Origin of the sequence: Actinomadura roseirufa, assembly GCF_900659635.1 — a bacterium.
Lineage (GTDB): Bacteria > Actinomycetota > Actinomycetes > Streptosporangiales > Streptosporangiaceae > Spirillospora > Spirillospora roseirufa.
Genome location: NZ_CAACVB010000009.1, coordinates 1 through 81,409, shown reverse-complemented (window position 1 = coordinate 81,409; position 81,409 = coordinate 1). Strand labels below are relative to the sequence as shown.

Here is an 81,409-nt window from a genome sequence, read left to right as displayed (position 1 = left end):
GGTCCGGGTGTACGTGGCGCAGAAGCGCAAGATCACCGATGGGGACAAGCTCGCGGGCCGGCACGGCAACAAGGGCGTCATCTCCAAGGTGCTGCCGGTGGAGGACATGCCGTTCCTGGAGGACGGCACGCCGGTCGACATCGTGCTGAACCCGCTGGGCGTTCCGGGCCGCATGAACGTCGGCCAGGTCCTGGAAACCCACCTCGGATGGATCGCGGCCCAGGGCTGGGACATCACCGGTGTGCAGGAGGAATGGGCCGAGCGGCTGCGCCAGAAGGGCCTCGACCGCGTCGAGCCGCGTACCAACGTCGCCACGCCGGTCTTCGACGGCGCCGGCGAACAGGAGATCATCGGCCTTCTGGGCAGCACGCTCGTCAACCGTGACGGCGACCGGATGGTGAAGCGGGGCGGCAAGGCCCGGATGTTCGACGGCCGGTCCGGGGAGCCCTTCCCCTATCCGATCTCGGTCGGCTACATCTACATCCTCAAGCTGCTCCACCTGGTCGACGACAAGATCCACGCCCGCTCGACCGGCCCCTACTCCATGATCACCCAGCAGCCGCTCGGCGGAAAGGCCCAGTTCGGCGGCCAGCGCTTCGGTGAGATGGAGGTCTGGGCCCTGGAGGCGTACGGCGCCGCCTACGCCCTGCAGGAACTGCTGACCATCAAGTCCGACGACGTCCTCGGCCGCGTCAAGGTCTACGAGGCCATCGTCAAGGGCGAGAACATCCCCGAGCCCGGCATTCCCGAGTCCTTCAAGGTGCTCATCAAGGAAATGCAGTCGCTGTGCCTCAACGTCGAGGTCCTGTCCAGCGACGGCATGTCCATCGAGATGCGCGACACCGACGAGGACGTCTTCCGCGCCGCGGAGGAGCTCGGCATCGACCTGTCCCGGCGTGAGCCGAGCAGTGTCGAAGAGATCTGAGGGGACGCGGCCGGCCCGGGTGGTCCGCACGGCGGGCGCTCGGACCGGCCGCCGTCTCGGGGGCCTGGGGAGCCCGCTCCCCCGGCCCGGCCGTGGCCGGGTTGCGCGGGCGGGCCGTCAGGCGGCGTGCGGGAGACCTTCCCGGCGGCCGAAGGTGCCGGGTCCCGTGTGGAAGAGGCCGATGAGCACGGTCAGATCTCCGGGACCGGCTGGGGCGGCGGCGCGCCCACATAACGGGCGGACGGACGGATGATCTTGCTGTCGGCGGCCTGCTCGAGGATGTTGGCCGACCAGCCGACGACCCGCGCCGCGGCGAACGTGGGCGTGAACATGTCCCTGGGCAGCCCGGCCAGCTCCATCACCACGCCCGCGTAGTACTCCACGTTCGTGTGCAGCTGCCGTCCCGGCTTCAGCTCCTCCAGGATGTCGATGATCCGCCGCTCGACCACGACGGCGAGCTCGACGAGGGGGCCGCCGAAGCCCTCCGCGATCGTGCGGAGCATGCGGGACCGCGGGTCCTCGGTCCGGTAGACGGGGTGACCGAAGCCCATGATCCGCTCGCCGGCGAGCACGCGCTCGCGGATCCACGGGTCGGCCCTGTCCGGCGAGCCGATCGCGTCGAGCGTGTCGAGGGCCCGGCTGGGCGCGCCGCCGTGCAGGGGACCGGACAGGGCGCCGAGCGCGCCGACGACCGCCGACGCGAGGTCCGCACCGGTCGAGGCGATCACCCGGGCGGTGAAGGTGGAGGCGTTGAACCCGTGGTCGACGGTCGAGATGAGGTACTGCTCGACGGCCCTCGCGCGGGCCGGGTCGGGCTCGGCGCCGTTCAGCATGTAGAGGTAGTTCGCCGCGTAGGGCAGGTCGTCCCGCGGCTCGACGGGGGTGAGCCCCCTCCGGAGCCGGTGGAGGGCGGCCAGCACGGTGGGGACGGCGGCACTGACCGTGATCGCGTCCTCGATCCGCCGGTCCGGCGCGGTGTCGTAGAGGGGCCGGAAGCCGCCGGACGCGCCGATCAGCGGCAGCACGACGCGCAGCCCGTCGAACACGCTCCCCTCCGCGGTCGCCTTGGCGATGGCGGGTAGCAGGGCCGCCACCTCCGCCGGGAGACGGCGCCGCGGTGCCGTCCTCGCGGCGAAGGCGGCGCGCTGGGCCGCGTCGGGCAGCGCGCCTTCGAGCATCAGGTGCCAGACGTCCTCGAACGTGCGCTTCTCGGCGAGCTCGACCGCCGAGTACTGGCGGTAGTGGTAGAAGCCCTCCCGTCCCCGGACGTCCCCGAGCCGGGTGTCCGTGACGACGACCCCGGCGAGCCCCCGGGGCACCTCGATCGTCCTGAGCTCCCGGGTGGCCTTGCCGGCTGTCCGCCCCGCGGTGTCCATGTGTTCCCTCCTCGTCGTCACTACGACTCTGTGTTGACTGAATCAATGTTGTCAACGTTGATCGTAACGATGTGAGACAATCCATAGAGCATCCGGGTACGAGAGGTGGGGGTGAGTCACGGGTGGACGGCGAGGCGGAGAGCGACGCCGAGCGGCTGACCACGCAGGAGGTCGCGGACCGCCTGGGCGTGAAGGTCGAGACGGTGTACGCCTACGCCAGCCGGGGCCTGCTGCGCAGCATGCGCACGCCGGGGTCGCGGCACAGCACCTTCGACGCCGGGGAGGTGGAGCGCCTGGCCGAGCGGGGCCAGCGCTCACGGCCGGCGCACGCCGGGTTCGCCGAGGCGTTCCCCGAGATCCTCACCTCGATCACCCGGATCCGCGGCGGCCGCCTGTACTTCCGGGGGCACGACGCCGTCGACCTCGCGGCCCGCGAGGGGTTCGAGACCGCGGCGGAGTGGGTGTGGACGGGACGCGCGGGGTCACCCGAGAAGTTCGAGGCGCTGCCCGGCCAGCTCGCTGCGGTGAGCGCGCTCGTCGCCGCCCTCCCGGAGGGGACGGCGTCGGCCGACCGGTTGCGGCTCGCGGTCGCCGGCGCGGGCGCGGCGGATCCGCTGCGCTTCGACCTCCGCCCGGAGATCGTCCTGGCCGCCGGGCGCGCCATCGTCTCCGTGCTCGTCCACGCCCTCGGCGACGCGGGCCGGCGCGCGGGCGACGAGCAGGACGGCGGCGTCGCGATGCGCCTGTGGAACGCCCTGGCGAGCCCGGACGCGGACCTGGCGCTGGTACGCGCGCTGGAGACGGCGCTCGTCCTGCTCCTCGATCACGACCTGGCGGTGTCCACGCTGGCCGCGCGCGTGACGGCGTCCGCGAGGGCCAACCCGTACGCGGTGGTCTCGGCGGGTTTGGGCGCCCTGGACGGCCCGCTGCACGGCGCCGCGGGCGGCAACGCCCACCAGATGCTCGCCACGGCGCTCGACCAGGGGAACGCCGTCGCGGTCATCTCCGACCACCTGCGGACGGGACGGCCCGTGCCCGGGCTGGGGCATCCGCTCTACCCGCAGGGCGACCCACGGGCGCGCGCCCTGTTCGACGTCCTCGGCACCGTTCCGTCCGCCGCGCCCTACCTAGAGGTGGTGGAGCAGATCAGTGACGCCGTGGCGCACCACGCGCACCGCCGTCCCAATGTCGACCTCGCCTTGGCCGCCCTCTGCTTGGCGGCGGGCATGCGAAGGGACGCCCCCGAGGCCATCTTCGGTGTGGCACGGGCGGTGGGCTGGGTCGCCCACGCGCAGGAGGAGTACCAAGAGTCCGCGCTGCGGTTCCGCGTCCGCAGCCAGTACTCCGAGCACCGGCCAGGGGACGGTGAACAGCTCGGCTAACCCTGTGGCCGAGAGTCCGGCACGGGCTTTGCGCTGAGCTGCTTCAGGGCCTCGGCGGTGGCGGATCCGGGTTCGGGGTTGTAGACGCACAACGTCTGGTCGGGATCCCCGGAAGGCTTGAAGGACTCGTAGGCGAAGCGGAGATCCCCGACCACGGGATGGCGGTAGTGCTTGGTGCCGTAGGTCCGGCGCATGACACGGTGGTCGTTCCACCAGGTGGTGAACTCGGGTGACCGTAAGGTGAGCTCACCCACGAGATCCCCGAGGCGGCGGTCGTGCGGGTGACGGCCTGCCTCCAGGCGGAGCATGGCGACGGTCTCGGCGGCGATCTGCGCCCAGTTCCCGACGCGCTCACGGGCGTCCGGGTTCAGGAGGTAGTACCGGGCGAGGTTGCGCTGCGGGACGGGGAGGGCGTCGAAATCGGTCACGACCGCGCGCGCCAGGCGGTTGGCGGCCAGCACGTCGGTGCGCCGGCCGATGATGAACGCGGGCACGTGGTCCAGGGTCTGGAGCATGAGGTGCAGCCCGGCGCGGACGCGCTGCGGGCCGGCGGCGGCGCGGGGCGCGGACGCCGGGCGTGACAGCAGGTCGGCGAGGTGCTCGTGCTCCGCGGGGTCGAGCCGCAGCGCACGCGCGAGGGCGGCGACGACCTCCGGGGAGGGGTTCCCGGCGCGGCCCTGTTCGAGCCGGGTGTAGTACTCGGTGCTCACCCCGGCGAGCCGGGCGACCTCCTCGCGGCGCAGCCCGGGAACCCGCCGGGCACGCCCGTCCTGCCCCAGCCCTGCCCGCTCGGGGGTGATCCGGGCACGGCGGGAGCGCAGGAAGCCGGCGATCTCGCTACTGCGGTCCATGTACCCAGTGTGAGCCAGCCGGGAGGGCCGGGCGAATCGGTGGGTGGCCCTGGCGGTACCTGCCTTCCCGGTACCGGTTCGCGAAGGGCCTGCTCGGGCCCGTCGGCGGCGGCTCCCGGGTGGTGTGCTGAATGTACGGCCGATGGCCACCCGCCCCGGTCTCCCTCATCCCTTTCCCCGGAAGGCGTTCACGTCCATGAACACCCTTGCCAACACTCTTGCCAAGCCCCTGACCGGCCGCGTGGCGGTCGTGACCGGCGCTTCCAGCGGCATCGGCGAGTCCTCGGCCGAGCACCTGGCCGAGCTCGGCGCCCGTGTCGCCGTCCTGGCCCGGCGGGGCGACCGGCTCGACGCGCTGGTCTCCCGGATTGAGAAGAACGGCGGCACCGCCCTGGCGGTCGCCGTCGACGTCACCGACGCCGCGGCCGTGCGGTCGGCCGCCGACCGGGTGGCGGAGCGCCTGGGCACGACCGGCCTGCTGCTCAACAACGCGGGCGTCATGTTCCCCGCCCCCATTGAGGAACTGGCCGTCGACCAGTGGCAGCGGCAGATCGACATCAATGTCAGCGGGCTGATGAACGTCATCGGCGCCTTCGTCCCGCAACTGATCGCGGCCGCCGCCGAGCAGGGCGTGGCGGACCTGGTCAACACGTCCTCGATCGGCGCGCAGAACATCTACCCGACCTTCGCCGTCTACACCGCCACCAAGGCGTACGTCACCCACCTCTCGCGCCACCTGCGCGTCGAACTCGGCGCCAAGAACGTGCGGGTGTCGGCCCTGGAGCCGGGCATCGTCGAGACCGAGCTGGCCGGTCATGTGACCGACCAGGACGCGCTTCAATGGCTGGAGGACTCCAGGGAGACGGTGGAGTTCCTCACCGCGCGGGACGTCGCGGAGACCGTCGGCTTCCTCGCCGCGCTGCCGCCGCGCGCGAACCTCCAGCAGGTCACGATCATGCCCACCCGCCAGCCCCACTGACCGTCCCGCGACGAGACCGGGCCCGCCCCCCGCACGGGCGGGCCCGGCTCCGCGGGCTCAGTGCTCCCGGTAGTACTCGGCGAGAACGCCGAAGGCGGCCTTGGGCTCCCACGGCATGCCGGGATAGGCGGAGCCCTCCCGATCCTCGTAGACCTTGACGATGCCGTAGCTGGCCAGGTCCAGGTCGTCACGGGGATCGCCGTCGGGCCGGTGCACGTGGTCGTAGAGCGCGAAGGTGAACACGAACGCGCCGTCGACCCCGGCGGCCTCGAACGTCTCCAGCAGCTCGCGCACGTACGCGGCCTGCCCGTGCTCGTCGCGGGCGTACTCCCCCGTCAGCCGGACGGGACCGTCGTCGTCGTACTCGACGATCTCCAGGCCGAGGGCGCCCCGCTCCCCCGCGCCCTGGTAGCCGGCCGCCCCGAACTCGGTGATCACGACCGGCCTGCCCTGGGCGACCAGGCCGCGGACGCCGTCGTCGAACCGGTCGGCGATCTCGGCCGAGCGGTAGAGGTCCACGGACATGATGTCGAACGGCTCCCAGTCGACGCGCTCGAGCGGCACGGAGGCGTAGGTCAGCCTGCCGCCGAAGTGCTCGCGGACGCGGGCCACGGCCTTGCCGAGGAAGTCGTTCACCCGCGCGCCCACCTCGCCGATCCGCTCCCGCACCAGATCCGGCCGGCTCAGCAGCGCGACCCGCTCGTCGATGTCGCCGCCGGGCAGGAACCCGGGGTTCATCAGGCTCAGCTCGGCCCCGGTGACGAACACCACCTCGGCTCCCCGCCGCCGCAGCCTCTCCGCGCGCTCCGCGCAGTCGGCGAACAGCGACAGCATCTCCTCGGTCCCCAGCTCCAGCGGGTAGGGCGAGAACCAGACCTCCAGCCCGAGGTCGGCGGCGTACCCCGCGGCCAGCTCGATCCGTTCCGGGTCACCGCCCATGACGCGGACGGCGGTGCAGTGCAGGTCGTCGCGGATGATCTCCAGCTCGCGCCGTACCGACTCCGGGTCGAAGTGCTTGCGGGAGTTCGTCCCCTTCTTGATGAAGCCGGTGTCGTAGCTGATGCCCTTGGCACGCACGTGCTCTGCCTTCCCCTAGCCGAAACTTACGGTACGCAACGTACCTTAGAGACCTTCCAGTCATGATGACAACTGCGTCGGGGAGAGTACGGCTGGTACCGGTGATAGAAAGGTGCCCATGACAGCGGATCCGACGGAGCGGCCTCGGGCCGGGCATACTCGGCGGCGCGGAGCCGCGCTGGAAGAGGCGATCCTGCAAGCCGCGGCGGACGAGCTCACCGAGTCCGGATACGCCGGACTGACCATGGACAAGGTCGCCGCCCGCGCGGGCACCAACAAGAACGCCCTCTACCGGCGCTGGCCGAACCGCCTCGCGCTCGGAATCGCCGCGTACCGGCGGCTCACGACGACGGCCCCGCTGCCCGACACCGGCGACCTGCGCGGTGACGTCCTGGAACAGCTGCGCCGGGCGAACCGGTACTGGAGCTCCCCCCTCGGCGCCGTCCTGCGCGACCTGCTGGCAGCCGCCGGTGGCGCGGCGGAGCTTCTGGCGCAGCTCCAGGACCAGTCCGGCGACGCCGCCGCCGCGCCCTGGCTGACCCTCCTGGGACGGGCGGTCGCGCGGGGCGAGGCGGCGCCCGAGGCGCTCCACCCGCGGGTCGCCACCGTGGCCATCGTCCTGCTGCGCAACGAGTTCGTCGTCCGCGGCGTCCCGACCGCGCCCGACGACGTCCTCATCGAGATCGTCGACGAGGTGTACCTGCCCCTGGTGCGCCGGCGCGCCCCGGCACCGGGCTGACGCTTCGGCCGCCGGGACCGGTCACCCGACCCAGGAGGGGACGATCTGGTCCAACCGCGCAGGGGAGGTCAGCCCGCGGATCGCGGTGACGGCACCGTCCTCGACCGTGAAGGCCAGGACCGTGACCGGCCGTCCGCCGACGGTGACGAGAACACCGGGGACACCGTTCACGAGCGCCGGATGCGCGAGGGCGTCCGGGCGCGCGAACGTCGTCGCCTGTGCCGCGACCTCGCTCGCGCCGCGAACGACGACGGTCCCGCCGGGGCCCTGGGCGCGCAGCTCGACGCCGGGGGCCAGCAGGGTCAGCAGACCAGTGACGTCGCCCCGCCCGGCCGCGGCCAGGAACGCGTCGACGACGGCGCGGTCCGCGGCGCCGGTCTCGGCGGCGGGCGCTCCCAGGCGCAGGCGCCCCCGGGCCCGGCTGGCGAGCATCTTCGCCGCCGCGGTGCTCCGGCCGAGGACGGCCGCGATCGCCTCGAACGGGACCTCGAAGACGTCGTGGAGCACGAACGACACCCGTTCCGCCGGCGTGAGGGCGTCCATCACGACGTAGAGCGCGAGCCCGATGGACTCGGCGAGCAGGGCCTCCTCCTCGGGATCGGCCGGGGCACCCCCGGCGGCCTCCGGCCGGAGCGGACCGAGGTCGAGTTCGAGCGGCCGCTCGCCCCGCACTCCGCGCCTGCGAAGCGCGTCCAGGCAGATCCGGCCGGTCACCGTGGTCAGCCAGCCGCGCAGATCCTCGATGCCGTCGCCGCCCGTCCGCGCGAGCCGCAGCCATGCCTCCTGGACGGCGTCGTCCGCGTCGGCGTGAGAGCCCAGCACGCGGAAGGCGATCGCGTGGAGGTACGGGCGCTGGGTCTCGAAGTCAACGGCGAGTTCGTCCAGTTCGGTCATGGTTCTCCCCGGCATACGGCGGCGTCACCATCAGGACGCATCGCGCGCGGATTAGGTAACGCCCGGCGTGGCCGTTACTTCTCGTCCGAGCCGTACGTCGTAGTGCCGTCGACCGAACCGACGACAAGGCATGGAGGAACGATGACAGCACGTATCCACGACACGGCGGTCCAACCCGACATCACGGCGGGCGTCCAGCACATCTTCAAGGAGGTATACGCCGGGGGCGTACCGCGTCGCACACTTGAGCTGATGCATCTGCGCGCGAGCCAGATCAACGGCTGCAGCGCGTGCGTCGACGCCGGCACCACGAGCGCGACCAAGGCGGGCGTCGGCGCCGAGAAGCTCCTCGCCCTCGCCGCCTGGTACGAGAACCCGCTCTTCGACGACGCGGAACGGGCCGCGCTCGCGCTCACCGAGGCCGCGACCCGCCTCTCCGACCGGCCCGGCGCTGTCACCGACGAGATCTGGGCCGAGGCGTCGAAGCACTATGACGAGCGGCAACTCGGGGCCCTGGTGCTGATGGTGGCCATCACCAACTTCTTCAACCGCATCAACACCACTCTCCGGGTGCCCGCCGGGACGAAGTGGGACTGACCGGCCGACCCAGGCGGAAGCACGTGTTCGTCGGCGATTCAGGGTGTGGGGCTAGCCCCACCCTGGACGGGGTCTAGCGGGATATCTGGCGGCGGCCGGTCATCCGTACCTTCTCCATGTCGGCCGGGCGGTACGGACATCGCCCGGGGATCGGAGAGAACAGATGTTGATTCTCGTGGTGCTTCGCCGCCTCGGCCTCCGCACGCGGATGATCGTCGGGGTCGTCTCGGTGGCGGCCGGGCTGGGGCTGGTCGCCGTGCCGGGGATGCTCGTCCACGGACTGGCTCTGCTGGCGACCGGAGTGATCTTCTGTGCCAGTGCCGCCTCCGGAGGCCGCCGGGCCCGTTCGCGGGCGGACGGCGAGCGGGTCCCGGCGGGCGTCCACCATGACCACTGAGTCACTGATGGACGCCCAGGCAGGAGGGGGACGACCCGGCTGGCACACTGGCCGTCGTGGAGAAAGGAGCGCGCGGATGAGACGGCCTGCGGGGCGCGGCCCCCTACGCTGGTGCGGGGAGATCGTGCGGGGAATGTACCGGTCGGCGCTGCTGGCCGGGCTCACCGCCGTGATCCCGGCCGTCGCCGTGGCCACTGGCATCGGCGGCTCGAAGCTGGCGTTCTCCTGGTCGGCGGGCCGGCACGCGCCCTGGATCGCCCGAGCGCTGGCGGCCTCCGGTGACACCCTCGTGGTGGTGTTGTGGATCGCCGTGGCCGTCTACGTGGTGTTCATGCTGGCGGGACGGCCCCTCACCCAGGCCGCGCGGGCCCTGGCCCGCCGCTGGCTGGCACTGCCTCTCCGGGTGTCCTACCGGCCGGTTCCGCCGGTCACCCAGATGGCCACCGGCTTCTGGTGGAACGGCTCGGAATACCACGAGTCCGAGCGGGAGGCGCGCCGTCGGGCCACGATGATCGCCCGTTTCCATGATCCGCAGTTGCTGCGGGACGCGCTGTGGATCGTGGTGAGCGCGGTGACCGTCCTGCCGGTCACCGCCCTGCCGGTGCTCGTGTCGGCCGGAGGCGCGTACCTGATCACGAGGCCGGGATCGACGGCGGAGGGCATCGCGATGATCGCCGGGGCGCTGCTCACGGCCCCGTTCGCCTGGCGGATCGTCGAGCCGCTGGCCCCCCGGCTGCTCGGGTCGGCCCCGCGCTCCCGGCTCGGCCGCCGGCTCGACGAGGTGGAGACCAGCCGGGCCAACCTGACCCAGGCGCAGGCCGCCGAACTGGAGCGGATCGAGCGGGGACTGCACGACGGGCCGCAGGCCCGGCTGGTCGCCCTGGGAATGTCGATGATCGCCGCTGAACGGTTCGTCGACACCGACCCCGCCGCCGCCAAGACGCTCCTGGCCGAGGCCCGCGTCGCGTCGGCCGCCGCGCTGGCGGAACTGCGATCGCTCGTCCGCGGCATCAACCCGCCGGTGCTCACCGAGCGCGGCCTGGTCGACGCCGTGCGGCTGCTGGCGCTGGACGCCCCGGTGGAGGTCACCGTCGTCAGCGCCGTCCCCGCCCGGCCCGAACGACCCGTCGAGGCGGCGGTCTACTTCGCCGTCGCGGAACTGCTGGCGAACGTGGCCAAGCATGCTCAGGCGAATCATGTAAAGGTCGAACTTTCGTACGCGTCCGAAACGCTCACCGCGAGTGTGACCGATGACGGGGTCGGCGGGGCGGTGAAGTCATCCGGCTCGGGGCTGAGCGGCATCGAGCGCCGGATGGCCGCCTTCAGCGGCCGCGTCGAGATCGACAGTCCGGCCGGCGGCCCCACCCGCGTCACCGTGGCGGTACCGTGCGCGTTGTCGTAGCCGAGGACCTCTTCCTGCTGCGCGACGGCCTCGTCCGCCTCCTTCAGGCTTATGGGCACGAGGTCGTCGCGGCGGTCGACACCGGCCCGGCCGCCTTGGAGGCGCTGCTCACCCTGCGTCCGGACGTGGCGATCGTGGACGTGCGCCTGCCGCCGACCCTCTCCGACGAGGGGTTGCAGGCCGCCCTCACCGCCCGCCGGAAGGTACCAGGGCTGCCCGTGCTCATCCTTTCCCAGCACGTGCAACAGCTCTACGCGCGCGAACTGCTCGCCGACGGACGGGGCGGCATCGGTTACCAGCTCAAAGACCGCGTCCTGGACGCCGACCAGTTCATCGACGCACTCGACCGCGTCGCCGGAGGCGGCACGGCACTCGACCCCGCGGTCGTGGCGAAGCTCCTGGGCAGGCCCACGCGGGCCGACCCGCTCGGTGTGCTCACCGAACGCGAGAGGTCGGTGCTCACGCTGATGGCCGAGGGCCTGTCCAATGCCGCCATCGCCGCCCGGCTGTTCCTGAGCGAGGGCGCCATCAGCAAGTACACCACCACGATCTTCGCCAAGCTCGGCCTCGCCCACGACGACAACACCAACCGCCGGGTCCGCGCCGTGCTGACCTACCTCGGCGCCGATTCCCAGGAAGACCAGTGACAGGACCGGCGGCGACGCACCGGAACAGGCCACAGCGACATTCGCCTGGCTGCTCGTTGTCTCCGGGTGAGTGACGAGGCCAGCCTGACCCGTGGCCGGTCTCCTATGCCATCACCAAAGGCGGCCTCGGAGAACAAACGTCGGTTGGCATGCGAAGGTGCCGGCCTGGCAGGCTGGGCACCGTGGACCGTAAAACCGACGACGTGCTCGACGCGGTGGGACCGCGGCTTCGCGCGCTGCGCCGCGACCGCGGCATCACCCTCGCCGACCTCGCGGCGACGACCGGAGTGTCGGAGAGCACGCTGTCCCGGCTGGAGAGCGGACAGCGCCGCGCGACCCTGGAGCTGCTGCTGCCCCTGGCCCGCACGTACGACGTCCCGTTGGACGACCTCGTCGGCGCCCCGCGCACCGGCGACCCGCGGATCCACTTGAAGCCCGTCCAGCGGTTCGGGATGACCTTCGTGCCCCTGTCCCGGCGGCCAGGCGGCGTCCACGCCTTCAAGATGATCATCCCGGCCGCCCCCGAACCCCTCCAGCCCGCGCCGCAGGCTCACGAGGGCTTCGAATGGCTGTACGTCCTCAGCGGCCGGCTGCGGCTCGTCCTCGGCGACCACGACCTGACGCTGCCGCCCGGCGAGGCCGCCGAGTTCGACACGTCCCTGCCCCACTGGCTCGGCAGCGCCGACGGCGGGCCGGTCGAACTCCTCATCCTGTTCAGCCGGCAGGGGGTGCACATGCACGTCCGCGCCCGCCCACGTCGATCGTCCGGCGAGAGCCGGCAGTGAGGATGGCGTCACCGGTCGAGGGGGTCGCGATCCCGGGCCGGATAAGGATTGGCTCGTGCGGGCGCCGCCCCGTATGGTGCCGATCATGGCGTGCCGCATTTCCGAGCTGGTGATCGACTGCCGGGATCCGCAACGGCTGGCGGAGTTCTGGTGCGAGGTTCTGGGCTTCACAGTGCTCGACACCGAGGACGACGGCTCGGTGGAGATCGGCCCACGGGAAGGGTTCGGCGGATTGCAGCCGACTCTGATCTTCAGTCCCACCGCCGAGCCCAAGGCGGGCAAGCTGCGGTTGCACATCGACGTCAATGCCACCGACCGTGATCAGGACGCAGAACTCGAACGCCTCCTGAATCTCGGGGCGCGCCCGGCCAACGTCGGCCAGACCGGCGAAGAACCCTGGCATTGCCTAGCAGATCCTGAAGGCAACGAATTCTGCCTCTTGCAAACCCGCCTGAGCTGAGCGGCGGCAAACGCCGTCCCCCCAGAGGAACGGTGGCCGCCAAGACGGCCATGCTCCTCACACGGCTCGGCCAGCCGCCACCGCGATGGCCCGAGTATCAGGTCTGCGTCAGCGTGATGTGAGCTCCCTATCAGGGACCTGCGTCAGGCTCTGCGTGTGTCAGCGAGCGCTCGGACGAGCAGACCATATGCCGGAATGTCCCCCGGCCGGAGGGAACCTGTCCAGCCGGCCTCCACCCCGATCGTCCCAGGGCGAGAATGGAGCCATAGATGAAGGCGGCTGAGTTCAGCCGGTTCGGGGGCCCGGAGGTCCTTGAGATCGTGGACCTGCCGGATCCGCACCCCGGTGCCGGTGAGGTCCGGATCGCTGTGCGGGCCGCGGGGGTCAACGCGAGCGACTGGAAGAAGCGCCAAGGGCAGCTCGACCAAGAGCTTCCGCAGACCCTTGGGTACGAAGCGGCGGGCATCGTCGACGAGCTCGGTGAGGGTGTCACGGGTGTCGCCGTCGGCGACCGGGTGTTCGGATTCTCCGCCGTCAGCGGCGTTCAGGCGGAGCTGGCGGTGCTGTCCTGCTACGCGCCCATCCCGCCGTCTCTCGGTTTCGCCGAGGCCGCCGCGCTGCCGGCCGCGATCGAGACCGCGGCGCGTGCGCTCGACCAGCTGGGTGTCATGAGCGGTCGCACGCTGCTCATCAACGGCGCCTCCGGAAGCGTCGGCGGTGCCGCCGTCCAGCTCGCCGTGGCCCGGGGCGCGCGCGTGATCGGTACCGGCAGCCCGGCCGCCCACGACCTCCTGCGCTCGCTCGGCGCCGAACCCGTCGCCTATGGCCTCGGCATGGCCGAGCGGATCCGTGCGCTCGCACCCGAGGGGGCCGACCTCGCGCTGGACGTGGCCGGGAGCGGTGTCCTGCCGGAGCTCATCTCGCTCGTCGGTGGTCCTGAGCATGTGATCACCATCGCGGACTTCGCCGGTGCCCAACGGCACGGTGTGCGCTTCAGCAGGGGTGACGCGGGCCGTGCGCTGTACGTGATCGCCCAGATCGGCGAGTTGATCGAGTCGGGCCGGTTCTCGCTCCCCGTCGGCCGGACGCTCCCCCTGGCCGACGTGGCGGAGGCGCATCGCCTCGGCGAGGCCGGTAGCGTGCGCGGAAAGCTCGTCCTCTTGGTCGACTGACCCACACCACAGTCAGCGAGGGGCACCACGCCATAGAATTCAGAAATGCCAGGGGAACAAGCATGACGATTACCCTCCGCCCGGGAAGCACGGTGATGTTCACCGGCGATTCGATCACCGAACTCCGGCGACCGGCCGACGAGGATCCCTTCGGATGCGGCTACCCGCTGCGAGTCGCGGGCGAGTGGTGCTTCCGGCACCCTGACCGTCCCATGACCTGGCTGAACAGCGGGCTATGACCGTCTGCTGGCAGCACTCGCCGAGTCGGGCACGCAACTGATTCTGATCGAGCCGTTCCTCCTGCCGATTCATAGCGTCATCGAAGCCGGTGCCGCACTCATCGGCGAAGAAGAACGAAAGAACTGGCGCGCCGACCTGAACCCGAAAATTCAGGCCGTGCGGGAACTCACCGCCAAATACGGCGCCCAACTGCTTGCCGCCGACGGCATGTTCACCGAACTCGCCGAGACGACCGGGCCGGAGTACCGCTCCGAGGACGGCGTGCACCCGACATCGGCCGGCCACGACGCACTCGCGGAAGCCAGGCTGCGCCTGGTCGCGTGATCACAGATCCTGCGGCGTAACCGCCGGACAACGCGGAGCCGGCCGGCTCCAGACCGGCTTCCAGCCGGCCCGCGCCCCGCAGTATCACCCCGTACAGCAGATGCGCTTCCGTCCCCGGCCGGCCCCGACGCCCACGCCTCGCGATGACCGGCCGGCCCGCGACACGCCTTCATCAGCCGAAGACAACGTACGATCCATCCCTGATGACCCGCCTCCGTCACAGAGCGCCGCCTTCACCGAACCCGACGTAACTGGTCGGCGCCGCAGATCAGCGGACCGTCGGCGATGCCGTCACCGCCCCGTGCTCCCCCGCGTGCGGCGTGTGGTGCTCTGACGCCGGGCTGCCCGGCGGACTGGTCGTCCTGGCATGACCCACGGCGAGTGCTCCCCGACGTGAGATGTGCTCCCCTACGCCAGTGGGCCCGTGTCGTCGAGGCGAGCCGTCGATCACCGCCTGCCCTTGCTCGCGACCCCCCGCCCGGGCAGGCCGAGGTGGAACGTGGGGACGAGGCGACGCCCCCGGATCGGTGGACCCCGGCCGCTCGGCGGGATTCGCGATGACGGTGTGCCCTCGGCCCGGCAGGGACGGCGGTACGGCCCTGGATCGCGCCGCCGTGGGGGCGAGCAGAGGCCCGAGGGCGCAGGCGTTGGCGGAGGCGCCCCAGGTCAGGGGCCCCTGGCGGGCGATCTTTCACGTTGCAGAGTTGAGATATCTGAGCCTAGACATTGAGATTTCAGTGCTTTAAATTTGCGATGACAAGCTGGCCATCGAGATCAAGGGATTAGCGAGATGCGCCGAACTGTCCTTCACCTGACCGCAGGGATCCTCGGGCTGAGCGTGGCCGCCGCCGGCTGCGGCGGCGGCGCCGATGACTCGGGTACGTCGTCCGCGAAGGCGAAGCTGCCGGACGGGGCGATCGTCATCGGGATGGCGGTCGCGCGCTCCGGGTTCGCCGCGGCCTACGACCTCGGACCGGCCCGCGGCGCCGAGCTCGCCGTGGCGGACATCAACGCCCGCGGCGGCGTCAAGGGTCATCGCCTCGAACTCAAGTACGGCGACACGAAGTCCGACCGGGCGCTCGGCACCACCGTGGGCCTCGACCTGCTCTCGCAGGGGGCGAAGGTCATGTTCGTGACCTGCGACTTCGACCTCGGAAGCCCCGCGACCATCGCGGCGACCAGCAAGAAGGTCGTGGCGGTGTCCCCCTGTGCGGGCTCCTCGCAGTTCGACGTCCCCACGCTCGGACCGCTCGCCTACTCCATGGGCACCAAGAGCGCGGCCGGGGCGACGAACATGGCCCAGTTCGCCTACGACAAGGGCTACAAGAAGGCGTATCTCTGGCGCGATCCGAGCATCACGCACACGAAGGAGACCTGCGCCGCGTTCGAGTCGACGTTCGGCGCCCAGCCGCAGGCCAAGGTGGTCGGGAGCGACACGATCCAGCAGAAGGACACCTCGTTCGCCGGTCAGATCGCGCGGCTGCGCGCGTCCGGCGCCGACGTGCTCGAACTGTGCAGCTACAACCCGGGAGCGGGCACGGCCCTGCGTCAGCTCCGGGCGGCGGGCGTCGACATCCCGGTCATGTCGAACATCGCCATGGACGGCAACTACTGGCTGAAGGGCGTCCCGAACCTGAAGAACTTCTACTACGACGCCTTCGGGTCGCTGTACGGCGATGACCCGCGCAAGGACGTGAACGACTTCTTCGCTCGCTACAAGGCGAAGTTCGGCGAGCCCTCCGTCACGTCCTACTCGCTCACCGGCTACGCGACGATCCAGATGCTCGCCAAGGCGATCGAGACGGCGGACACCACCAGCGGCCCCGCGCTGGCGAAGGCGATCGACACCCTGGGGACGTACGAGACGATCGCCGGCCCCACGGGGTACAAGACGATGCAGCACATCGTGACCGAGCGCCCCTCGGTGATCATGAGCGTCGAGGGAGGCCGGATCAGCCCGGCCGCCACGTACGCCGGCGGACGCAAGACCAAGGAAGGCTGAGCCGGATGCGTCAGCTGCTCCGCACGAGCCACGTCACGGTGCGCTTCGCGGGACTGTGCGCACTGGACGACGTCGAGCTCGAGCTGGACGAGGGTGAGATCCTCGGGCTGATCGGGCCGAACGGGGCCGGGAAGACGACGCTGCTCAACGTGCTGTCGGGCTTCCAGCGTCCCACGACGGGCGAGGTCGAGTTCGACGGCCGCCGGATCACCGGCTGGGATGCTCCCCGCCGGGCGAGGGCGGGGATCAGTCGAACCTTCCAGGACGTCCGGCTGTTCCCGCACATGACCGTGCTCGAGAACTGCGAGGCGGCGGTGGTCGGCGGCGGCGGAAAGTGGGAGACCGCGCGGGCTCGCGCGAGTCAGGCACTGGACTGGTTCGACCTGAACCAGAGCGCCGACGTCCTCGCCCGCGACCTGCCGTACGGAGTGGAGAGGCGGGTCGGCATGGCCCGGGCCCTCTGCGCGCGGCCGCGCGTGCTCCTGCTCGACGAGCCGGCGGCGGGCCTCAACGACGACGAGAGCGCCGCGATGGCGCGGACCGTGCGGCAGATTCATGAGGAGATCGGCTGCGCGATCATCGTGATCGAGCACGATCTGCGCGTGATCCTCAGCCTGTGCGACCGCGTGCACGTCCTCGACCATGGCGTCACGCTCCGGGTCGGTAGTCCGGACGAGATCCGGACCGATCCCGAGGTCGTGTCCGCGTATCTGGGGGCGGAGGCGATGGAATGACGTTGCTCGAGGTCTCCGACCTGCACGTCTCGTACGGGCCGATCGACGCCGTGAAGGGCGTTTCGCTCAGCGTCGAGCGAGGCGACGTGGTGGCGATCGTCGGTCCGAACGGAGCCGGCAAGTCCAGCACCATGCAGGCGATCCAAGGTCTGGTGCGAACGCGGAGCGGATCGGTCCGCTGGCGCGGCACGGACATCACGGGCTGGACGCCCGAGCGCAGGGCGCGGGCGGGCATCTCGTTCGTCCCGGAGTCGCGCGGCGTGTTCCGCACGCTGTCGATCGGCGAGAACCTGCGTCTCGCCGGCTGCGCGCTGGCCAAGGACGCCGACGTCTCCGAACGGGTGGGACTGGCGCTGCGGCACTTTCCCGTACTGGCGGATCGCCTCTCCGAGCGGGCCGCGGTGCTGTCGGGCGGCGAGTGCCAGCAGCTCGCGATCGGCCGGGCGCTGGTGGCCGCGCCGGAGTTGCTGGTCCTGGACGAGCCCTCGCTCGGGCTCGCCCCGGTGGTGCTCGACGAGCTGTTCGCCGCCCTCGCCGCGCTCCGCGACGAGGGGCTGACGATCCTGCTCGTCGAGCAGAACGTCGCGCGCGCGGTGAAGCTCGCCGACCATCTGTTCTCGTTGCGAGGAGGCGTGATCGAGCGCGTGGACGAGCCGGACGAGCTGCTGCGGAACCCTTCGTTCCGCGCCAAGCACCTGGGAATGGGGTGAGCGCGATGGCTCAGAACCTCGTCAACGCGCTCAGCCTGGGCAGCCTCTACGCCTTGATCGCCCTCGGCGTCGCCCTGCTGTTCAGCATCATGGGGCTGATCAACTTCGCGCACGGCGAACTGATCATGATCGGCGGGTACGCGCTGCTGTGGTTCTCCTCGCTGCCGTTCGCCGTGACGGCGGTGCTCGTGGTGGCCGTCGTCATCGGGTTCGGGCTGGCGATGGAACGGCTCGCCTTCCGCTCCGTGCGGGGGGCGAGCGGGGAGACGCTGCTGATGACCTCCTTCGCCCTCAGCCTGTTCATCCAGGGCGGCGTGCTGCTGTTCGAAGGCGCCGACCCGAAGAGCACCGACGTGCTCGGGAACCTCGGCGCGAGCGTGAAGGTGGCCGGATTGTCGGTCGGCAAGCTCGACTTCGCGATCATCGGTGTCACCGCGGTGCTGCTGGCGGGGCTCGCGTGGTTCCTGCGCGCGACGTCGCTCGGCGTCCAGATGCGCGCCGCCGCCGAGGACTTCACGATGGCCCGCGCCCTCGGGGTGCGCGCCAACCTCGTCGTCGCCAGCGCGTTCGGGGTGAGCGGCGCGTTCGCCGGGATCGCCGCGATCTTCCTGGTGGCGAGCACGGGCTCGCTGACGCCGAGCATGGGCCTGCGACCGGTGCTCGTCGGCTTCGTCGCGATCGTGCTCGGCGGGCTCGGCCGGCTGTGGGCGGCGGCGCTCGGCGCGTACGTCCTCGCCCTGCTCACCGTCATGCTTCAGGCGTATCTGCCCGGTGGGGTGGCCCCCTACCAGGACGCTCTGGTCTACCTCGGAATCGTCGTGATCCTCATGTTCCGTCCGCACGGCATCGCGGGCCGCCCCGGGGCGGTGCGCGTATGACGAACACGCGTTTTCCCCTGCTTTCGCGCGGCGCACCCGCCGTCACGTGCACGCTGCTGGTGCTCGTCGTCAGCGGCCTGGCCCTCCTCGGTTCGGAGACGACCCAGCGGACGGCCACGCAGATGCTCGTCATGGGCGTCATCACCGTCGGGACGTACATCTTCGTCGGCAACTCGGGCGTTCTGTCCTTCGGTCACGTCGTGTTCGTCGCCGTGGGGGCGTATGCCACGGCGCTGACGACCATGCCCCACGCCCTGAAGCAGGCGCTGCTGCCCGCGCTTCCGGGTTGGCTCGCGGACCTGGAGCTGGCCCTACCCGTGGCGCTGCTCTTCTCCGGCCTGCTCTCCGTCCTGGTCGCGGCCGTCTTCGCGCTGTTGACCCTGCGCCTGGACGGGATGGCGGCCGGCATCGCGAGCCTGGCGCTGCTCATCAGCGTCAACGTCGTGATCAGCAACTGGGACGCGGTCACGCGCGGCTCGCAGGGGATCGTGGGGATCCCGGCCGACCTCACCATAGGCGCCACGGTCCCCTGGCTCATCGGCGCGATCGCCATCGCCATGGCCTACCAGCTGAGCCGGCCCGGCTTCCGGCTGCGCGCCTCCCGCGAGGATCCCGTCGCCGCCGCAGCGCTGGGCGTCCGCATCCGCCGCGACCGCTCGATCGCGCTCGTCATCAGCGCGTTCGTGTGCGGCGTCGGCGGTGGGCTGTACGTCCGCTTCCTCGGGGCGCTGACCCCGGGCGACGTCTATCTTCAGCTCACGCTGCTCACGCTGCTGATGCTGATCGTCGGCGGAATACGAAGCCTGAGCGGGGCCGTCATCGGGACCGTCTTCATCTCCGTGCTGGCCGAACTGCTGCGCAGGATCGAGGCGGGAGGCGGGGTGGGCCCGATCGAGCTCCACCCGCACCCTGGCATCCAGCAGCTGATCCTCGCCCTGACGCTGCTGCTGACCTTGCTCCTGCGTCCCGGCGGGATCACCTCCGGTCGCGAGCTCGGCTTCTCGCTGCCCGCCCGGATCGGCGCCCGCCGAAAGGGGCCGCCGCCTGCACCGGCGGCGGACGAACCGGCGGAGTCCCCCTCGGGTGTGCGCTCGTAGTTTCGTGGCGGTATCCGCCCGAGAAAACCTCCAGCAGTCGCGTTGGCCGGCTGCTGGAGGTTTCCTTTTCCCTTGGAACTGCCCGACGAGGGGCCGGCTCGGGTCCGAACCGCGCCACCCCTGCGTCAATGGGGAGCGGAGAGCTTGTTAGAGCGAACGAAGGAAGCGGATCAGTGACTCATTGACCTTGTCCGGCTCCTCCTGCTGGATCCAGTGCCCCCGGCCGGGCAGGACGACCGCCTGTTTCAGATTGGGCACGGATGGTGACCGTCCAGTGATCAACTCCTTGGCCTGCGGCGACTCAGAGATCTTGTCCCGGTCGCCGACGATGTAGAGCGCGGGCGCCTGGATCGGGGTCCGCCGCCAGCGCGCGGTCTGCGTCCAGTTGGTGTCGAAGTTCCGATACCAATTGAGCCCACCGGTGAATCCGGTTTTCGTGAACTGCGCCGCGTAGGTGTCCACGTCCCGCTCGCTCAGCCACGCGGGCAGAGCGCGGGGCTCGGTCAAAGAGTCCAGGATCCTCCCGCTCTTGGGAATGGTCGCGCTCCATCCCGGCCCGTCACCTGATCCGCTATAGAGGATCCCGCGGAAGAAGGCACGGGGGTCGCGCGCCATATCGGCGTCGGCCACACCGGGCTGCTGGAAATGGACGATGTAGAAGTGATCCCCGTACGCCGAGCGAAGGGAGGCGACCGGGGTCGACTCCCCCTGCGGCTCGGCCCACCGGTGCGGGACGCTCAGCGCCGACACCGCCCTGACGCGATCGGGCCGCATCAACGCGGTGTTCCAGGCGACGATCGCTCCCCAGTCGTGGCCGACCACGACCGCGCGCCGCTCCCCCAGGGCGTCGATGAGCCCCGTGACATCGTCCACGAGCCGGGTGATCGCGTAGTCCCCGACCCTGGCCGGGCGATCGGTCTGGCCGTATCCCCGCTGGTCGGGGGCGACGACGTGGTACCCGGCGGCCGCCAGTGCCGGGATCTGGTGGCGCCAGGAGTACCAGAACTCCGGCCAGCCGTGGAGCAGGAGGACCAGCGGCCCGGTGCCCGCCTCGGCGATGTGCATCCGGATGCCGTTGACGTTCACGAAACGATGCTTGATCGTCGGTGTTCGCGTCGGCGACGTGACCGGACGGGAGTGCGCCGGTCCGCCGCAGGCGGAGAGGATCGCGGCCAGGCCGAAGCCCTCCAGCCCGCGGAGGAATCCGCGGCGGGAGACGCCGGGGCGGTCGCCGTGCGACGCCGGACGGTCCGCGGCGTCCCGGCCCACGCTCGTTACTCGGTTCATCACGCGGGTTCAGAGAGTCTTGATGGCGCCGGCGTCGATCAGCTGGTCCGCGCCGACGATGCTGCGGGCATGGTCGGAGGCCAGGAACGCGATCAGGGTCGCGACCTCCTCGGGTTCGATGACCTTTCCGGTGAGCATTCCGGCCATCGCCGGGAGCTGGGACAGCAACTCGGCGGGATCGGAACCGTAGGCGCCGGCCATCACGTCCCAGAAGGCGGTGCGCACCGGACCGGGCGAGATCGTGTTGACCCGCACTCCCTGGGGACCGAACTCCTCGGCGAGCGCCTTGCTCCAGGCGGTCAGCGCCGCCTTCGGCACCGCGTAGTCCATCGTCCCGGCGCTGGGCGCGTGGGCGACGACCGAGGAGACGTTGATGATCGCGCCCTTGCGCTCGACGAGACTCGGCAGCGCGGCCTTGGACGCCCAGACGGCGCTGTAGAAGTTGACGTCGAAGGCCCGCTTCCAGGTCGCGTCGTCAACGCTGAGGAACCCGCCGGCCGCGTAGGAGTCCCCGCCGCCGACGTTGTTGACGAGCAGGTCGATCCCTTCGAGTTCGGAAAGTGCCCGCTCGATGAACCGCTGCGCGCCGTCGGGGGTACTGAGGTCGGCGGACACCGCGATGGCGCCGCTGTCCTTCAGTTCGGCGGTGACCGTGCGGGCGGCGCCCACCACGCGGACGCCCTCCTCGATCAGCGTCCGGGTGGTGGCGAGGCCGATTCCCCGGCTGGCACCGGTGACGACGGCCGTCCTGCCGGAAAGTCGCAGTTCCATTTGAATCTCCAGTTCTCGGTGTGAGGTGTGACAGATCAGGCGGGAACGTCGAGGGTGTCGGTGGCCGCCGCGGGAACGCCGGCCACCGGCCGGCCCTTGATGGTCAGGGCGACGAGCGCGCCGACGAGCTGGGCCGCCGCGGCGACCCAGAGCGCGGTGTGCAGTCCGGCGACCACCTGCGTCGCGGTCGGTCCGGGCGTGCCCGCGTGGTGGTTCAGCCCCGCGTTGGCGATGGCGAGGAGGATGGCGAGCCCGACCGCGCCACCGATCTGCTGAGAGGTGGTCGCCAGCCCGGACGCGACGCCCTGCTCGTCCGGAGCCACGCCCGAGCCCGCGGCGACGAACATCGCGGGGAAGGTCGTGCCACCGCCGATGCCCCAGATGACGATGCCGGGGACGAGCGCCCAGAACGATCCGTCCGCGGACATGCCCAGGAGGAGTACGGCGGAGCCGACCGCGTTCACTCCCATCCCGGCGAAGAGCGCCACGCGAACGCCCCATCGGCTGATCGCCAGGCCGGTCAGCCGCAGGGAGGCGAACATCGACACCAGCGTCAGAGGCAGGAACGCCAGGCCGGCTTCGAGCGCGCTGTACCCGAGCACGCCCTGGAGATAGGTCGTCAGCACGTAGTAGGTCCCCAGGAGCGCGCTCTGGAAGATGAGGATCACCAGGACGGCCGTCGCCAGACTGCGGTTGCGGACCATGCGCGGCGGGACGAGCGGGTCGCGGGTCCGCGACTGGATGAGGACGAAGACGCCGAGCAGCGCGGCGCCGGCCACCAGGGCGCCGGCGCTCCTGGCCGAACCCCATCCGGCGTCGGGGCCGTTGGCCAGGCCGAAGACCACCAGTGAGGAACCGGCGGTGGCGGTCACCGCGCCCGGCAGGTCGAACGAGGACCCGCCGTCGGCGCGCCGCGGATCGGCGGGCAGGACGCGCGGGGCGAGCGCCGCCGCGCCGAGCGCCAGGGGCGTCAGCACGAAGAACACCCATTCCCAGCCGAGGTAGTTGGTCAGGACACCGCCCAGCAGCGAACCGGCGGCCAGCCCGCCGCTTCCCGCGGCGCCCCAGACCCCCATCGCGCGGGTGCGTTCGGGGCCCTCGGCGAAGTTCGCGTAGACCAGCGCCAGCATCGCCGGGGTCAGCAGCGCGGCCCCGAGTCCCTGGACCGCGCGGGCGGCCATGAGCATCGCGGGCGTGACCGCGAGCCCGCCCGCCAGGCAGGCGAGGCCGAAGAGCAGCAGCCCGAAGACGAACAGGCGGCGTGCCCCGAACCGGTCCGCGGCCCGGCCGCCGAGGAGCAGGAAGCCGCCGAAGCCGACGGCGTAGGCGCTGACCACCCACTGCAGTGACTGCGTGGAGAAGCCGAGTTCACGGCCGATGTCGGGCAGGGCGACGTAGACGATGTTGAAGTCGATGGCGATGATCAGCTGGGCGAACGCCAGCAACGCCAATCGTGATCGGGCGGAGGACTCGTTCATGTCGGGGCCACTCTCTATGCGGCGCACGGAAACAATACGCCGTGAAGTTTCGATGCGCCGCATAGTATGAGCCACGTTGTAGAGTGTCAACGTGACCGACCAGCCCCTGACCCGGCGGGAGCGCCTGCGGGCCGAGACCTCCCAAGAGATCAAGACCGTCGCCCTCACGCTCATGGCCACGGGCGGCCCCGGCGCGATCTCCCTGCGCGCGATCGCGCGCGAGATGGGGATGACCGCCAACGCCATCTACGGCTACTTCGCCACCCGCGACGAGCTGGTCACCACGCTGATCAACGACGTGCACACCTCGCTCCTCGTGGCGTTGGAGGCCGCACGCGACGCTCGTCCGGCCGACGACGCGGCGGGCCGGATCCACGCCTGGGCCCTGGCGTACCGGGAGTGGGCGGTCGCCAACCCGGAGGGCTTCCGGCTCATCTACGGCGACCCGGTGCCCGGGTACCAGGTCCCGGAGGGCGGCGCGGCGCCGGAGGCCGAGCACCGCACCTGCGCCGGGCTCACCGGCCTCATCGCCCTCGCCTGGCCGCGGGCCGGACGGCACCAGCCCGACGGCTACCAGTGGTCGGACTTCGACGACGAGCTCGTCTCCACGGTCCGCGAGGAGTTCCCCGGCCTGCCGCCCGCGGGCGTGGCGCTCGCCGTGCGCCTATGGGGCCGCATGCACGGCCTCGTCACCCTGGAGGTCTACGGGCACCTTCGAGGGCAGACCCATGACCCCGCCAGGATCTACCACGACGAGACGTTCGACCTGATCAAAGGCTTGGGCCTGAGCGACGTTTCAGTGCCGCGCACGAAGAACGGCGCGCGGGACGGCGAAGGCAGCCCTCTGCTCGGGTCGGTGTCGCCCGCCGCACCATAGCCGCGGGTGACGGTGGTGGTCAGGGCGAGCGCCGGGGCGCCTTGGCGGCTCCCCCGGCGCTCGGCCCACCGACCTCACCGTCCCTTACCTGCCGCCGGCCCAGGCGCGCCGGGCGACGGGCGGGAGGACCCGCCCGAAGACGTGCCCGGTGAAGTGGCCCGCGGCCAGGATGGTCTCACCGCTCTCCAACTCGCGCAGCAGCCGTTCGCGCGTCTCACCGGCCTGCTCGGCGTCGACGTCGAACACGAAGCCCCATTCGCTCTCGGCCACCTGGACCTGGCAGTGCATCACGTCGCCCAGGATGATCAGGCGGCGGCCGTCCCGGCGGTCGGTGATGACGAGGCTCTGGTGCCCGGGGGTATGTCCGGGGGTCGCCATGATCTTGACCCCGGCCGCCACCTCCTGGCCGTCCGACACCAGCTCCAGGCGGCCCTCGAGCGGTCCCTGCACCGCCAGCGGGTCCGGCCCGATGGGCGACGACGTGCCCGACCAGTGCTTCCATTCGGCCTCGGACACCAGGTGCCGCGCACTGGCGAAGGTGAGCCCTTGAGCGGGACGCCGCCCGAGGGTCTCCGGGGTGGGCGCGACCTCGCTGGTCCAGCCGACGTGGTCATGGTGCAGGTGGGTGAACACGACCGTGTCGATGTCCGCGGGCCGCAGCCCTTCGGCCGCGAGGCTGTCGAGCAGGGCCCCGGCCTTGAAGGACGCCATCCCCGGCACCTCGAAATCCACCACGCCCAGTCCGAGGTCGACCAGGACGGCCTGGTCCGGCGTACGGACCAGGAACGAGCCGACGCTGACCGGGAGCCACCCGTCGGCGTCGAGGAACTCGCCGTGTGTCGCCCATCCGCCGTTCGCGCTCAGCGGGAAGGCCGCCTCCGGGTCGACCCGGCCGTAGCCGTCCGGCAGGAACGTCACCGTCGTGTCACCGAGCTCGACCTGGGCTCGGGTCGCGGGCTGCGTCATCATCGTCTCCCAACAGCAGGTGTTGATCGCTTCCACACCCACTATTGGCGAGTCACTAACTATTGGGAAGTACGCACTTGCAAGTGCGTGTCCCCGTCGTACTCCAGACGTGCGCGCTCGACCGCGTTGATGTTGCGCTCGGCCCAGTCGCGCACCGCCGCCAGCGGTTCCTCCAGCGTCCGCCCCAGCTCGGTCAGCCTGTACTCCACTCGGGGCGGCACCGTGGGATACACCGTCCGCGCGACCAGCCCGTCCCGCTCCAGGCTGCGCAGCGTCTGCGTCAGCATCTTGTCGCTGACCCCGTCGATCTGCGCCCTCAGCTCCGAGAAGCGCAGGCCGTCCTCGTCCGCCAGCGCCCCGACGATCAGCGCGGTCCACTTGTCGGCGATCCGGTCCAGCGCCGCCCTCGAGGGGCACGGCGCACTGTAGACATCGGCGGGCTTGCCGTCCGGCAGCCAGGCCAGCGCGGCCCGTCCCGGCGACCCGGGCCTGGGCCGCCGCACGGGTGGAGTTCTCACCATCCCACCACACTAACCATCAGAGAGCACCAAGAGGAGTGACGCCCGCCGGTGACGACCGCCCCTTTCCGAGATGTGCGCCGCGTCCACGCGACGCCGAAGACGTCCGGGAGCAGGATGCCGTGGAGGACGTCCGGCCGGAGAACAGCCGAGCGACCTCGATGGCGGTCGGCGGGATTGGACAAATCCGACAGTCGCCACCCGAACCGGACTCAAAAGCGAGGACGGCGACGACGAGACCGGTCATGCAGAACAAGTGGACGGCCCCCGACTACGATGGCGCGGAGGACTTCGAAGCCACCCGCAAGGCTCTCGGCGAGCCCGAACGCCTACGGGCGGCCCTGGGCCTGTACCGGCAGAACTTCGGTGCCAAGATCATGGGAACCCCGGAGTGGCAGGCGGAGCAGGGCGCACTGTGGGGACCGCTCCCCCAGCAGCGGACGCTCTACCTGCACGGCACCAAGGACAACAGCGTCGTCCTGGACCAGGCCGTCTCGAGGCAAATTCGCTGCCGGCACCCCTGGTCGTAACAGCCGTTCGTAGCTGATCAGAGACCCCGGCCAGCACGAGCTCGCCCCCTCGATCAAAGATGCTCGAGGGGGCGAGCCAGGTCAGGCCACAAGGCCGAGATCGAGCCGGTGCCCCATGCCGGACTCACGGGTTCCCACACGCGACTTGTCGTCGGTCGCGGCGGGCAGGGCCCCGTCGGCACGCGGAGCCTGCGGGTCTGGGCCCTAGCCTGCGAGCACGCCCACCTCACCTGGGCGCGGAGCGAGGAGATCGCCGCCGAGACCCGCCGCATAGGGGGTAGGCCGCGCCGCCCCTCCACGCATTCGTTTCTGCGTCAAGACCTTCGACCAACATCGCCGGGGCGGCCCAGAATTCCCCGGACCGCCCATGTTGTGGTCAGGATGCCTTGATCGCGAGCGACCGGATTCTGTCGTTCATGTCACCCAGGTATGCGCGGTTGCCGACGTACCAGGCGCTCTCACCTTGGAAATCTTCCTCCGAGAAGGTGTTGACGATGTCACACCCGTTCCAGACTTTGAACGAAGAGATGATGTTGCGCCACTTCGGATCCCAACCCCCGCCCCCGGTGTCGACAATTCTGTATCCCTCGCTGTCGCACGGGCCCCACTCCCTCCATGAAGGTGGAGACGGGTCATTGGAGCACTTGCGGAAGCGCATTCGCGAAGACCTTTCGCCCGGCTTCACCTTCTCGATCACCACGCGACAGTGCTTTTGAGCCTGAACAGCGGGTGCTCCGGGAGGCGAGGCCGCCACATCGGCACTCGCGGGTCCCATGAACGTCGCCGACAGTGTCACCGTCCCGAGCATCATCCCGAGAGAATTGCGTAAGGCTTGCCTCATGGAAACTCCTGTCATTGTGGACGGCACGTGAGGTGGACCGGTACGCCCGCCCCCAAGCCAGCCAACGCTGCCGCGTCTCGGCCTTCATGCCACAAGCAGACAACCGCCGGGGAACCGAATCCGCCATCCTCGCCCAGGTGCATCGCCCCACCCGCCAAAGATCACCAACCGTAGACCGGACACCGGGAACAGACGTATACAGCCGTAGCGAGACGGGCCCCAGTTCCAGCTCCGGTGATCACACGTGTCACTCCAGGGGAGCAAGGCACTTGCGTGGCTGCCCGACCTGGTACTCGTCCCGGGCTTGGTGTGTTGTGATACTCGGCATGGATGGTGAGGGCACGGGTCTTGGCCGCCCCCGATTCAGCTTCAGTGAACCAGCTACCACGCCCGGGACCGGCCAGGAAACCGATTTTTCAATCTTTGTGCGGTCTTCGGCGATATGGATGGTGCAGACTGCGGCGATGGCGGTTTCGGCGTGGGCTTCGGTCACGCGGACGGCGCCATGGGACTCGCGTTGGATGATGGTGCCCCTGCTCGGAGGAGCGGCCTACCCGCTGGCAGTACTGGCGTTCTTCATGGGCACCTGGTCGAACCGTCTGGTGTCCGGACTGACGGCCAGCGGGCAGACGATGGCATATTCCGCCTTGATCACGTACTTCAATCCTGAAAGTGCGGGATGGGCTGTGACGGAGGTCGGCGTGCTTTCGGTCGCTATCGTGGTCGGAATGTGGCGCGCCAGGCGGTCTCTAGACGATCCCCACAACGACGAGCCCTGAGAATCGTCTCCGACCGCCAACAGTTGGGCGGCCGTCGCAGTCGTCCGGGCTAGGTAAGCAACCCCAGACCCCCCTACCCGGCCGGGTGTTGAGCGAAAGGGCTACTCAGCGCGGCGGGTCCGCGACCACCTGCGCCGCCGCGTCCTCGGCTGCGCGAACCCCGAGCGTCGCGACCAGACCGCCAATCGCCTGCGCGGGGCCGCCGCCCTGGAGGTCGCTGTCGGTCGATGGGCCGTGGTGATCTGACCGATGTCGACTGGGAGCGGCTGGCGCCGTCCCCGCCGCTGGGGGCCAGTGGGTCGATTACCAGCGCCGATCAATGGGATCTGCGGGTGATGGCCGGGTAGGTGATCACCGCTGTTCCGATGACCAGCAGGCCGAGGCCGGCGGGGAGGAGGAATCCGAAGCGCAGGCCGATGGAGGCGTGGACGTCCAGTCCCGGCCGGCCGTCTTGGCGCAGTACGACGGCCGACCATGCGCCGTGGGTTTTGTTCCAGTTCAGGGTCCGGGTGCCCTTGCCCTCCGACGTGGCGACCCAGAAAGGTTGGGCGGCGGGGGCGGTGGCGGCGCCCGGAGTGCGGCGGAAGCTGGCCGTGAACGGGTGCAGGCGTGCGGAGGTGAACTGGTCATGGGCCACGTTCCGCAGATACTGCTCGACCCGGGACTTGGGGCCGATGCCCACGAACAGGGGGACGGCTGTGTCCGTCGGCCTTCAAGGCGGTGGTGGCACTGGTGAGCCGGTACCGGGGCGTGCCGAAGTCGCCGCCAGAGCCGGCCTGAAGCCCCGCGGCGCCCGCGAGGCGGAACTCTCGATGGGCTCGCTGCGGCACTACTTCGCCACCCAGTCCGACCTGCTCGTCTTCACCGCCAGAGCACTGGTGGATCCCCAACTCCGCGCGATCCGCGACGAGGCCCACGACAGGCTGCGCGACGGCTGCCGCGACCTCGTACGCAGGCTGCTGCCCGGCCACACCGACCACGACATCCAGCGCGAGACCGACCGGCTGCACGCCCTGGTCGACGGGCTGGCCGTCCACGCCGCGACACGCCCCGACCACGGCACCCCGCACCGCATGCGCACGGTCATCACTCTGCACCTGGATGAACTCCAGCACGCGACACGAAGCTAAAGCCAGAAACGCCGGCTGAACTGGGGCGACATGAACGGCGCCGCTCGCCTGCTCCCCGTCGGAAACGGCGCGGGCCCACGTGTCGCCCGGGCGTCGCCCATGCCGAGAGCGACTTCCCACGGCCGATTGCCGAGCGGCGATGCCGGGCCATCGCCGCCTCGGCCGCGCGCGCCGAAGCAGCCGCCGACCATACCCAAGCCGCCGCAGACCGCACCGAGGCTCGCGTCGCCGAGCCGACCGCCGAACTTGAACGGCTGCGATAGCGAACGCGGCTTCTGAGACACCGAGACCTGCACGAACACCCGCCAGGCGGACGATCTGGCGGCAGCCTCAGATCCGATCGATCTACGACAGGTGATCGGCTACACCACCCGGCAACCCCGCCGGCCGCCGGCCGACCGCCCACTTGAAGTCGACCGTGTCGTCCCGGAACCGGGCTCTCACGAAGTCGACCGCACCGCCCTCGAACCGCGCGTCCCCGAAGTCGACCTTCCCGCCCTCGAACCGCGCATCCCTGAAGCCGAACGTGCCGCTCACGAACTCGGCGCCCCTGAAGCTGACCGTGTCGTCCTCGAACTCGGCGTACTCGAAGCTGACCGTGCCGCCCTCGAACCGCGCGTGCCCGAAGCTGACCGTGCTGCCCTCGAACTGGGCGTGCCCGAAGCTGACCGTGCCGCTCCCGAACTGGGCCCTCTCGAAGTCGACCGTGCCGCTCCCGAACTGGGCGCTCCGGAAGTCGACCGTACCGCTCCTGAATCGTGCGCTCCCAAAGTCGACCGTACCGCCCACGAACCGGGCGCTCCCGAAGTCGACAGCGCCCTCGAACCAGGCGTTCACGAAGTCGACCTTCCCGCCCTCGAACCGGGCGTACCTGAGGTCGACCTTCCTGCCCACGAACCGGGCGCCACGGAGGTCCACCTTGCCGCCCACGAACCGGGCGCCGCGGAAGGACACGGTGGCACCGGTGAAGACGGTGTAGGAGAGGTCGCCGCCGTCAAAGACGGCGTCGGTGAAGTCCAGGTCGTGGCCCTGCCAGGACACCGGCGCACCGTCGCGCAGGTGGTGGCCGATGATGCGGATGACGGTGTGGCGGACTTCGCGGACCGCCCGGTAGCTCTTGCGGGCCGCGGTGTGCTCGGCCGGGTCCTGGCCCTCGGCGGGTTCGTCGCCGGGGTCGGGGTCGTAGGGCAGGCGCAGGAACGCGCACAGCACGTCGATGCAGGTCTGGCGGAACTCGCGGGTGGGGGCGTCGTCGGCCAGGCCGGCCAGGGCGTGGACGCCGCCGAGCTGGATCGCGGGTGAGAGGTCGCCGAGCTGGGCGACGGCGGCGGTGAACCGGTCGGTGCGCTGCCCCTGCTCGGTCAGCTCATGCGAACGCCGCTGCCCCTGCTCGGTCAGCTCGAACGTGCGGCGCTGGCTCGTCTCGGTGGCCTCGGCGCTGCGCCGCGCCGCCTCCACACCCTCGATCGCGGCCTGTGCCGAGCGGCGGGCCGAGGCGGCGTTGGAGGCGGTGTAGTAGATCGCCGCCCCGGCCAGCAGCCCGGTTCCCAGGGCCATCGCCCGGCCCCGCACCGTGTCCAGCGCCTCCGCCAGGTCCTTACCGGTCAGGCCGTCCTTGCCTCCGATCTTCACCCCATCGACGTGCACCAGCCACCACCGGGCACCCGGCCCTAACACCCACACCACCACCGCCACCACGGCGATGCCGCCGGCCACCAACCCAACCCGCGTCACGCGCCCGGCAGGTCTGCCCGGGCCCTCACCCGCGCCGCTCGGCGCCACCTCACCCACGCCGCTCAGACGCCCAGCCCCCACCGGCCGGTTCACCCGACCGCACGCCCGGACCTGGCCGCGACGATCGTTTCCGGAAGTCGCCTACTGTTCGGCTTGGCCGGGGCGGCGGCCCCCGATCGAGGCAGCGGCCCACCGAGAGTGGTGGCCGGGGTCGGCCGCTCGGGCTCCTTGGGGCTGGGTCCGGTGCCGCGGGATTCTCTTCTCGGTGACCAAAAGTGCACAAATGATCTCACCAGGTGATCGTGCCAGGTGGGGTCGGTGCCTTCGAAGCACCGTCGGCCAGGGGGTGTGCCGAACGGGGCTCGTCCGGTCCCGTCTCCCGCGGCCCGGTGTCGTGGGGACGGTCGGCGGGCCTTCGGCGCGCTGCGATGTCGGGCCGGCCCATCCGGGGCCGCCGGGCGGCGCACCGATCGGAAATGGGAGACGACCCCCATGTCACCGACTCCTCAAGTTCCGGCCCCGCGCGCAAGGCGCGGCAGGCCGGGCAGGCGGCTGGCGGCCATGGCCGCGAGCGTGATGCTCGGCGCCGCCGGACTGGCCGCCGTGGCGACGCCGGCCCTGGCCGACACCGCGACCTTCTCCTACACCGGAGCGGCGCAGACCTTCACCGTCCCGGCCGGGGTCACCTCGATCACCGTGGACGCCTCCGGCGCCCAGGGCTCGGCGGGAGAAGAGGGCGGCGGCGCGGGCGGCCTGGGCGGGCAGGCCCAGGCCACCCTGACCGTCACCCCCGGACAGGTCCTCCAGGTCAACGTCGGCGGGTCCGGCGGCTTCGGGGGCGGCGGCGCGGGCGGCCCTGCCGCCCCCGGCGCCGGTGGCGGCAGCGGCGGCGGCGCCACCGACATCCGCACCGGCTCCTTCGGCCTGGCCGACCGGATCCTGGTCGCGGGCGGCGGAGGCGGCGGCGGGAACTGCTTCTGCAACGTTCCTCAGCCCGGCATCGGCGGCGCGGGCGGGGGCGCCTCGGGCGCCGACGGCACCGCAGGCGTCCCCCAGGGCGGTAGCCCGGGCGGCGGCGGCACCGCCACCACCGGCGGCGCCGGCGGCACCGGAAGCGCCGGCGGCGGCAGCGGAACCGCCGGGGCCTCCGGCACCGGGGGCGCGGGCGGTTCCACGCCCAACATCATCCCCGGCACCGGCGGCGGAGGCGGTGGAGGCGGCTGGTTCGGCGGAGGCGGAGGCGGAGGCCAGGGCGCCGGCGGTCCCGGTATCTCCAACTCGGCCGGTGGCAGCGGCCACGGCCCGGCCGGAACCACCCTGACCGCCGGTGTCCGCTCCGGCGACGGCGCGGTGACCATCACCTACACCTCCGGCCCCTCCTACACCTTCACCGGGTTCTTCGCCCCCGTCGACAACCCGCCCGTGATCAACACCGTCAACGCCGGACGCAGCATCCCGATCAAGTTCTCCCTCGGCGGCGACCAGGGCCTGAACATCCTGGCCGATGGCTCGCCCTACTCCCAGGCCACCACCTGCGGCACCGGCACCCAAGACCCCATCGAGACCACCACCGACTCCAACTCCGGACTCACCTACAACCCCAGCACCGGCCAATACACCTACGTGTGGAAGACCGACAAGGACTGGGCCGGCACCTGCCGCACCCTCCACCTCAAACTGACCGACGGCACCGACCACACCGCCAACTTCCAATTCAACTGACCACCACTGCGTGACGGCCCCGGGCGGCGCGCCTGGGGCCGTCACCACCACCTCCACGCGGAACGCCCACGCCGAGGCAGCCCAACGCCGAACCGGTGACCGCACCCAGGGCCGCCTCGCCGAGCTCGAACGGCTGCGTTAGCACTGTTCACCTCTCCCCAGCCCAGCCCCGTATGGCGGTCTTCTGCCCCGCGCGCCCGCGCGCAGTTCCAGAAAGAAGAACCCGCGGCCGGAGACATCGCACACGGCGCGCGAGGAAGCCCCCGTCGCGGCAAGACACGTTCGGCGAGGGAAGGCGGCTCGGGCGATGAGGGCCGGGCCGCAAGCGGTCAGGGCGTCGGCGGGGTCTTCAGGCCGTGGCGGCCGCCCCGCCCGGCGGCTCCGGGATCGGATGCAGCCCCTGGTGGGGGCGTTGCTGAGTGCAGAGCGGTGTGGGGCATCGCCCGCACGGCCGGGACAGGTGTCCCGATCCGATGAGGACAGCGATCCCCTGGTGTTCATGCGGGACGGCAAAGAATCTGGCCATATCACTCAAGGTAGGCAGATGATCTGTTTCGGTAATGGACGGTGGGTTGGAGTCCTTGACCGGCCCCCGCACGCTGACGGACCGGAGGCCGCGCACGCCCCGGAGCGTCAAGTCACCGCCGTTCCGTCGCAGACCCCGACCCTGCCAACGACAGCGGCACCTGCCCCTGACCTTCACCGCCGGGTCAGGGCACCCCTGGCCTGGGCGCCCACACGCGAAAGGGACACACCGATGACCACCAGCCGTACCACCGCCCCGCAACCCTCGCAGGCGCGTCGAGGCCGGCGAGCCCGCCGGGCCGCCGCCCCGGCCGCCCTGCTCCTGACGGCCGCGCTCACCACCCTGCTCCCCGCCCAGGCCGCCGACGCCGCCCTCGGCTCCGTCACCTGCACCGGCACCAGCCACCTGGCCTACAGCCCCGGCCTGACCTTCACCCCCCAGAGCGTCACCATCACCGAGACCGACACCTACACCTCCTGCGCCTCCAGCGACCCCACCCTGACCAGCGGGCACATCTCCGGTTCCTTCACCGTCGCCGGACTGTCCTGCGCCAACGTCACCGCCGGGCCCGACCGCTACCCCGTCATCTGGAACAACGGCCAGACCTCCATCATCGCCTTCACCCAAACCGAGGCCACCGTCGTCGCCGGGGTCCAGCAGTACGTCGGCACCGGCACCGTCACCTCCGGTGAATTCAACGGCGACACCGCCGTCTTCACCTGGGCCTACCTGCCACCCAGCCCCCTCAACTGCCTCGCCCCCGGCGGCCTCACCAGCCAAGACGGCACCGTCACCGCCGTCATCGCCGGCCTGTAAACCAACCCACCGCCCTCACCGGCCTCGTCGGCACCCTCACCAGGTTTCTCGACTTCTTCGACACCTCATGCGCACACACGCGTAGGCGCGTCGCGAAAATCGCGGAGGCCCCTCGCACGCGCGCTGGGTATGTCCCGAAACCCCTGCCGCAGGCCCGTCCGCCGGACGGGCGTCGGCTCCCGGCGTTGCCGTGTGGGTACGGCAGGTTGTGCACGCCCCCCGCCGCTTCCGGGTCGCCCACGCCGCCCGGTGGCAGTGGCCAAGGTCTCCCGGGGCCCACGTTCCTTTCCGTCCCGTCCGGCGTCACTCCGGGCGGGACGCGGCTCTCGCCGTAGAAGACCGAGATGCCTCGACGTCAGTCGACAGCCGCCGAGGCCGCGCGCCAGGCCGCCAAGTACACGGAGGCGCTACGCGACACCGCCCAGGACCAAGACCGCCGCGAGCGTACCGCCGCCCATGAGGCGCGGCTGGCCGATGTCGCTTACGAGCTGGGCCGGGCCGCCGCCCCGCGCGGCCGCGGCCGGTACCTGCTCAACTGCTTGCGGAGCCCTTTCTATCTGTCGGGGAATCGCCGAATTCCGTCACCCAAGCGAAGCCTCCTTCGCACGTTCAAATGTTGAGCGTCAGTATTGGCGGGGTCACGGTTTGTGGGTTACCCAGAGCATTTCTGCTGGCCAGCGGTAGGCCCAGTCGGGCGGGTCGGTTTCGTTGTAGCCGTTGGGTGTTCCGGGCTCGGGTCGCGGCTCGATGAGGTCGTCGATGATGAGGCCCGCGCCGCGCAGAGTCTTGATCCAGTCGCCGTAGGTGAGCTGATAGCTGGCCGCGCCGTGCTCTTCCACGATGGTGTTCAGCCCGAAGTAGTCGCGGTGCAGCGTGGTGGTGACGCGGCGGGATTCGTTGTCGTAGCAGGCTTCGAACCATGGGCTGGCGACGTTGAACACCAGGCGCCCGCCGCTGCGCAGGACGCGTGCGGCCTGCGGGACGGCCAGGTGCGGGGGCGCCCAGCTCAGCCCGCCGTGGTCGCAGAACACCAGGTCGAAGCTGCCGGAGGCGAACGGGAGCTGTTCGGCGGCGCCTTGCACCAGCGGGTAGCGCGCCGCTCCCATTTCGCGGGCTGCTGCGGTGAGCTGGGCTTCGGACAGGTCGAGCCCGACCACGATGGCGCCCTCGGCGGCGAGTGACCTGGACCATTGGCCGGCGCCGCAGCCGAGTTCGAGGACGCGCTTGCCGGAAACGTCGCCCAGGGCCTGCAGGTGCGCGTCGGGGACGGAGGACATGCCCCACAGCCGAGGCGCGGCGCCGATTTGCGGGTCGTGCTCGTGTTGGTAGGCGCTACTGATCTGGTTCCAGTACCGCCGGTTGGCGGGAATGCTGTCCACCTGCCGACTCCAGCACTGCCTGCCAGGGACGGTCAACACGATTTAGGCACGAGCCGGGATCATTGCAGTCGTGGTGGGGCTGGTCACCCATGAACACCTCGACGTGAGTGACATCCCGTCCAAGGCAGCGTCCACGGTGGCAGAAAACGACTTGGCGCGGCGTGGCAGACAACCTGGCATCGCTCGGACATCCACCCGTCGCTCAACATCAAGACCCACCTGACGGCCGGAGTCAGCTTCGGGAATGGGATGCCGACACGGTCGGCACTGCGGACGATCTGAGCCCCGGCAGCCCGATCAAGGGCAAGCTGGGGCTCGCTGCCGGATCACTGTGGCCGACCCTTCACCGACCCGCTGACCCATCTAGGTGCCGCACGCACGGTGGCTGAGGACGTCGAGGCGGATGACGCGTTTGCCGCGCGCCAGGTCGAGGTCGGCCACCAGCAGTTCGGTGGTCTCGCGTTTTGCCCAGGCCGTGGATGGCGATGAGGGCGACGACGACCTTGGCAAGAGGGCCGCCGACGCGGTCGATCAGCCCACTTTTAGGCGGTCTCGATGCGTTCGATTCTCGTCGAAAATGCGGATGACGTCCGCCCCACTCCTGGCCGATCATGCGTGCCATGAGTTCCGAGTGGATCAGACCCATGACACCGGACGACCTGCCCGCCGCCCAGCGCGCCTGCGACGCCGCCTTCCTGGAGGCCGAGCGGAGGGACCGCCGCTGGAACGATCCGGAGCCCGAACCGTCGGACGAGCCCGCCGCCCGCGCCTGGATCGAGGGAATCGGCCACCACATCGCGACCGACCCCGGCGGCTGCTGGGTCGCGGAGACCGACGGCGGCGAGATCGCCGGCCTCGCGGTCGCGCAGAACCGGGGCACCGTCTGGTACCTGGCCGTCTTCGGCGTCCTGCCGGGCTTCCAGGGCAAGGGCGTCGGCCGCATGCTCATCGACGCGGCCCTGGCCCACGCGGGCGATCGCGTCTGCCTGATCTCCTCAAGCCCGCATCCGGGCGCGACCCGTCGCTACCGCCTCGCGGGCTTCACCCTGCACCCGCTGATGCGCATGTCCGGACGCCTCGACCGCAGCGTCCTCCCCAAGACCGAGGGGCTGCGCGAGGGACGCCCCGACGACTTCGAATGGATGGACGCGCTCGATGTGACCCTGCGCGGCGGCCCCCACGGCGCCGACCATCCGCACATGCTGGAGCGCATGCCGCTGATCGTCTCGTCCTCGCCCGGCGAGCGTCCCGGCTACGTCTACCTCGACGCGAACCGGGGCGGTCCCATCCTGCTGGCCGCCGCGCAGGCCGAGACCGCCGAGAATCTCCTCTGGGAGGCCCTCGCACACACGGGCGAGACGGCCGCCGTCGGCCACATCACGACCGCGAACCACTGGGCCATCGACGTCGGCCTGGCGGCGCGGCTCGACCTCGGCCGGGACGGCTACCTCGCCGTGCGCGGCGTCCCCGAGCCGGCGCCGTACCTCGCGAGCAGACACCATCTCTAAAAGACCGGATCACCCGCCCGCCCAATCACGCGCCCAACGCGTCTCGGGCATCACCGGAACACCTTCGATGACGACACGGGGCATGGACGGCTTCCTGTTGGCGCAGGGAGCCGTCGCCGGTACCCGGGCAGGTCGAGGGTCATCTTGTCGGTCGAGTGCAAGAGCGTCCGACCGGATCTACCTCCGGCACTCCACGACAAGCAGGCCGATACCCGCCAGCGGGGCGCTCTGGCCGCGCCGATCGCCTCCGGCGCCCCCGTCTACGAGGACCCGGCGACCTCCAGCGCCGGATCTCCCTGGACCGGGCGGGACTCACCCGCCTGCTGCACGAGCCCGCCGTCGGAGTCCGCGAGGGCCGTGGTCTAGCTCACCTTGTGCGGGTCGATCCCCTTGACCAACGGGGTGAGATGCCCGCACCTTTCTCATCCATCCCGGGACGATCAATGCCTCAGATAGCTGAGCCCTATGGCACCCCTCGCGGTCCTGGACGCACACGGTCACCGTAAGGAGCAGACCGAGGGTGTCGGTGACGATGAAGCGCTTGCGTCCCGCCACCTTCTTGCCCGCGTCATACCCGCGGCCGGCGGTGTCGGCGGCCTTGACGCTCTGGGAGTCGATGATGCCCACGCTGGGGTCGGCATCGCGGCCCTCAGCCCGGCTGCCGCCACGGGCAGCCGATGCGCACCACCTACAGCACCGCGTCCACAATCTCGCTCCGCGAGCGCTTCTCGGGGCGGCCACCGCCGTCGGGCGGCTTCACCAGCGCCCACTCCTCATCGGTCAGGTCCGAGGGGTAAGACGACGTCCGAGCCACCACGCCACCCTGAACGAACCAGCACACGACATCACACAGCCACCCCGACCTAGATCAACTTGCCACGGGGCGCTTCGAACGTCTGAGCGTGACGACTACCGAACCAAGAAGCCCTGTCATCAAGAAATCCAAGTCACAGGCAAGCCCGCCTGGCCGTGGCTGGCCGCGATCGAGGACGACTACTCCCACGCTGCCGCCGGGTATGCCGTCATCCTCGACGTCCCTCAGCGCTCACCGTCGCGCTAGCGTTCCGCCACGCGATCTGGTGCAAGACCGAACCCTGCTGGCGCGTGCGCGGCATCCCGGCCGCGTTTCATCTCGACCACGGCGCCGACTTCGCCTCCGACCACCTCACTCAGGTCATGACCGACCTGCACATACGGCCGATCTACGCCACGCTTGGGCACCTGCCACGCCTCTGCTAAACGCCCACTTGAGGTTTCCGTCGGGGTTGCGGCCAGATCTGTAGCAGGCAGACGGGTTCACCGGCGTGGAAGCGCAGCCGGTAGTCGCCGTGTCCCGCGGCCAGCGGCGGCAGCTCGATCTCGCGGCCCGCGATCTCCCGCAGCGAGATATAGCCCGTGTGGAAGCGGCAGCTCACCTCCGCGACGGAGGCGTATGACCGGTCGGGTCCCGGATCGTGCGGGGAGATCACCACGGTCAATGAGAGTTCCCCGTCCTCGACCGGAGGCCAGAACAGAGCCGCCCCGGAGACGGCGTCGATCAGGCCGGCGGATTCGGCGTAGCCGGGCACCGGCAGGATCTCGCCCAGCGACCGGCCGCGGTCGGTCAGGCCGAACTGGCCCGCTCGGATCTGCAGCGCGAGGTTGAGCCTCTCGAGTTCGGCCACCGTACGCCGGTCGGGCGCGAAGTGCGAAGGGATGCCGCCCGGAAAGCCTCGTTGGGCGATGAACTCGGCGTATTCCGCGTCGGTGACGAGCAAGGCGCGCTCGGCCAGGCCCGGCACGTCTCCCGGCTCCGGTGCTTCATACGTCCCCATGGCGGTAATGAGCTGGGCCTGCGCCGACGGATCCGGGGGCCGCCACCGGGTCACCCTCACCGTCCCGCACTTCCGGCAGGCGACCCGGTTGACGTTGACGGTCTCGCCGTCCGGACCGGTTTCGGTCCCGGTGACCTCCAGTCGCGTGTCGGGGAGGTCGTGGCCGTCGCGGCAATCACGCAGGATCTGCGCCATCGCCACGTCGTCGCGGCTCGGGAAGGGCATCATCACCGGTTACCTCGCGGTTGGGAAAGGAGTTCGCGCCCGCGCTCAGGAGTGATCGCGGCGGCCAGGATGGGGTCGGCCAGCAGCACGATCGGGGCGATGTGGTCGGCGGTTCTGGGCCGCCATTGCGGCAGGGCGGCCTTCAGCCTGTCCCACAGCGCATCAGGGTCGTGCCGATGCGCCGCCAGGGCAGCTCTCACCAGGGAGTCGAACTCGGGGTTGCCGTAGCTCAGCGGTTGACCCGACCGCCGTAGCCGGGCCTGGTAATCGGCGATGACCAGGTGGATCTCGGGCCGTTCGCCGAGCATCGCCGACTGCAGGATCGAGTTGTGGCCCCTCGAGGCGTTCTGGGCGTGCTCCACGAACAGCAGGGGCAGGAACTCCTCGGCGAACAGCGGATCGGCAAGAAAACCCTCGGGCATGAAGGAGGGGTGCAGCAACTGTCCCAGCAGTTGCAGGGCCTCGTATTCGTGCGTCAGGAAGACGAGCAGTTGAGCTCGCAGGACCGCGGCGCGGCTCCTGCCGAATTCCCCGGCCTGTTCCAGGACCGAGTTCGGGGCGTCGACGTCCCCGGCGAAGGTGTCGAGCCGAGCCTGCTCGACCTTGGCGTCCCACGAGTCGCGGGTCTCGCCCTCCGGCTGGCGCATCTGGTGGAACTGGGCGTAGAGATCCTCCATCAGCGCTGTGAACGACGGAAGCCGAGTGGGCGGCTCGGCCCGCCACGAGAAGTGGCTGTAGGCGGCCCACTCCCCGTTCTCGTCCACGTCGGTGGGATCGAGGAAGAGAATGCCCGCATCCGCCTCCTGCGAGATCATCAGCGCCTGGTCAAACGGATTGCTCGCCTCCTCACCTTCGACACCCTCGTCGTAGAACTCCTCCCATCCCTCGCCCCAGAACGGCTCGATGTCGCGGAGCCAGCCGAGGGTGGAGGTGTCGCGCATCCGCCACACGAACATCCCAGCGTTCCGCCACCCATCCGTCGTCAACAGGAAGTCCCGGTACGACGGCGGTAACCGAACGCCGATCCTGGCCTCGACGGCAGCGACGTCCTCAGGGGAGGCGGCCGCGAATCCGAGCCAACTGGCGCGGGCCACCTCCGAGTCCAGCTCGGCGGGATCGGCGCTGGAGACCCATTCCTGGCTCCAGCGGGTCAGCCACGGTTTCCACTCCATGGCTCGGCACTATGCCCGAGCCGTACGACATTTGTGATCATCAACGAGATCTCGCAATGGGCTCCCTAGAAGCCTCATTCCTCATCATCGGGCGCGTCGGGTTCGCGGATGGCGCCGGAGGCCAGATCCGGCAGGAGGAAGTTGTAGACGCCGTGCACGCCGAGGTGCTTGCGCGCGACCGGGCCGAGTCGGGCCATGTCCTCATCTCGGGTCGGGTATCCCTGGGCCTTGAGTTGGCGGACGGCGGCACCTATTTCTGGCATTCCACCGACAAACAGACCGACGCACGTCAACGCCACGCCCTGGCCGACCTGCTGACCACCGCCGCTCCCGCCTATGAGGCGCCTGCGACCCCCAGCCGTCAGCTCTCTTTGGACCGCGCCGGATTCACCACGCTCCTGCACGAGGCCGCCGTCGGCGACACCATCCGCATCGCGACGCCGCCCCCTGTTCCGCTCCGTCGCCGCCGTAGCGGGCGTGGAACTCGGTCATCAGGTTGGCCTCCCGGGAGCCGAACCGCTTGGAGTCCGAGGCGGTGGAGGTCGCTTTGCCTCACCAGTATTCCTCGCGGGCCTCCAGGGTGGCGTTGACCACCGCCACGATCGCCACACGCAGGTTCTCGCGGGTGATATAGGTGGCGCGCACATGCCACAGCGCTAACGGCGATAGCGAGCCGGTTCGATTGATTATGGCTCTACGGGCCTGGTGGCCGGTCGTCTAGGGTGAGGTGCATGACACGTGGGTTCGAGGTGGTGTGTGAGATCGAGCCGCCGACCCGACCGGATCTTCGGCGGGTACGACACCAGATCGGGATACTGGACGCCGTCGCGGACGCGTTTCTGATCCCCGACAACCACATCGGGCGGGCGACGGTGTCGAGCGTCGCGGTCGCCCACGAGGTGCAGGCGATGGGAGCGACCGGGATCGCCTGCCTGAACGCCCGCGACCGCAACCTGCTCGGCTTTCAACGGGACCTGCTGACCGCCGCCGCTTACGGTGTCCAGCGGTTCCTGTTCGTCTACGGCGACAAGCCCGCCTCCGGCAACCGCACCGGCGAACTCAACGTGCGGTCCATGCTCGACCAAGCCCGCGCCGCGACCTCCGACCCCGTCTTCACCGGGCATCCGGAGTTCCAGATCGGCGTCGCCTCCGGCCTGCGGCCGCTGCCCGCCTGGAAGCAGCAGGCCGACTTCGTGTTCGCCCAGGTCAGCTACAGCCTCGACGACCTGCTGCGCTGGCGCGAGACCATCACCGTCAACGCACCCGTCTACGCCGGAGTGATGGTCCTGGCCAGCGCGACCATGGCCCGCAACCTCGCCGCCACCATCCCCGACATCACCATCCCCGACGCACTCGTCCAAGCCGTGGAAGCCGACCCCGACGCGGGCATCGCCGCCGCCTGCGACCACGTCCTGGCCATCCGCGACAGCGGCGCCTTCGACGGCGTCCACCTCGTACCCGTCAGTCGATACCGGCAGACCGCCGCCCGCCTCGAACCCCTCCTCCACGAGCCTCCCAGGAATCCCCGATGACCTTCGAGGCCCGGACGGGCTTCATGCCGGGGTGCCGGGATTAGAAGGCTTGACGACACCCACGCGAAGCACGCCAAGACGGCCAGACTCGGCCGGGGGGCTGTTCGAGGACCTGGCGACCACCTCCAAGATCCCCGCACTGAAACGGCCCGCGTTCGCCAAGCTCGCCTCCGCCGCGCACCCCGGCGACACCCTCACCATGTCAGAGCTGTTTCGCCTCTGCCGCGACCTGCAAAGCGAACTGACCGCCGAAGGGACCGCCGCGGCCGAAGTCGGCGGCCCTCGATCTCGTAGAACTTCAGCAGCACGGCGAACCCGAGCCTGCCCGTCCTCCGCTTGTCGCCGACCAGCTCCCGGTCCCGACCCACCAGCGTCCACGCGCTGATCAGATCCTCCCGGCTCCCACTGCGCACGCATCCCGGCACCTCGCCGTGCTCACCAAACCCTCACCAACGGACAGGAACACGATCACAAGACAATCCACGGCGACTCACCCCATGCGCGCCGAATGGCGGCTCGCTGTAGCTATAGGGGTTCGGGGCCAGGACGCTGCGCATCACGCGGTGCGGCGCGGTGAGTTCCGCGGCGGGCACGACCAGCCACGGTTCGGACTGAGGTCGTGCCCGAGGGGAGAGTGCGGTGCGGCTTGGGTGGAGGCCTTCGGCGCGATCGAGTCCGCCGTCGGTCAGTCGGCGGCCCACATGGCGTGGTACTGCCGGGGGTCTGGCGGGGCGCCCGGGAGAGAACCGGCGTTGTGGGTTCTGAGGCCGTCCAGGACGATCGCCAGCAGGCGGGACCTGGTCTCTTCCTCGGCGTGCCGGGACGGTGCGGGACCTGGCCGGCTGAACCGCCCGATGAGCAGGTGGATGTCCATGGCGGTCACGTCAGCGCGAAGGGCTCCCGCGTCCTGGGCTCGGGTGATCAGTTCATCGGTGAACTGCTGGGCTTGTTCGGCGGCTTGCCGTATCTGTGGTGTGACATCGATGGTCCCCGCCAGGGGGGCCAGCGCACCGAAGCCGAATCGGGCGCACTCGACGACGTAGTGGGCGAAACCCTGCCACGGGTCGTTGATCGCCAGGCCGGCGCGGGCCGTCTCGGCGAGGCGCTGCATGGAGTCGGCGCACAGCCGCTGGAGCAGTTCCTCCTTGGTGCGGTATCGGCGGTACAGGCTGCCCATCCCCACCCCGGCCCGCTCGGCGACGGCCGACACCGGCGCGTCGAACCCCTGGGTGATGAAGACCTCGCGGGCCGCCTCGATCAGCGCCTGGTCGTTGCGTGCGGCACGGGCCTGAGGCCCCCGCTTGCGCGGCGTCGGGGCGTCGTCCATGGACTGAGGATACCAATTGCGGAGTGAACCGCTCCGAGTTAAATTACTCGGAGCGGGTCACTCCGAGTTTTGGGAGGGGTGGGACAGCCATGTCCGTTCCCACGCCATCCCAGTCACCGGCGCGACCGACCTTCGAGCAGCCTCTTCAACAGGCGACTCGCCCGACCCGAGCCCACGCACAGCAGGGAGCCCACGGATGAACGAACAGGCCGGCATAGAGCGGCTCGCCGCCATCAAGCAGGTGATAGCCGAGGCCGAGAAGCATCAGAACGACCTCGAACCGTTCCTCGCCTTGCACACGCCCGGAACGATCATCGTCAACATCGCCGGACGGCGAGTTCTGGGCAGGGACGCGCTGCGGCAGGCCATGGAGGCGGCCCTGGCGGGCCCATTGGCGCAGGTGCGCAACAGGCAGGAGATCGTGGACGTGCGCTTCGCCGGCTCCGGGGTCGCGATCGTGAGCTGTCTCAAGCACATATCCGACGAACGGGATCCAGCCTCGAAGAACCCCGGCGGCGCGAGCCTGCCGCCGTCGGGCAGCCTCACCTACATCCTGGTCGAGGAGCAGGACGGCTGGCGCATCGCTCTTGCGCAGACAACACCGATCGCAAGTGCCTGACCCGGCCGCCCAAAAAGGGCCGCAGCTTTCGGCAACATGACCGAGGATCCAGCAACCCGCTCTAACCCTCTCAGCACCAACGAACGGATCGACTCTGACTGCGCTGGCGGGGCGCGGTAAACCGCGCCCCGCCTCTGTTGGCGGGTGTTCCGTTAGGGGATCCCCCACCGGAAAACCCGCCAGCCGGGAACGCCGCCAGGTCAAGGTGTTCCGTAAGAGTGTTCCGCGAACTGTCCCGGTGACGGGGCCGTATCCGAAACCTGGACGGCGTGAACGCCGCCAACGCCCCCGCTTCTGGCACGACCCCCGGCACCGTCCAGGTCGGCTACGCCCGCTGCTCCACCGACGAGCAGGACGTCGTCGTCCAGACCGAGCAGTTCCTCGCGCTCGGCGTCCCGGCCGATCGGATCTACATCGACCGGGGCTTCTCCGGGACCACCCGCCGCAACCGCGGCGGCCTGGACCAGGCCCTGACCGCGGTGTGGCCGCCCAGCGTGTTCACCGTGACCAAGTTCGACCGGTTCGCCCGCAACATGGCCGAGGCCAACCAGATCCTCACCGACCTGTCCGACCGAGGCGTGCCGTTCGGGCCGGGTGCCTCGGTCTACGACTGGAACGACCCCTTCGGCCGGCTGTTCCTACAGACCCTGGCGACGGTCGCCGAGTTCGAGGCCAACCTGGGCCACCTGCGCACCCGCGAGGGCATGGCTCTGGCCAAGAAGAACAGCAAGCTCAAAGGCAAGCAGCCCAAACTGCCCGAGCCCGCGCGGCAATCCATCCGCCGCCGCTACGCCGAGGGCGAGGCGTCCCTCGCCGACCTTGCCACCGAGTACAGCGTCGGCCGCTCCACCATCCACCGCATCATCCACGGCCCGCCCACCGAGCCGCACTGACGATCAATCAGCTACAACGCCCGTCCGTGATCCCTTTCCGGCGTATCCCGGCCGTGCCCCCTGATCGGTCAGATGCTGCCGCGGATGGACTTCCCCGAGCTGCTGCTGGAGGTGTTCGACCGGACCGGGCTGGCCGCCGACTTCACCCACATCTCCGGCGCCGACCCCGCGTTGGAGGACTTCGCGGTCAGTCTGTGTGGGGTGCTGGTGGCCGAGGCGTACAACGTCGGCCTGGTGCCGATCGAGAAGCCGAACGTGCCCGCCCTCACCCGTGCCCGCCTCCAGCAGGTCGACCAGGGATACCTGCGCGCCGAGACGATCTCGGCGGCCAACGCTCGCCTGATCACCGCCCAGGCCGGGGTCGACATCGTGCGCCCCTGGGGCGGCGGGCAGATCGCCTCGGCCGATGGGCTGCGGTTCGTGGTCCCGGGCGCCAACCTGCACTCCGGCCACAACCCGATCTACTTCGGCCGCCAGCGCGGCGCGACCTGGCTGAACGTGGTCAACGACCAGGTGATGGGCATCGGCGGCCTGGTCGTGCCCGGCACGCTGCGCGACTCGCTGTTCATCCTGGACGCCATCCACACCATCGACGGCGGATCCCGCCCCGAGACCGTGGTGACCGACACCGCCTCCTACTCCGACATCGTGTTCGGCCCCGGAGTCCTAGCTCAGACACCAGCCGCAAGGTAGCGGTCAGGGCTTTGTGACCGCGGTCTTCTTGGCCTGGCGGGGGACGGTCTTGGTCTTGTCGAGGTGCCCGTACACCGTTGACCGGGACACGCCGAACAGGTCGGCGATCTGCTGGACGGTCTTCTCGCGCGCGTCGTACAGCTCCTGGGCGAGTCCGGCCTGGTCGGGGGTGAGCTTGGGCCGGCGTCCGCCGACCCGGCCGCGGGCTCGAGCGGAGGCGAGTCCGTCGTTGGTGTTCGCCACGATCAGCTCGCGCTGGAGCTCGGCGAGCACCGACAGCATGCCGAACATGGCGCGGCCCTCCATGGTGGCGGTGTCGATGCCCTGCTCGATGACGTGCAGCCCGATCCCGCGCTCGCGCAGCTCGGCGCCGAGGGTCACCAGGTGCAGCACGGAGCGAGAAAGCCGGTCGAGCCGGGTGACCTTCAGCGTGTCGCCCTCGCGCAGCAGCTTTATGACGAGGTCGAGCTTCGGACGGGACGCCTTCGCGCCGCTGGCCTTGTCGACGTGGATGTTGTCGCGGTCGACGCCAACCCGCAACAGGGCGTCGATCTGATGAGCGGGGTTCTGGTCGGCGGTCGAGACCCGCGCATAGCCGATGAGCATGTGTCGGAATCTATCGGCCGGACCGTTCACCGACGTTGATTCCCGACGCAAGTTGCCGACACTGCCCACCTGCGGGTTCACGATCACGGACGCGAGTGTCGGCAAACGGTCGTTTGCCGACACTCGCGGAGCACGGAAACGCTTCCCCACCCATGCATCCTCTCAGTGAGGGCGGACAGGCACTGCGGGGCGGCCGCGTGTTCAGCGGTTAACCGGCTGGTTGGCAAGGGCTTCGGCGACGGTGAGGCTGTCTTCATAGACGGCGTAGCGGGTGATCAGCCCGTCCTCGACGGTGAGGTGAAGCGCACACAGGGCCGTGTATTGCCTTCCGGTGGCCTTCACCGTCTGCTGGATGTCGCCGAGCACCACCGCCTCCGTTTCGTCGATGAGGACGCGGGACACTCCTCCGGCCGACTTTTCGGGGACATGGAAAGCGGTTATTTCCCGGAAGTGGTCGGCGACGTCGGCGCGGGTGGAGCGAGGGCGGATCCACGGCACCGCTGGATGACCGTCCTCCGGCCAGTCCAACTGCCAGTCGACGCGCTCGGCGAACAGCTCGGCGATCCGGTCGGGCTCGCCCTCGCCCAGTCGGCGAAGGAACTCCTCTGTCGTGGCACGAGTGCTCGACTTCGTCTCGTTCGGCGTATTCATGGCGAACTGGTACTCGTGCCGGATGAGCCTGTTCTCACCGAGGGTGAGAAAGATGCGGCCGGTCCAGGCGATGTTCCCTCCGGCTGCGGGGATCATGTGGGTGGTGAAGGTGACCGTGTCATGGTGACCGGTCGCGTCGCCCGCGGACCGGAAGACGAATCCTGCGTCCCGCACCAAATTGTTATGAGCTTCGGCGATCCGGGCCTCAAGGGCGTCATGACCGTGGTATCGCGTGGATTCGATGACCTGTATGCCGTCCGCGTCCCACAGTCCGGCGATGGCACGTCGGCGCGCAACCGGGTCAGACTCGTTCCATACCGCGACGTATCGGTTGACGAACTGGTCGATATCAATGTCGATGTCCATGGGCGGGACGCTATTCCGACTCCACTGACATCTCATGTCAGTAGACTGGGATAGAATTGACCGCATGCGTGCGAGCCGGCTGGTGTCCATCCTGTTGCTCCTGCAGACCCGGGAACGGATGACGGCACAAGAACTGGCCGACGCGCTGGAGGTGTCTGCTCGCACCGTCTACCGCGACATGGAGTCCCTCAGCGCGGCGGGTGTACCGCTGTATGGCGAACCCGGCCACGACGGCGGGTACCGACTGCTCGGCGGTTTCCGCACCCGGCTGACGGGGCTGACCGCCGATGAGGCCGACTCGCTGTTCCTGACGGGGCTGCCCACAGCTGCCGCCGACCTTGGCATGGGTGCCCTCGTGACCGCTGTGCAGCTCAAACTCATGGCCTCCCTGCCCGCCGAACTGCGCGACCGCGCCAGCCGCATCGCTGAGCGGTTCCACCTCGACGCCCCGGCGTGGTACCGCGATGGCGACCGCACTCCCCACCTGGGCGTGGTCGCGGACGCGGTGTGGAATGACCGCGCCGTGCGGATGCGCTACCTGCGCTGGGCCGAACCTCACGAGATCACCCGGACCGTGAAACCGTACGGGCTGGTGCTCAAGGCCGGGCACTGGTACCTCGTGGCCGGCGCCGGCGAACAACTCCGCACTTACCGCATCGCGCGGATCATGGATCTCCGTGTCCTCGACGAACGCTTCGATCGGCCCAACGGCTTTGACCTTGCCGACTACTGGCACCACTACCTGAAATCCTTCGACGCGCGCCGCCACCAGGGCGAGGCGACTCTCCGCCTGTCCCCGAGGATCTTCGACCAGCTGCCTCAGCTGTGGGACTCTGCCATGTCCGACGCCGCCCATCGGACCGCCACGCCGCCAGATCCCGATGGCTGGACTCGGGTGACGATCCCGATCGAGTCCGTTGAACAAGCCCTTCCCGAATTCCTCAAACTTGGCGCCGACGCCGAGATCCTCACTCCGGCTGAACTCCGCGAACACATCGCCCAAACACTCGACGCCCTAACCCGCATCTACCGACGACCGGTCTGACAATCGCTGAGCCCCTGACAGACCGTGGCACGGTTCGCTACATAGGCCGGGCACGCGCCACCTTCGCCAGCGGCGTCAGGATCGTTCTCGGCGCCAATGGCTGTTCCGGGGTTCCTCGACCCCGAGCACGTACGCTTCAGGCGCCGGGTAGGGGCGCCTCGCCTCTGCCGGGGCACCCGGCATGTTCTGGTCTCATGAGCCAGTGCTCACTGCGAATTTCGCGTCTCATCCGCTGCGTCATGGAGCCGAGCCCGCCGGGCGGGCAGCGTCGTCCGCCGCACGGCGCGGGACAGGCACCGTGGCGGACGACAAATCGAGCCTCTTGTCCATGTCGAGGCGGAACGTGCCGTACGGGTTGATGTTCGACCAGAACAGCGCGGTCAGTCCGCGCCGGTCCTCATCCGTCAGCTTCTTCGCCCAGGCCGGTTCGGCGAGGACCTGCTGAAGCAGCAGGGTCTTGAGGTAGACGAGCGAGGACTGGAGCAGGTGCAGGGCGAGCATCGAGGTCTCGGCGTGTTCCTTGTCCGGGCCGGTCAGTGCGCCGTCCTTGCCGTAGTGGATGACGGTGTTCGCGCTGTTCCAGTTCTCCACGACCTGGAGCCCACCGTGGATCTCACGCCGCAGGTCGGGACTGGCCAGGTAATCGCACGCGAAGATCGTACGTACGGCTCGGCCGAGTTCTTCGAGCGCCTGGTAGGTGGGGTGCTTCGGTCCGCCGCGGGTGAAGCGCCGCAGCACCTGCTCGGCCTCCGTAGTGCCCAGGCGCAGGGCGGTGGCGTACTTGACCATCTGGTCGTACTGCTGCTCGATCAGGTCCCAGCGGATCGGCCGGGTCAGCGAGGTGCCGAGGGCCGGCCAACCGGGCGGGTCGTCGTTCGGCCGGTACAGGCGGATGCTGCCGATGTTCTTCAGCCGGGGCAGTAGCCGGAAGTTCAGCAGCTCGGTGAAGGCGAACCCGACCACCGAGGCACCGTGCGTGTCGACGTAGTTGGACTCGATCTCGGCATCGGTGCAGTGCCGCAGCAGTCCCTCGATCATCGCCGCGACCTCGGACGACGAACAGCTCTTGAGCTGGGAGTAAATGCAGACGTTCTTGCGCTCGACGTGCCAGTAGATCATCACGCCGTTGCCGCCGTAGCGGGCGTGGTACTCGGTCATGAAGTTGGACGACCAGGAGCCGAACTTCTTCGAGTCCGAGGCGCACGCCGTGCCCTGTCCCCACCATGCGGCGTCGCGGGCGGCGAAGGTGGCGTTCACCAGTCGGGTGACCGCGGCCCGGAGGTTGTCGACGGTGATGAAGTGGCGGCGCACGTGCCGCAGCGCGGCCTCAGTCTCGCTGTGCTCGCCGGACGCCACGATCGCGCGGATGCCCATGTTCGTGCCGAGCGCGAACAGGGCAAGCAGGAGCCGGCGCTGGAGGGTGGCGCGGTCGATGCGCTCGTACGCGGCGACCGAGGCGAATTCGTCGGTGAAGCCGGTGTCGAAGTCGGCGTTCTTCAGCACGTCCAGGAGGTCGAGCACGCCCCAGCGGCGTACGACCTCCTCCTTGAGCGCCTGGAGGCCGGTGGGCTCGTCCAGCTTCTCCAGCTTCGGCACAGTGATCCACGGCTCGCCGTGCCGCGTGGTCACCTTCACCCCGCCCGCCGAGCCGTCCGCCAGTGCGGCCGCGAGCCGGTCCAGGCCGGCGGTCATCCGCCGCTTCAGGTCGGCGATGAACGCCTCGGGGTCCATGGGCCGGCGGATCGCTGCGTAGTGCACGGTGCGGGTGGCCTCGAAGTCGCCGGGCAGGTCGTCCTCGGGGTTGCGCCAGCGAAGGCCGCCCTCGATGTAGATTTCCCGGCGCCGGATCGCGTCCCGCAGCGCCACCAGGACGCACAGCTCGTACGGGATGCGCTCGACCTTGCCCTTGTCGTCCACGACGGCCTCGCGCCAGTCCCTGCGCACGACCCCGTCCATCGGCACCTCGTCGGCGGCGTCGTAGAAGCGAGTCTTGCCGTCGACCCCGGCGTACTTCTCCAGCAGCGCGAGCGCGTCCATCACCGGCCGGTAGGCGGTGTTGTCGCACTTGAACCCCAGCGTTCTCAACAGCGGCGGCAGCATCTGCCGGTAGTACGAGCTGTACGACGACCGCAGGGTGGTGCGGACCTTGGCCTTGAACACCCTCTCGTTCGCCTTCGCCTCGGCCACCAGGTCGCGCAGCGTCTTCTCCCCGACGACCGGGTACAGAGCTGTGCGCACCACCTCGTCGGGCTTGCCGATCGCCGCGTCGGCCAGCTTGAAGAGGATGCCTTCCTTCCCGCGGACCTTCTTCAGCTCCGCAGCGAGCTGCTTCTCCACCCGCCGCTCAGCACGGGCATTGATCTTCTGCACCAGGGCGATCAGCAGGTCCACCAGCGCGTCGGTGATCTCCGCCTGCCGGGAGGAGCACAACGCCGCAAGCAGCGTGATCCGCGCTTCCTCGGCGGTGTCACGGAAGTCCGACGGGTACATCTTGATCGCCCCGCGACCGCCATGCGGCCAGCAGCTTCTCCGAGCAGTCCGCGAATAACCCGTCGGGCAAGCCGAGTTTGCGCACGTCGTTCAGTTTGGTGATCTCGGTCAGCAGCGAGTCCAGACCGACCGCGCCCGGGTCGCGCTTGAGCAAGGCCAGCAGGGCGGCACCGTCCTCGTTGTCCTCCGCCACCAGCGTCAGCAGCCGGGTCGTGCCCGCGTCGCCCAGGCGCTCGATGGTCCGCGTGCAGAACACCTTCTCCCACCGGTTGCGGGACGCAACCAGCACTTTCTCGATCCGGGTCCGGCCCGGCGGCTCGATCTTCCTTGCCCGGCACTCCACGAGCAGGGCCTCCCGCTGGCGGCCCTCAACCAGCTCGACCGGGCACACCTCCGCAGCCAGCCACGCGGTCAGCTGTTCCTCGTCCTCCAGCGTCGCCGGCCGGAACTTCAGCGCCTCCCGGATCTGTTTGCGGTGGTACTCAGCCGTGCGGCCCACCAGGGCGTACTTCGTGAAGTCCTCGGCTGGGACCTTCACCAGTCCGGCGACGTACTCCACGGCGGCCTGCGGGACCTCCTCCAGAAGATCGGGGAACCGGCCCTCCATCTCGAAGAACTTCAGCAACAGGCTGAAGCCGAGCCGTGTGGCCCCAGTCTTGTTCGCCACCAGATCCCAGTCGCCGTCCACCAGCGTCCAGCACGCCACCACGTCTTCCGGCAACCACTCCTGACGCACACCCACCCCTTCCTCGCCGAACCGCCCGATTCACTCGACCAACCCAACGAAGCGCCCGGCGTCAGGAAACGGGCCGTCTGACGACGCGAAAGCTACCCGCTGGTCACCTTGCGGCTGGTGTCCGAGCTGGGACTACAGGGCCTGTTCGGCCTGTTCGCCATCTGCGGCTACCAGTTCTCCCCGCGCATCGCCGACCTCGCCGACACCCGCCTGTGGCGCACCAACACCCACGCCACCTACGGGCCGCTGGACCACATGTCCCGCCACACCGTCCGCCTGAACCGCATCCGCGCGCACTGGGCCGACATGCTGCGCGTCGCAGGCTCGCTCACCACCGGCACCGTACGCGCCTACGACCTGATCCGGATGCTGTCACACGACGGCCGCCCCACCGGCCTGGGCGACGCGTTCGCGCACTATGGCCGGATCTTCAAGACCCTGCACCTGCTGCAGTTCATGTCCGATGACGTCTACCGCCGCATGATCGGCACCCAGCTCAACACCCAGGAGGCCCGCCACCGCCTCGCGCGCCGGATCGCCTTCGGCAACCGCGGCCAGCTCCGCCAGCGCTACCGCGAAGGGATGGAGGACCAGCTCGGTGCGCTCGGCCTCGCCCTGAACGCGGTGGTGTGGTGGAACACCCTCTACCTGGACGCCGCTGTCGAAAAGATCCGGGCGGACGGGTTCCCCGCCACCGACGCCATGTGCGCCCGGCTCTCGCCCATCGCCTACGAGCACATCAACTTCCTGGGCCGCTACGCCTTCACCCGCGCTGAAGTCGCCGCTGGCCTGCGCGCCTTCCATGACTCCAGCGAGGAACACTGACCGAACGGCGTCCTCCTCCCGAAGGTGGCCCCAGCCGCCATGTAGCGGAGCGTGACGTGCGACTCGACATAGTGTCCGAACCCGACCGGCGACCGGGACGCGCGGCCGCCGCCGAACACCCGCCCTGACCAGCGCCGGTTTCACACGCCCGACAGCGTCCAAGGTGCCGCCGTGCCGTTATCCGGTCCGGCCCACGCGCGTCGTGCCGGACTTATCCCGCCGCGCTCGGACCGGAACCACCCGTTCGCCGGGGTCTCGCTTCACCGCCCGTGACCTCGGCCAGCCGTTCAGTTGGCGGCGTGGGCCACGTCCAGGAGAAGGACGCCTGTTCAGCGGCCGTGTCCGTGGCTGGAAGGGGAGCAGCACTGCCTGGCGATCACCTCGGCGATATCGCCCCAAACAGCCTTCTCTCCCCCGAAGATGAGGGGGGGTATAGAGCGGGCGATGCGTTCGGCCCATGGTAGGTCGTGTCCGGCAACCGACGGGGCGACCCCCGTCAACCCCAACCCCGGATCGTTGGAGTCGACCCGCGCGGCGTGTTCGGCGTCGGCCCAGAGCTTGCGCGCCCGGCCCGGATCGTGCCCTGCCACCGCTTCAGCGATCCCGCACAGCGCTTCTGCTCGGGCAAGAGGCATGGTGATGGATCGGGCGACGCGCTCGGCTTCGACGACGTCGTGCCGGGCGACCACGGGGGCGATCTTGGCCAGCACCCACGCCGGGTGATCGTAAGGAGAATCAGCGATAGATCGGGCGATGCGTCCAGCCCGGCTCGGGTCGTACTCGGCGATCACCTTGGCGGTATCCCTCAAAGCCGCCGCCTGGTAATCAGAGCTGATGATGGATCGGGCGATGCGTTCCGCCCACTGCGGGTCGTGCTCGGCAACCACCACGGCGACAGCCGTCAAGGCGAACCCGATTTCGTGGGGCCGGCCCGCCGAGCCAGCGATGCGCTCGGCGTTGCCCAGGAGTCTCCGGGCCCGCTGGCGGTCGCGTCCCGCCACCACCTTGGCGACCTTCGCCAACGCCATTGCCCGGTAGTCAGATTCGGTGATGGATCCGGCGATGCGTTCGGCGTCGTCCGCATCGTGTTCGGCGACCACCTCGGCGACACCCTGTAATGCAACTGCCCGCTGCCACCCAGTGAGGGAGAGCGCGGCGTGCTCGGTTTCGGTCAGCAGCTTCCGGGCTCGCCTCAGGTCGCGTCCTGCCACCACCTTGGCGACCTTCGCCAACGCTTGTGCTTGCCGGACGGGCTCGGTGATAGAGCGGGCGATGTGCTCGGCGTCGTCCGCATCGTGTTCGGCGACCACCTCCGCGATATCCCGCAACGTTGCAGCCTGCGAGGGCGGATGGGTGATGGATCGGGCGATGCGCTCGGCATCGGTCAGCAGGGTCCGTGAGCGATCTGGCTCGTGGCCGACGATGACCTTTGCGACCTTCATCAACGCACGCGACTGGGCTTCGGGATCGACGCAAACACGGGCGAGGCGCTCGGCCTCGGCCAAGCGATGATGGCGGGGGCGAGCGGCGACGGCACGAAAGCCCACGGCTGCCCGGGAGGCATCGGCGGGCCGCCCGTCGGGATGTTTGGCGAGCAAGGAGCCGATCAGCCGGTCGATGTCGGCATCGATGCCAGAGCGCAGGGCGCTGGGCGGATCGGGTGTCTTGGCCGCGTGCTGGTAGGCCAGGACCTGGAGGTCGTTGGCGGGAAAGACGGTCTTGCCGGTGAGCAGGTGGTAGAACGTGGCGCCCAGCGCGTACAGGTCGGCGCGGCCGTCGAGTTCTCGGCCGTCGAGTTGCTCGGGCGCCATGTAGGCCGGAGTCCCGATCTGGGCGCGGCCGACGTACATCGCGGTGCCATCGCTGAGGCAGGCGATCCCGAAGTCGGAGATCTTCACCGTCCCGTCCGCCAGCAACATGAGATTGGCGGGTTTGATGTCGCGGTGCACGACCCCGGCAGCGTGCGCTGCGGCCAGGCCGTCGCAGACCTGCGCCCCATACTCCAGCGCCTCCGTCACCGGCAAGCCTCCCGGGCACCCGGCCAGCACGGTCCTCAGGTCCCTGCCGTCCAGGAGTTCCAGTACCAGGTAGGGGTGGATCCATTCCGCATCGCCGCGTATCTCGCGGTGTTCGCCCATGTCGTGGATGGTGGTGATATTGGGGTGAGACAATCGGGCCGCGGCCTCGGCCTCCCGCCGGAACCGCACCAGCACCTCCTGGGACCGCCGGTCGTGGCCCAGCAGATCAGCCAGCATCAGCTTCACCGCCACCCGCCGGCGTAACCGCTCGTCGAACCCGGCCCACACCTGGCCCATCGCGCCCCGGCCCAGCAGTCGGTCTAGCCGGTACCGCTGAGCCAGCACCATCCCCGTCCTCACACCAATCACCGTAGCCAGGGACGATCAGATGTGACAGGGAATCTGCATTACCTGTCACACTGGCCCACGTTGGCTCCCCTTCGCCCAGCTCGCCATCCGCCGCGGCGCAAGCGAGTCGGCAACGTTATGTGTCACATAACCCCCGCGGAGGTCACCGGTGCCCGTCGTAGCGTTCCCCGGCCGGCCGAGCCCATCCGGCGCCTGCACCCTCGCAGCCGCCATCGACCGCTACCTCGATCAGATCCCGGTCCTCACCACCCGCGCCAGCTACGACGACACCCTCGCCCGGCTGATCGACGTCGCCGGCGGCGCCAGCCCGGTCGCCGACCTGGCACCCGAGGACTTCGCCGCGGTGATGCAGCGGTGGAACGGCGCGGCGGCCGCCACCTGGAACCGGCACCTGTCGGCGCTCACCTCGTTCACCACCTGGGCGCAGCGCCAGGAGCTGCTGGCCACCAACCCGGCGCGGCGGCTGACCCGCCGCAAGCCCGCCCGTCGCGGTGACCGCGCCGTCCCGCGTGCCCGGCTGGACAAGCTGCTCGGCGATGACGCGCACGGGCTGCGCGAGCGGGTGCTGTGGCGGATGCTGTACGAGACCGCCGCCCGCGCCGAAGAGATCCTCTCCCTCAATGTCGAGGATCTGGACCCCGAGTTCCGCCGCGCCCGGGTGGTCTCCAAGGGCGGCGCGATCGAGTACGTGCACTGGGCCACCGGAACCGCACGGCTGCTACCCCGCCTACTCAAAGGCCGCACCGCCGGGCCGGTGTTCCTGGCAGACCGCCGCGCCCCCACCACCGGACCCCGCGCGCCCGCGGCCGCCGACATCTGCCCGACCACCGGACACGGCCGACTCTCCTACCCCCGCGCCGAGTACCTGTTCAAGACCGCCACCCGCGTCCTCGACCCGCACGGCAACGGATGGACGCTCCACCAGCTGCGCCACTCCGCGCTGCAGCACCTCGCGGCCGCCGGCCGCACCGCCGCCGAACTCCAAGCCAAGTCCCGCCACGCCCACCTGGCCAGCCTCGGCGCCTACGTCCGCCTCGGCGAACACACCTCCGCCCGCGTCACCGCAGATACCGACTCCGCCGCTCGCCGACACCCCCGCTGACCGTCGGCGTCAGCCGCCTGTCGCTACTGGTCGTTCCGATCCTCCTCGCGGGCCGACCTGCGCAAAAGACTCCACTTTGTGGCTCAGGACAGCTTCGGGAATCGGAGGCCTTGACCGGCTCCCCCGCCCGACCCTATTTTCGTTACGTACCAGTTCCGTTTCGTAAATCAGGGGTGGGTGTGTCAGGGGCGGGTGAGGCTTCGCCGACGCGGGGCAGGCCGCGTGACAGCGGCCGTGACGTCGCCATTCTCGACGCGACGCTGCGTCTGCTGACCGAAGTCGGGTACGACCAGCTGTCCATCGAGGCGGTCGCGACCCGGGCCGGGGTCGGTAAGCCGACGGTCTACCGGCGCTACGCCGGCAAGGCCGCGCTGGTGGCCGCGGCGGTCGAGCGCCGCGCGGTGGACACCCCGCCGGTCACCTGGACAGGTGATCTTCGCGAGGTCTTGCTGGAGCTCGTGCGGTGGCTGGCGCGACAGATCGGTGAACAGGAGGTCGGGCTGCTCGGCGCCCTGTTCGCGGGCATGCGCAGCGACCCGGAGCTCGCCGCGGCCATGCGGCGGATCCTGCGTCGCGATGGGGCGATGATGACCGAACAGCCGTTTCGCAGCGCGACCGAGGCCGGCGAACACCTGGTGCCCGGAGCGGCCGGGCTGTTCGCCGAGATCGCCCCGGCCGTCATCGTTCACCGGCTCATCTTCGCCGGCGAGCCCTGCGACCAGCGATTCCTCGCTCACCTCGTCGACGACATCCTCCTGCCCCTGCTACGGCGCGGGTGAGAACGGCGCATCGCCGTCCTCGCCCCCCCGTGGACGGCCGCAGCCCGGACCGGCTGTCCCTCCCCTTCGGCACACGTCCTCGCGACCACCGAACGCCTCGGCGCCCGACCACGTGGTCCAACGCGAGACATCCACAGAAAGGCGTGATCATGATCGTCATCACCGGCGCGACCGGCGCCCTCAACGGCGCCACCGTCGAGCACCTGCTCAAGCGCATCCCCGCAGACGAGATCGGCGTCAGCGTGCGCGACGTCGCCAAAGCACAGCACTTCGCCGACCGGGGCGTGCGCGTACGGCGTGGCTCCTACGACGACCCGTCCGCGTTGCGTGAGTCGTTCGAGGGCGCCGATCAAGTGCTGCTGGTGTCCCAGAACGACCCCCACGGCGACGGAGTCGGTCTGCACCGCACGGCGATCGAGGCCGCGGTCGCCGCGGGCGCCCGGCGCATCCTGTACACCGGTCACCAGAACGTGCGCAGCGACAGTCCGTTCGCCCCGGCGCGTGAACACGCCGCCACCGAGGCGCTGCTCGCGGACTCGGGAACCGCCTGGACCTCGCTGCGCAACGGCTTCTACTCCCACAGCCTCCACTGGCTGCTCGGCCCCTGGCGGCAGACAGGAGTCATCGCCGCGCCGGCGGACGGCCCCGTCTCGTGGACGGACCGCGCCGACGAGGCCGAGGCCGCCGCAATCATCCTCGCCGGGCAGCGCCCGTTCGACGGTCCCGTCACGCTCACCGCCCGCCGCGCCGTCACCTTCGACGACATCGCCACGATCGCCACGCAGATCACCGGCCGCGACATCAGGCGAGTCGTCGTGGAAGACGAGCAATGGATCGCCGACCATGTCGCGGCCGGCATGTCGGAGTCCATGGCCCGCTTGCTGCTGCCGTTCTTCGAGGCCGCGCGAAGTGGCCATTTCACAGAAGTCGACCCGCTCCTGGCCGAACTCCTCGGCCGCGAACCACGGACGGTCGCCGACCTGCTCACCGACCGCGTCACCGTCTGAGTCAGCGCCGCAGGTCCAGACACCCCGCTGACCTGCGGCTTGCCCCTTTCCGACTTATCCTGGAACCAGTTCTGCACCATGGTCCGCTGCGTCGGCGGCCTGCGCGAGGTGCTCGGCCTGGTAGTCGGCGCACCGCCCGTGCCAATCGTGGGCCTGCGAGACCGCGGCTTCCACCGCCGTCATCGGCTCCCCGACGTCAGCGTCAGCCCTGCCCGGCCGGCGGCCCGTGGATGATGCGGTGGATGGTGGAGCGGCCGACGCTGTACTCGGTCGCCAGGTCGGCCAGCGACACCTCGCCTGGCCAAGACCGTTGCCCGTTACGGACGCGTTGACCTGCTCTGCATCGACGAACTCGGCACATGGAACTCGACCGGCACGGCGCTGAACTCCTCTTCCAGGTCCTCACCGAACGAGGAGAAGAACAGCGTCGCCATCGCCTCCAACGAGTCGTTCTCAGACTGGACCCGCACCTTCACCGACCCGCGTCTCTGCGCCGCGATCGTCGACCGTCTCACCTTCGCCCGCAACATCATCGAGACAGGCACGGACTCCTACCGCCTCGCCCAAACCCGAGCTAGAGCCGAACGAGCCAGCTAACCCACTTGTCGGCGTACCGCCTGGAGTGCACCGTTACCTACGGCTAGAAAAGTAGAGGGGGCAGCTGTGAATAGCTGAGGCTCGTGTCCTTGGTTCAGACCCACAGCAGCCGCAGCGCAGCCTGGGATGGGCTTCCCTCCGCGGCGCTGAAGATGAGCAGGCGATGGTCGGGCTCGTCGACCAGCGACAGCGTCTCCAGCTCCAGAACCAGTTCGCCGATCTCGGGATGCCGCAGGTGACGAGGTCCAGAGGCGTGTTCGGCGACTGGGTGTGCGGACCACAGCGCGGCGAACTCCTCGCTCTTCATGATCAGCTCTCCAATCAGCGCGGCCAGTTCAGTGTCGTCGGGATCCCGGCTGACGGTGAGTCTCAGCGACGCGACGGCGCAGGATGCCGAGGTGTCCCAGCGCGGGTAGAGGTCACGATGGTGCGCATCCAGGAACAGCATCCTGGTCAGGTTGGGGCGCCGCTCAACGTGATCGGGCGCGTCCCGATCGAGGTGCCCCGCCAGGAGCCGATGCCCTGGGGAGTTCCACGCCAGCACCTCGGTGCGCGGCCCGGTCACGACGGCGGGCCACTCCAGGGAGTCGATGAGCTGCCGAGTGGCCCGACGCACGGTCGCAGGTGCGGGGGTGCGCGGGCGTGCCGTCCTGGGCCTGGCGAGATTGTGCAGGTAGATGCGCTCGTCGTCGCTGAGCTCCAGCGCGCGGGCGAGCGCCTCGATGACCGATTCCGACGCCTGGTGGCTCTGGCCCTGCTCCAGTCGCGTGTAGTAGGTGACGCTCACCCCCGCGAGCTGGGCCAGTTCCTCACGGCGCAGCCCCGGCACCCGGCGCTCGCCATATGAGGCGATGCCCACGTCCTGCGGTTTAAGCCTGCCTCGCCGAAGGCGCAGAAACTCCCCTAGCGTCGCGGTGTCTGCCATGTCTCCTATAGTGCCGCGCAGGCCACCCTGCTGCCTGACCCTGCCGATGCCAGGCAGCCGCTGACCACCCACGCCCGGGTCTGGAAGCAACCGCGCGCGGTGGCGAATCTAGACGCCATGAAGCAATGGACGATGAAGACGAACGGCCGCGCCAACCTGGAACTCACCGAGGCCCCCATCCCGGATCCCGCGCCCGGCGAGATCCTGGTCAAGGTTTCGTCGGTCGCGCTCAACTACCGCGACAGGCTCGCCATCGACGAGGGTCTGACCATGACCTTCCCCGGCAACGGCCCGTTCGTGCCCGGCTCCGACATGGCGGGCGAGGTCGTCGCCGTGGGGACAGGAACCGACCGCTTCGCGCCCGGGGATCGCGTCATCTCCGTCTGCTTGCCAGGCTGGCTCGACGGGCCCGGTCCGGGCAATGCCCGGATGGGCGGCCCGGAGGCTCTCGGGAGCGGATACTACCTCGGGGTCTTGTCCGAGTATGTCGCCCTCGATCAGGAGTGGGCCGTACGGGCACCGGCCAGCCTCAGCGACGTCGAGGCGAGCACGCTGCCGATGGCCGGCCTGTCGGCCTGGACCGCCCTGGTGGGGCAGGGCCGAGTGCATGCGGGCCAGACGGTGGTCGTACTGGGCACGGGCGGGGTCGCCCTGTTCGGCCTGCAGATCGCCGCGGCGCACGGCGCCGAGGTCATCGTGGTCTCCGGCCACGACGCCAAACTCGCCCGAGCCAAGGACCTGTGCGCCACCCATCTGATCAACAGGACGACCCGGGACTGGGTCGAGGCCGTCTACGAAGCCACCCACGACCGTGGGGCCGACCACATCCTGGAGACCATCGGCGCGCACCACCTCGCCCGCTCGATCGAGGCGGCAGCGGTCGGCGGCCACATCTCGCTCATCGGCATTCTCGAGGGATACGAGATCTCCGGCCATGTCGCTCACCTGGCCCGCAAGAAGCTACGCATCGACGGCCTACAGGTCGGCCACCGGCGGGCGCTGGAGGACCTCGTCCGCGCGGCCGACCACATCGCCCTGCACCCTGTGATCGCAGCCGAATACGCCCTGCACGACCTCCCCTCTGCCCTCGACCACCTCGAACGCGGCGCCTTCGGCAAGGTCGTGATCACAATCACCTGACCCAACCGACCTCTGTGCATCTGCCTGCATCTAGCTCTCGGATCCACCTACATAGCCGGCCTCGAACTCGGCGACCATCGCCAGGGTCTGTAGGAACAGCCGGCCGAAGGGGTCGTTCCAGTCGTAGACCGAGGCGCCCAGCCCGAACGGCACGCCCCGGTCGGACAGGTCGGTGAGGATCTGGTTGGCCTCGGCCATGTTGCGGGCGAACCGGTCGAACTTGGTCACGGTGAACACGCTGGGCGGCCACACCGCGGTCAGGGCCTGGTCCAGGCCGCCGCGGTTGCGGCCGGTGGTCCCGGAGAAGCCCCGATCGATGTAGATCCGGTCTTCGGACACACCCAGACCGAGGAGCTGCTCGGTCTGGACCACGACGTCCTGCCCGTCGGTGGAGCAGCGGGCATATCCGACCCGGACGGCGCCGGGAGCCGTGCCGGAGGGCGCTGCGTTCACGCCCTCAAGTGTTCCGGATAGCCCCAAGATCATTCCGGCAGCGTACGGGCGCCCGCACGGCCTACCGCTATTTTCCGCACTCAGCCTCCTCGCGGGCCGATCAGATCCTCCCGGCTCCCACTGCGCACGCATCCCGGCACCTCGCCGTGCTCACCAAACCCCCCACCAACGGACAGGAACACGATCACAAGACAATCCACGGCGACCCACCCCATGCGCGCCGAATGGCGGCTCGCCGTAGCTGGCCCCCCACTCGGGTCCGTGTCACCAGGGGCAATGTAGCTCTGCGTGATCGGCGTTCGTGTAGATGGTGATGGGTTGTCCAGGGCGAGTGCCGGGGCAATGTAACTGAGCGTTCCGTTTCAGCGTCGCCACGCCGTGATCACGGCTCGGGCATACCGAGCAGTAGCCACTCGGTTACGAAGCATGTTTCTTCCGACCTTCGTCGTAGCTCGGGAGAAAAGGTGCGGGCGTGAAGCGTGAGTGGGAGCTGGAAGACCTGATCGAGTGCTGGACGCTGGATCCGGAGGAGGTCGCCCTGCTGGCGAACAAGACCGGGGCGACGCGGCTGGGGTTCGGGTTGATGCTCAAGTTCTTCGAGCTGGAGGCGAGGTTCCCGCGCCGGGAGGACATCCCGCGGGCGGCGGTGGAGTTCATGGCCGGGCAGGTGAAGGTCGACGCGGAGCTGTTCGCCGCCTACGACTGGTCCGGGCGGACGATCAAGAACCACCGGGCGCAGGTCCGGGACTACCACGGGTTCCGTGAGCCGACGGTGGGCGATGAGGACAAGCTCGCGGACTGGCTGGCCGAGAAGATCTGCCCGGTGGAGATGTCGCGGGACCGGCTGCGGTCGGCGTTGCTGACGCGGTGCCGCGAGGAGAAGATCGAGCCGCCGAAGACGACCCGGATCGAACGGGTCCTGGGCAGCGCGGAGTCGATGTTCGAGCGGCACTTCACCGAGCGGACCGTGGACCGGCTGTCGGCGACGTCGGTCGGCAAGCTGGAGGAGCTGATCGTCGTCGAGAGCCCCGCCGCGGACGCCGCAGGCGAGGGTCAGAGCGCCGGGGACGGCGCGGAGCAGGCGGCCAAGGCGGCGGCCGGGCGGGCGTTCCTACAGGAGTTGAAGGAGGATCCGGGCGCGGTCCAGCTGGACACGCTGCTGGCGGAGATCGTGAAACTGGAGCGGGTGAACGCGATCGGCCTGCCCGCAGGGTTGTTCGAGGGGGTGTCGGAGAAGGTCGTGGCGGGGTGGCGGGCCCGGGCGATGAAGATGTACCCCTCGGACTTCGAGGCGGCGCCGCAGCCGATCCGGATCACGCTGCTGGCCGCGCTGTGCCACGTCCGCCAGGCCGAGATCACCGACGGCCTGGTCGAGCTGCTGATCCAGCTCGTGCACAAGATCAGTGTGCGGGCGGAGAAGAAGGTCGAGGGCGAGCTGAACGCGGAGTTCCGGCGGGTGGCGGGCAAGAACGGGATCCTGGTGAAGCTCGCGACCGCGGCGCTGGCCATGCCGGAGGAGATCGTCCGCACCGCCCTGTATCCGGTGGTCGGCAAGCGCACTTTGGAGGACATCCTCGCCGAGGCCAAGGCGAACGAGAAGCAGTTCAACACCCGGGTGCGGACCAAGCTGCGCGGCTCCTACTCCCACCACTACCGCAGGGGGCTGCCCAAGCTGCTGCGGGCGGTCACCTTCGGATGTAACAACGAGGTGTTCCGGCCGGTCATGGACGCCCTGGACCTGCTGGACCGGTACGCCGACTCCGACGAGGACTACTACGCAGCCTCCGACGTCGTCCCGTTCGAGCACGTGGTGCCCGAGGACTGGAAGGAAGCGGTCGTCGACCCCGACACCTGGCTGGTCGAGCGCATCCCCTACGAGCTGTGCGTCCTGGTCGCGCTGCGCAAGGCGATCCGCCGGCGGGAGATCTGGGTGGAGGGCGGCAACACCTGGCGCAACCCCGACCACGACCTGCCGCAGGATTTCGAGGACAACCGGGACGTCCACTACGAGGCGCTGAAGAAGCCCCGCGACCCCGCCGACTTCATCGCCGATCTGAAGAAGCGGCACGTCGCCGCGCTGGACCGGCTGAACAAGGGGCTGAAGAAGAACACCACCGGCGGCGTGAAGATCACGAAGAAGAAGGGCGAGCCGTGGATCAGCGTCCCGCCCATCGGTAAGCAGCCCGAGCCGGAGAACCTGCAGAAGTTGAAAGAGGAGATCGCCTCCCGGTGGGGCGTCATCGACCTCCTGGACCTGATCAAGAACGTCGACCACGCCACGGAGTTCACGTCCGAGTTCACCTCGGTGGCCTCCCGCACGGTCACCGATCCTGACGTGCTGCGCCGCCGGCTGCTGCTGTGCACGTTCGGGCTCGGCACGAACATGGGCATCAAGCGGGTCGCCGACGGCACCGCCGCGATCCCGGGGATGGAGGCCGACACCGAGGTCGCGCTGCGCCGCACCCGCCGCCTGTTCGTCAACCGCGACAACCTGCGCGCCGCGATCCGCACCGTGGTCAACAAGACCCTGGACGCCCGCGACGTCTCGCTGTGGGGGCCGGGGACGGCGTGCGCGTCGGACTCCCGCAAGTTCGGATCCTGGTCGGCCAACCACATGACCGAGTGGCACCAGCGGTACGGCGGCGCCGGGATCATGGTGTACTGGCACGTCGAACGGAAGAACGTCTGCATCTACTCCCAGGTCCGGTCCACCACGGACTCCGAGGTCGCCTCGATGATCGAGGGCCTGCTCCGGCACCTCACCTCGGCGGAGATCGACCGCCAGTACACAGATACGCACGGTGCTTCGATCGTCGGGTTCGCGTTCAGCCACTTGCTGGACTTCAAGCTGCTGCCCCGGCTGAAGAACATCGGGTCCGCGCGCCTGTACCGGCCCGGCCTGACCGAGGGCGAGGCGTGGCCGCAGCTCGACACCGTGCTGTCGGGCAAGACGATCGACTGGGAGCTGATCTCCAACCAGTACGACCAGATGATCAAATACGCGACCGCGCTGCGGCTGGGAACGGCCGAGGCCCACCAGATGCTGCGCCGGTTCACCCGCGGCGGCCCCAAGCACCCGACCTACCGCGCGATCGAGGAACTCGGACGCGTGATCAGGACCGTGTTCATCTGCGACTACCTCGCCGAAGAGGAACTCCGCCGGGAGATCCACGAGGGCCTCAACGTGGTCGAGAACTGGAACTCCGCCAACAAGGACATCTTCTACGGCAAGGCCGGCGACCTCACCGGCGACGACCGCGAGCACGTCGAAGTCTCCGCGCTCGCGTTGCACCTGGTCCAGGCCGCGATCGTCTACCTCAACACCCGCATGGTCCAGATCGTGCTGGCCGAGCCGAAGTGGCAGAAGAAACTCACCGACGCCGACCGGAGAGCCCTGTCCGCCCTCTTCTGGTCACATCTCAACCTGTACGGGCGGTTCGAGCTCGACATGAGCAAACAGCTCGACCTCGGGGACGCACCAGTCACCGGCCCTCAACCATCTGCGGCGTGACCCCGGCCCAGTGTCGGCAGACGTTCGTTTGCCGACACTGGGCGACCCGATCACGGAACCGCAGCTCACCAAGATCATGAAGCGTCGGGAACTTGTGTCGGTTTTCAATGTCGGTGAACGGTCGCGGGAGTAGATTTCGACGCATGCTCTTCGGCTACGCGCGGGTGTCGACCGCCGACCAGAATCCCGACCACCAGATCGACGCGCTCCTGCGGGCTGGAGTGTCCCGCGAGAACATCTATCTCGACAAGGCGTCCGGCGCGAAGGCCTCGCGCCCGAAGTTCGATCTGGTGCTGCAGCTGCTGCGCGAGGGTGACACGTTGAAGGTGACCCGCCTGGACCGGCTGTCCCGGTCGGTGCTGCATCTGGTGACGCTCGGGGCGGAGCTGCGGGAGCGGGAGATCGGCCTGCACGTGATCGAGCAGGGCATCGACACCGCCACGGCCGAGGGCCGCGCCATGTTCGGCATGCTGTCGGTCCTGGCCGAGCTGCAGCGCGAACTGATCCTCGCCAACACCATGGACGGGCTGGCCTCGGCGCGGGCCCGCGTCCGGCACGACCGCGGCGAGCGCCCGGTGCGCCCGCGCGAGGCGCTGGGCGTCGGCGGACTCGGCCAGGACGGTCCCGACGGCGGGCGGCGTGAACCGCACCCCGCCGCCCTCGCTGATCAGCAGGCCGAGCCCGGCGGCCTGCGCGATGTCGCGCGCCGCCTCGACCCGTCCGGCGCGGCGCAGCAGGTCGGCCGTCGGCCGGATCGCCAGCGCCGCCATCAGCAGCGTCTCGCGGGCCTGGGCGGGCAGCCGGCCGAGCCGCTCGACGATCACGCCCCGGACGCGCTGCGGCAGCGGGGCGGGCCGCCAGTGCCGCGGGATCCGGTCGGTGAACGCCCCGGCGAGCGCCAAGGCGAGGTACGGGTTGCCCCCCGAGTCGGAGTGCAGGGTGTTCACCACCCGGACGGGGAGCCCGTAGCCATCGAACATCTCCGCTAACTCGTCCGGGCCCAGGGGCGGGACGGGCAGATGGAGGGCGTCGGGCAACGGGGCCCACGGGGCGCCTCCCCCGTCCGCCGTGGCGAGCCCGTCCGGCCAGCGTCCGGCGACGACGGCGCGGACGCCGCGCGAGGCGAGCCTGCGGACCGTGTAGCGGATCGCGTGGACGGACTCGGTGTCCACCCACTGGGCGTCGTCGATGAGCAGCAGCACCGGGCGTTCCCCGGCACAGCGGGCGAGCATCCCGCGGAAGGCCAGCCGGCACGCGAGATGGTCCATGGAACGATCCGCCGCCGGGCGGGCCTGGTGGCGCGGGGGCCCCGCCGGATGCGGTTCGGGCAGCCCGGTCAGCTGCTCGCGCGGCAGTTCCGCGGTGAGGGTGTCGGGCAGCTGGTCGAGCAGCTCGGCCAGGCCCGAGCAGGGCACCCACCGCTCGGTCTCGGTTCCGGCGACCGCGAGGACGAGCTCCCCGCGGGCGATGGCCGCGGCGCCGACGGCCTCCAGCAGCGTCGTCTTCCCTATGCCGCTCGGACCCGTCAGGATGACGCTGCCGTTCGCGGCGAGCCGGGCCTCCACCGACGCGAGTGCGGCGGAGCGCCCCACCGGTGCGGGCGGCGCTCCCTGCCGGACCACCGACATCTCGGCACGGACCTCCATGGCTCGCTCCCTTCGGGAGGAATCGGGCACCGGGCCGACAATAACCACGCGGACGGACGCTCACAACGGCCGCGTGCCGGCTGCCGGAACACCGCGCGACCCGTCCCGCGAGAGCCTTCCTGACCTGCGGGAAAATCCGCCGAACAGCATCTGACCAGCCATTTCCCGGCGGACCGCTCGCGGGCCGGTTGCCCGACCACTCCAGGTGGAACACCAGACCAGTTCAGGGCCGGGACGAACGGGCGCCTCCGGCGGCCGGAAGGCGCGACGGCGCCGCACCCCCTTCGATGACAACGGCCATCAGAACGGAAGTGCTCATCGCGACCGCGTCTTTTTCAGTGGTATGGCCCGCTTACTGGACCGATTCACTTCGAATGATCCAGTTAAATTTCACTTCTTGCCCCCCGATTGCGCTGCGGTTATGGTCCGTTCAATTAGTATAGTTTCTTAACAATTAGAAGGGACGGGGATGGCCGTGGCCTCAAGCCGCTCTCCGCTCCGGACACTCCTCGCGGGGTGTACCGCACTCATCCTGACTCTCGGCCTTTCCCTGGCCTTGACCACACCCGCCAACGCCGCCGGCCCGACGGCCGCCTGCCGCACCGTCCAGGAATGGGGAGGTGGCGCGCAGTACGCCTGTACGATCAGCAACGGCGGCACCTCCTCGATGTCCGGCTGGAAACTGGAGTTGGACCTCGCCTCCACGGTGAAGGTCGGCTCCTACTGGGACGCCGTCCTCACCAGCTCGGGCAACCACCAGACGTTCGTCAACCGGGACTACAACGGCACGGTCGCCGCCGGCGCCACCGCCACCTTCGGGTTCCTGGTCTCCTACAGCGGCACGCTGGGCGAGCCGCAGAACTGCCGGCTCGACGGCCAGCCGTGCGAGGGCGGGTCCGTGGACGCCCCGCCGAGCACGCCGGGCAACCTCCGCACCACCGAGGTCACCTCCACCTCGGTCTCGCTGGCCTGGGACGCCGCGACCGACGACAAGGGCATCAAGAACTACGACGTCCTGAACGGCACCACCGTCGCCGCGACCGTCACCGGCACCAGCGCGAAGATCAGCGGCCTGACCCCGGGCAACCGCTACGCCTTCAGCGTGCGCGCCCGTGACACCGCCGACCAGGTCTCGCCCGCCGGCGACGCGATCACCGTCACCACCCCCGGCAGCGGTGAGGACGCTCCGCCGTCCAAGCCCGGCGAGCTGAAGATCACCAAGACGACCGGCGACGCGGTGTCCCTCGCCTGGGGCGCCTCGACCGACGACAAGGGCGTGGCCGGGTACGACGTGCTGCAGAACGGCTCGGTCGTCCAGACGGTCACCGGCACGACCACCACCGTCTCCGGCCTGGCGGCGGGAAGCTACAAGTTCACGGTGCGCGCCAAGGACACCATCGGCCAGACCTCCGAGCTCAGCAACGAGGTCACCGCGACCATCGGCCCGGGCACCGGCGGCTGCCGTCCCGACGGCCTCTACCAGACGCCGGGCGTCACGCCCCCGTACTGCGACGTCTACGACAACGACGGCCGCGAGAAGATGGGCGCGGGCCACAACCGCCGTTCCATCGGCTACTTCACCAGCTGGCGGGACGGCAAGAACGGCGCGCCGCGCTACCTCGCCAGTGACATCCCGTGGAACAACCTGACCCACATCAACTACGCCTTCGCCCACATCGACGGCCAGAACAAGGTCTCCGTCGGCGGGAACTCGGCCAACAACCCGTCGATCGGCGAAGAGTGGCCGAACGTGCCCGGCGCGGAGATGGACCCGGCCTACTCGTACAAGGGCCACTTCAACCTGCTCAACAAGTTCAAGAAGCAGCACCCGAACGTCAAGACGCTGGTCTCGATCGGCGGCTGGGCGGAGAGCGGCGGCTACCTCGACGACAACGGCAAGCGCGTCGCGTCCGGCGGCTTCTACACGCTCACCGACAGCCAGGCGAACATCAACACCTTCGCCGACTCCGTCGTGGCGTTCCTGCGCCAGTACGGGTTCAACGGCGCCGACATCGACTACGAGTACGCCACGTCGATGAAGTTCGCCGGGCACCCCGACGACTTCACCTTCTCCAACGCGCGGCGCGCCAAGCTGATGGCCGGCTACGTGGCGCTCATGAAGACCCTGCGCGAGAAGCTGGACGCGGCCAGCGCCGCCGACGGCAAGTACTACATGCTGACCGCCGCCGTCTCGGCCTCCGGCTGGATCCTGCGCGGGCACGACACCTACCAGGTCGTCCCGTACCTGGACTACGCCAACCTGATGACCTACGACCTGCACGGCTCGTGGAACCACTTCGTCGGCCCCAACGCCGCCCTGTTCGACGACGCCAAGGACAACGAGCAGGTCGACGGCGCGGTCTACAGCACGTACGGAATGGGCTATCTGAACACCGACTGGGCCTACCACTACTTCCATGGCTCGATGCAGGCCGGACGCATCAACATCGGCGTGCCGTTCTACACCCGCGGCTGGCAGGGTGTCTCCGGCGGGACGAACGGACTGTGGGGCAAGGCCGCCCTACCCGACCAGACCAAGTGCCCGCCGGGCACCGGCAGCAGCGTGGGCTCCTCGACACCCTGCGGCAACGGCGCGATCGGCCTCGACAACCTCTGGCACGACACCGACGACAAGGGCGTCGAACAGGCGTCGGGCAGCAACCCGATGTGGCACGCCAAGAACCTGGAGAAGGGCCTGCCGGGCACCTACATCCGCGACTACGGTCTCGACCCGGACAAGGACCCCGACGACCGGCTCACCGGCACCTACACCCGCCAGTACGACAACACGATGGCCGCCCCGTGGCTGTGGAACAGCACCAAGAAGGTGTTCCTGTCCACCGAGGACGACCAGTCCATCGCCACCAAGGCCAAATGGGTGGCCGACAAGGGCATCGGCGGCGTCATGTTCTGGGAGCTCGCCGGTGACTACGCCTGGGACCCCGCCCGCAACGGCGGCAAGGGCGAGTACTTCATCGGCAACACCCTGACGAACCTGATCAACGACAACCTGAAGAACGCCGGCCCGTACCAGAACAAGAAGTCCGACCACGCGATGCCGACCGACGTCCTCAACGTGAAGGTCGACCTGGTCAACTTCCCCGTCGGCGACAACAACTACCCCATCACCCCGAAGATGCGCATCACCAACAACTCGGGCCAGACCATCCCGGGTGGCGCCGTCTTCAAGTTCGACTATGGCACCTCCGCCCCGGCCACGATGACGCAGCAGTCGGGCTGGACGCTCTCCGTCCAGGCGGGCCACAGCGGCAACAACACCGGCGGCCTCAAGGGCGACTTCCATAGGGCGACCCTGACCGTCCCGAGCTCCACGACCATCGCGAACGGCCAGTCCGTCGAGGTGGCGCTGAGCTACCAGTTGCCCATCTCCACACCGTCCAACTTCGTCCTCACCTTCGGAGGCAAGTCGTACGTCCTGTCCCAGGACAACCCGAGAACCGCTTCGGTCGGCGGCCTCCACCGCTGACCCAGCACCCCTGAGCAGGGCGTATGCCACCCGGCATACGCCCTGCTCCCTTTCAGAGGCTCCTGTACACCTCGCGTAGGTCGTCCGCCTCCGGGAGACCGCGCGCCTGGACGGCCCTGATGATCTCGGCGGCCCGCCAGCGGTTCGAAGAAACGAGGCGCCCGCTCGCCATCGCCTCCCGGACGGTGTGCGCGGCCTCGTCCGCCCGCTCCGCGGCGAGCAGAGCCAAGGCGAGGTCGAGCCGCGCGGTGGCAGCGCGGCGCGGCCGGGCCGGTGACTCCTCCAGCCGGGCCAGCACGCCCCTGGCATGGCGTTCGGCCGCCGGATCCCCCGTCCACGCCAAAGTGGTGGCCGTATAGGCGTCGCTCTTGGCCGGGTCATAGCGGAAGTGGTGCTCCGGCCTGTCGGGCATTGGCAGGGGCGCCACAAGACGTTCCACGCGGGACAGGGCGTTCCTGGTCTCCCGCACGGCGCCGAGCCGGGCCCACGCCCTCCCCTCCTGCGCGGTCGCCTGGATGAACGCCGAACCGTTACGCGGCGCGACCTCCTGCGCCCCTCGCGCCAAGGCGACGGCCCGCCGGTGGTCCCCGCCGACGAGGGCCTGCCACGCGCGGGTCTCCAGCGTCCAGGCGATGATCTCGGGGTGGCCGGCGTGCTCGGCCAGCAGCGCGGCCGTGCGCAGCCGCGCGGCGGCGACCGCCGGGCGTCCCAGGTCGACGTCGCAGGTCGCGGCCAGCAGTGACATCCAGGCCCCGACGACCACGAGGCGGCGCCGTTCGTCCAGCGTCATCCGCATGTCCAGGAGCCGCTGCACATAACCGAGGTGCCGCCGCGTACGGGCCAGCAACTCACCCGGCGCCGACCGCGGATAAGCGGACGCCAGATCGTCCACGGCCATCTCCAACCCGACCACCACGCCCCCTCCCACATCACTCACCCCGACCCGCCGAGCGAGTTCCAGGGCTTCCAACTCGTCATCGACCGCAGGGACACGGGGGTGAGGAACCTCCTTCGGCGCACCGAAGAGCTCGGCTTCGGTCTGGCCGGTCACGCGGGCGTACAGCGGACGGTAGATCGGGCCCGGGACGTGATCGCCGCGTTCCCACTGCTGAATCATCTTGGCGAGACTCGGAACGCCCGGCAGCTCCGCGGCGGCCGGACCCGCCGCGGCGCGCAGGGTCATGGCCCACTTTTCGCGCGAGCGGCGGGGACGACCATGCCGGTCACGCGGCTCCTCGCGCAGCCCGCGCAGCCGCGCGCCGATGGCCTTCTTGTCGGGGGACATGTCGCGAAGCACCTCTCGCCGACCTCAGGAAAGACGGTGCCGCCTTCCCTGCCTCTGCTCCCCCCGCCTTCTCAGTCTCCCTCCGGATGCGCGGCGCCCGTCGCCACTTCACGGAAAGTGACCGAATGACGACAATGATCCGAGGAATGCGAGAACGCCCGGGACCTGGAGGTTCCGGGCGTTCTCGGTGGGACGCTACTCGCCCGACCAGTTCGGCTTGCGCTTTTCGGCGAAGGCCGCGGGGCCTTCCTGGGCGTCCTTGGACGTGAAGACGGGCAGGGTGATCTCGCCCTGCCGGCGCCACGCCTCCTCGGCCGTCCAGCCGGCGGACTCGACGATGATCCGCTTGGTGGCCGCGAGCGCCAGCGGGGCGTTCTCGGCGACCTTGCGGGCCAGTTCCTTGGCCGCGGCGAGCGCGCCGCCCGGCTCGGTGAGCCGGTTGACGAACCCGAGCTCGGCCATCCGCTCCGCCGGGTACTTGTCGCCGGTGAGAGCGATCTCCATGGCGATGTGGAACGGGATGCGCCGCGGCAGCCGCAGCAGGCCGCCGCCCGCGGCGACGAGTCCGCGCTTCGGCTCGGGCAGCCCGAACTGGGCGTCCCGGGCCGCGACGACCATGTCGCAGGACAGCGCGACCTCGCAGCCGCCGGCCAGGGCGTAGCCCTCGATGGCGGCGATCAGCGGCTTGGCCGACGGGCGCTCCACGATCCCGGCGAACCCGCGTTCCTCGACGACGGCGCTGTCGCCGGTGAGGAAGGCCTTGAGGTCCATGCCCGCGGAGAACGTGCCGCCCGCCCCGGTGAGGACGCCGATCGACAGGTCCTTGCGGGAGTCCAGCTCGTCCAGGGCGGCGGAGATGGCGCGGGCGACCTCACCGTTGATGGCGTTGCGGGACGCGGGACGGTTGATCGTGATGACGAGGACGGCGCCGTCCTCCTCGGTGAGGACGGCCTCGGCCGGTGCTGCGTCGGTCATTCGGGCCTCACTTCGGCTGGAAACGGATGCCGCCGTCGAAGCGGACGGTCTCCCCGTTCACGTAGTCGTTCGCGATCAGGGATTTCACGAGGTGCGCGAACTCCGACGCCCGGCCCATGCGCTTGGGGAAGGGGACGGGCGCGGCGAGCTTGGCCTTGAACGCCTCGGCGGCCTCGCCCTCGCCGTAGATGGGGGTATCGATGATGCCGGGGCAGATGGTGTTCACCCGGACGCCGATGGCGGCGAGGTCGCGCGCGGCGGGCAGGGTCATGCCGATGATGCCGCCCTTGGAGGCGGAGTAGGCGACCTGCCCGGTCTGTCCCTCGATGCCGGCGATGGAGGCGGTGTTGACGACCACGCCGCGCTGGCCGTCGGCGTCCACCGGCTCGGTCTTGGCGATCGCGGCGGCGCCGAGGCGCATCAGGTTGAAGGTGCCGATGAGGTTGATGCGGATGACGGTCTCGTACTGGCCCAGGTCGTGCGGGGCGCCGTCGCGGCCGACGGTGCGCGCGGCCCAGCCGATGCCGGCGCTGTTGACGATGACGCGCAGCGGTGCGCCGGTGTCGACGGCGGCCTGGACCGCGGCCCGCGCCTGCTCCTCGCTGGAGACGTCGGTCTTGACGAAGACGCCGCCGACCTCGTCGGCCAGCGCCTTGCCCTTGTCCTCGTTGAGGTCGGCGACGACCACCTTGACGCCCTCGGCGGCCAGCGCGCGGACGGTGGCCTCACCGAGACCGCTCGCGCCACCGGATACGACGGCGGAAACTCCGTTCAGGTCCATAAGCAGCACCTTACGTGAGGGACCGAATGTGGTTCGGGATGATGGTAGCCGGACGCCGCCGCCCGCTCCGCGCACACCCCTTCCGGAAATCCGCAAGGTTTGCCTCCGGCCGCTCCGGGCAACGGCCGGGCATGAGCGAGCACCCCGCGCAGAGCCAGTCCTACCCCGGGCGCACCCGCGAGATGACCCCCGAACCGCGCGACGAGATGCGCGACTACACCGGACGCGGCCTGCTGGACGGGCGGCGTGCCCTCATCACCGGCGGCGACTCGGGCATCGGCCGCGCGGTCGCGGTCGCGTTCGCCAAGGAGGGCGCCGACGTCGCGATCACCTACCTGGAGGAGGACGACGACGCCCGGCGCACCGCCGACCTCATCGAGGCGGCGGGACGCCGCTGCGTGACCTTCGGCGGCGACCTCGCCGAGGAGCGGCACTGCCGCGAGGTCGTCGAGCACGCCGTCCGCGACCTCGGCGGGCTGGACGTCCTCGTCCTGCACCACGGCACGCAGACACCGGTCAAGGACGTCCGCGAGATCGACGACGCGCAGCTCCGCCGGACGTTCGAGGTGAACGTCTTCGCGCTGTTCTGGACGGTCCAGGCGGCGCTGGACCATCTGGGCGCGGGCTCGTCCATTGTCGTCACCGGGTCGATCAACGGCCTGCGCGGCAACAAGACACTGATCGACTACTCGGCGAGCAAGGCCGCGGCGATGGCACTGACGACATCGCTCGCGCAGAACCTCATGGACCGCGAGATCCGCGTCAACTGCGTCGCGCCCGGCCCGGTGTGGACGCCGCTGATCCCCGCGACGTTCGACGAGGAGCGGGTGGAGGGCTTCGGCGAGCAGGCGCCGATGGGCCGCGCGGCCGACCCGGACGAGATCGCGCCGTCCTACGTCTTCTTCGCCTCCAACCGGCTGTCGTCCTATTACTCGGGCCAGACGCTGGTCCCCGCCGGCGGCGAGATCCACCCCGGCTGACCGGCGATGGAGCTCCAGCGCAGCGACCCGGCCGGGCCCGGTTTAGGACGGCGCAGATGCGGCCGCGGCTTCCGCTATCTCGGCGCGGACGGCCGTCCCCTGGCGGACGCCGCGGTGAAGAAGCGGATCAAGGCCCTGGTCATCCCGCCCGCGTGGCGCGAGGTGTGGATCTGCCCGGACCCGGACGGGCACATCCAGGCGGTCGGCACCGACGACGCGGGCCGCCGCCAGTACCTGTACCACCCGGACTGGCGGGAGCGGCGCGACCGCGAGAAGCACGAGCACGTCCTGGATCTCGCCGAGCGGCTGCCGAAGGTGCGCGACGTGCTCGCCGGGCACCTGGCCGGCCGGGGGTACGGACGCGAGCGGGTGCTGGCCGCCGCGGTCCGGCTGATCGACCTCGGGTTCTTCCGGATCGGCGGCGAGGAGTACGCGGCGGAGAACAACACCTTCGGCCTCGCCACCGTGCTGCGCGAGCACGTCACGTGCGGCCGCCGCGAGATCGTGTTCGAGTATCCGGCGAAGGGCGCCAAGCCGCTCCACCGCTCGGTCGCGGAGGAGGAGGTGCGCAAGGTCGTCGCCGGTCTCACGCGCCGCGCGGACGACTCGCCCGAACTGCTGGCCCACCGGACCCGCTCCGGCTGGCACGATGTCACCACGTCCGACATCAACGCGTTCGTCCGCGAGGTGACCGGCGGCGACTTCACCGCCAAGGACTTCCGGACCTGGCACGCCACGGTCCTCGCCGCCGTCGGCCTCGCGGTGTCCGAGCACGCCGACGGGACGAGGCGCGCCGTCGTCCGCGTCGTCAAGGAGGTCGCCGGCTACCTCGGCAACACCCCCGCCGTCGCCCGCGCCTCCTACATCGACCCGCGGATCATCGACCTGTACGAGAACGGCCGGACGATCGCGCCGACCCTCGGCACGCTCGGCGTCGACACCTCCGCGGGCGAACTGGCCACACAGGGCCCCGCGGAACACGCGGTCCTAGACCTCCTACGCGACACCTGACCGACCTCGCGCCCTGACCAACACACCAAAGCCGAAGCCAGGCCGCGACAAACGCCCGCCCCAGCCCCCTCACGTGAAACCGACCACCGGGACAGGCTCGCCCCCCCAGCCGTCACCCGAACACGACCTGACCAACATGACGAAGCCGAAGGCGAGCCGCGACAAACCCGCGACCCAGCCCCCTAACGCCATGACCAACCAGCAAAACAAGCGCGGCCCTCAGCCATCACGCGAGCGCGCGACCTGACCGGCGGGGGCGACGCCGAAGGCGAGCCCCCGCCGGGAAGATCGCGAAGCGATTCGCGCTCGCACAAGCACGGTCACGAAGCGAGCCTTAGCGAGCGAAGTGGGCCGGGATTGCAGCAAGCACAGTGTCGAGGCAGTACAGCGCGTAGGCGTGCTGGATCACGGGGAGCGCCACGTTGCGGACGTGCACGCCGCCCTGGGTGAGGCCCTTCTCCGTTCCCTTGTGGGCGTGCCCGTGGATCGCCAGCGACGCGTCCGCCGCGTCGATCGCCTCACCGATCAGGTAGCTGCCGAGGAACGGGTAGATCTCCGGCGATTCGCCCTCAAGGGTGTCCTCGGCCGGGGCGTAGTGGGTCAGACAGACCCGTACGTCAGCGTCCAGCCGCAGGAGCGCGGCGCCGAGCCGTCCGGCGAAGTCCCTGGTGTGCTCGGCGAACGCCTTCATCTCCGGCTCGCCGAAGTCGCTGGCGGATCGGCCCTGGAACCCGCCGCCGAAGCCCTTCCCGCCCGCGATCCCGAGCCGTTTCCCGCCGCATTCCAGGACGATGCCGTCGCCCTCCAGGACGGTGACGCCCGCGTCCCGCAGCAGCCCGGTGATCTCTTCCTGGGCGTCGGAGTGGTAGTCGTGGTTGCCGAGCACCGCGATCACGGGCAGCCCGAGGTCGCGCAGCTCGGCCGCGGCGACCCGGCCCTCCTCGACCGTCCCGTGCCTGGTCAGGTCGCCGGCGACCAGGAAGACGTCCGCCTGGTCGGCGAGGCCCGCCAGCCGCTCCCGGTACGCTCCGGCGGCCTCCTCGGGCCCGACGTGCAGGTCTCCGGCCGCGGCCACATGGATCATGACAGCCACTCCTCGCCGTCCGGCTCCCGGACCGCGACGACCGATATCTCGTTGCGGATCTGACGCCCCTCGGCGGCGACGCGGGCGGCCTCCTCGACCTCCCGCCGCCGTTCCTCGCTCACCACCTCACCGCGCAGGTACAGGACGTCCCCTCGGACGTCCACGCGGATGCCGAGCTCGTGCGCGCGCGCCGCGAGACGTTCCTGGACGTGGGCGGACACATATCCGGACGCATCATTCACGGTACGCTCCCCTCGATCACGCCGAGCCCGGCGAGCAGCGTCAGGAACGCGTGGGCGTAGGGCGACGCCGCCGTCTCCGCCGCCACGTACGGCCAGTCCACCTGCTCCCGCAGCGCCCGGCTGACGTGCAGGAACCGGCCGAAGTCGCAGGCGGTCTCGCTGAAGGCGAGCAGCCGCATCACGACCAGGTCGGTCGCGGGCAGGACGGGCATGAACACGGCCCCGACGGCCATCTCCTCCGCGCGCCCGAGCAGATCCGCGTCCACCGGGCGGCCGGACGGGGTGTGGATCAGGTCGATCAGGCGGTCACCGTCGTAGACCTTCTCCAGCCAGTTCTCCGGGCTGTCCACGTGCCGCATCCCCGCCGCGCGCAGTGCCGCGAGCGCGGCGTCGAGATCCCGCTCGCCGACCGCGAAGTCGACATCGTGCGTCGACACCGCCGCCCCGTGCGCGTACGCGGCGAACCCGCCGGCGAGCGCGAAGCCGACGCCCGCGGACCGCAGGGCGGCGGCGGCGCGCTTCAGCGTGGGCAGCAGCCCGTCCGGCGTCCCGGCCTCCGGCGCGTTCACGCCGCCGGTGACGCCGTCGGGCGCGGCCCTCGGCTCGGTGTGCACATCCCCCACGCGTTCCTCGTCTCGTGCCGGGGGCGTACCCGCGTTTGCCCAGGTCATTCAGCATTTCGCATGCCTTCGGGCGACCGCCGGCCACCGTCGGCGAGGGCTGGGACGGGGACCGCCCCCCGCGAGGTCCTCGTGCCGCGTCCTACGCGGGACCGGAGGTCCTGCGGATGACGGCCGTGCCGCCGTCGAGGTCGACGCGGCTGGTGGGCAGCGCTCCGTCCTCCTCCTCGTCCCGCAACATCAAGGAAGTGCGTCGCTGATCCAGCTCGTGGCGCTTGGTGGCGTAGAAGAGCTCGTCCAGCTGGTCGAGGGCGACGGCCGAGGCGGGCCGGCCCACCTCGTCGCGCCGCCAGGGCAGCCGGAAGCGGGCATTGGCCCACAGCCCCACCCGGTCAAGGACGGCCAGGGCGAACAGGCCGATCACCAGCCCGGGAACCGTCAGGAACGCGATGGTCGCCATACCGCCTCAACGGGCTCGCCCCCCGCCCCGTTCCGCCTCCGACCGAGCGGGACGGGGGACCGGCCCGGCGTCAGCAGTCGACGAGCTCGGGCGACTGGTTCAGGAGCTGGGCCCGCGGCGAGACGAAGCGGTCATAGCGCTCGGCGACGCCGTCGGCGGCGAAGTCGAACGCCGCGAGGCGGTGGCAGTTCTGGAACGCCAGCTTGACGCCGAAGTGCCGCTCCAGGGCTCCGCGCATCGCGTCGCTGGCGAGCGCGCGCAGGAGCTGGCCGCGTGCCCGCTCGTCCGGCGGCGGGGTCTGGTTGTCGGCGAACCCGGAGGCGCCCTCGCGCATCCGCTCGACCACCTCGCTGACGACCTTCCACGCGTACGGCAGCGAGTCGCGGACGCACGCGACGAAGGCGGCGTCGTCCACCTCGCCTTCGCGCGCCCGCTCCAGCAGCCGATCGTCGACGGTCAAGGACATGGCCGGTCTCCCCTCTCACCCTGTCTGGGACAGGCCCCAGGGTCCCATGGAAACGATATTCATTCCATAGCCATCCGGCGGGAGTGTTGTCCCCTTTTGGACACTAGCCCCGAAAGCGCTGATTGATGCATGGATCGTCCTGAATCGCCATTGATCACGCGAACTGTCCATAAAGCAGGGTCAGCGACCGAAACAGGGGTCCGACCCACCTCACCCGCAGGACACCGAACCGACGCCTCCGCGACACCGGCGGCCGGCGACGGCGCCGAAGAGGGGCACCAAGGCCCGTTTCCTGGCCGGATCCGGCAACCTCACACCCCGGCCACCACGGCGAACACACGGAAAGTAAGTGAATTGACACAACCGTGATCGGCTGCGATGGAACTCACAGGACCCCCTTTACGTCCACTGCGGCAACCCCTCTAAGACCGCGGAGCAACCCTCGCACGACCGAGCCGGGCCGTGGAATCCACAGCCGAATGGACCGCTCCACCCCACACCCGGAGAACCAGACATTCCGGAATGCCAGCGACATTGAAGGAACATATCCGGCAGTGTGGTCCGCATCACAGTCAGATAAATATATCCGCACTCTGGGCTGCGGATATCACCCTTCGTAACGGCTTATTCCGGCCGGACTTTCGACCTTGACAGGGCGTCCTCGCAGGGTTTGGTGCCCATGATCCGTTTCTCGGAGGCCGGCCGCCGACACTCTCGATCACCGTGCGCACACGGAGCACTCCTCCGAATCGGGCCTCGAAGAGGGTCTGTGACCCAATTCACATTCGAGGGAATGTTCGCCCGATCCATGCAGGCAGAGCGCTTGATCTCCCACCTTCTCCGGACGAACGTCCAATGCAGAAATCGTCGGGAGATTTGCCAATTCGAGGGAGATGTGGCTACGTTCCTGCCCGGTTCGTGCGGCACGCCACGCCGCCCCGCACAACAGAACACGGAACCCGACGCGCGGCAGCGGCGCGTCCCGGCCTCGCCCCCTGTCGGGGCCCGGGCCGTCCCGGGCGATCCCCGGTCCCCTCACGGACCCCGGACCGTCCCGCGGACGGAGCGCCGCCGACCAACCCGCCGTCAACGCCGCATCCGTGCAGCCAAGAGGCACGGAGCCGGAATGCGGCCGCCGCCCGCGGCGTCTCGACGACGCCCCGGTCCGAGGCGGTCGCGGCATCCCGACCCCCGGGCGGACCCCCGCCCGCGGTGACGGCTGCCCGGTAGGCATCGTCCGCCAGCTCTGGAGTCATCCTGCATACCCCCCGGAAGCCCCTGAAGACCATGTCCACCCGCGCCTGGCTGGCCGGTGGCATCGCGCTCACCACGACGGCCGCGCTCGGCGCGACCCTCCTCGTGGCCGCCCCCTCGGAGGCGGCGGCACCGTCGCAGAAGGTCGCGCTCGCGGCCGCCGCGACCACCAAGATCTCCTCGTCCCGGAAGGCCCGGCAGAAGAAGCGGGCCGCCTACGCCGTCGGCTACGCCTACAAGCAGATCGGCGACCCGTACCGCTACGGCGGCACCGGTCCCGGCTCGTGGGACTGCTCCGGGCTGGCCGGAGGCGCCTGGCGCAAGGCCGGGGTGAAACTCCCCCGGACCACCCAGCAGATCTACCGCGCGGTCAAGTACAAGGTCTCGCTGAAGGGCGCGGTCAAGGGTGACCTGCTCTTCTTCTACGGCGGCAGGTCCCACATGGGCATCTACGTCGGCAACGGCTACATGATCCACGCGCCCAGCTCGGGCCAGCGGGTCAAGCGGGTCAAGATCAACAGCTACTACAAGCGCAACTTCAACGGCGCCGTACGCCCCGGCTACTGAGGCGTACGCACTCGCCGCGGCGTGCACGGCGAGATCGGCCCAAGGGCTCGCCCTTGATCGATCTCGCGCGGGCGGGGCACCGCTTCGCGATCAGCCCGCTGGGACTCGCCTTCGGCGTCGCCCAAGCGGGCTGATCACGCGCCCGTGTGAACGCTGAGGTCACGTTCTCACAGCCCCAGTCCACACGGCCTTCGGTCGGTATGGGTCAGGCGGTGAGCGCGGGGTAGTCGGTGTAGCCGCGCTGATCGCCGCCATAGAAGGTCGACGGGTCGGCCTCGTTGAAGGGCCCTCCGGCCTTGAGGCGGGCTGGCAGGTCGGGGTTGGCGAGCCACAGGGTGGCGAAGGCGATCGCGTCCGCCAGTCCCTCACGCAGGGCCTCAACGCCGTACTCCGGCGTAGAGGGGAAGGACTCGGGTGTCGGGTGCGGATTCAGGATCAGCGCCCCGGGCCATGCGGCGCGGATCTGCCGGGTCGTTTCCCGCAGTCCGGCCTCCAAGATGTGAAGGTAGGCGAGCCCCAGGGGCGCCAGACCGGCGACCAGAGCCGCGTACAGCTCGGGGGTGTCGCTCTCACTGACCCCGTTCGCCGTGCCTCCGGGGGACACTCGGAATCCGACGCGCTCGGGTCCGATCGCGTCGGCGACGGCCCGTGCGGCCTCAACGGCGAAGCGGACGCGGTTCTCAACGGATCCGCCGTACGCGTCCGTCCTCTTGTTACTGCCGTCGGCCAGGAACTGCTGGATCAGGTATCCGTTCGCGCCGTGCAGCTCCACTCCGTCGAACCCCGCCCTGACGGCGTTACGCGCGGCCGTGGCGAAGTCGGCGAAGGTCTGGGCGATGTCGTCCAGGCTCATCTCGCGCGGTGTCGGGTGGTCGAGCATCCCGTCCGGCGACCACATCTGCTCGCCGGTGGCGATCGGCGACGGCCCGAACGGCAGCGCGCCGTCGGGGTAAAGGCTCGGATGGCCGACCCGCCCGCTGTGCATCAGCTGGGCGAAGATCCGGCCTCCCCGTGCGTGGACGGCGTCGGTGACCCGGCGCCAAGCCCCCACCTGCTCGTCGGAGTGCAATCCGGGCGTCTGGACGTACCCCTGGCCGATCACGCTCGGCTGGGTGCCCTCGGTGATGATCAGTCCGGCCCCGGCGCGCTGGGCGTAGTACTCGACGGTCAGGTCGCCCACCGTGCCGTCCTCCCCCGCGCGGCTCCGCGTCATCGGTGCCATCACCAGCCGGTTGGACAGTTCCAGCTTCCCCGCCGACAACGGCTCGAACAGCTCCTGCATGACATCCTCCTGGGGGCGTTATCGCTGGTCATGAAGGTACGAGCCGGTACCTGACGGGCGAATCCGTACTAATTCGGGGATCCGACCCCGTAGGTTGGATCCGTGCTCTACGGACGGACTACCGAACAGGCGCGCGTCTCCGCGCTGCTGGACGCGGCGCGCGACGGCCGGCGCAGCGGCGCCCTCATCGTGCGCGGCGAGGCGGGCATCGGCAAGTCCGTCCTGCTCGACGCCGCGGCGGCCGCGTCCCCGCACGTGCTGCGCGCCACCGGCTTCGAGGCCGAGACGGGCATCGCGTTCGCCGGGCTGAACCAGCTGCTGTGGCCCGTCCGGCACCGGCTGGACGCCCTGCCGGCCCCGCAGGCGGCGGCGCTGCGGACGGCCCTGGGCGCCCTCGGCGCGCCCGCCGGGGAGCGCGACCGCTTCACCACCGGCCTCGCCGTGCTGACGCTGCTCGCCAACCTCGCCGACGAAGACGGCCCCGTGCTGTGCCTGGTGGACGACGCGCAGTGGCTGGACACCGCGACCACCGAGACGCTCCTGTTCGCCGCGCGGCGGCTGGCGGCCGAGGGCGTGGTGATGTTGTTCGCCGTCCGGGACGAGGCACTGCTCGGGACCGGCCTGCCCGAGTTGCGCCTGGAGCGGCTGGGCCGGGCCGACGCCGAGCGGATGCTCGCCGCGCGGCGTCTGCCCCCCGCGGTGCGCGACCGCGTCGTCCACGAGTCGAGAGGCAACCCGCTCGCGCTGCTGGAGTTCGGCGTCGCCGGGAACCGGCTCCCCGACGGTTCCCGGCCGCTCCCCGTCACCGACCAGGTCGTGGCCTCGTTCCGCAGCCAGATCGACGCGCTCTCCGACAACACCAGACTGATGCTCCTTATCGCGGCGGCCGAAGGACGCGGACACATGCCGAGCCTGTTCAGCGCGGCGCGCGCGCTGGGCGTGGGCTTGAAAGACCTGGAAGAAGCAGAGCGCGCGGGGCTCGTGGAAGTGACCGGCCGCAGCATCGCCTTCCGCCATCCCCTGATCCGGGCCGCGTCCTACCAGGGCGCCGTGACGGCGTGCCGCATCACCGTCCACCAGGCCCTGGCCGCCGCAGCGGACGACGCCGACTGCCGGACGCGCCACCGGGCCTCGGCCGCGCTGGCACCGGACGAGGGCATCGCACTCGAACTACAGGAAGCAGCAGAGCGCGCGCGGAGCATCACCGGCTACGCGACCGCGGCCTCGCTTTACCGTCAGGCCGCGGAACTCACCCCGTCGCAGAGCGCGCGCGCCACCCGGCTAGGGGCTGCGGCCGAGCTCATCCTCCAGGCCGGACAGCCCGAAGAGGCAGAGGAGTTGGCCGTCACGGCCGAGCGCCTCACCGCAGACCCGGTCGAGCGCGCGCGCCTCGGCCGCGTCCGCGCCGCCGTCGAGTACGAGCGCGGCGACCCGCGAGCGGCCGCGCTCATGCTGGTCGAGCACGCCGGTCACGCCGTCCCGAGCGACCGGGCGCCGATGCTGCGCACGGCGGCCGCGTACGCGTGGACGTCCGGCGAGATCTCCGCGCTCCTGCGCGCCGCCGACCTCCTGCCCGGCGACGGGACGCTACGCGGCCTCGCGCACCTCGTCGGCGGCGATCCGGCCCGCGGCCTCCCGCTGCTGGCCGAGCGCCTCGCCGAGGCCCGCGCCGCCCGCGCCGCCGACGACGACCAGGCCGTCCGGCTCGCGCTGATCCTCGGCGACGACGAGGCCGTGCTGGAGCTCGCCGCCGCGCGGGCCGCGCACTGCCGCCTGAACGGCCTCATCGGCGCGCTGCCGGACGCCCTGGAGACGCAGGCGCGGGCGTGGATCGCGGCGGGACG

General features: G+C 70.1%; 75 protein-coding genes and 3 pseudogenes. 43 read left to right on the top strand and 35 right to left on the bottom strand.

Annotated features, from left to right (window positions below):
* Window positions 1–925 (top strand): DNA-directed RNA polymerase subunit beta (locus E1291_RS03905; RefSeq protein WP_503108235.1); only part of this gene is annotated, 925 nt, incomplete at its 5' end.
* Between the two features lie 191 nt (window positions 926–1,116).
* Here E1291_RS03905 and E1291_RS03900 read toward each other — a convergent pair.
* Entirely contained in the window at window positions 1,117–2,301 is a 1,185-nt protein-coding gene (locus E1291_RS03900; protein WP_131736139.1) for a citrate synthase/methylcitrate synthase, read from the bottom strand.
* Window positions 2,302–2,423: 122 nt separating this feature from the next.
* Between E1291_RS03900 and E1291_RS03895 the strand changes: the two genes are divergently transcribed.
* Window positions 2,424–3,683, top strand: a complete 1,260-nt coding sequence (locus tag E1291_RS03895) for a citrate synthase (protein WP_131736138.1) — start codon at window positions 2,424–2,426, stop codon at window positions 3,681–3,683.
* Here the strand turns inward: E1291_RS03895 and E1291_RS03890 are convergent.
* Window positions 3,680–4,534 carry a helix-turn-helix transcriptional regulator gene (locus tag E1291_RS03890; RefSeq protein WP_131736137.1) on the bottom strand — a complete coding sequence of 285 codons (855 nt, stop codon included), beginning with the start codon at window positions 4,532–4,534 and terminating at the stop codon, window positions 3,680–3,682. The two genes, E1291_RS03895 and E1291_RS03890, sit on opposite strands and share 4 nt — an antisense overlap.
* A gap of 196 nt (window positions 4,535–4,730) precedes the next feature.
* Here E1291_RS03890 and E1291_RS03885 point away from each other — a divergent pair, with 196 nt between their 5' ends.
* A complete protein-coding gene (locus tag E1291_RS03885; RefSeq protein ID WP_131736136.1) occupies window positions 4,731–5,513 on the top strand; it encodes an SDR family oxidoreductase in 783 nt (260 codons plus the stop codon).
* A gap of 57 nt (window positions 5,514–5,570) precedes the next feature.
* On the opposite strand, the gene E1291_RS03880 is transcribed toward E1291_RS03885, so the two are convergent.
* Window positions 5,571–6,590, bottom strand: a complete 1,020-nt coding sequence (locus E1291_RS03880; protein WP_131736135.1) for a glycoside hydrolase family 113 protein — start codon at window positions 6,588–6,590, stop codon at window positions 5,571–5,573.
* Window positions 6,591–6,708: 118 nt separating this feature from the next.
* Here E1291_RS03880 and E1291_RS03875 point away from each other — a divergent pair, with 118 nt between their 5' ends.
* Window positions 6,709–7,329, top strand: a complete 621-nt coding sequence (locus E1291_RS03875) for a TetR/AcrR family transcriptional regulator (RefSeq protein WP_131736134.1) — start codon at window positions 6,709–6,711, stop codon at window positions 7,327–7,329.
* Between the two features lie 21 nt (window positions 7,330–7,350).
* On the opposite strand, the gene E1291_RS03870 is transcribed toward E1291_RS03875, so the two are convergent.
* Window positions 7,351–8,223, bottom strand: coding sequence for a sigma-70 family RNA polymerase sigma factor (locus tag E1291_RS03870; protein WP_131736133.1), 873 nt, complete (start codon window positions 8,221–8,223; stop codon window positions 7,351–7,353).
* Between the two features lie 141 nt (window positions 8,224–8,364).
* Here E1291_RS03870 and E1291_RS03865 point away from each other — a divergent pair, with 141 nt between their 5' ends.
* The 14 genes from E1291_RS03865 to E1291_RS03805 all read left to right on the top strand — a co-directional run bounded on the left by E1291_RS03865 (window position 8,365) and on the right by E1291_RS03805 (window position 19,668).
* Window positions 8,365–8,820, top strand: coding sequence for a carboxymuconolactone decarboxylase family protein (locus E1291_RS03865; RefSeq protein ID WP_131736132.1), 456 nt, complete (start codon window positions 8,365–8,367; stop codon window positions 8,818–8,820).
* Between the two features lie 163 nt (window positions 8,821–8,983).
* Window positions 8,984–9,217, top strand: coding sequence for a hypothetical protein (locus E1291_RS03860; protein ID WP_131736131.1), 234 nt, complete (start codon window positions 8,984–8,986; stop codon window positions 9,215–9,217).
* A gap of 76 nt (window positions 9,218–9,293) precedes the next feature.
* Complete coding sequence (locus tag E1291_RS03855) at window positions 9,294–10,619, top strand: sensor histidine kinase (RefSeq protein ID WP_131736130.1); 1,326 nt, start codon at window positions 9,294–9,296, stop codon at window positions 10,617–10,619.
* On the top strand, window positions 10,604–11,266 hold the full coding sequence (locus E1291_RS03850) for a response regulator transcription factor (RefSeq protein ID WP_131736129.1): 663 nt from the start codon (window positions 10,604–10,606) through the stop codon (window positions 11,264–11,266). The genes E1291_RS03855 and E1291_RS03850 overlap by 16 nt, the downstream gene beginning before the upstream one ends.
* A 182-nt stretch (window positions 11,267–11,448) precedes the next feature.
* Window positions 11,449–12,051 carry a helix-turn-helix domain-containing protein gene (locus tag E1291_RS03845; RefSeq protein ID WP_131736128.1) on the top strand — a complete coding sequence of 201 codons (603 nt, stop codon included), beginning with the start codon at window positions 11,449–11,451 and terminating at the stop codon, window positions 12,049–12,051.
* An 85-nt stretch (window positions 12,052–12,136) separates the two neighbouring features.
* Window positions 12,137–12,511 carry a VOC family protein gene (locus tag E1291_RS03840; protein ID WP_131736146.1) on the top strand — a complete coding sequence of 125 codons (375 nt, stop codon included), beginning with the start codon at window positions 12,137–12,139 and terminating at the stop codon, window positions 12,509–12,511.
* 269 nt (window positions 12,512–12,780) lie between these two features.
* Window positions 12,781–13,683, top strand: coding sequence for an NADP-dependent oxidoreductase (locus E1291_RS03835; RefSeq protein WP_131736127.1), 903 nt, complete (start codon window positions 12,781–12,783; stop codon window positions 13,681–13,683).
* A gap of 62 nt (window positions 13,684–13,745) precedes the next feature.
* The gene (locus tag E1291_RS43085) at window positions 13,746–13,922 is read left to right on the top strand and encodes a hypothetical protein (RefSeq protein ID WP_207400533.1); all 177 of its coding nucleotides are present in this window, start codon (window positions 13,746–13,748) and stop codon (window positions 13,920–13,922) included.
* A gap of 157 nt (window positions 13,923–14,079) precedes the next feature.
* Window positions 14,080–14,247: an SGNH/GDSL hydrolase family protein gene (locus tag E1291_RS43080; RefSeq protein ID WP_207400532.1), complete on the top strand. Its 168-nt coding sequence runs from the start codon at window positions 14,080–14,082 to the stop codon at window positions 14,245–14,247.
* Between the two features lie 790 nt (window positions 14,248–15,037).
* Window positions 15,038–16,249: an ABC transporter substrate-binding protein gene (locus tag E1291_RS03825; RefSeq protein ID WP_131736126.1), complete on the top strand. Its 1,212-nt coding sequence runs from the start codon at window positions 15,038–15,040 to the stop codon at window positions 16,247–16,249.
* Between the two features lie 5 nt (window positions 16,250–16,254).
* Window positions 16,255–16,983: an ABC transporter ATP-binding protein gene (locus E1291_RS03820; RefSeq protein WP_131736125.1), complete on the top strand. Its 729-nt coding sequence runs from the start codon at window positions 16,255–16,257 to the stop codon at window positions 16,981–16,983.
* Entirely contained in the window at window positions 16,980–17,693 is a 714-nt protein-coding gene (locus tag E1291_RS03815; protein WP_131736124.1) for an ABC transporter ATP-binding protein, read from the top strand. The genes E1291_RS03820 and E1291_RS03815 overlap by 4 nt, the downstream gene beginning before the upstream one ends.
* Window positions 17,694–17,698: 5 nt before the next feature.
* Window positions 17,699–18,571: a branched-chain amino acid ABC transporter permease gene (locus E1291_RS03810; RefSeq protein WP_207400531.1), complete on the top strand. Its 873-nt coding sequence runs from the start codon at window positions 17,699–17,701 to the stop codon at window positions 18,569–18,571.
* The gene (locus E1291_RS03805; protein ID WP_131736122.1) at window positions 18,568–19,668 is read left to right on the top strand and encodes a branched-chain amino acid ABC transporter permease; all 1,101 of its coding nucleotides are present in this window, start codon (window positions 18,568–18,570) and stop codon (window positions 19,666–19,668) included. The genes E1291_RS03810 and E1291_RS03805 overlap by 4 nt, the downstream gene beginning before the upstream one ends.
* A gap of 147 nt (window positions 19,669–19,815) precedes the next feature.
* Here E1291_RS03805 and E1291_RS03800 read toward each other — a convergent pair whose 3' ends face one another.
* From E1291_RS03800 to E1291_RS03790, 3 genes are read right to left on the bottom strand one after another with little or no spacing between them, the layout of a single operon-like run.
* Window positions 19,816–20,955, bottom strand: coding sequence for an alpha/beta fold hydrolase (locus tag E1291_RS03800; RefSeq protein ID WP_278045226.1), 1,140 nt, complete (start codon window positions 20,953–20,955; stop codon window positions 19,816–19,818).
* Between the two features lie 9 nt (window positions 20,956–20,964).
* Window positions 20,965–21,726 (bottom strand): SDR family NAD(P)-dependent oxidoreductase, encoded by a 762-nt coding sequence (locus tag E1291_RS03795; RefSeq protein WP_131736121.1) that lies wholly within the window; start codon window positions 21,724–21,726, stop codon window positions 20,965–20,967.
* Between the two features lie 35 nt (window positions 21,727–21,761).
* Window positions 21,762–23,204 (bottom strand): MFS transporter, encoded by a 1,443-nt coding sequence (locus E1291_RS03790; RefSeq protein WP_131736120.1) that lies wholly within the window; start codon window positions 23,202–23,204, stop codon window positions 21,762–21,764.
* A 91-nt stretch (window positions 23,205–23,295) separates the two neighbouring features.
* Between E1291_RS03790 and E1291_RS03785 the strand changes: the two genes are divergently transcribed.
* Entirely contained in the window at window positions 23,296–24,081 is a 786-nt protein-coding gene (locus E1291_RS03785) for a TetR/AcrR family transcriptional regulator (protein WP_242613929.1), read from the top strand.
* Window positions 24,082–24,165: 84 nt separating this feature from the next.
* Here the strand turns inward: E1291_RS03785 and E1291_RS03780 are convergent, their stop codons facing one another.
* Together E1291_RS03780 and E1291_RS03775 are read right to left on the bottom strand one after the other, a co-directional pair.
* The gene (locus E1291_RS03780) at window positions 24,166–25,047 is read right to left on the bottom strand and encodes an MBL fold metallo-hydrolase (protein WP_131736119.1); all 882 of its coding nucleotides are present in this window, start codon (window positions 25,045–25,047) and stop codon (window positions 24,166–24,168) included.
* A 59-nt stretch (window positions 25,048–25,106) separates the two neighbouring features.
* Window positions 25,107–25,568 (bottom strand): winged helix-turn-helix transcriptional regulator, encoded by a 462-nt coding sequence (locus E1291_RS03775; RefSeq protein ID WP_131736118.1) that lies wholly within the window; start codon window positions 25,566–25,568, stop codon window positions 25,107–25,109.
* A 242-nt stretch (window positions 25,569–25,810) separates the two neighbouring features.
* Here E1291_RS03775 and E1291_RS03770 point away from each other — a divergent pair, with 242 nt between their 5' ends.
* Entirely contained in the window at window positions 25,811–26,095 is a 285-nt protein-coding gene (locus E1291_RS03770) for a hypothetical protein (protein WP_131736117.1), read from the top strand.
* A gap of 376 nt (window positions 26,096–26,471) precedes the next feature.
* Here the strand turns inward: E1291_RS03770 and E1291_RS03765 are convergent, their stop codons facing one another.
* The gene (locus E1291_RS03765) at window positions 26,472–26,792 is read right to left on the bottom strand and encodes a hypothetical protein (protein WP_131736116.1); all 321 of its coding nucleotides are present in this window, start codon (window positions 26,790–26,792) and stop codon (window positions 26,472–26,474) included.
* Between the two features lie 470 nt (window positions 26,793–27,262).
* Here E1291_RS03765 and E1291_RS03760 point away from each other — a divergent pair, with 470 nt between their 5' ends.
* Window positions 27,263–27,715 (top strand): hypothetical protein, encoded by a 453-nt coding sequence (locus E1291_RS03760; protein WP_131736115.1) that lies wholly within the window; start codon window positions 27,263–27,265, stop codon window positions 27,713–27,715.
* Window positions 27,716–28,031: 316 nt separating this feature from the next.
* Here the strand turns inward: E1291_RS03760 and E1291_RS41750 are convergent, their stop codons facing one another.
* The gene (locus E1291_RS41750) at window positions 28,032–28,397 is read right to left on the bottom strand and encodes a hypothetical protein (RefSeq protein ID WP_165494948.1); all 366 of its coding nucleotides are present in this window, start codon (window positions 28,395–28,397) and stop codon (window positions 28,032–28,034) included.
* A 130-nt stretch (window positions 28,398–28,527) separates the two neighbouring features.
* On the opposite strand from E1291_RS41750, the gene E1291_RS41745 reads away from it, so the two are divergent.
* Window positions 28,528–28,845 carry a TetR family transcriptional regulator C-terminal domain-containing protein gene (locus E1291_RS41745; RefSeq protein WP_165494947.1) on the top strand — a complete coding sequence of 106 codons (318 nt, stop codon included), beginning with the start codon at window positions 28,528–28,530 and terminating at the stop codon, window positions 28,843–28,845.
* A 345-nt stretch (window positions 28,846–29,190) separates the two neighbouring features.
* Here E1291_RS41745 and E1291_RS03750 read toward each other — a convergent pair whose 3' ends face one another.
* A complete protein-coding gene (locus tag E1291_RS03750) occupies window positions 29,191–30,561 on the bottom strand; it encodes a pentapeptide repeat-containing protein (RefSeq protein WP_207400530.1) in 1,371 nt (456 codons plus the stop codon).
* 579 nt (window positions 30,562–31,140) lie between these two features.
* On the opposite strand from E1291_RS03750, the gene E1291_RS03745 reads away from it, so the two are divergent.
* Window positions 31,141–32,301: a PxKF domain-containing protein gene (locus tag E1291_RS03745; protein ID WP_165494946.1), complete on the top strand. Its 1,161-nt coding sequence runs from the start codon at window positions 31,141–31,143 to the stop codon at window positions 32,299–32,301.
* 757 nt (window positions 32,302–33,058) lie between these two features.
* On the top strand, window positions 33,059–33,643 hold the full coding sequence (locus tag E1291_RS03740; RefSeq protein ID WP_131736112.1) for a hypothetical protein: 585 nt from the start codon (window positions 33,059–33,061) through the stop codon (window positions 33,641–33,643).
* A gap of 638 nt (window positions 33,644–34,281) precedes the next feature.
* Here the strand turns inward: E1291_RS03740 and E1291_RS03735 are convergent.
* On the bottom strand, window positions 34,282–35,022 hold the full coding sequence (locus E1291_RS03735) for a class I SAM-dependent methyltransferase (protein WP_131736111.1): 741 nt from the start codon (window positions 35,020–35,022) through the stop codon (window positions 34,282–34,284).
* A 620-nt stretch (window positions 35,023–35,642) separates the two neighbouring features.
* On the opposite strand from E1291_RS03735, the gene E1291_RS03730 reads away from it, so the two are divergent.
* Window positions 35,643–36,530 carry a GNAT family N-acetyltransferase gene (locus E1291_RS03730; protein ID WP_131736110.1) on the top strand — a complete coding sequence of 296 codons (888 nt, stop codon included), beginning with the start codon at window positions 35,643–35,645 and terminating at the stop codon, window positions 36,528–36,530.
* A 462-nt stretch (window positions 36,531–36,992) separates the two neighbouring features.
* Here E1291_RS03730 and E1291_RS43725 read toward each other — a convergent pair.
* The 4 genes and pseudogenes from E1291_RS43725 to E1291_RS44500 all read right to left on the bottom strand — a co-directional run.
* Window positions 36,993–37,383, bottom strand: a pseudogene (locus E1291_RS43725) (transposase); the annotation flags it as partial.
* 382 nt (window positions 37,384–37,765) lie between these two features.
* Window positions 37,766–38,539, bottom strand: coding sequence for a hypothetical protein (locus E1291_RS03720; RefSeq protein WP_131736108.1), 774 nt, complete (start codon window positions 38,537–38,539; stop codon window positions 37,766–37,768).
* A 32-nt stretch (window positions 38,540–38,571) separates the two neighbouring features.
* Window positions 38,572–39,741: an SMI1/KNR4 family protein gene (locus E1291_RS03715; RefSeq protein WP_131736107.1), complete on the bottom strand. Its 1,170-nt coding sequence runs from the start codon at window positions 39,739–39,741 to the stop codon at window positions 38,572–38,574.
* A 74-nt stretch (window positions 39,742–39,815) separates the two neighbouring features.
* On the bottom strand, window positions 39,816–39,938 hold the full coding sequence (locus E1291_RS44500; RefSeq protein WP_278045225.1) for a hypothetical protein: 123 nt from the start codon (window positions 39,936–39,938) through the stop codon (window positions 39,816–39,818).
* Window positions 39,939–40,472: 534 nt separating this feature from the next.
* On the opposite strand from E1291_RS44500, the gene E1291_RS03710 reads away from it, so the two are divergent.
* Window positions 40,473–41,273 carry a methylenetetrahydrofolate reductase gene (locus E1291_RS03710; RefSeq protein WP_131736106.1) on the top strand — a complete coding sequence of 267 codons (801 nt, stop codon included), beginning with the start codon at window positions 40,473–40,475 and terminating at the stop codon, window positions 41,271–41,273.
* Window positions 41,274–41,958: 685 nt separating this feature from the next.
* Here the strand turns inward: E1291_RS03710 and E1291_RS03705 are convergent.
* Window positions 41,959–42,600: a TetR/AcrR family transcriptional regulator gene (locus tag E1291_RS03705; RefSeq protein ID WP_131736105.1), complete on the bottom strand. Its 642-nt coding sequence runs from the start codon at window positions 42,598–42,600 to the stop codon at window positions 41,959–41,961.
* Between the two features lie 196 nt (window positions 42,601–42,796).
* Here E1291_RS03705 and E1291_RS03700 point away from each other — a divergent pair, with 196 nt between their 5' ends.
* The 3 genes from E1291_RS03700 to E1291_RS03690 all read left to right on the top strand — a co-directional run bounded on the left by E1291_RS03700 (window position 42,797) and on the right by E1291_RS03690 (window position 44,805).
* Window positions 42,797–43,219, top strand: coding sequence for a YybH family protein (locus E1291_RS03700; protein WP_131736104.1), 423 nt, complete (start codon window positions 42,797–42,799; stop codon window positions 43,217–43,219).
* Window positions 43,220–43,488: 269 nt separating this feature from the next.
* Window positions 43,489–44,112 (top strand): recombinase family protein, encoded by a 624-nt coding sequence (locus E1291_RS03695; protein ID WP_131736103.1) that lies wholly within the window; start codon window positions 43,489–43,491, stop codon window positions 44,110–44,112.
* A gap of 72 nt (window positions 44,113–44,184) precedes the next feature.
* Window positions 44,185–44,805: a Tn3 family transposase gene (locus tag E1291_RS03690; protein WP_131736102.1), complete on the top strand. Its 621-nt coding sequence runs from the start codon at window positions 44,185–44,187 to the stop codon at window positions 44,803–44,805.
* A gap of 3 nt (window positions 44,806–44,808) precedes the next feature.
* Here the strand turns inward: E1291_RS03690 and E1291_RS03685 are convergent, their stop codons facing one another.
* Both E1291_RS03685 and E1291_RS43720 read right to left on the bottom strand, forming a co-directional pair.
* The gene (locus tag E1291_RS03685; protein WP_131736101.1) at window positions 44,809–45,411 is read right to left on the bottom strand and encodes a recombinase family protein; all 603 of its coding nucleotides are present in this window, start codon (window positions 45,409–45,411) and stop codon (window positions 44,809–44,811) included.
* A gap of 201 nt (window positions 45,412–45,612) precedes the next feature.
* The gene (locus tag E1291_RS43720; protein WP_242613928.1) at window positions 45,613–46,428 is read right to left on the bottom strand and encodes a nuclear transport factor 2 family protein; all 816 of its coding nucleotides are present in this window, start codon (window positions 46,426–46,428) and stop codon (window positions 45,613–45,615) included.
* A gap of 64 nt (window positions 46,429–46,492) precedes the next feature.
* Between E1291_RS43720 and E1291_RS03675 the strand changes: the two genes are divergently transcribed.
* On the top strand, window positions 46,493–47,473 hold the full coding sequence (locus E1291_RS03675; protein ID WP_131736100.1) for a helix-turn-helix transcriptional regulator: 981 nt from the start codon (window positions 46,493–46,495) through the stop codon (window positions 47,471–47,473).
* 237 nt (window positions 47,474–47,710) lie between these two features.
* Here the strand turns inward: E1291_RS03675 and E1291_RS03670 are convergent, their stop codons facing one another.
* Window positions 47,711–49,963: a Tn3 family transposase gene (locus E1291_RS03670; RefSeq protein ID WP_242613927.1), complete on the bottom strand. Its 2,253-nt coding sequence runs from the start codon at window positions 49,961–49,963 to the stop codon at window positions 47,711–47,713.
* Window positions 49,941–50,699, bottom strand: a complete 759-nt coding sequence (locus E1291_RS43715) for a DUF4158 domain-containing protein (protein WP_242613926.1) — start codon at window positions 50,697–50,699, stop codon at window positions 49,941–49,943. The genes E1291_RS03670 and E1291_RS43715 overlap by 23 nt, the downstream gene beginning before the upstream one ends.
* 141 nt (window positions 50,700–50,840) lie before the next feature.
* Here E1291_RS43715 and E1291_RS03665 point away from each other — a divergent pair.
* A pseudogene (locus E1291_RS03665) lies at window positions 50,841–51,524 on the top strand (Tn3 family transposase); the annotation flags it as partial.
* A gap of 329 nt (window positions 51,525–51,853) precedes the next feature.
* Here E1291_RS03665 and E1291_RS03660 read toward each other — a convergent pair.
* Window positions 51,854–53,890: a serine/threonine-protein kinase gene (locus tag E1291_RS03660; protein ID WP_131736098.1), complete on the bottom strand. Its 2,037-nt coding sequence runs from the start codon at window positions 53,888–53,890 to the stop codon at window positions 51,854–51,856.
* Between the two features lie 169 nt (window positions 53,891–54,059).
* Here E1291_RS03660 and E1291_RS03655 point away from each other — a divergent pair, with 169 nt between their 5' ends.
* The 4 genes from E1291_RS03655 to E1291_RS03640 all read left to right on the top strand — a co-directional run bounded on the left by E1291_RS03655 (window position 54,060) and on the right by E1291_RS03640 (window position 57,396).
* Window positions 54,060–55,013 (top strand): tyrosine-type recombinase/integrase, encoded by a 954-nt coding sequence (locus E1291_RS03655; protein ID WP_131736097.1) that lies wholly within the window; start codon window positions 54,060–54,062, stop codon window positions 55,011–55,013.
* 179 nt (window positions 55,014–55,192) lie between these two features.
* The gene (locus E1291_RS03650; RefSeq protein WP_131736096.1) at window positions 55,193–55,792 is read left to right on the top strand and encodes a TetR/AcrR family transcriptional regulator; all 600 of its coding nucleotides are present in this window, start codon (window positions 55,193–55,195) and stop codon (window positions 55,790–55,792) included.
* Window positions 55,793–55,941: 149 nt separating this feature from the next.
* Window positions 55,942–56,799: an NmrA family NAD(P)-binding protein gene (locus E1291_RS03645; protein ID WP_131736095.1), complete on the top strand. Its 858-nt coding sequence runs from the start codon at window positions 55,942–55,944 to the stop codon at window positions 56,797–56,799.
* A gap of 297 nt (window positions 56,800–57,096) precedes the next feature.
* On the top strand, window positions 57,097–57,396 hold the full coding sequence (locus E1291_RS03640; RefSeq protein WP_131736141.1) for an ATP-binding protein: 300 nt from the start codon (window positions 57,097–57,099) through the stop codon (window positions 57,394–57,396).
* Window positions 57,397–57,490: 94 nt separating this feature from the next.
* Here E1291_RS03640 and E1291_RS03635 read toward each other — a convergent pair whose 3' ends face one another.
* A complete protein-coding gene (locus tag E1291_RS03635) occupies window positions 57,491–58,321 on the bottom strand; it encodes a helix-turn-helix transcriptional regulator (RefSeq protein WP_131736094.1) in 831 nt (276 codons plus the stop codon).
* A gap of 117 nt (window positions 58,322–58,438) precedes the next feature.
* Between E1291_RS03635 and E1291_RS03630 the strand changes: the two genes are divergently transcribed.
* A complete protein-coding gene (locus E1291_RS03630; RefSeq protein WP_131736093.1) occupies window positions 58,439–59,461 on the top strand; it encodes a zinc-dependent alcohol dehydrogenase family protein in 1,023 nt (340 codons plus the stop codon).
* 30 nt (window positions 59,462–59,491) lie between these two features.
* Here the strand turns inward: E1291_RS03630 and E1291_RS03625 are convergent, their stop codons facing one another.
* Window positions 59,492–59,914 (bottom strand): recombinase family protein, encoded by a 423-nt coding sequence (locus E1291_RS03625; protein WP_242613924.1) that lies wholly within the window; start codon window positions 59,912–59,914, stop codon window positions 59,492–59,494.
* 472 nt (window positions 59,915–60,386) lie between these two features.
* Here E1291_RS03625 and E1291_RS03620 point away from each other — a divergent pair, with 472 nt between their 5' ends.
* Both E1291_RS03620 and E1291_RS45000 read left to right on the top strand, forming a co-directional pair.
* Window positions 60,387–63,425, top strand: a complete 3,039-nt coding sequence (locus tag E1291_RS03620; RefSeq protein WP_131736092.1) for a Tn3 family transposase — start codon at window positions 60,387–60,389, stop codon at window positions 63,423–63,425.
* A 107-nt stretch (window positions 63,426–63,532) separates the two neighbouring features.
* On the top strand, window positions 63,533–64,414 hold the full coding sequence (locus E1291_RS45000; RefSeq protein ID WP_370770937.1) for a recombinase family protein: 882 nt from the start codon (window positions 63,533–63,535) through the stop codon (window positions 64,412–64,414).
* A 120-nt stretch (window positions 64,415–64,534) separates the two neighbouring features.
* Here E1291_RS45000 and E1291_RS44995 read toward each other — a convergent pair.
* Window positions 64,535–65,053, bottom strand: a pseudogene (locus E1291_RS44995) (ATP-binding protein); the annotation flags it as partial.
* Between the two features lie 574 nt (window positions 65,054–65,627).
* Here E1291_RS44995 and E1291_RS03610 point away from each other — a divergent pair.
* On the top strand, window positions 65,628–68,558 hold the full coding sequence (locus E1291_RS03610; protein WP_242613923.1) for a glycosyl hydrolase family 18 protein: 2,931 nt from the start codon (window positions 65,628–65,630) through the stop codon (window positions 68,556–68,558).
* A 52-nt stretch (window positions 68,559–68,610) separates the two neighbouring features.
* Here E1291_RS03610 and E1291_RS03605 read toward each other — a convergent pair whose 3' ends face one another.
* The 3 genes from E1291_RS03605 to E1291_RS03595 form a co-directional block, all read right to left on the bottom strand.
* Window positions 68,611–69,843 (bottom strand): NsdA family TPR-like regulatory protein, encoded by a 1,233-nt coding sequence (locus E1291_RS03605; protein ID WP_131736089.1) that lies wholly within the window; start codon window positions 69,841–69,843, stop codon window positions 68,611–68,613.
* A gap of 195 nt (window positions 69,844–70,038) precedes the next feature.
* Window positions 70,039–70,818 (bottom strand): crotonase/enoyl-CoA hydratase family protein, encoded by a 780-nt coding sequence (locus E1291_RS03600; RefSeq protein ID WP_131736088.1) that lies wholly within the window; start codon window positions 70,816–70,818, stop codon window positions 70,039–70,041.
* 7 nt (window positions 70,819–70,825) lie between these two features.
* Window positions 70,826–71,599, bottom strand: a complete 774-nt coding sequence (locus tag E1291_RS03595; RefSeq protein WP_131736087.1) for an SDR family NAD(P)-dependent oxidoreductase — start codon at window positions 71,597–71,599, stop codon at window positions 70,826–70,828.
* Window positions 71,600–71,730: 131 nt separating this feature from the next.
* On the opposite strand from E1291_RS03595, the gene E1291_RS03590 reads away from it, so the two are divergent.
* On the top strand, window positions 71,731–72,579 hold the full coding sequence (locus E1291_RS03590) for an SDR family oxidoreductase (protein ID WP_131736086.1): 849 nt from the start codon (window positions 71,731–71,733) through the stop codon (window positions 72,577–72,579).
* Window positions 72,580–72,585: 6 nt separating this feature from the next.
* Window positions 72,586–73,590, top strand: coding sequence for a DNA topoisomerase IB (locus E1291_RS03585; RefSeq protein ID WP_131736085.1), 1,005 nt, complete (start codon window positions 72,586–72,588; stop codon window positions 73,588–73,590).
* Between the two features lie 334 nt (window positions 73,591–73,924).
* Here E1291_RS03585 and E1291_RS03580 read toward each other — a convergent pair whose 3' ends face one another.
* The 5 genes from E1291_RS03580 to E1291_RS03560 form a co-directional block, all read right to left on the bottom strand.
* Complete coding sequence (locus tag E1291_RS03580; protein WP_131736084.1) at window positions 73,925–74,674, bottom strand: metallophosphoesterase family protein; 750 nt, start codon at window positions 74,672–74,674, stop codon at window positions 73,925–73,927.
* Window positions 74,671–74,916 (bottom strand): BON domain-containing protein, encoded by a 246-nt coding sequence (locus E1291_RS03575; protein WP_131736083.1) that lies wholly within the window; start codon window positions 74,914–74,916, stop codon window positions 74,671–74,673. The genes E1291_RS03580 and E1291_RS03575 overlap by 4 nt, the downstream gene beginning before the upstream one ends.
* Window positions 74,913–75,539: a nucleotidyltransferase family protein gene (locus E1291_RS03570; protein ID WP_242613922.1), complete on the bottom strand. Its 627-nt coding sequence runs from the start codon at window positions 75,537–75,539 to the stop codon at window positions 74,913–74,915. Before E1291_RS03570 ends, E1291_RS03575 begins: the two co-directional genes overlap by 4 nt.
* A 139-nt stretch (window positions 75,540–75,678) precedes the next feature.
* The gene (locus E1291_RS03565) at window positions 75,679–75,996 is read right to left on the bottom strand and encodes a DUF6191 domain-containing protein (RefSeq protein WP_131736082.1); all 318 of its coding nucleotides are present in this window, start codon (window positions 75,994–75,996) and stop codon (window positions 75,679–75,681) included.
* Between the two features lie 70 nt (window positions 75,997–76,066).
* Window positions 76,067–76,462, bottom strand: a complete 396-nt coding sequence (locus E1291_RS03560; RefSeq protein ID WP_131736081.1) for an SCO5389 family protein — start codon at window positions 76,460–76,462, stop codon at window positions 76,067–76,069.
* Between the two features lie 1,287 nt (window positions 76,463–77,749).
* On the opposite strand from E1291_RS03560, the gene E1291_RS03555 reads away from it, so the two are divergent.
* Complete coding sequence (locus E1291_RS03555) at window positions 77,750–78,283, top strand: C40 family peptidase (RefSeq protein ID WP_131736080.1); 534 nt, start codon at window positions 77,750–77,752, stop codon at window positions 78,281–78,283.
* Window positions 78,284–78,488: 205 nt separating this feature from the next.
* Here E1291_RS03555 and E1291_RS03550 read toward each other — a convergent pair whose 3' ends face one another.
* Window positions 78,489–79,565 carry an alkene reductase gene (locus E1291_RS03550; RefSeq protein ID WP_131736079.1) on the bottom strand — a complete coding sequence of 359 codons (1,077 nt, stop codon included), beginning with the start codon at window positions 79,563–79,565 and terminating at the stop codon, window positions 78,489–78,491.
* 102 nt (window positions 79,566–79,667) lie between these two features.
* On the opposite strand from E1291_RS03550, the gene E1291_RS03545 reads away from it, so the two are divergent.
* The coding region (locus E1291_RS03545; RefSeq protein ID WP_131736078.1) for an AAA family ATPase at window positions 79,668–81,409 on the top strand (1,742 nt) is incomplete at its 3' end.

Excerpts from the sequence above, each read along its gene's own strand:
- E1291_RS03720 (WP_131736108.1), bottom strand. The coding sequence starts at position 38,539 with ATGGCGCAGATCCTGCGTGATTGCCGCGACGGCCACGACCTCCCCGAC.
- E1291_RS03805 (WP_131736122.1), top strand. The coding sequence starts at position 18,568 with ATGACGAACACGCGTTTTCCCCTGCTTTCGCGCGGCGCACCCGCCGTC.
- E1291_RS43720 (WP_242613928.1), bottom strand. The coding sequence starts at position 46,428 with ATGGACATCGACATTGATATCGACCAGTTCGTCAACCGATACGTCGCG.
- E1291_RS03550 (WP_131736079.1), bottom strand. The coding sequence starts at position 79,565 with ATGCAGGAGCTGTTCGAGCCGTTGTCGGCGGGGAAGCTGGAACTGTCC.
- E1291_RS03705 (WP_131736105.1), bottom strand. The coding sequence starts at position 42,600 with ATGGACGACGCCCCGACGCCGCGCAAGCGGGGGCCTCAGGCCCGTGCC.
- E1291_RS03875 (WP_131736134.1), top strand. The coding sequence starts at position 6,709 with ATGACAGCGGATCCGACGGAGCGGCCTCGGGCCGGGCATACTCGGCGG.
- E1291_RS03775 (WP_131736118.1), bottom strand. The coding sequence starts at position 25,568 with ATGGTGAGAACTCCACCCGTGCGGCGGCCCAGGCCCGGGTCGCCGGGA.
- E1291_RS03790 (WP_131736120.1), bottom strand. The coding sequence starts at position 23,204 with ATGAACGAGTCCTCCGCCCGATCACGATTGGCGTTGCTGGCGTTCGCC.
- E1291_RS03715 (WP_131736107.1), bottom strand. The coding sequence starts at position 39,741 with ATGGAGTGGAAACCGTGGCTGACCCGCTGGAGCCAGGAATGGGTCTCC.
- E1291_RS03820 (WP_131736125.1), top strand. The coding sequence starts at position 16,255 with ATGCGTCAGCTGCTCCGCACGAGCCACGTCACGGTGCGCTTCGCGGGA.
- E1291_RS03585 (WP_131736085.1), top strand. The coding sequence starts at position 72,586 with ATGGAGCTCCAGCGCAGCGACCCGGCCGGGCCCGGTTTAGGACGGCGC.
- E1291_RS03595 (WP_131736087.1), bottom strand. The coding sequence starts at position 71,599 with ATGGACCTGAACGGAGTTTCCGCCGTCGTATCCGGTGGCGCGAGCGGT.
- E1291_RS03760 (WP_131736115.1), top strand. The coding sequence starts at position 27,263 with ATGGATGGTGAGGGCACGGGTCTTGGCCGCCCCCGATTCAGCTTCAGT.
- E1291_RS03840 (WP_131736146.1), top strand. The coding sequence starts at position 12,137 with ATGGCGTGCCGCATTTCCGAGCTGGTGATCGACTGCCGGGATCCGCAA.
- E1291_RS03810 (WP_207400531.1), top strand. The coding sequence starts at position 17,699 with ATGGCTCAGAACCTCGTCAACGCGCTCAGCCTGGGCAGCCTCTACGCC.
- E1291_RS03860 (WP_131736131.1), top strand. The coding sequence starts at position 8,984 with ATGTTGATTCTCGTGGTGCTTCGCCGCCTCGGCCTCCGCACGCGGATG.
- E1291_RS03675 (WP_131736100.1), top strand. The coding sequence starts at position 46,493 with ATGCGTGCGAGCCGGCTGGTGTCCATCCTGTTGCTCCTGCAGACCCGG.
- E1291_RS03835 (WP_131736127.1), top strand. The coding sequence starts at position 12,781 with ATGAAGGCGGCTGAGTTCAGCCGGTTCGGGGGCCCGGAGGTCCTTGAG.
- E1291_RS03600 (WP_131736088.1), bottom strand. The coding sequence starts at position 70,818 with ATGACCGACGCAGCACCGGCCGAGGCCGTCCTCACCGAGGAGGACGGC.
- E1291_RS03660 (WP_131736098.1), bottom strand. The coding sequence starts at position 53,890 with ATGGTGCTGGCTCAGCGGTACCGGCTAGACCGACTGCTGGGCCGGGGC.
- E1291_RS03635 (WP_131736094.1), bottom strand. The coding sequence starts at position 58,321 with ATGGCAGACACCGCGACGCTAGGGGAGTTTCTGCGCCTTCGGCGAGGC.
- E1291_RS03630 (WP_131736093.1), top strand. The coding sequence starts at position 58,439 with ATGAAGCAATGGACGATGAAGACGAACGGCCGCGCCAACCTGGAACTC.
- E1291_RS43085 (WP_207400533.1), top strand. The coding sequence starts at position 13,746 with ATGACGATTACCCTCCGCCCGGGAAGCACGGTGATGTTCACCGGCGAT.
- E1291_RS03605 (WP_131736089.1), bottom strand. The coding sequence starts at position 69,843 with ATGTCCCCCGACAAGAAGGCCATCGGCGCGCGGCTGCGCGGGCTGCGC.
- E1291_RS03795 (WP_131736121.1), bottom strand. The coding sequence starts at position 21,726 with ATGGAACTGCGACTTTCCGGCAGGACGGCCGTCGTCACCGGTGCCAGC.
- E1291_RS41745 (WP_165494947.1), top strand. The coding sequence starts at position 28,528 with ATGGGCTCGCTGCGGCACTACTTCGCCACCCAGTCCGACCTGCTCGTC.
- E1291_RS03560 (WP_131736081.1), bottom strand. The coding sequence starts at position 76,462 with ATGTCCTTGACCGTCGACGATCGGCTGCTGGAGCGGGCGCGCGAAGGC.
- E1291_RS03730 (WP_131736110.1), top strand. The coding sequence starts at position 35,643 with ATGAGTTCCGAGTGGATCAGACCCATGACACCGGACGACCTGCCCGCC.
- E1291_RS03645 (WP_131736095.1), top strand. The coding sequence starts at position 55,942 with ATGATCGTCATCACCGGCGCGACCGGCGCCCTCAACGGCGCCACCGTC.
- E1291_RS03865 (WP_131736132.1), top strand. The coding sequence starts at position 8,365 with ATGACAGCACGTATCCACGACACGGCGGTCCAACCCGACATCACGGCG.
- E1291_RS03580 (WP_131736084.1), bottom strand. The coding sequence starts at position 74,674 with ATGATCCATGTGGCCGCGGCCGGAGACCTGCACGTCGGGCCCGAGGAG.
- E1291_RS03800 (WP_278045226.1), bottom strand. The coding sequence starts at position 20,955 with ATGAACCGAGTAACGAGCGTGGGCCGGGACGCCGCGGACCGTCCGGCG.
- E1291_RS03870 (WP_131736133.1), bottom strand. The coding sequence starts at position 8,223 with ATGACCGAACTGGACGAACTCGCCGTTGACTTCGAGACCCAGCGCCCG.
- E1291_RS03670 (WP_242613927.1), bottom strand. The coding sequence starts at position 49,963 with ATGTACCCGTCGGACTTCCGTGACACCGCCGAGGAAGCGCGGATCACG.
- E1291_RS03590 (WP_131736086.1), top strand. The coding sequence starts at position 71,731 with ATGAGCGAGCACCCCGCGCAGAGCCAGTCCTACCCCGGGCGCACCCGC.
- E1291_RS03825 (WP_131736126.1), top strand. The coding sequence starts at position 15,038 with ATGCGCCGAACTGTCCTTCACCTGACCGCAGGGATCCTCGGGCTGAGC.
- E1291_RS03685 (WP_131736101.1), bottom strand. The coding sequence starts at position 45,411 with ATGCTCATCGGCTATGCGCGGGTCTCGACCGCCGACCAGAACCCCGCT.
- E1291_RS03890 (WP_131736137.1), bottom strand. The coding sequence starts at position 4,534 with ATGGACCGCAGTAGCGAGATCGCCGGCTTCCTGCGCTCCCGCCGTGCC.
- E1291_RS03900 (WP_131736139.1), bottom strand. The coding sequence starts at position 2,301 with ATGGACACCGCGGGGCGGACAGCCGGCAAGGCCACCCGGGAGCTCAGG.
- E1291_RS03565 (WP_131736082.1), bottom strand. The coding sequence starts at position 75,996 with ATGGCGACCATCGCGTTCCTGACGGTTCCCGGGCTGGTGATCGGCCTG.
- E1291_RS44500 (WP_278045225.1), bottom strand. The coding sequence starts at position 39,938 with ATGGCCCGACTCGGCCCGGTCGCGCGCAAGCACCTCGGCGTGCACGGC.
- E1291_RS03745 (WP_165494946.1), top strand. The coding sequence starts at position 31,141 with ATGGCCGCGAGCGTGATGCTCGGCGCCGCCGGACTGGCCGCCGTGGCG.
- E1291_RS03700 (WP_131736104.1), top strand. The coding sequence starts at position 42,797 with ATGAACGAACAGGCCGGCATAGAGCGGCTCGCCGCCATCAAGCAGGTG.
- E1291_RS03555 (WP_131736080.1), top strand. The coding sequence starts at position 77,750 with ATGTCCACCCGCGCCTGGCTGGCCGGTGGCATCGCGCTCACCACGACG.
- E1291_RS03855 (WP_131736130.1), top strand. The coding sequence starts at position 9,294 with ATGAGACGGCCTGCGGGGCGCGGCCCCCTACGCTGGTGCGGGGAGATC.
- E1291_RS45000 (WP_370770937.1), top strand. The coding sequence starts at position 63,533 with ATGTCGGTGAACGGTCGCGGGAGTAGATTTCGACGCATGCTCTTCGGC.
- E1291_RS03815 (WP_131736124.1), top strand. The coding sequence starts at position 16,980 with ATGACGTTGCTCGAGGTCTCCGACCTGCACGTCTCGTACGGGCCGATC.
- E1291_RS03780 (WP_131736119.1), bottom strand. The coding sequence starts at position 25,047 with ATGACGCAGCCCGCGACCCGAGCCCAGGTCGAGCTCGGTGACACGACG.
- E1291_RS03710 (WP_131736106.1), top strand. The coding sequence starts at position 40,473 with ATGACACGTGGGTTCGAGGTGGTGTGTGAGATCGAGCCGCCGACCCGA.
- E1291_RS03885 (WP_131736136.1), top strand. The coding sequence starts at position 4,731 with ATGAACACCCTTGCCAACACTCTTGCCAAGCCCCTGACCGGCCGCGTG.
- E1291_RS03740 (WP_131736112.1), top strand. The coding sequence starts at position 33,059 with ATGACCACCAGCCGTACCACCGCCCCGCAACCCTCGCAGGCGCGTCGA.
- E1291_RS03690 (WP_131736102.1), top strand. The coding sequence starts at position 44,185 with ATGCTGCCGCGGATGGACTTCCCCGAGCTGCTGCTGGAGGTGTTCGAC.
- E1291_RS03770 (WP_131736117.1), top strand. The coding sequence starts at position 25,811 with ATGCAGAACAAGTGGACGGCCCCCGACTACGATGGCGCGGAGGACTTC.